Origin of the sequence: Natronorubrum thiooxidans, from assembly GCF_900156475.1 — an archaeon.
Classification (GTDB): Archaea; Halobacteriota; Halobacteria; order Halobacteriales; family Natrialbaceae; genus Natronorubrum; species Natronorubrum thiooxidans.
Genome location: NZ_FTNR01000007.1, coordinates 57672 through 172230, shown reverse-complemented (window position 1 = coordinate 172230; position 114559 = coordinate 57672). Strand labels below are relative to the sequence as shown.

At 60.2% G+C, this 114559-nt stretch carries 105 protein-coding genes and 2 pseudogenes (2 of these 107 only partly in view); 53 read left to right on the top strand and 54 right to left on the bottom strand.

Translation table 11 applies throughout. The features are described from left to right. From BW940_RS11465 to BW940_RS11450, 4 genes are all read left to right on the top strand, one after another. On the top strand, positions 1-348 hold the final stretch of the coding sequence (locus BW940_RS11465; RefSeq protein WP_076609341.1) for a ZIP family metal transporter. Its footprint begins 486 nt before the window's first position; 348 of the gene's 834 nt are visible here — the last part of the coding sequence; its start codon lies off the left edge, out of view; the stop codon is at positions 346-348. A 92-nt stretch (positions 349-440) separates the two neighbouring features. After that, entirely contained in the window at positions 441-995 is a 555-nt protein-coding gene (locus BW940_RS11460; protein ID WP_076609340.1) for a class I SAM-dependent methyltransferase, read from the top strand. Positions 996-1101: 106 nt separating this feature from the next. Continuing rightward, positions 1102-1764 carry a 2,5-diamino-6-(ribosylamino)-4(3H)-pyrimidinone 5'-phosphate reductase gene (locus BW940_RS11455; RefSeq protein ID WP_076609339.1) on the top strand — a complete coding sequence of 221 codons (663 nt, stop codon included), beginning with the start codon at positions 1102-1104 and terminating at the stop codon, positions 1762-1764. A gap of 510 nt (positions 1765-2274) precedes the next feature. Further along, entirely contained in the window at positions 2275-3477 is a 1203-nt protein-coding gene (locus BW940_RS11450) for a Cdc6/Cdc18 family protein (RefSeq protein ID WP_076609338.1), read from the top strand. A 222-nt stretch (positions 3478-3699) separates the two neighbouring features. Here BW940_RS11450 and BW940_RS11445 read toward each other — a convergent pair whose 3' ends face one another. Further along, positions 3700-4473: an enoyl-CoA hydratase/isomerase family protein gene (locus BW940_RS11445; RefSeq protein ID WP_076609403.1), complete on the bottom strand. Its 774-nt coding sequence runs from the start codon at positions 4471-4473 to the stop codon at positions 3700-3702. A 126-nt stretch (positions 4474-4599) separates the two neighbouring features. Between BW940_RS11445 and msrA the strand changes: the two genes are divergently transcribed. Both msrA and BW940_RS11435 read left to right on the top strand, forming a co-directional pair. Then, the gene (msrA, locus tag BW940_RS11440; RefSeq protein ID WP_076609337.1) at positions 4600-5118 is read left to right on the top strand and encodes a peptide-methionine (S)-S-oxide reductase MsrA; all 519 of its coding nucleotides are present in this window, start codon (positions 4600-4602) and stop codon (positions 5116-5118) included. Between the two features lie 513 nt (positions 5119-5631). Further along, the gene (locus BW940_RS11435) at positions 5632-6768 is read left to right on the top strand and encodes an SPFH domain-containing protein (protein WP_076609336.1); all 1137 of its coding nucleotides are present in this window, start codon (positions 5632-5634) and stop codon (positions 6766-6768) included. A gap of 18 nt (positions 6769-6786) precedes the next feature. On the opposite strand, the gene BW940_RS11430 is transcribed toward BW940_RS11435, so the two are convergent. Continuing rightward, entirely contained in the window at positions 6787-7152 is a 366-nt protein-coding gene (locus tag BW940_RS11430) for a winged helix-turn-helix domain-containing protein (protein ID WP_076609335.1), read from the bottom strand. Between the two features lie 128 nt (positions 7153-7280). Between BW940_RS11430 and BW940_RS11425 the strand changes: the two genes are divergently transcribed. The 4 genes from BW940_RS11425 to BW940_RS11410 all read left to right on the top strand — a co-directional run bounded on the left by BW940_RS11425 (position 7281) and on the right by BW940_RS11410 (position 11871). Further along, the gene (locus BW940_RS11425) at positions 7281-7970 is read left to right on the top strand and encodes a cob(I)yrinic acid a,c-diamide adenosyltransferase (RefSeq protein WP_076609402.1); all 690 of its coding nucleotides are present in this window, start codon (positions 7281-7283) and stop codon (positions 7968-7970) included. Between the two features lie 176 nt (positions 7971-8146). Beyond that, a complete protein-coding gene (locus tag BW940_RS11420) occupies positions 8147-8953 on the top strand; it encodes an ABC transporter ATP-binding protein (RefSeq protein ID WP_076609334.1) in 807 nt (268 codons plus the stop codon). Beyond that, a complete protein-coding gene (locus BW940_RS11415; RefSeq protein WP_076609333.1) occupies positions 8950-10410 on the top strand; it encodes a hypothetical protein in 1461 nt (486 codons plus the stop codon). The genes BW940_RS11420 and BW940_RS11415 overlap by 4 nt, the downstream gene beginning before the upstream one ends. Before the next feature lie 159 nt (positions 10411-10569). Next, complete coding sequence (locus BW940_RS11410; protein ID WP_076609332.1) at positions 10570-11871, top strand: dicarboxylate/amino acid:cation symporter; 1302 nt, start codon at positions 10570-10572, stop codon at positions 11869-11871. A gap of 189 nt (positions 11872-12060) precedes the next feature. Here BW940_RS11410 and BW940_RS11405 read toward each other — a convergent pair. From BW940_RS11405 to BW940_RS11375, 6 genes and pseudogenes are all read right to left on the bottom strand, one after another. Beyond that, positions 12061-13347: pseudogene (locus BW940_RS11405) on the bottom strand (RNA-guided endonuclease InsQ/TnpB family protein). A 342-nt stretch (positions 13348-13689) separates the two neighbouring features. Further along, positions 13690-14106, bottom strand: coding sequence for a PIN domain-containing protein (locus tag BW940_RS11395; protein WP_076609330.1), 417 nt, complete (start codon positions 14104-14106; stop codon positions 13690-13692). Between the two features lie 9 nt (positions 14107-14115). Then, positions 14116-14346 (bottom strand): hypothetical protein, encoded by a 231-nt coding sequence (locus BW940_RS11390; RefSeq protein WP_076609329.1) that lies wholly within the window; start codon positions 14344-14346, stop codon positions 14116-14118. Between the two features lie 787 nt (positions 14347-15133). Beyond that, on the bottom strand, positions 15134-15319 hold the full coding sequence (locus tag BW940_RS11385) for a hypothetical protein (RefSeq protein ID WP_076609328.1): 186 nt from the start codon (positions 15317-15319) through the stop codon (positions 15134-15136). Further along, the gene (locus BW940_RS11380) at positions 15316-15666 is read right to left on the bottom strand and encodes a HalOD1 output domain-containing protein (protein ID WP_076609327.1); all 351 of its coding nucleotides are present in this window, start codon (positions 15664-15666) and stop codon (positions 15316-15318) included. Before BW940_RS11380 ends, BW940_RS11385 begins: the two co-directional genes overlap by 4 nt. A gap of 84 nt (positions 15667-15750) precedes the next feature. Further along, on the bottom strand, positions 15751-16395 hold the full coding sequence (locus BW940_RS11375; protein ID WP_076609401.1) for a helix-turn-helix domain-containing protein: 645 nt from the start codon (positions 16393-16395) through the stop codon (positions 15751-15753). A gap of 190 nt (positions 16396-16585) precedes the next feature. Here BW940_RS11375 and BW940_RS11370 point away from each other — a divergent pair, with 190 nt between their 5' ends. Continuing rightward, positions 16586-17251, top strand: a complete 666-nt coding sequence (locus BW940_RS11370) for a helix-turn-helix domain-containing protein (RefSeq protein WP_076609326.1) — start codon at positions 16586-16588, stop codon at positions 17249-17251. A gap of 58 nt (positions 17252-17309) precedes the next feature. After that, positions 17310-17717 (top strand): DUF7344 domain-containing protein, encoded by a 408-nt coding sequence (locus BW940_RS22665; RefSeq protein WP_449406678.1) that lies wholly within the window; start codon positions 17310-17312, stop codon positions 17715-17717. A 122-nt stretch (positions 17718-17839) separates the two neighbouring features. Here the strand turns inward: BW940_RS22665 and BW940_RS22510 are convergent. Both BW940_RS22510 and BW940_RS11355 read right to left on the bottom strand, forming a co-directional pair. Then, a pseudogene (locus BW940_RS22510) lies at positions 17840-18121 on the bottom strand (type II toxin-antitoxin system RelE family toxin); the annotation flags it as partial. After that, positions 18114-18362, bottom strand: a complete 249-nt coding sequence (locus tag BW940_RS11355; RefSeq protein WP_076609399.1) for a ribbon-helix-helix domain-containing protein — start codon at positions 18360-18362, stop codon at positions 18114-18116. The pseudogene BW940_RS22510 and the gene BW940_RS11355, both read right to left, overlap by 8 nt. A gap of 126 nt (positions 18363-18488) precedes the next feature. Between BW940_RS11355 and BW940_RS11350 the strand changes: the two genes are divergently transcribed. From BW940_RS11350 to BW940_RS11315, 7 genes are all read left to right on the top strand, one after another. Beyond that, positions 18489-18728, top strand: a complete 240-nt coding sequence (locus tag BW940_RS11350) for a hypothetical protein (RefSeq protein WP_076609325.1) — start codon at positions 18489-18491, stop codon at positions 18726-18728. Further along, on the top strand, positions 18725-19078 hold the full coding sequence (locus BW940_RS11345; RefSeq protein WP_076609324.1) for a type II toxin-antitoxin system PemK/MazF family toxin: 354 nt from the start codon (positions 18725-18727) through the stop codon (positions 19076-19078). Before BW940_RS11350 ends, BW940_RS11345 begins: the two co-directional genes overlap by 4 nt. A gap of 726 nt (positions 19079-19804) precedes the next feature. Continuing rightward, on the top strand, positions 19805-20800 hold the full coding sequence (locus BW940_RS11335; protein WP_076609322.1) for a DUF7351 domain-containing protein: 996 nt from the start codon (positions 19805-19807) through the stop codon (positions 20798-20800). 230 nt (positions 20801-21030) lie between these two features. Beyond that, on the top strand, positions 21031-21573 hold the full coding sequence (locus BW940_RS11330; RefSeq protein ID WP_235847795.1) for a cupin domain-containing protein: 543 nt from the start codon (positions 21031-21033) through the stop codon (positions 21571-21573). A gap of 128 nt (positions 21574-21701) precedes the next feature. Continuing rightward, positions 21702-22079 (top strand): winged helix-turn-helix transcriptional regulator, encoded by a 378-nt coding sequence (locus BW940_RS11325; protein WP_076609321.1) that lies wholly within the window; start codon positions 21702-21704, stop codon positions 22077-22079. Between the two features lie 144 nt (positions 22080-22223). Next, complete coding sequence (locus tag BW940_RS11320) at positions 22224-23246, top strand: methyltransferase (protein ID WP_076609320.1); 1023 nt, start codon at positions 22224-22226, stop codon at positions 23244-23246. 19 nt (positions 23247-23265) lie between these two features. Beyond that, positions 23266-24066 carry a cupredoxin domain-containing protein gene (locus BW940_RS11315; protein ID WP_076609319.1) on the top strand — a complete coding sequence of 267 codons (801 nt, stop codon included), beginning with the start codon at positions 23266-23268 and terminating at the stop codon, positions 24064-24066. Positions 24067-24259: 193 nt separating this feature from the next. Here BW940_RS11315 and BW940_RS11310 read toward each other — a convergent pair whose 3' ends face one another. Together BW940_RS11310 and BW940_RS11305 are read right to left on the bottom strand one after the other, a co-directional pair. Beyond that, a complete protein-coding gene (locus tag BW940_RS11310; protein ID WP_076609318.1) occupies positions 24260-24580 on the bottom strand; it encodes a chorismate mutase in 321 nt (106 codons plus the stop codon). After that, positions 24577-25449: a shikimate kinase gene (locus tag BW940_RS11305; RefSeq protein ID WP_076609317.1), complete on the bottom strand. Its 873-nt coding sequence runs from the start codon at positions 25447-25449 to the stop codon at positions 24577-24579. The genes BW940_RS11310 and BW940_RS11305 overlap by 4 nt, the downstream gene beginning before the upstream one ends. Positions 25450-25563: 114 nt before the next feature. Between BW940_RS11305 and BW940_RS11300 the strand changes: the two genes are divergently transcribed. The 3 genes from BW940_RS11300 (at position 25564) to BW940_RS11290 (ending at position 28895) form a co-directional block, all read left to right on the top strand. Next, entirely contained in the window at positions 25564-26022 is a 459-nt protein-coding gene (locus BW940_RS11300) for a DUF5796 family protein (protein WP_076609316.1), read from the top strand. 5 nt (positions 26023-26027) lie between these two features. After that, positions 26028-26273, top strand: coding sequence for a DUF7508 domain-containing protein (locus BW940_RS11295; RefSeq protein ID WP_076609315.1), 246 nt, complete (start codon positions 26028-26030; stop codon positions 26271-26273). Positions 26274-26690: 417 nt separating this feature from the next. Beyond that, the gene (locus BW940_RS11290) at positions 26691-28895 is read left to right on the top strand and encodes an AAA family ATPase (protein ID WP_076609314.1); all 2205 of its coding nucleotides are present in this window, start codon (positions 26691-26693) and stop codon (positions 28893-28895) included. A 398-nt stretch (positions 28896-29293) separates the two neighbouring features. Here BW940_RS11290 and BW940_RS11285 read toward each other — a convergent pair whose 3' ends face one another. Beyond that, positions 29294-29758: a MaoC/PaaZ C-terminal domain-containing protein gene (locus tag BW940_RS11285; RefSeq protein WP_076609313.1), complete on the bottom strand. Its 465-nt coding sequence runs from the start codon at positions 29756-29758 to the stop codon at positions 29294-29296. Positions 29759-29888: 130 nt separating this feature from the next. Between BW940_RS11285 and BW940_RS11280 the strand changes: the two genes are divergently transcribed. Further along, a complete protein-coding gene (locus BW940_RS11280) occupies positions 29889-31031 on the top strand; it encodes an acyl-CoA dehydrogenase (protein ID WP_076609312.1) in 1143 nt (380 codons plus the stop codon). A gap of 118 nt (positions 31032-31149) precedes the next feature. Here the strand turns inward: BW940_RS11280 and BW940_RS11275 are convergent, their stop codons facing one another. Beyond that, the gene (locus BW940_RS11275; RefSeq protein ID WP_076609311.1) at positions 31150-31566 is read right to left on the bottom strand and encodes a cobalamin B12-binding domain-containing protein; all 417 of its coding nucleotides are present in this window, start codon (positions 31564-31566) and stop codon (positions 31150-31152) included. Positions 31567-31678: 112 nt separating this feature from the next. On the opposite strand from BW940_RS11275, the gene BW940_RS11270 reads away from it, so the two are divergent. Then, a complete protein-coding gene (locus tag BW940_RS11270; RefSeq protein ID WP_076609310.1) occupies positions 31679-32188 on the top strand; it encodes a GNAT family N-acetyltransferase in 510 nt (169 codons plus the stop codon). Between the two features lie 35 nt (positions 32189-32223). Here BW940_RS11270 and BW940_RS11265 read toward each other — a convergent pair whose 3' ends face one another. Beyond that, positions 32224-33924: an acyl-CoA mutase large subunit family protein gene (locus tag BW940_RS11265; RefSeq protein WP_076609309.1), complete on the bottom strand. Its 1701-nt coding sequence runs from the start codon at positions 33922-33924 to the stop codon at positions 32224-32226. A gap of 170 nt (positions 33925-34094) precedes the next feature. Here BW940_RS11265 and BW940_RS11260 point away from each other — a divergent pair, with 170 nt between their 5' ends. Continuing rightward, positions 34095-34529, top strand: coding sequence for a universal stress protein (locus BW940_RS11260; RefSeq protein WP_076609308.1), 435 nt, complete (start codon positions 34095-34097; stop codon positions 34527-34529). Between the two features lie 246 nt (positions 34530-34775). Here BW940_RS11260 and BW940_RS21810 read toward each other — a convergent pair whose 3' ends face one another. From BW940_RS21810 to BW940_RS11240, 5 genes are all read right to left on the bottom strand, one after another. Then, positions 34776-34940, bottom strand: a complete 165-nt coding sequence (locus tag BW940_RS21810; protein ID WP_173834881.1) for a hypothetical protein — start codon at positions 34938-34940, stop codon at positions 34776-34778. A 21-nt stretch (positions 34941-34961) separates the two neighbouring features. Further along, complete coding sequence (locus BW940_RS11255; RefSeq protein WP_076609307.1) at positions 34962-36632, bottom strand: sodium:solute symporter family protein; 1671 nt, start codon at positions 36630-36632, stop codon at positions 34962-34964. Beyond that, entirely contained in the window at positions 36619-36918 is a 300-nt protein-coding gene (locus tag BW940_RS11250) for a hypothetical protein (protein ID WP_076609306.1), read from the bottom strand. The genes BW940_RS11255 and BW940_RS11250 overlap by 14 nt, the downstream gene beginning before the upstream one ends. A gap of 224 nt (positions 36919-37142) precedes the next feature. Next, complete coding sequence (locus tag BW940_RS11245) at positions 37143-37832, bottom strand: haloacid dehalogenase type II (protein WP_076609305.1); 690 nt, start codon at positions 37830-37832, stop codon at positions 37143-37145. A gap of 82 nt (positions 37833-37914) precedes the next feature. Further along, a complete protein-coding gene (locus tag BW940_RS11240) occupies positions 37915-38799 on the bottom strand; it encodes a halocarboxylic acid dehydrogenase DehI family protein (RefSeq protein WP_076609304.1) in 885 nt (294 codons plus the stop codon). Positions 38800-38982: 183 nt separating this feature from the next. Here BW940_RS11240 and BW940_RS11235 point away from each other — a divergent pair, with 183 nt between their 5' ends. Continuing rightward, entirely contained in the window at positions 38983-40617 is a 1635-nt protein-coding gene (locus BW940_RS11235; protein WP_076609303.1) for an acyl-CoA synthetase, read from the top strand. 172 nt (positions 40618-40789) lie between these two features. On the opposite strand, the gene BW940_RS11230 is transcribed toward BW940_RS11235, so the two are convergent. Genes BW940_RS11230 through BW940_RS11220 form a run of 3 tightly spaced genes read right to left on the bottom strand, consistent with a single transcriptional unit; the run spans position 40790 to position 42792 of the window. Then, positions 40790-41236: an acyl-CoA thioesterase gene (locus BW940_RS11230; protein ID WP_076609302.1), complete on the bottom strand. Its 447-nt coding sequence runs from the start codon at positions 41234-41236 to the stop codon at positions 40790-40792. Positions 41237-41239: 3 nt separating this feature from the next. Next, positions 41240-41626, bottom strand: coding sequence for a Zn-ribbon domain-containing OB-fold protein (locus tag BW940_RS11225; RefSeq protein ID WP_076609301.1), 387 nt, complete (start codon positions 41624-41626; stop codon positions 41240-41242). After that, a complete protein-coding gene (locus BW940_RS11220) occupies positions 41623-42792 on the bottom strand; it encodes a thiolase C-terminal domain-containing protein (RefSeq protein WP_076609300.1) in 1170 nt (389 codons plus the stop codon). The genes BW940_RS11225 and BW940_RS11220 overlap by 4 nt, the downstream gene beginning before the upstream one ends. A 129-nt stretch (positions 42793-42921) precedes the next feature. Here BW940_RS11220 and BW940_RS11215 point away from each other — a divergent pair, with 129 nt between their 5' ends. Beyond that, positions 42922-43779 (top strand): 3-hydroxyacyl-CoA dehydrogenase family protein, encoded by an 858-nt coding sequence (locus BW940_RS11215; RefSeq protein WP_076609299.1) that lies wholly within the window; start codon positions 42922-42924, stop codon positions 43777-43779. A 50-nt stretch (positions 43780-43829) separates the two neighbouring features. Here the strand turns inward: BW940_RS11215 and BW940_RS11210 are convergent, their stop codons facing one another. After that, positions 43830-44954: an acyl-CoA dehydrogenase family protein gene (locus tag BW940_RS11210; protein WP_076609298.1), complete on the bottom strand. Its 1125-nt coding sequence runs from the start codon at positions 44952-44954 to the stop codon at positions 43830-43832. A gap of 90 nt (positions 44955-45044) precedes the next feature. On the opposite strand from BW940_RS11210, the gene BW940_RS11205 reads away from it, so the two are divergent. From BW940_RS11205 to BW940_RS11195, 3 genes are all read left to right on the top strand, one after another. Continuing rightward, on the top strand, positions 45045-46604 hold the full coding sequence (locus BW940_RS11205) for an acyl CoA:acetate/3-ketoacid CoA transferase (protein ID WP_076609297.1): 1560 nt from the start codon (positions 45045-45047) through the stop codon (positions 46602-46604). Between the two features lie 118 nt (positions 46605-46722). Then, on the top strand, positions 46723-47511 hold the full coding sequence (locus BW940_RS11200) for an enoyl-CoA hydratase/isomerase family protein (protein ID WP_076609296.1): 789 nt from the start codon (positions 46723-46725) through the stop codon (positions 47509-47511). Between the two features lie 80 nt (positions 47512-47591). After that, positions 47592-48575 carry an LLM class flavin-dependent oxidoreductase gene (locus tag BW940_RS11195; RefSeq protein ID WP_076609295.1) on the top strand — a complete coding sequence of 328 codons (984 nt, stop codon included), beginning with the start codon at positions 47592-47594 and terminating at the stop codon, positions 48573-48575. A gap of 40 nt (positions 48576-48615) precedes the next feature. On the opposite strand, the gene BW940_RS11190 is transcribed toward BW940_RS11195, so the two are convergent. From BW940_RS11190 to BW940_RS11165, 6 genes are all read right to left on the bottom strand, one after another. Then, on the bottom strand, positions 48616-49368 hold the full coding sequence (locus tag BW940_RS11190; RefSeq protein ID WP_076609294.1) for an IclR family transcriptional regulator: 753 nt from the start codon (positions 49366-49368) through the stop codon (positions 48616-48618). Positions 49369-49990: 622 nt separating this feature from the next. Further along, positions 49991-51949: an archaea-specific SMC-related protein gene (locus BW940_RS11185; protein WP_076609293.1), complete on the bottom strand. Its 1959-nt coding sequence runs from the start codon at positions 51947-51949 to the stop codon at positions 49991-49993. Positions 51950-52043: 94 nt separating this feature from the next. Next, positions 52044-52688, bottom strand: a complete 645-nt coding sequence (gene rdfA, locus BW940_RS11180; protein WP_076609292.1) for a rod-determining factor RdfA — start codon at positions 52686-52688, stop codon at positions 52044-52046. A gap of 519 nt (positions 52689-53207) precedes the next feature. Next, a complete protein-coding gene (locus BW940_RS11175; protein ID WP_235847794.1) occupies positions 53208-54413 on the bottom strand; it encodes a TrkA C-terminal domain-containing protein in 1206 nt (401 codons plus the stop codon). Next, positions 54414-55604, bottom strand: coding sequence for a hypothetical protein (locus BW940_RS11170; protein WP_076609291.1), 1191 nt, complete (start codon positions 55602-55604; stop codon positions 54414-54416). It lies immediately after the preceding gene. An 88-nt stretch (positions 55605-55692) separates the two neighbouring features. Then, positions 55693-56244, bottom strand: a complete 552-nt coding sequence (locus BW940_RS11165) for a DUF7382 domain-containing protein (RefSeq protein ID WP_076609290.1) — start codon at positions 56242-56244, stop codon at positions 55693-55695. A 75-nt stretch (positions 56245-56319) separates the two neighbouring features. Between BW940_RS11165 and BW940_RS11160 the strand changes: the two genes are divergently transcribed. The 7 genes from BW940_RS11160 (at position 56320) to BW940_RS11130 (ending at position 64717) form a co-directional block, all read left to right on the top strand. After that, complete coding sequence (locus BW940_RS11160) at positions 56320-57387, top strand: ATP-binding protein (RefSeq protein WP_076609397.1); 1068 nt, start codon at positions 56320-56322, stop codon at positions 57385-57387. Positions 57388-57418: 31 nt separating this feature from the next. Beyond that, the gene (locus BW940_RS11155; RefSeq protein ID WP_076609289.1) at positions 57419-58069 is read left to right on the top strand and encodes a DUF7310 family coiled-coil domain-containing protein; all 651 of its coding nucleotides are present in this window, start codon (positions 57419-57421) and stop codon (positions 58067-58069) included. Beyond that, complete coding sequence (locus tag BW940_RS11150) at positions 58066-58527, top strand: DUF7311 family protein (protein ID WP_076609288.1); 462 nt, start codon at positions 58066-58068, stop codon at positions 58525-58527. Before BW940_RS11155 ends, BW940_RS11150 begins: the two co-directional genes overlap by 4 nt. Positions 58528-58558: 31 nt before the next feature. Beyond that, a complete protein-coding gene (locus BW940_RS11145) occupies positions 58559-60514 on the top strand; it encodes a type II/IV secretion system ATPase subunit (protein WP_076609287.1) in 1956 nt (651 codons plus the stop codon). Between the two features lie 6 nt (positions 60515-60520). Continuing rightward, positions 60521-62245, top strand: coding sequence for a secretion system protein (locus tag BW940_RS11140; protein WP_173834880.1), 1725 nt, complete (start codon positions 60521-60523; stop codon positions 62243-62245). Positions 62246-62389: 144 nt separating this feature from the next. Continuing rightward, positions 62390-63310 carry a DUF7283 family protein gene (locus tag BW940_RS11135; protein ID WP_076609286.1) on the top strand — a complete coding sequence of 307 codons (921 nt, stop codon included), beginning with the start codon at positions 62390-62392 and terminating at the stop codon, positions 63308-63310. A 72-nt stretch (positions 63311-63382) separates the two neighbouring features. Next, positions 63383-64717, top strand: a complete 1335-nt coding sequence (locus BW940_RS11130; RefSeq protein WP_076609285.1) for a DUF7125 family protein — start codon at positions 63383-63385, stop codon at positions 64715-64717. Between the two features lie 2 nt (positions 64718-64719). Here BW940_RS11130 and BW940_RS11125 read toward each other — a convergent pair whose 3' ends face one another. Both BW940_RS11125 and BW940_RS11120 read right to left on the bottom strand, forming a co-directional pair. Then, a complete protein-coding gene (locus BW940_RS11125; protein ID WP_076609284.1) occupies positions 64720-65397 on the bottom strand; it encodes a MinD/ParA family ATP-binding protein in 678 nt (225 codons plus the stop codon). Further along, on the bottom strand, positions 65394-65759 hold the full coding sequence (locus BW940_RS11120) for a DUF7857 domain-containing protein (RefSeq protein ID WP_076609283.1): 366 nt from the start codon (positions 65757-65759) through the stop codon (positions 65394-65396). The genes BW940_RS11125 and BW940_RS11120 overlap by 4 nt, the downstream gene beginning before the upstream one ends. A 143-nt stretch (positions 65760-65902) precedes the next feature. On the opposite strand from BW940_RS11120, the gene BW940_RS11115 reads away from it, so the two are divergent. Next, entirely contained in the window at positions 65903-67834 is a 1932-nt protein-coding gene (locus tag BW940_RS11115; RefSeq protein WP_076609282.1) for a DEAD/DEAH box helicase, read from the top strand. 10 nt (positions 67835-67844) lie between these two features. On the opposite strand, the gene BW940_RS11110 is transcribed toward BW940_RS11115, so the two are convergent. Both BW940_RS11110 and BW940_RS11105 read right to left on the bottom strand, forming a co-directional pair. Next, complete coding sequence (locus BW940_RS11110) at positions 67845-68297, bottom strand: hypothetical protein (protein ID WP_076609281.1); 453 nt, start codon at positions 68295-68297, stop codon at positions 67845-67847. Beyond that, the gene (locus tag BW940_RS11105) at positions 68290-69123 is read right to left on the bottom strand and encodes a ParA family protein (protein ID WP_076609395.1); all 834 of its coding nucleotides are present in this window, start codon (positions 69121-69123) and stop codon (positions 68290-68292) included. Before BW940_RS11105 ends, BW940_RS11110 begins: the two co-directional genes overlap by 8 nt. Before the next feature lie 962 nt (positions 69124-70085). Here BW940_RS11105 and BW940_RS11100 point away from each other — a divergent pair. Next, positions 70086-71768, top strand: a complete 1683-nt coding sequence (locus BW940_RS11100; protein ID WP_173834879.1) for an ATP-binding protein — start codon at positions 70086-70088, stop codon at positions 71766-71768. Positions 71769-71772: 4 nt separating this feature from the next. On the opposite strand, the gene BW940_RS11095 is transcribed toward BW940_RS11100, so the two are convergent. After that, positions 71773-72891 (bottom strand): DegT/DnrJ/EryC1/StrS family aminotransferase, encoded by a 1119-nt coding sequence (locus tag BW940_RS11095; protein WP_076609280.1) that lies wholly within the window; start codon positions 72889-72891, stop codon positions 71773-71775. Between the two features lie 225 nt (positions 72892-73116). Between BW940_RS11095 and BW940_RS11090 the strand changes: the two genes are divergently transcribed. Both BW940_RS11090 and BW940_RS11085 read left to right on the top strand, forming a co-directional pair. Then, positions 73117-74742: an alkaline phosphatase family protein gene (locus BW940_RS11090; RefSeq protein WP_076609279.1), complete on the top strand. Its 1626-nt coding sequence runs from the start codon at positions 73117-73119 to the stop codon at positions 74740-74742. A 2-nt stretch (positions 74743-74744) separates the two neighbouring features. Continuing rightward, positions 74745-75755, top strand: a complete 1011-nt coding sequence (locus BW940_RS11085; RefSeq protein ID WP_076609278.1) for a lipid II:glycine glycyltransferase FemX — start codon at positions 74745-74747, stop codon at positions 75753-75755. 206 nt (positions 75756-75961) lie between these two features. Here BW940_RS11085 and BW940_RS11080 read toward each other — a convergent pair whose 3' ends face one another. The 4 genes from BW940_RS11080 to BW940_RS11065 form a co-directional block, all read right to left on the bottom strand. After that, positions 75962-76222, bottom strand: a complete 261-nt coding sequence (locus tag BW940_RS11080) for an ATP-binding protein (protein WP_076609277.1) — start codon at positions 76220-76222, stop codon at positions 75962-75964. Positions 76223-76465: 243 nt separating this feature from the next. Beyond that, on the bottom strand, positions 76466-76675 hold the full coding sequence (locus BW940_RS22095) for a DUF7563 family protein (protein ID WP_076609276.1): 210 nt from the start codon (positions 76673-76675) through the stop codon (positions 76466-76468). A gap of 534 nt (positions 76676-77209) precedes the next feature. Next, positions 77210-79024: a glutamine--fructose-6-phosphate transaminase (isomerizing) gene (gene glmS / locus BW940_RS11070; protein ID WP_076609275.1), complete on the bottom strand. Its 1815-nt coding sequence runs from the start codon at positions 79022-79024 to the stop codon at positions 77210-77212. A gap of 622 nt (positions 79025-79646) precedes the next feature. Next, on the bottom strand, positions 79647-79874 hold the full coding sequence (locus BW940_RS11065; RefSeq protein WP_076609274.1) for a DUF7860 family protein: 228 nt from the start codon (positions 79872-79874) through the stop codon (positions 79647-79649). Positions 79875-80157: 283 nt separating this feature from the next. Between BW940_RS11065 and BW940_RS11060 the strand changes: the two genes are divergently transcribed. After that, entirely contained in the window at positions 80158-80346 is a 189-nt protein-coding gene (locus BW940_RS11060; RefSeq protein WP_076609273.1) for a DUF5786 family protein, read from the top strand. 172 nt (positions 80347-80518) lie between these two features. Here the strand turns inward: BW940_RS11060 and BW940_RS11055 are convergent, their stop codons facing one another. The 4 genes from BW940_RS11055 to BW940_RS11040 form a co-directional block, all read right to left on the bottom strand. Further along, positions 80519-81229 carry a helix-turn-helix domain-containing protein gene (locus BW940_RS11055; RefSeq protein WP_076609272.1) on the bottom strand — a complete coding sequence of 237 codons (711 nt, stop codon included), beginning with the start codon at positions 81227-81229 and terminating at the stop codon, positions 80519-80521. A 315-nt stretch (positions 81230-81544) separates the two neighbouring features. After that, a complete protein-coding gene (locus BW940_RS11050) occupies positions 81545-84724 on the bottom strand; it encodes a bacterio-opsin activator domain-containing protein (RefSeq protein ID WP_076609393.1) in 3180 nt (1059 codons plus the stop codon). A 216-nt stretch (positions 84725-84940) separates the two neighbouring features. Beyond that, positions 84941-85363 (bottom strand): universal stress protein, encoded by a 423-nt coding sequence (locus BW940_RS11045; RefSeq protein ID WP_076609271.1) that lies wholly within the window; start codon positions 85361-85363, stop codon positions 84941-84943. A gap of 104 nt (positions 85364-85467) precedes the next feature. Next, a complete protein-coding gene (locus tag BW940_RS11040) occupies positions 85468-86574 on the bottom strand; it encodes a DUF354 domain-containing protein (RefSeq protein WP_076609270.1) in 1107 nt (368 codons plus the stop codon). Positions 86575-86802: 228 nt separating this feature from the next. Between BW940_RS11040 and BW940_RS11035 the strand changes: the two genes are divergently transcribed. Further along, positions 86803-87792: a glycosyltransferase gene (locus BW940_RS11035; RefSeq protein WP_076609269.1), complete on the top strand. Its 990-nt coding sequence runs from the start codon at positions 86803-86805 to the stop codon at positions 87790-87792. A gap of 137 nt (positions 87793-87929) precedes the next feature. On the opposite strand, the gene BW940_RS11030 is transcribed toward BW940_RS11035, so the two are convergent. The 4 genes from BW940_RS11030 to BW940_RS11015 all read right to left on the bottom strand — a co-directional run bounded on the left by BW940_RS11030 (position 87930) and on the right by BW940_RS11015 (position 91991). Then, the gene (locus tag BW940_RS11030; protein WP_076609268.1) at positions 87930-88898 is read right to left on the bottom strand and encodes an NAD-dependent epimerase/dehydratase family protein; all 969 of its coding nucleotides are present in this window, start codon (positions 88896-88898) and stop codon (positions 87930-87932) included. Beyond that, a complete protein-coding gene (locus BW940_RS11025; protein WP_076609267.1) occupies positions 88895-89830 on the bottom strand; it encodes a DUF362 domain-containing protein in 936 nt (311 codons plus the stop codon). Before BW940_RS11025 ends, BW940_RS11030 begins: the two co-directional genes overlap by 4 nt. Further along, positions 89827-90930, bottom strand: a complete 1104-nt coding sequence (locus BW940_RS11020) for a Gfo/Idh/MocA family protein (protein ID WP_076609266.1) — start codon at positions 90928-90930, stop codon at positions 89827-89829. The genes BW940_RS11025 and BW940_RS11020 overlap by 4 nt, the downstream gene beginning before the upstream one ends. A 107-nt stretch (positions 90931-91037) precedes the next feature. After that, complete coding sequence (locus BW940_RS11015; RefSeq protein ID WP_076609392.1) at positions 91038-91991, bottom strand: polysaccharide deacetylase family protein; 954 nt, start codon at positions 91989-91991, stop codon at positions 91038-91040. A 288-nt stretch (positions 91992-92279) separates the two neighbouring features. Here BW940_RS11015 and BW940_RS11010 point away from each other — a divergent pair, with 288 nt between their 5' ends. The 5 genes from BW940_RS11010 (at position 92280) to BW940_RS10985 (ending at position 99174) form a co-directional block, all read left to right on the top strand. Continuing rightward, complete coding sequence (locus BW940_RS11010; RefSeq protein WP_076609265.1) at positions 92280-93872, top strand: alkaline phosphatase family protein; 1593 nt, start codon at positions 92280-92282, stop codon at positions 93870-93872. A gap of 978 nt (positions 93873-94850) precedes the next feature. Then, the gene (gene wecB / locus BW940_RS11000; RefSeq protein WP_076609391.1) at positions 94851-95927 is read left to right on the top strand and encodes a non-hydrolyzing UDP-N-acetylglucosamine 2-epimerase; all 1077 of its coding nucleotides are present in this window, start codon (positions 94851-94853) and stop codon (positions 95925-95927) included. Positions 95928-96011: 84 nt separating this feature from the next. Beyond that, the gene (locus BW940_RS10995; RefSeq protein WP_076609263.1) at positions 96012-96629 is read left to right on the top strand and encodes a metal-dependent hydrolase; all 618 of its coding nucleotides are present in this window, start codon (positions 96012-96014) and stop codon (positions 96627-96629) included. A gap of 131 nt (positions 96630-96760) precedes the next feature. Continuing rightward, entirely contained in the window at positions 96761-97852 is a 1092-nt protein-coding gene (locus BW940_RS10990) for a polysaccharide deacetylase family protein (protein WP_076609262.1), read from the top strand. Beyond that, complete coding sequence (locus BW940_RS10985) at positions 97849-99174, top strand: PGF-pre-PGF domain-containing protein (protein ID WP_076609261.1); 1326 nt, start codon at positions 97849-97851, stop codon at positions 99172-99174. The genes BW940_RS10990 and BW940_RS10985 overlap by 4 nt, the downstream gene beginning before the upstream one ends. A gap of 17 nt (positions 99175-99191) precedes the next feature. On the opposite strand, the gene BW940_RS10980 is transcribed toward BW940_RS10985, so the two are convergent. From BW940_RS10980 to BW940_RS10970, 3 genes are all read right to left on the bottom strand, one after another. Then, positions 99192-99638, bottom strand: coding sequence for an arsenate-mycothiol transferase ArsC (locus BW940_RS10980; protein ID WP_076609260.1), 447 nt, complete (start codon positions 99636-99638; stop codon positions 99192-99194). After that, positions 99635-100081 carry an arsenate-mycothiol transferase ArsC gene (locus tag BW940_RS10975; protein ID WP_076609259.1) on the bottom strand — a complete coding sequence of 149 codons (447 nt, stop codon included), beginning with the start codon at positions 100079-100081 and terminating at the stop codon, positions 99635-99637. Before BW940_RS10975 ends, BW940_RS10980 begins: the two co-directional genes overlap by 4 nt. A 470-nt stretch (positions 100082-100551) precedes the next feature. Next, the gene (locus BW940_RS10970) at positions 100552-101670 is read right to left on the bottom strand and encodes a DUF354 domain-containing protein (RefSeq protein ID WP_076609258.1); all 1119 of its coding nucleotides are present in this window, start codon (positions 101668-101670) and stop codon (positions 100552-100554) included. Between the two features lie 168 nt (positions 101671-101838). Here BW940_RS10970 and BW940_RS10965 point away from each other — a divergent pair, with 168 nt between their 5' ends. The 3 genes from BW940_RS10965 (at position 101839) to BW940_RS10955 (ending at position 105480) form a co-directional block, all read left to right on the top strand. Then, positions 101839-103137, top strand: coding sequence for a prenyltransferase/squalene oxidase repeat-containing protein (locus tag BW940_RS10965; protein ID WP_076609257.1), 1299 nt, complete (start codon positions 101839-101841; stop codon positions 103135-103137). Further along, entirely contained in the window at positions 103134-104336 is a 1203-nt protein-coding gene (locus BW940_RS10960; protein WP_076609256.1) for a glycosyltransferase, read from the top strand. The genes BW940_RS10965 and BW940_RS10960 overlap by 4 nt, the downstream gene beginning before the upstream one ends. Before the next feature lie 124 nt (positions 104337-104460). Beyond that, positions 104461-105480, top strand: coding sequence for a GNAT family N-acetyltransferase (locus tag BW940_RS10955; RefSeq protein WP_076609255.1), 1020 nt, complete (start codon positions 104461-104463; stop codon positions 105478-105480). A 122-nt stretch (positions 105481-105602) separates the two neighbouring features. On the opposite strand, the gene BW940_RS10950 is transcribed toward BW940_RS10955, so the two are convergent. Continuing rightward, positions 105603-107246, bottom strand: coding sequence for a hypothetical protein (locus BW940_RS10950; protein ID WP_076609254.1), 1644 nt, complete (start codon positions 107244-107246; stop codon positions 105603-105605). 349 nt (positions 107247-107595) lie between these two features. Here BW940_RS10950 and BW940_RS10945 point away from each other — a divergent pair, with 349 nt between their 5' ends. After that, the gene (locus tag BW940_RS10945) at positions 107596-108768 is read left to right on the top strand and encodes a glycosyltransferase family 61 protein (RefSeq protein WP_076609253.1); all 1173 of its coding nucleotides are present in this window, start codon (positions 107596-107598) and stop codon (positions 108766-108768) included. A gap of 164 nt (positions 108769-108932) precedes the next feature. On the opposite strand, the gene BW940_RS10940 is transcribed toward BW940_RS10945, so the two are convergent. The 3 genes from BW940_RS10940 to BW940_RS10930 form a co-directional block, all read right to left on the bottom strand. Continuing rightward, positions 108933-110492 carry a flippase gene (locus BW940_RS10940; RefSeq protein ID WP_076609252.1) on the bottom strand — a complete coding sequence of 520 codons (1560 nt, stop codon included), beginning with the start codon at positions 110490-110492 and terminating at the stop codon, positions 108933-108935. A 339-nt stretch (positions 110493-110831) separates the two neighbouring features. Next, entirely contained in the window at positions 110832-112649 is a 1818-nt protein-coding gene (locus BW940_RS10935) for a hypothetical protein (RefSeq protein ID WP_076609251.1), read from the bottom strand. Positions 112650-112887: 238 nt separating this feature from the next. Next, positions 112888-113916, bottom strand: a complete 1029-nt coding sequence (locus BW940_RS10930; protein WP_076609250.1) for a DUF1616 domain-containing protein — start codon at positions 113914-113916, stop codon at positions 112888-112890. 250 nt (positions 113917-114166) lie between these two features. On the opposite strand from BW940_RS10930, the gene BW940_RS10925 reads away from it, so the two are divergent. Further along, positions 114167-114559, top strand: the beginning of a protein-coding gene (locus tag BW940_RS10925) for a lipid II:glycine glycyltransferase FemX (protein WP_076609390.1). The gene runs 618 nt beyond the window's last position; only the first 393 of its 1011 coding nucleotides appear in the window; its start codon is at positions 114167-114169; its stop codon lies beyond the right edge, outside the window.

Here is a 114559-nt window from a genome sequence, read left to right as displayed (position 1 = left end):
GGCATTGCACTCGCGATCGCGATCGCGGTCCAGAACGTCCCCGATGGGTTCGCCATGGCCGTTCCGGCAAGTCGAACGGGATTATCGAAACTGAAGACGATACTGTATACGACGCTTTCTGGTGCTGTTCCCGAACCGATCGCGGCCGCGTTCGGGTTCGCTCTCGTCGCCGTCGTCACCGGCCTTTTCCCTGTTGCTGCCGGATTCGCCGCCGGGACGATGATCGCCGTCGTCTTTCGGGAGATGATCCCCGCCAGTCACGGGCACGGCTACGCCGACATCGCGACGCTGACGTTCGTCGCTGGATTCGTCGTGATGGTGATCGTTGACGTCGGATTGGCCGTTTGAATGGGGATGTCGAACCTATTCAATAACATGAATGACACCAGCTGTGACCGCTGAATACACAGATATTTCACGCTGTTGTCCCAACCGCACACATGGGATTTCATACGTTCCCAGTCGATCGGGCCGACGCTCTCGAGGACCCGTCTCGGTATCGATTCTGTTCGCGTGAGGAACTGCTCGAGATGCTCGATCTCGACTCGGATGCCGTCGTCGCCGATCTGGGCTCCGGAACCGGATTCTACACGACCGATATCGCTCCGTTCGCTGGGACGGTGCACGCCGTCGATGTCCAGTCGGAGATGCACGATATCCACCGTGAGGGTGGCATGGAACCGAACGTCGAACCCGTGACGGCCAACGTCTCGTCGCTGCCGTTCGATGACGGCCAGCTCGATGCCGCGTTCTCCGTGATGACCCACCACGAGTATGCCACCGAGGAGACGATGGCGGAACTTGCCCGTGTTATTCGCTCGGGTGGGCGACTGGTGACGGTCGACTGGTCTGCCGACGGAACCGGCGAGGATGGCCCGTCGATGGACGAACGCTTCGGCTGTGACGACGTGACGGCCCACCTCGAGGACGCTGGATTCACCGTCGAGTCCGTTCGAGATCGCCCCGAGACGCTCGCCATCGTCGCGCATCGGTAACAACACGGCTGGTCAGCGGCCGGGCCAAACGGCACGGACGCCTTCGCGAGGAGCGAGTCGGCCAGTACGCGGTGTCTTCTTTAGGGTCCACCACGCAGCCACGTGTATGCACGTCGTCGTCAATGCTGCCATGAGTGCAGACGGCAAACTCTCCTCGCGCCAGCGCGATCAGATCGCGATCAGCGGCGGGGCGGATTTCGCTCGCGTCGATCGACTCCGCTCCGACAGCGACGCCGTCGTCGTCGGCGTCGGCACCGTTCTCGCGGACGATCCACAGCTGACTGTCAAAGACGAGCAGCTATGTGATCGACGGCTCGAGCGTGGCGAGCCCGAACAGCCGGCTCGAGTCGTCGTCGACTCGAAGGGACGGACACCGGACGATGCTGCGATTCTCGACGACACGGCGACGACGTACGTCTGTCTGAGCGAGGCGGCATCGATCGATCGGCGCATGGACCTCGCCAACCACGCGGAACTCGTGACTGCGGGCGACGACCGGGTTGATCTCCTGCGGGCGTTCGCGACACTACAGGAACAGGGCCTCGAGCAGGTCATGGTCGAAGGCGGCGGCGAACTCATCTTCTCGCTGTTCGAGGTCGGACTGGTCGACGAACTTCGCGTCTTCGTCGGGCCGAAACTGATCGGCGGCCGCGACGCGCCCACGTTGGCCGATGGCGACGGGTTCATCGACGAGTTCCCGCTGTTGCGCCTCGAGCGCCTCGAGCGACTCGACGACGGCGCGTTGTTGTGCTGGACGGTCGATAGCTAGTCAAATTCTTGGATTTGACGCCGAATCTCCTGTTGTATAACGTAACTGGAATGTGTTCACTTGTCGTTGCAGCACAACTGGATGTGTATGGTCGGGGGGACCCGGGGTCGTCCAGAAAAGCTGAGAGAATATACACTTCCCCTGGTATTTTGGTTGGTGTTTTACTTCAAAGTTCAATACATCAAAATTTACTACAGATCGAAAGATATAAATAGATCTCTACGGTAGAAAACCGTAGTACGGACAAAAGAAAGCAAGGGAGGATGAATATCCGACCGCTTCCCGTTGCTGTTCTCTAATTTCCCCGTGTTCTGAGTTACCGGGAAAGTCGATATTTATCTCTGTTCTTCGATAGCTGGCTTACTTGTTTCTGTGGCGGTCTCTTCTTCCCGCTAATTCCGGACACCCCCGGGGGTGGGGGCCGGTTTGGACTCCTTCTCGTATTTCCGGACATTCCCGGGTATTCTAGACACTATAGTTATTTATACAATGAGTGTCTTGTCTCCTATCATGACCGAATACTTTCAGGACAGATCAGCAATCTTCGAGAGTGAGCGCATCCTGAAAGAAAGCTACACGCCGAACGACCTTCCGGAACGGGAAACACAACTCAAACGACTAGGATTAGAGGTGCTTTCTCCTGTTCTGAACGATGCGCCACCGCATAACGCGTTTCTGTATGGGAAGCCTGGACAAGGGAAGACGGCGGCCGCACGATTTCTCCTCGAGAAACTGCAGGACGAAGTCGAAGACCGGGGCGAAATTAGCCTGACCACGATCTTTCAGACATGTAAAGGCCATCACTCCTCGTATCAGGTTGCGTGTGATCTTGTCGAGCAGTTAACCGGTGAGAACCCAAACGGTCATCCAAAGCGGACGGTGTTTACGCGGCTGTATGATGCGTTTCAAGAGATCGGTGGAATCGTCGTTATCGTCCTCGATGAAGTCGACAATATCGGCAACAAGGATATGATTCTATATGAACTGCCACGGGCACGTGACAATGGTCATATAGAGGATATGGATGTCTCCGTAATCGGAATCAGCAACGACATGACGTTCTACGACGAACTCGACCCCCGCGCCAAGGATTCGCTCTGTGAAGTTGAAATTCACTTTCCACCGTACGATGCAAGTCAGTTACGGAGCATTCTCAACCGCCGATCGGAAAAAGCATTTGTTGATGGTGCCGTTACGCAGGAGGCGATTGCACTAGCGGCGGCGCTCGCTGCTCAAGACTTGGGTTCAGCGCGGCAGGCGATCCGGTATCTGTACAAAGCCGGCGAGTTTGCCGCACTAAACGATGAATCAAGCGTATCCGAGGCACACGTCCGCGAAGCTGAGGACCACGTTGAGCAGATGAACATCGCACAGAGTATTCGCGACCTGACGATACAGGATCAGTTGGCGTTACTGGCACTCACCTCCTTAACGGCTGAGGACGAAACCCCTTCTCCGACACCGGAGGTGTACTCGCGGTACACGGATATCACGTCGCACGTGGATACGAATTCGATTGCGATGCGAAGAGTACGGAGCCATCTTCACGATTTGGATATGATCGGTGTCGTTTCGGGCGCAAAGCGCAGTGGCGGGTCACGTGGCGGCCCAAAATACTACTGGGAATTAAATACAGATCTGGATACTACAGTCACCGTTTTGGGAGAGGACAATCGATTCGACGACGTTCTTAATCTAATAAACGATACGTAACAGCCTTTCCGGACATTCAGGGGTCAACTGGACATAACTGTTCCATCGGTTCGGATTTCGACCACCTGTTCAAGTGATTCAACTGTAGCCACTCTTTTATATACGTCCGCCATGCTCCGTGCCCCCATCGTTCGAATGAATTCGTTTCGATCCATGGGGTCGGATACGGTGGAGTTTATAATATAGTACTAACTGAAACGCTTGTTTAGCGACTTGTCGTCGTTACTCGAACTCCGGATCCCGGTTCTCGACGAACGCCGTCATCCCCTCGCGCTGGTCCGGCGTGCCGAACAGACTGGCGAAGGCGCGCTGTTCGTACGTGAGTCCGGCCGCCTGTGGGCCCTCGTGGCGCTGGTTGATCGCCTGTTTAGCCGCACGCATCGCGACGGCTGGCTTCGCGGCGATCTGTTCGGCGAGTTCGGTGACGGTGTCCTCGAGGTCTTCATCAGCGACGACTTCACCGAACAAGCCGGCTTCGGCGGCCGACTCGGCGTCGAGTCGCTCGCCGAGGAAGATCATCCGCCGTGCGGTCTCGTCGCCGACGAGTTCCGGTAGGCGCTGGGTGCCGCCCCAGCCGGGGATGATGCCGAGATCGATCTCCGTGTTGCCGATCAGGGCCGACTCGCTCGCCACACGCAGATCACAGGCCATGGCCATCTCACAGCCGCCACCGAAGGCGTAGCCGTTGACGGCGGCGATCGTCGGCGCAGGGAACGCCTCGAGTGCGTCCGCGACGTCGTGGCCGAGTTCGCCCCACTCCTGGGCTGTCGGCGTCTCGAGGTCCTGCATATACGCGATGTCCGCCCCGGCGATGAACGCGTCATCGCCAGCGCCGGTCAGGACGAGCGCGCGGGCTCCTTCGTCGGCGGCTTCGGTGAGTGCTTCGCCCATCGCCTCGAGCGTCTGGACGTTCAACGCGTTAAGCGCGTCCGGTCGATCGACAGTCAGTGTTGCAACGGCTCCATCCCAGTCGAGTTGTACGGTTTCCCATGACATACAGCCGGGTTTCTCGGCCACCGTAAAATTCCTTGTCACCGAGGCAGAAACGGGTGTGCACGTGGCCGTCACATCGGGCCTGTAGACAGCCGTCACATCTTTCCTCGAGCGCCACCGAACGTCGGTATGGAACGTGCAACACTTGGTGGCGGCTGTTTCTGGTGTGTCGAAGCGGCGTTCGAGGAACTCGACGGTGTCGAATCCGCCACGTCGGGCTACGCGGGTGGGCATACCGACGATCCGAGCTACAAGGCAGTCTGTTCGGGTCGGACCGGCCACGCCGAGGTCGTCCAACTCGAGTACGATCCCGAGACGGTCACCTACGAGGAGTTGCTCGAGGTCTTCTTTACGATCCACGACCCGACCACGAAAGACCGCGAGGGGCCCGATATCGGCTCCCAGTACCGGTCGGCGATCTACGCTCACAGCGACGACCAACTCGAGTCCGCCGAGTCGTTCGTCGAGGACCTCGAGGCGGAGGGACTGTACGAGGGGATCGTCACCGAAATCGAACCGCTCGAGACGTTCTACGAGGCGGAAGAACACCATCAGAACTACTTCGAAAAGAACCCGAACGACGCCTACTGCTCGATGCACGCAGCGCCGAAAGTCGAGAAAGTTCGTGAGATGAGGTCGAAGCGATGATCCGCTTGTCGATGGACCAAGAGATTTGACAGCCGATTTCGCTTAGGATAACAACCGAGTACAAATCAGCTACGGACTCGCTTCGAACTGTATTATCTACTCATTCTCGGCAAATATAATCACAAAAAGCCATCTATAGCTTGAATAGATAGATACTGCCTAATCAACAAAGTTTATTATTGGACGTCTGCTAACTGTGAGTGAGGTGGTGCTGATAACGAACACCAACACAACAACCCCATCCGGAAGATAATCACTTCAGCCTGTGAGATCGTCCCTCTGTGGATCCCGCCAACGGCAACACGATAGGGACGTCAGTCCCAGCTCATCATGCGATTCTTAGCTTTTGTCCTGATACGTGCTCTCGATACCTCGAGTCAGCACGAAACCGATATAATCGCCGAGCGACGGTCACCTCGCTTATAACGACGACACGATTGTTCTCCGACCGGTAGGTATGAAAATTGCTCACTGATGCCAAGCGTTATCCCGTCGGCGTCCTTACATTCTCTGATGGACATACTGGCACTCGAACCCTTGCAGGTCGGTGACCCACTGCTGACCGTCGGCGCGGTCGTCCTCGTGGTCGTCGCGATCACTGTCTGGCAGTTAGTCGAGATCGTCGACGCTTACAACAAGGGCGCACTGACCGTCTTCGGTGAGTATCGCAAACTGCTTGAACCGGGACTAAACATCGTTCCCCCGTTCGTCTCACGGGTTTACACGTTCGATATGCGGACCCAGACGATCGACGTCCCGAGCCAAGAGGCGATCACGCGGGACAACTCGCCAGTGACGGCCGACGCTGTCGTCTATATCAGGGTTATGGACGCCAAACGGGCGTTCCTCGAGGTCGAGGATTACGAACTCGCGGTCTCGAATCTCGCTCAGACGACCCTGCGTGCCGTCATCGGAGACATGGAACTCGACGATACGCTCAGCAGACGCGAGATGATCAACGAGCGCATTCGAACCGAACTCGACGAACCCACAGACGAATGGGGCATTCGCGTCGAGAGCGTCGAGGTTCGTGAGGTGACGCCGTCCCAGGGCGTCAAGGGGGCGATGGAGCAACAGACCTCCGCCGAACGGCGACGTCGGGCGATGATTCTCGAGGCACAGGGGGAACGCCGTAGCGCCATCGAGAAAGCGGAGGGGGACAAGCAGTCGAACATCATCCGCGCACAGGGTGAGAAACAAAGCGAGATCCTCGAGGCACAAGGTGATGCGATTTCGACGGTTCTGCGCGCCCGCTCGGCCGAATCGATGGGTGAGCGAGCGGTTATCGACAAGGGAATGGAGACACTTGCCGAGATCGGCCAGAGTGAGTCCACGACGTTCGTCCTGCCACAGGAGCTGTCCTCGATGGTCGGCCGGTACGGCAAACACCTCTCCGGAAGCGACGTCAAAGTAGACGGCCAGCAACTCGAGAGCCTCGAGTTCGATGCGGAGACGCGTGAACTGATCGGGCTGGATGATATCGCAGAGATCATCGGCGAGATCGAGAGTACCGAGATGGATATCGAGGCAATGGAACAGGAAGCCCAGGCGATCAAGGAAGGCCAGGATATCGGCATGGGATCGGCCTCGTCAACAACGGATCTCGACTCTGGGGCCGAGCCCGGGACCGAATCCGAGTCGGACACGTAGTGACCAACTGACTGGCTTTCAAAACTTTTGTGTGGCGTTCGACCAGATCCCAAGTGACTTGTCGTTCGAACAGTCGATACTGATCCCCAATTGACAGTCGTCGTCGAAGCTGATCGCGATCCGATCGAAGGTCGCAACGTACCGGGATTTGTGATGGCGACCCTGTCGAACGCCGATCGTTTCGTCGACCAGTTCGGCCTCGGTCAGCAGGCCGAGTTTTCGATAGGTCGTCGAGAGCGGAAGGTCGGTCTCGTCTGCGATATCAGAGACCGTCTTTGGCTCTTCGAGCACCGAGATAATCTCCCGGCAGTCGGCATCGTCCAGCGCGCCAATGACGCGCTCGAGGTCGGGCGTATCGCCGGACGATGAGAACTCGAGTGGCATCGGGTGCAGACATGTTAGGAGCGGAGCCTAAAGACGTATTTGGTCCTCCCAGTCCAGTCGGCCGCGGAGCTGACGATTCCTCAACTGATGGAGCTACTTACATGTACGGTCGGGCCGACAGCCTGCGTATGAGCGACGATCAACTATCCGAATCGGGGATCGAAAACACACCGGGACAGGGGCGAACGCCGGAGGCCGAGCGGATCGAGCCGTCCGCGCCCGAGGAGTTCGGGCTCGTTCAGGTCTGGTGGGGCGACGGGAAAGGGAAGACGACGGCCACACTCGGGATGGGACTGCGCGCTGCTGGCCATGGCTACCGCGTTCACATGCTCCAGTTCATGAAAGGCGGTGCCTCGAGCGTCGAGGCGGTCCGTGGCGAGTACAATGCAATCGCGGCCCTCCCGGGACTCAGCTACGAGAACCTCGGCCACTACGGCTGGCACGGCATGGCAGACGGCAGTGACGAGGCCGATCATGAAGTGGAAGCACAGGCGGGTCTCGAGCGCGCCCACGAATTGCTCGAGTCGGCTACAGAAGCCGATCTCGATGCCCCCATCGACCTCGGTGCGCCGCCGGAAGACGGGATGCACATGCTCATTCTCGACGAGGTGCTCTACGCTGTGGATCGTGGGCTACTCAGCGAGGACGATGTCCACGAACTGATCGACGCAAAGCCGGATGAACTCGAACTCGTCCTCTCGGGCAGCCACGTCGAGCCGACCTATCTCGAGGAGCGAGCTGATTTGATCACGAACGTCCGAAAGGTGAAACATCCGATCGACGACGGCCAGCGGGCACGACGCGGGACGGAGTTCTGAGACGGACTGCTGTCATACTGTCGGACAGTAGCCAGTATCAGTGCACCCGCGACCCGCCCTTCGAGTGCACCGGGACATCGGGATAGCAGACCGTACGAACCAGTCGGCTACCGCTCCCAGTGTCCTATTCCAGCCGACAGTATAATCATCAGCTGTTACGAACGATCGGACAGCCAATGGGTGTAATTCAGGTCGATGGACTGGCAAAGTCCTACGGTGACGTTCGGGCAGTCGATGGATTGAGTTTCGGCGTCGAACGGGGCGAGGTGTACGGCTTTCTCGGCCCGAACGGGGCGGGCAAAACGACGACGATTCGTGTCCTGACGGGACAGATTCGGCCGGATTCGGGAACGGTGCGCGTGCTCGGGACCGATCCCATCGCCGACCCACTCGAGACGCGACGTCGCGTCGGTATCCTGCCCGAGCAGGGATCGCCACCGAGCTTTCTGACGCCACGGGAGTACCTCGAGTTCGTTGGCAGCGTTCGCAACCTCGAGCCCGACACCGTCGCCGAGCGAACGGATCGCTGGGCGACCCGACTCGGGTTCGAGCGCAAACTCGATACGCTCCACACTGATCTCTCACGGGGGCAACAACAGAAGGTGATGCTCACCCAGGCGTTCCTGCACGAACCCGACGTCGTCGTGATCGACGAGCCGCTGGCGAACCTCGACCCGCTCGTCCAGGAGCAAGTCAAGCAGTTCCTCGTCTCCTATGCGGCCGGCGACAACGCCGTGTTCGTCTCGACGCACAATATCGACGTCGCCGAAGAGATCTGTACGCGCGTCGGCATCGTCGCCAACGGCGACCTCGTGACCGAGCGGTCACTCGAGAGTCAAACGGTGCCACGTTCGGCAAACAGTCAAGCGTCGGCTACGGGAGCCGACGACGACGAACCGTTGCTCGAGGTCTTCCTCGAGCACGTCAACGAGACGGACGTTCGCGATGCGCCGTCGCTCGAGCAGCTTGGGTCGGAACAATGAACGGACCGTCCACACGGCAGGGAGCGACGACGTGGCGACTGTTCGCCGTGCTCTTTCGTGAGGAGTGGCGGCTCCACACACGTCTGTTCGGAGGGTGGCGATTCGCGCTCTTTCCGGTCGTGATCGCAACCCTCGCCGTCGGTGCGACGGTCGCGCTCCGCGAGACTGGCACCGCCGAGGGGACGATCGTCACCGGCTTACACGTTCTCGCACTCGGCTTTGGTCTCTACAGCGGGACTGCCGGTTTCGCTGGCTCTGATATGCTCGAGAACGTGTTCGGTCGACTCTCGCTCGTCCTCTCGACGCCGACGACGCTGCCGCTGTCTCGGCGACGGCTGCTGGGACTGTTCTTGCTGAAAGATGCCCTGTTCTATACAGTCGCGTTCGTGTTGCCGATGGCGGCCAGTAATGCGGTTCTGGTCGGGCTTTCGGCGACGACGCCGATTGCCGTGGGCGCGCTTTGGCTCTCGCTGTCGCTTTCGTTCGTCGCCGGAATGGCCCTGACCGTCGCACTGATTGCGTCGCGGACTCGCGGGGTGCCAGCATGGGCGCTCGTTGGTGCGGTCGTTCTCGGTGCTGGTGGCCTGTGGGCGATGGACGCTACTCGAGCGATCCGGTTCCTGTTCGTGCCGATCGACGGCTCGATGGTCAGTGCAGGTGGACTGGCTGTTGGAAGCATCCTCGTCGGCACAACGTCGCTTGCAGTGTACGATCCCACGTATGGACGGCCCTCGCGAACGACCGGCGACCGATTCGCCCAGCTTAGCGATGTGGTGCCACTCGAGACATCGACAAGTGCGCTCGTCTCGAAGACACTGCTCGATCTGGCGCGCTCGTCCGGCGGCATCTGGAAGCCGTTCGTCTCGGCTGCCATCTTGCTTGCACTCGTGGCCGCACTCGTCGACCTGGTCGAGACGATCACCGGTATCGCACCCGCGCCCGGGATCTTCTTCGGCGGCGTCCTCGGCTTGACCGCCTTCACCACGTACAACTGGCTGACCCAGTTCGACTCGCTCGAGGCCTATCTCGTCTACCCGGTCTCGGTTGCGGACGTCTTCCGGGCGAAACGGATCGCGTTCGTCCTCGTCGGTGCACCCACCGTTGCTGTGCCGTATCTGGGGGCAATTTGCTGGTTCGAGGCGACGGCTGTCGACACTGTTGTCGGTGCGTTCTTGCTGGCAGGCTATGCACTCTATTACTACGGCCTGACCGTCTATATAGCCGGCTTCGATCCCAACGAGTTCCTCTTCGACGCCGTCCGCTTTACGCTCTTTACCGTCGGCGTCGCCGTCGCGCTCGTGCCGACGCTGGTCGCCGGCTTCGTCGTCGTGCCGCCGTCGACGACGGTTGCGCTCGTTCTTGCTCTTTCCGGGCTCGGGTTCGGTGGGGTTGGGTACGTGCTCTCGAGTCGGGCCGGACCGCGGTGGAACGAGCGCTCTCGAGTGGAGATTGACTGAACGCTATAGTAGCCACAGAAAATCAGTGCACACCTGATCGCGCGACGGCTGTGCGATCGGTGCGGAACCCGTTTCAGTTGTTACTATGCTCACTGGTGTATACGGCTGGATTGTGCGTGGTGAACTGTTTCACACGCTGGGATGAAAAGTTAATGTGGAATGGTAACAACACCCATACAAAACGGCTGGAGTCGATACCGATCGGTTCCCATCGTCTATCGGATCGGTGTGGCCTTCGTCCTCGGGTCGATAGTCGGCCTCACCGTCGGCGAACCCGTGACCGTGCTCGAACCGCTTGGCGATCTGTTCGTTCGATTGCTGAGCATGATCGTTGTTCCGATCATCATCTTCACGCTGTTGATGGGAATCAGGCAACTCTCACCCACGTCACTCGGTAAGATTGGCGGTCAGGTCGTGGCGCTCTATGCGATCACCTCCGTGATCGCGGTTACGATCGGCCTGACTGTTGCAAATATCCTCGAGCCGGGAACGGGGATGACGCTAACGGATGCAGAGTTCGATGCTGAGGATGCCCCGAGATTCATGGAGGTATTGCTCGGAATCGTTCCGGAAAACCCCGTCGACGCGATGGCATCCGGCGACATTTTGGCGATGATTTTCTTCGTGATCGTCTTTGGCCTCGCACTCGTCGTCCTTCGCGAACGCACCGACGACAGGGATGTTCAGGACGGTGTCGAGACGTTCTTCAAGTTGGCTGATGCCGGCTCTGAGGCACTGTTCAAGGTCGTGTGGGGTATTATGGAGTACGGCGTGATCGGTATCTTCGCGCTCATGGCCGTTGCGTTCGCCGAAGCCGGCGTCGACGTGTTCGGCACCTTCGCGATGCTGGCACTGACGCTAGTACTCGGCGTCACGATTCACGTCACCGTTGTCTATCTCGGTGTGATGATTCTCATCTTGACCCAGCAGTCGCCCATCGCATTCCTCGTCGGAATCAAGGATGCGCTGGTAACAGCACTGGGGATCAGCTCATCAAGTGCGACGTTACCGGTTTCGATGTCGAATGCTGACGAGAACCTCCACGTCAACGAAGCCATCTACAGTTTCTCACTCCCGCTCGGCGCGACGATCAATATGGATGGAACGGGCATGTACCTCGGAATCGTCGCCATCTTCGCTGCGAATATTGTTGATGTTTCTCTGACACTTACCGAGCAGATTTCCATCGTCGCAATCGCCGTCCTTGCAGGGATCGGGACCGCGGGCGTTCCGAGTGCGGGACTGGTTTTGATGACCCTCGTTCTCACACAGGTTGGCCTCCCGGTCGCGGTCGTCGGCTTTATCGCAGGAATTGATCCGCTCCTTGATCGGTTGCGAACGATGACGAACGTCGCCGGTGATCTGGCTGTCGCAACGCTCGTCGGCCACTGGAACGGCGGCGTTGATTTCTCGAGCGGATCGTGGAGCGACGAGCCACAAGTGGCCCTGAGCGACGACTAACGGCAGATCGTTTTCGGTAGATCCCGTTTCACGACGGTTTGTCGTGGCATCTTGATCCCCTCTCGAGTGTGTACGAACGGACCCTCGCCGCGATTTCTACACGTGCATACTGTGCTATGTCTCTCGATGGCGATGAAACCGATCGTGCGTTAGACTACGGAACGACCCGTCTGTGACTTCCTCTCCACCCTACTCGCTCACGGCTTGCGCCGCTCGCTCCTTGAGGGTGGGGCTTCCTGTTTCCACGACGCGCTTTGCAGGAACCGAATCGGTTCCCGTAGGGAGCGCAGTCTCCGCAGGCGTTCGAAAATCGTCTGCCGATTTTCGCAGCCCATCAGAATCTTTCGATTCTGGGAACGTTGATTCGGGACTGCCCGTCTCTACTTGCTTTAGTCCACGCACCAAGATGTTGTAGGCCGCGTTCCAGTCCCTGTCGGCGGTGAAACCACAGGAAGGACAAGAATGTTCGCGGACCCTCAATGGCTTGTCTGACTCGGTACCGCAGGCCGCGCACTCTTTGGTCGTCCCGGCCGGATCGACGGCCACGAAGTGCGTGCCTTCGCGTTCGCACTTGTACTCGAGCATTCGGAGGAACGTTCCCCACGCTGCTCCGGCACGGTTGCGGCTGTTCGACGGGAGTTCCATCAGCCCCTTCGCGTCGAGGTCTTCGACTGCAACGAGGTCGTACTCTCGAGCGTAGTGGTTCGAGAGTTTGTGAAGGAAGTCTTGGCGCTTCCGTTGCAGGTCGGCGTGACGTTTGGCGACGACTCGCTGTTGCTTGCGGTAGTTCGCCGATCCGTGTTCTTTCCGCGAGAGTTTGCGTTGCTCGCGTTCCAACCGTTTGCGTTCGTCGGACAAGTCGGGACGTTCGACAGCGGTGCCGTCGGTGTCGTGAGCGTACTTCAGAATGCCCACGTCGATCCCGACACAATCCTCGAGTGTCTTGGATTTCTCTGGTGCTTCGTCCTCGGTTTCGATTCCAAGGACGGCAAACCACTCGCCGGTCGGTTCTTACTTGACGACGACCTCTTTGATCGTAGCGTCATCGGGAACGTCGCGGTGGTAGACCAGCGGAATATCACCGATTTTGGAAAGAGAAAGCACAGTACGGCCACTCGTGTTTTTGAGTTCGAAGCCGGTTTGACTGTACTTGATCGAGCGGTATTCTTGCGGGCCTTTCCACTTGAGTTCGCCGACGCAGTAGCCATTGTCCTTCCGGCCTTTCAGTGTTGAGAGGTTGTCATATAGTCGCTGTACGACCTTCTGCAATACCTTCGAATGGACTTGCTTCAACTCGGTCCACTCGCGTTTGAGGTCGGGAAGGACCGACTGCTCGGAGTAGGCGGTTGTGCCGTCCTCTCGGTTGAGTCGGTGCAGGAAGTGGTTGTAGACCTGTCGGCAGGTGTCGACGGTCCACGCTAACCGTTCGTGGAGTTCGTCGGTTGGATTGAGCCGATACCTGTAGTTGTAGCGCATGGTCTACTCGTCTTCGTCGGTTGGATCGGTGGTCCACTGCTCGAACTCCCGTTGTTGAGCGTCGTTTCGCAACTCCTGTTGCAACTTCAAGAGCGAGATCTCTGGGAGCCAGCACCACCATCGGTGAGTAGTGAGTGAGTGCAATCGAAGCAATCGTACGTCGTGCTATCTATTGCTCCGTTGCTCCACCTCGTTCAGGTAGCTGAAATCCATGATGGAATCTCGTGAAAATTGTCTTTCGGTTCACTCTCAGGACATCGAATACGGGCGTAACAGAATTCCTATTGCTGCCATATATAAAAGAAGAGACTTCCTCATTCTACAGGCCACTGTTTGGATCGGCTAGAGCGTGTCGAACGAGTCGATCACGTTGCTCGTCGAGTGGGCCTCGACGACATCCTGTTGCTCGAAGTCGGAGTCGTCGCTCCAAATGTCGGCATCGGTAGCGAGGGCACACGCCACGTACAACACGTCGTCGGGATCAGTGTCGCCGATTGCCGCGTCGGCCTCCTCTATATACGGATAGAACTCGCTGGCGGGAACGATTTTGATATACTGGAAGAGGAGGTCGATAAACTGTGCGACTCGATCTGGAGCCATACCTGATTTCTCGACAATCAACTCCGTGTAGTTCTCGAGCTCGTCGTGGACAAACTCGGGTGTCACGAGATCCGGTTCGAGCGTGACGATGAGTTCGCGGGTTTTCGAGTCGGCGATGAGCGCGGAGATGACGACATTGGCGCCGATAACCAGCCTCATTCGTTGGGACTACTCCGACTCTTCTTCGACGCGGTCGCGTGCGCTCTCGTTGACCTTGTTGGCTATTTCCGCGACGTCGCTCTCTGTGAGTTGGCTTCCGGACGTGAGTTCGGCCATCACGTCGAGCGTCTTGATCTTCTCTTGGATAGCCTGGCGGGTGACCTCACTCCAGTTGATTTCCGGATGTTGCTCCATTCGGTCTTTGAGGTCGTCATCGACATTAACGGTGATACTGGGCATACAGAATACTATGTACACACAGAATCTTGTGTTTTTGGGTGGAAACACAGTAGCAGAACTGACCGCTCGCTTCGCGGTGTTCCTCTCATCGAGACTGAGCGGGGTACTCGGCGGTGTTGTTGGAACGTATTCGTCGCGGACGAATCCGGTCTTCCGGTTGCTCATCGACTCCGACTGAACGCGAAAAATCCCTCAGAAACGTATTCTAAATCCCTAATTGGGTGCTAGAGTGTCTGATACGTGTTTTTGACCCTTATTGACTCTCCCGCTGCTCTACTTTGTTCAGTTCAATAACTCACGTAACACGCTTTCGTGTACTTTTCCGGTATCTCAATCTCCCTCTCACATCTTCGATTACGGAGGAGGTGGAAGCAGGCTTACTGCCCACGTGTCGATAACAGTAGATAAGGGTAGGATTTTTGTTCAGAGTTATCCGCGATAGTCGTGGTGTGTACACGTGCGTACTGATCGCTGGGATTTCTACCAGCTATGGATGATGTTCGTAGCGTCATGCAAGCCCCAGGGCGCATATTCAGCAGCGAAGCGATTATCGTCCCAGGTTATTTGTCATGAACGTCAGCGATCTGTTCGAGAAATCGACGCATCTCGTCGGATTTCAGTCCTCGTCGTCCTTCGTCTTCGAACCTGTCGAACTCGACGAGTCTCATGTCCACTAGTTTGGGGAGTAGAACGTGATGAAGTTCGTAACAGATCGTGAGGTACTTCCCGGAATCAAGAGTCTCTCACGAACCTGTTATCTGCGACGACCGGTAGCCCTCGTCGTCGGTCACTCCGAATGCTCGTTCTTTTCGACTTCTGTGACGATCACGTCCCAGTCAGGATGTTCGACCCCATTCCGACATTCAAATCCGCCTTCCACATCGATTCCACTCTCGTAGGCCCTGCGAAGGAGGGCTTTCAGCTCCGCATTCAATTCCTCTTTCGACGTAAGCGAGGTCTCCTCAGTCGTCATCTTCCCGCGCCCCTATCGTGTTTCTCCGCTGTAAGTTCGTGTTCTGGTGTGATGGAGATTACACCGTAGCTGTGTACGGTTATCGCGTGCCCCTCGTGCGTGAAGGTAACGTGGGTATCTCCATTCGTCCCGTTTCGAACGTGGACAAACGCATCTAATTCGTCGGAGTCAATAGTGGAATAGAGCGGGTCGAGTTCAACCGGATCAGTCCCTATTAGATCCGCCAGTGTTGCGATAACAGCCATGCTCGCGGGTGTCTTCTCCTGATCGAACTGGGTACGAACAGCCCCAGGTTCCTGAGAGTACTCGACGGCTTCGACCCTAATCCCAGATACCGTTGCGTCCATCTTGCCCGATTCTAGCCGTCTGAGTCGGTTTAATAGGCACACTGATTGTACAGAGGGTTTAAATCGAGGAGCGTGCCCGGACGATCACACCGAACTACTGAGTGTCGCTCCAATGAGGCGTCGATGACCGCGTCGAAGACGTGACGATAGTGACTGCTGGGTGATGCCGAGTTCGTCAGCGACCTCTTCGAGCGACACCTCGCGTGGGGTGTTGAAATATCCTCGCTCGTAGGCCAATATTAGCGCCTCGCGTTGGGTCTCGGTCAATTCGTAGCCCTCTCCCTGGATCGGAAGCATTGCGTGGACGGCGGTGATCGCTATCGGAATATCGTTTTCCTGGCAGTCCTCTCGAAACTCGGCGATTGTCTCCTGACTCTCTCCGCGCACCTCGAATCGCCACTCGTCTTTCGTACCGACCCCGGAGAGCACGACGACGTTGGCTTTGGCCAAGGCACTCAGGATGCCGAAGTACTCTTGTTCCCACTCGGCACGCATGAGATACTCGTCTTCGACGCTATCGACCACTCGGATGTTTCTCACGCCGGCGTGTTGTTCGAACGCAGCTTCGATGTCCCCCGTTTCTGCACCACGCACCCAAAAGTACGGGATAATTAGCGTCTCGTGTGGGATCAGTCGCTCCAGTTCGACCGTTACTCCCGGCAAGTTCTCGAACACACTTCCCAGTGGAAACTCCGCTACCGGACTCGTAAACTCCATCACAGTCGCCATGCGGAACCCTTCGTCTAGCAGGCCGATAACCGGCATGGGTGGTGTATCATGGCTTCGAGACGAGTCAACGCACCGTTGCTGGCCGAGATGGTGTGCGCTGCGAGCGGGGAGTCCGTTTGATACCCGGAATCCATGGTACACCATGTCGTCTCCTTTTGTACGACCGGGCAATCTAGTCGCACAAGCGAGCATGAGTGTGATAACGGAGATTCGTATCCCATCCGATGCTTTTGAACTCGGGCAAATCCTCAATCTAGAGAATGCGTCGGCAATCGAACTCGAAACGCTCGTCCCAAGTGGGGACGTCACCGTGCCGCTCTTCTGGGTCTACGATCCGGTCGAAACCGGCTTTCTCGATACCGTTGAGCGTTATCCAACGGTCAATAGCGTCACGGAGGTGGACGTGTTTGACGACCGGACGCTGTTCAGGCTCGACTGGGATGCGAGCCAGGATCACCTTTTTCAGTGCATTTTGGAACACGAAGGGCAGATACTGAGTGCTACTGGATCACCTGAAAGATGGAATTTCGAGCTCCGATTCTCAGACCGCGAGGCGTTTAGTCAGTGCCAAACCTGTTGTGAGGATGCGCAAATCTCCCTGGAATTAACCCGTATATACAATCCGGCGAACCCCGATGCTGGCTCGTGGTACGGTTTGAGTGAGCCCCAACGAGAAGCGCTTACGCTTGCCATTCGAATGGGATACTACGATATTCCACGCGGCTGTACGACCGCGGAGTTAGCTGACGACCTCGGAATTTCCGATCAGGCAGTGACAGAGCGACTGCGTCGGGCCATCGGTGCATTCGGAAGACACGCGCTTCTCACGCCCGAGTCAGCGGCGCACATGGACTGACTGTTTCCATTATACACCATGGGGCAGAGCCAGGCAGTTGGGCCTCCGTTATGAGAGTATGGATGAGAGTCGAAAGCCGGGGACACATGATATCCAGTCAATTGATTCGGTTTCCGGTTCTTCGGGGCGTGAGAGAGCGATTTCCCCCAATACGGTTCTGTCAGCAGTAGCGAACGAACATCGACGCGCCATCCTTGACGCGTTAGACAACGCTTCTGAGAAGACACTGGAATACGATGTGCTCGTGGATCGCGTTGCAGACAGGGTTCGGGACGAAGACGCGAAACGAGAGTCAGCCGAACACCGACAACGCGTCCGGATCGCACTTCGCCATACCCACCTTCCAAAACTGGACGAGGCTCGGATAATCGACTATGAGACTGAAACGGGACACGTCCAGTTTATTGGCGGCGAACTGGAACGAGACCTCCTGACGCTGATCGAGCCGTACGACGTCCACGAGTGAGGGATGGGTGGGAATTTGGGGTCGTGTTTCCTGACTTTGCAACAACGTGTGGATTTTTCGAAGGTCTCCCGAACCAGGCTATCGGTCTTAATAATTTTTGATGGTAATTGATTAAAATTCGTGTCGTCGTCAGCTGTATACGCGCCTCCACGACGCTTGATTCGAGCAACGACCATTCGGTGCGCGTCCGGGTGGAAAGTGACCGCAAGACGGAACTCGCCGATACGTACCTTACGACGTGAGCTATTCTGGAGCTGTTCACCATAGTCTGGTGGGTCACGCCACGGAGAATCAATAATTTCGTCGAGTTTATGAATGATGCGCTGCTGTTCGTTCGAATTGAGGGCAGTGAGATCGTCCTGCGCTTTCGATGCGAGTTCCCACGTCCATTCGTCGTCACTCATTCGTCCCATCAGTGCCGAATCGCTCGCGTGCTTCTTCGGCACTCATCGTCCGTTCTTCACGGACATCTTCTTCGGCCTGGAGGAGTGCAACGAGTTCATCGCGGTCAAACGTGGGGTGTTCAACGGCATCGCGTAAGGTATACCGAATAAATTCGCTACGGCTGTTGAATCCTCGTCCTTGCCACGTATCTTCGATTTCGTCGAGAAACGACCGTTTGACTTCACGCGAATTGTATGCTATTCGCTATCGGCTCTCACGCTGCTCTACTTTGTTCAGGTAGATAAAATCTATGGTATGGTCCATCGAAAATACCGCAGTGGGTAATAGTGGGTAATGCTTATTGGGTAGTAGAATCTAGTCGAGAGCATGACGAAAGTGGATGCGCGAGACCTCCAAACCAACGAGACTGACGACCGAGGCCGAATTTATCTCGGGACGGAGTACGCGAACAAGCGCGTAACTGTCGCCGTCGTTGAAGTAGAATCCGACCAGCCAGACGAAAATGAACTGGCTGCCGCGTATCGCGAGGCTTCTGAGAGTGCGGAAGAACTTGTGGACGAGTGGGACGAAGCGTCGGATGAAGCGTGGGGCGGGCTGAATAAATGAGCGAAGGCACGGAGATTCGTCGCGGCGATGTCGTTATTGTTCGGCTCGATCCTGCGGAAGGACACGAGATGAAGAAAACTCGCCCCGCAGTAGTCGTCCAGAATGACGTCGGGAACGAAAACGCCAGTACAACTATTGTCGCACCTGCGACGGGAACGTATCGAGGCTATCCGTTCGAGGTTCTTGTCGAAGCAGCGGAGTCGCCGTTCGAGAAAGATTCCTCGATCCGCCTCGACCAGATTCGTGTCGTCTCTATCGAAAAACGGATTCACTCGGTGCTTGGAAGCCTCGACGGGGAGACGATGGAGGCGGCGGACGGGGCGTTGAAACTGAGTCTCGGACTGGACTGACGTATCTGCCGTGATCAGTATAGAGCGTGCGTGTACTGGTTGGCACTCCTTGGTTTACAGAATAATTATAATTCAGTCTACCTAATCAAACAGTATGTCCGCGCTTCGGTCCGCCCTTTTTGATTGGAACCTGAATCGAGTGGCAAGAGTTGCTGTGAGCGGTATTGCAGTTTTCCTCGCAATTCGACTCACGGATGGGTTACTGGTTGGACTCGGAGTAGCAGTCGCACTGGCTATGGTACTTGATGTTCCGTGGTGGCTGTACGACCGATACGCTCAGTCAGACAAGTGATGTATTTGCACGTGTAGTGTCCGCTGGTTCTGGTGATCGGTCTACTGCTCAAACCATTCAACACGAACCAACTGAACAGCAACCGGAAGATTTCCAATCGCTTATTGGGCGTTACACGCGCTTAGAAACCCACTTAGTGCTATCTACTATCCCTTTGCTCGACCTTGTTCAGGTAGCTAAAATACATTATACTATCTAGTACAATAAAGTAATTCTGGAATATTCAAGGCATCGAAAACAGGCGATACAGATGCTTACAGGAGCCCACATATAATTGAATACGCGCCGCTATCAATGAGGTCTGTCGAGATCTTCTAATCGGGGAGACACTGCTGCGGTAGTGGTAAATCCATGGCGCGTATCTTACAATTTTCTCAGTCTCCCGCGGACTGTCTGGAGGTGCGTTTTATGGTTTTGGAATGTGTATAGGTAACATGGAACAGACCCGATTCACTCCTGATCTCGACCTGGACGGGCTTTCCTCGGACGAGGCTTTCGGCATTCTGGGGAACGAAATACGGCTGGACATCATTCGCGTACTCTGGCGGGCAGGTGCCGCCTACGAATACGACGACGGCTCTGACGCCGTCGAGACGGTGTCATATTCTGAGTTACAATCCGAGATTGATATCGATGATAACGGGAAGTTCAACTACCATCTCTCGAAACTCGCTCCCCATTTCGTCCGACGAACTGACGACGGATACCGGCTGAGCAGTGCGGGTAAGCAGATCGCCAGAACGGTGATAGCCGTTTCCGGAGCGGAGAGCCTCGACTTCTCTCGAGAACTCGATGAGAGTTGCCCGCTATGCGGAGCAGCCGTTGCGGTCACCTACGAGGATCAATGGCTTCGAGTCAGATGTACCGAATGCTACGGATTGTTCGGCGATCAGGCACCAGTCGGAACGCTCTTCCTCACGAATTACCCGGCAGCAGGACTAACGACTCGCGACTCTGAACAAGCACTCGCAGCCGGTCTCTATCGGTGTGCGCTGGACATCACTTATCTGATGTATGGTATCTGCTGTGAGTGTGCGGGACAGATCTCGTCGTCGGTGACGGCCTGTGACGTGCACGAAGTGGAGAATGGTCTGCCCTGCGATTCCTGTGGAACGCCGTTCCCAGTCTGGGCAGACATGAAGTGTGATACCTGTGGGTTCGCCAAGCGGTTGCCGGTCGAGATGTTCGCGACTGGTCTCGTCTTGGCGACTGAACTGACCGGCAATCCCGAGTTGGACATCGACTCACCCGCGCTCGACGAGGCCATCGAATTGCTTCAGAACAGCGTCGAGACATCGGTCTCTACGAAGCCCCTCCGCGTATCGCTTGCTATCGAGGTCGAGACGACAGAGTTCACTCTCACGCTGGACGACGAGATGAACATCGTCGAGTTCGATCGGGAGCCACGGACAGACACCGTTGTTTCGTAATCCGGATACGTCTGGCTCTATTAGAGAAATGTTCTTCTCCTAATATATAAGTCGGTCTCGGTGCTAGCACTAGCTGCTCGTAACAGAGCACAATCCGGCACCGTGGCGTCCGTTACGTGGAAGTGTCTCAAGCCGACACAAGCACCGGAACGGACGGCACAGGAGGTAACGAATGTCCATGACAAGCAAATCGATGCCGAACAGCGAGGGTGTACCATGAGGGTAACTCCATGACGGCAGTAGATCGCGGCAAGCAGGATCGCGTCCTCGATTGGGGTGGTTTCCCTGGCCGCTGGGAGATCACGCGTTCGACAGCGGACACGGACGGCGAGCTGTTGGAAATGCGGTTTGAGATCGAAACCGTTCCCGAGGAAGGCCCGTTCGTCCACACCCATCCACACGCCGAGGAGCGCTACGAGGTGGTTTCAGGTGTGCTGGAAGTGTACGTAGACGGGGAATGGATGGAGGTAACGGCTGGTGAGGAACACACCGTCCCTCCGGGCACGGCCCATACGTTCAGGAATACGACCCCGGTCGAAATTGTAAACGTCCACGAGCCCGCGCTACAGCACGAGGCGTTCTTCCGGCGGTTCCATCAGCTCGTCACGGAGCGAGGAGTGTCACTACCTCCGGAGGGATTCAACGACATCCTGCTGTTAGCGATGCTGACGACGGAACACGAGGAGGACATCTACGCGGTGAGCCCACCGCATTGGGCCTTCAAGGCCCTGTCTGTCCTCGGACGTGTGTTGGGATACCGCCTGCCTGACTAACCGGTTTCTTCGATTAGGAGTGACTTCAGGGAATACGATTTGAGATCGAACCCCGGTAGCTGCAACATCGGCTAGATCGGGCGTGAGGTGGGTTTTTGATGTGTGAAAGTGTAACATGGGATGGGACAATGAATTGTAACGACACGCTCCCCCCGAAACCCGGTCGTGATAACGACGTGTTCGAGATATGTCCGGTCGCACGGGCGTTCGAGATCGCCGGGTCAAAATGGCGCCTCACCGTCTTACGGTGCCTTCATCTCTGGGGAGAACAGCGGTTCTCCGAACTCCAAGAAACGTCGACCGCTGATTCGGCTACCCTCTCGCGAGTACTCGGAGAACTGGAAGAGCGGAATCTCGTTAGTCGACGATTGGAGGACAGGCCGATCGCCACCTACTACAGCCTGACCGAACGGGGCGAAGCACTTGCCGGCGTGTTCGACGCGTTCGAAGAGTGGGCTCTCGAGTGGACAGTTGCAGATCTCCCCGAAGGGCAGAGCCCGAAATAACCACAGTCAACTGGAGCGAACGCGGTTACATTTTGTTACCCAGCAATAGGTCTCCTATCGACTCATACAAATGTAACATTAATTATATGTTTGCCCGGGGCGACGACTTCGATGTGGTCATCCCGATCACGGAGGCTAACACGCATGCCAGCAGAAGACCCCAGACCGAACCAGATCATGGAGATCGGGTTGGGTTTCCAAGCATCGAAGACGCTATTGACCGCAACCAAACTCGGCGTATTCGAGGCGCTGTCTGCCGAATCGAAGACGCGGGCCACGCTCGAGGACGAACTAGGGCTTCACCCACGAAGTTCAGCTGATTTCCTCGATGCCCTCGTCGCGCTGGATTTCCTCGAGCGTGAGGACGGTGAGTACCGCAATACCCCTGAGGCTGACGTCTTCCTCGTTCCAGGAGGCCCCTCTTACCTCGGTGGGTTTCTTGAGATGGCCAACGATCGTCTCTACCACTTCTGGGGAGACCTCGAAGAGGGGCTGCGGACCGGTAGCTCCCAGAACGAACTCGAAGATCATGATACCCATCCCTTCGAAGGCGTCATCTACCAGAACGATGCGATCCTCGAACAGTTCGTCGGGGCGATGACCGGACTGAGTCTGGGCGTCGCGAACGCACTCGCCGAGGAATTCCCATGGGCGAGATTCGAAACGGTAGTTGATCTCGGAACCAGTGAAGGGATCGTCCCCAAGCGCATCGCCGAGGAGAACGACCACATCCACGCGATCGGTGCTGACCTCCCCCGTGTCGAACCCTACTTCCAGGACTTCGCAAGCCAGAGTCCCGCCGCCGACCGGATTGAATTTCGTCATGCCGATTTCTTCGCCGACGAACCGTTACCGGCTGCCGACGTCTACATTCTCGGTCATATCCTTCACGATTGGGGCCTCGACGACAAGCGAGAAATTCTCGCGAAGGTGTCTGAGGCCGTCAACCCCGGCGGGACTGTCATCGTCTACGGGACGATGATCGACGAGCAACGCCGTGACGCCGAACTGCCGTTGCTGATGAGCTTGAACATGCTGCTGGAGACGCCGGAGGGCTTCGATTACACCGCTGGAGAGTGCATCGAGTGGCTTCACGACGCCGGCTTCGAGGGTGGTGAATCCAGACCACTTCCCGGCCCGGAAACGATGGTACAGGCACGGAAGTAATGCACACCGAACATCACCAATGGCACGTACACCAGACCGAACAGCGGAGAAACCCGAAGAACCGCATAGTCAACCGATCTGCCGACGCAGAACCGTCCTCAGAGCTACCGGACTCGGCGCGGCGCTCCCGATATTCGGAGGGACTGCAAAGGCGCGAGAGAGTGCCTTTGCACCGTCAGACGAGCACGATGAGACCGATAATGCCAGCCGCCCGATTATCCATTCCCACTTCGGCTATTCAGGGACGAGCGAGGACGAGATTCCGAGCCGGTTGGGGCCGGACGAGACCGTCGAGCTCCACGCCGACGAGGACAAAATCGACGATGCGAATCTCCCGGCCCAAACGGTCGAGTTCGGTGCGTTCCACTTCGCCCCCGTGGGACTCCACGTGGAGCCGGGGGCGATCGTCGAATTCGATTTCCACACGCCGGAACACACGGCGACGGCGTACCACCCTGGTCAAGAGCGCCAGCAACGCGTCCCCGACGGCGTTCCTGCGTTTTCATCGACGGTCAACGAGCACCACGGGTTCTGGCTCTATTGCTTCGAGGACGAAGGTGTGTATGACCTGTTCTGTGCCCCGCATGAATGGGGTGGGATGGGCATGCGAATCGTCGTCGGGGACGATCCCGGCAATATCGTGCGGGCTCCTGGCCGTCCACCGCTTCCGATGACCGCCGCACTCCTCGGGACAGGACTAGACGGGGATATCGGCCATCCAGACATGGAACCGCAGAAAATCATCGACAACGGGCCAATCTCCGGGCACGACTTGGGTATCGATCTCGAGGTGACGATAACGGGGCCAAGTCCAACCTGATATCTCGCCTAGTTTGACTTCTGCTTTCTGTGAACGAGTAGAACTGAGTGAAGGAGACAGTCTCTGTATGCTGTACGCGACGCCTGTCTACTGAAAGATTCCTGTGTTATCGATCGACGAACGAAAGAGCAACTACCGGAAGAAGATTTTGCAATCCGGACAGCAGTAGATGCCCTGAAACGCCCGAATACGGCTACCTGCTCTCGCGCTGTTCGACCTTGTTCAGTTCGATTAATAGCCGAAAGATTGCTTTTACCAGGTTGGCATCGACGTCGAACTGCTCTGCGTTGTCGCCTGCTCGGTCCATGACCTGCTGTTCCTGTGTTTCGTCGGTCGTCGGCAGCCCTTGTTCGTCTTTGACCTGGGCAATCGTGTCCGCAACGTAGGTTCGCTGTGCGATCAGTTCAACGATCTCCCGATCGATCGTCTGGATCTCCTCGCGCAGTTCGTCGAGGCTCATCTCGTCTGGCGTTCGATTCGCTTCGTCTCCGTTCATCGTTGTGTCTCGAGTCATTGGATCTGTGTCCCATCGGTTCGCGTCTGCAGTAATCGTGTCGTTCCGTCGCGCTCGGCCCATCGATCCTGCACCGTCTCGAGCGTCTCGCGCTCGCCAACGGCGACGTAGCTCGGCCCGGTGCCGGACAGCGAGACGCCGGCGACATCGGGCAAGGCGTCGATCATGGGGCCCGTCGAAAAGTCGAGGGCGCCACAGAACGCGAAGCCGTTGACGGTCATGGCCTCGCCGTAGCGGCCATCAAGAGCGAGTTCCGCGACGAGGTCGGCCATCGGGGCGATTCGCTCGCAGGCGGAGACGTCGGCGTCGGCGCTAAACGACTGTTCGGGTGGCGTGTAGACCAGTGCATGCCAGTCGACTTCCTCGCGGGCGAGCAGTTCGTCGGCCGTGTTGTCGGTGACTGTGACGCCGCCGAGCATGCTCGCGCTGGCGTCGTCGAACGCACCGGTGACGGTGACGCCGGCATCGCGGGCCGCTCGGACGCCGAGTCGGCAGGCGTCGATCCGATCGACCGCATCACTGACCTCGAGCGCGTCGAGCGTCGCCATCACGGTTGCGTTCGCCGCAGCGCTCGAACTCTTCAATCCCGAGGCCATCGGGACGTCGCTGTTCGTCTCTACGTGCGCGCCCACAGTTGAGTCATCGAGTCCTGCAGCGTCGGCGTGTTCGGCGATCGTGAACTCGGCACAGCGCTCGACGAGTGTCGTATCGGCGTCGGGCTGGCCGGCGATCTCGGCAGTGACCTCGCCATCGTCGGTGAGTTCGACCGTAGCTGTCGTCTCGAGATCGATCGCAAACGCCGAGCCGGTTCCGGTTGCAAGCGCGTTGAGAACCGTCCCAGCTGCCGGGGCAACGGCGCGGCCGTTCATATCGAAATCGTCTCAGAGCGTGTATTTACGGCTGACGGTCTCGATGCAGCGAGTCGACACGGCGATGGAACCGGAACCGGTCGCTTTTCCCCGTTGCCGTCGAATCGGAGGCTAATGAGCGCGCGAAGCAACGTCGCACCCAGCACCATCGGTGTCGACTTTGTCGAGGGTGGCGTCGTCGTCGAGTACCTCGATGGTCGGGAGGTTTTCTATCATGGTCCGCCCAAACCCGTCGACGGTGCGATAACGACTCCACCAGGCAAGGAAGTCCACGTTCTCGTCACTGATCCCGATGGTATCAACGGTGTCATGACCTACGTCAACGACCGTAACACCCACGACGAGATCCTCGAGTCGACCGGTGTTGGTCGCGTGATGCTCGAGGGGGACGACGAGGAGGAACTGTTCCCGGGCGTGACCGTCGCGACGGAGGCGTACTCGATCCGCGTCGAAGCCGACCTCTCGCTGGTCGATGGCCGGGTGTTCGTCTTCGCTGAAGACGAGATGAGCGAACACGCCTACGAACTCGTCGCGAGCGAGGACAGTTCCGACGACGCCGACCAGCACGACTGAATATCATGCCGCTTCAGAAACCATGGCATGACCTCGATCGAAGCGCCGTTGCTAGCGCCCCCGATCGGCCGGGCGTCTACGAACTCGGCGACGGATCGGGAACGGTGCTCGCAGTCGACCACGGGGTGCTCCGCGACGAACTCAAAACGGCGCTCGCCTACGGCGACGGCGACCGCGTCCGCTGGACTGAGACCCACACACTCGAGCAGGCTCGCGACCTCGCTGCCGAGCATCGCGCCCGACTCGAGTGATGGCTTTTTTCCAGACGGCACTCGCGATCAGCCCCATTGTTCGGATAGCTGTGTGACTCGGTTACAATCGCTGAAACGCGTTTTGACGCCGCTGTACAGCATTTCTCGAGTGACGGGTGAGATAGGAGTGCGTAGCGAACCCTGCTATCGCAAAACAACCAGACGGAACGGTGTTACGGCAGATCGAAAGATGCTGTAACACTCGTCAATCAGAGAGACGATGGCGTATATCCTGTAGAACCGCTACAGAACGGCCAGAGTGTTGATTTTCGGCTTCTGTTACGGCAAAAACCAAGTGAGTATGACCGGGGGGTAGCCATTGGAACTGTTGTTGATACAGCGCACACTGGGAACGGCCGATTTCGACGCCCGTTGATGGGACAATTCTCAAGATGACCCGCCCGAAAGGAACAGTGTATGAGCCAGTCGGATTCGGATGGCGTGTCGCTGACGGTTCGCGCCGCCGAAAAACGGGACGCTGGACGGGGTGTCGCACGAATCCCGGAACTGGCACGCCGACAACTCGGCGTGTTGAGCGGCGACACTGTCGTGATCGAGGGAGAACAGGCGACGGTCGCGAAGATGTGGCCGGCAGATCCGTCGGTGCCGGAGAACGTCATCCAGATCGACGGCGATACACGCGCAAACGCCGAGGCACACGTCGGTGATACGGTTACTGTCCGAACGAAAGACACGTCGACGATCGCCGAAGCGGAGCAGGTGACACTCGTTCCGCCGGCGTCGTTTACCGACAGCCAGCAGGGCGTTGCCGAACGCACGGCGGCCAAGACGCTCCGAAATCGTCCAGTGCGGGCCGGTGAACAGATCCGGATCGAAGGGCTTGACCAGAACCCGTTCAAAGTCACCGATACCGACCCCGATGGGGACGTTCGGATTACGAGTACAACCACGGTTCGAATCGTCGGAACTGGCACGGAGTCCGAACGGGGGGGTTCCTCGAGTGCTAGCCGGGACAGGGGTCGGACCAAGGGCGATAAACCCAGTTCGGGAGATTCGTCGTCCGACGACGCCGAAACGACGCTCTCCCCTGGTGTCACGTATGAGGATATCGGCGGGTTAGACGAGGAACTCGAGCTCGTCCGCGAGATGATCGAGCTCCCGCTGTCGGAGCCGGAGCTGTTCCAGCGACTCGGCGTCGAGCCACCCTCGGGCGTTTTGCTCTACGGACCGCCGGGCACGGGCAAAACGCTCATTGCCCGCGCCGTCGCCAACGAGGTCGACGCCCACTTCGAGACGATTTCCGGCCCGGAGATCATGTCGAAGTACAAAGGCGAGTCAGAAGAGCGACTCCGTGACGTGTTCGAGACGGCCCAAAAAAACGCGCCGACGATCATCTTCTTCGATGAAATCGACTCGATTGCCGGCACCCGCGACGACGAGGGGGATGCCGAAAACCGGATCGTCGGGCAGTTGTTGACCCTGATGGACGGCCTCGACGCCCGTGGCGAGGTGATCGTTATTGGGGCGACCAACCGCGTCGATACGATCGATCCCGCCCTCCGCCGTGGTGGGCGATTCGACCGCGAGATCCAGATCGGTGTCCCAGATGTTGCGGGCCGCAAAGAGATCCTCGAGGTCCACACGCGCGGGATGCCACTCGCAGACGACGTCAGTATTGACGCGATCGCCCGCCGAACGCACGGCTTTGTCGGCGCGGATCTCGATGCAGTCGCAAGCGAGGCAGCAATGGCTGCGATCCGGGATCGGCCGACTGACGCCGACGATCGGACGGCGTGGAATCGTGACCCTGCCGTCACCAAAGCCCACTTCGATGCCGCGCTCGCGGCCGTCGAACCCTCCGCGATGCGCGAGTACGTCGCCGAATCGCCGACGACGGACTTTTCGGACGTTGGTGGCCTCGAGGAAGCAAAACAGGTCCTCCAGGAGTCGGTCGAGTGGCCGCTGACCTACGAGCGACTCTTCGAGGAGACCAACACCAACCCACCCTCTGGGGTCTTGCTCTATGGGCCGCCGGGAACCGGAAAAACGTTGCTCGCACGAGCACTGGCGGGTGAAACCGACGTTAACTTCGTTCGCGTCGACGGACCAGAGATCGTCGACCGCTACGTCGGCGAGAGCGAGAAGGCGATCCGCGAAGTGTTCGAGCGTGCCCGCCAGTCCGCGCCATCGATCGTCTTTTTCGACGAGATCGACGCGATCACTGCCGCTCGCGGCGAAGGTGGCCACGAGGTCACCGAACGCGTCGTCTCACAGCTCCTGACGGAACTCGACGGGATGCGCGAGAACCCGAACCTCGTCGTACTGGCTGCGACCAACCGCAAGGATCATATTGACCCCGCCCTCCTTCGACCCGGTCGGCTCGATACGCACGTGCTCGTCCCCGAGCCGGACCACGACGCTCGCGAGCAAATCCTCGAGGTCCACACGCGCGGGAAGCCACTCAACGACGATATCGATATCTCGGCGCTGGCGGCGGAGCTCGAGGGATACACCGGTGCAGACCTCGAGGCGCTGGTTCGAACTGCCTCGATGAAAGCCATCCGAGAGGTCGCCGACGCGTACGATCCCGAGGAGGCAAACGCCAGGGCTGCGGAGGTCGTCATCGAACGTCGCCACCTCGAGGCGGCGCGCCAGAAATAATAGTAAATGGATAGTTCTACGGTTATATAAAATTCTATATATGATCTCCCGGGATCGAGTTCCGTCGCTCCAGTTGACTCCTCGAGTAAACGAGTTTCGATGGTTTTGGGGTTGCTGAGTGCCGTATTCAACGGATAGCGTCCCTCGAGCGTGAGAAACGATGCTGTAATGGACTCGACCGAATTTCGCGTGTTTGACGCTCGAAACAGTATGTCAGTCCGTTTCTCGCCCGGTTTAGAGCTGTTTTTCGTGGCTCGATACTCGAGCGGGTCCGTTCCGGAGCGACCCCAATTTCGATTCGGCCGGTCTCTCAATTCGTCTTTTGATATCTAAACTACCATCTTTGAATACTACTCGATAACTCGAAACTCCTGTCGACAGCTGTTACGAGCGCTGGGCTATTCCGCGGCCGTGAGCACGAAGAACTTCAGGTCACCCTGAAAGACGATGGTCTCGTCTTGTGTTGTCATCTCCGTTTCGAAGACGACCAGGCCGACGTCGTCACGGCTCTCCAGCGACTTCGTCTCGGCGACTTCGATCTCGAGCGAGACGGTTTCGCCGATGTGGACCGGGTTGGGCAGATCCATATAGTTCATGCCCAGAAACGCGTAGGCGGTTCGCTCGAGAATGCCGATCCGCATGACCATGCCGATCGCCTGGACGAACGTCATCGGGCCGTGGACGATTCGCTCGCCGAAATCCCGCTCTTTGGCGTGCTCGGCGTTCGTGTGCAACTCGTTCCAGTCGCTGGTCATCGCGGAGTGCATAACGACGTCCGTTTCAGTGATCGTTCGACCGGGGCTCTGAAACGTCTGACCCTCCTCGAACTCCTCGAAGTGGTGTGGCTCGTAACTGTATGCCATACTGCACCTATTCTAGCCCATCGCACATATTCTTTCGCGGCTGGACTCGTCGTGGAGACTGTTGGTCGAGCACTACGAGGTGGCTTCCTAAAGAGGAAAATCTATACGAAAGACGTGTGAAGTATGAGATATGGACTTCAGTCTCACGGCCGAACAGCGCCAGATTACCGAGATGGTTTCGGAGTTCGTCGATGAAGAGATCATACCGGTCGCCGACGAGATCGACAAAAAAGACGAGTTCCCGCAGGATATCGTCGATGAACTCGCCGAACTCGGATTGATGGGGATGCCGTTCCCCGAGGAGTACGGCGGTGCTGGACTCGATTACCACACCTATCCGGCGGCCCTCGAGGAAATCTCGCGTGGCTCCGGCGGGCTTGGAACGATCGTCGCCGCCCACATCTCGCTTGCGGGGAACATGCTGTATGAGTTCGGTAACCACGAACAGAAAAAAGAATATCTCACGCCTGTCGCAGAAGGCACCGACATCGGTGCGTTCGCTCTCTCGGAGGCCGGTGCGGGCAGCGACGTGCCGGCGATGGAGACGACGGCGGAAAAAGACGGCGACGGCTACCTGATCAACGGCGGCAAGCTCTGGATCTCGAACGGCTCGGTCGCCGATACAGTGACCCTGTTCGCCAAAACGGACCCCGACGCGGGCAACAAGGGAATCTCCTCGTTCATCGTCCGTCCCGAGGAAGACGACGGATTCATTGTCGAAGGCACGGAGGACAAACTCGGCGACAAGGGCTGTCCGACGGCCGAACTTCGATTTGACGATCTCTGGATTCCAGAAGACCGTCTGCTCGGCGACGAGGGAGACGGCTTCGTGCAGGCACTGAAGACGCTCAACGGCGGCCGTATCACGATCGCGGCCCGGTCGATCGGGATCGCACAGGCGGCCCTCGACGAGGCTGCCAAATACAGCCAGGACCGCGAACAGTTCGATCAGCCGATCAGCGAGTTCCAGGCGATCCAGCACAAACTCGCCGACATGGACACGAAAACGCGCGCTGCCCGCCTGCTCATGCACGACGCCGCCGACAAGAAGATTCGCGGCGAGAACTTCATCAAAGAGGCCGCACAGGCGAAACTCTACGCCTCCGAGGTCTCGCGTGAAGTCGCAAACGAAGGCATCCAGATCCACGGTGGCTACGGCTACACCAAGGACTTCCCCGCCGAGCGATTCTACCGCGACGCCAAACTCAACGAGATCTACGAGGGCACCAGCGAAGTGTTGCGGAACACGATCGCCCAACACCTGCTGAACTGAGACTAGTCGGGCCAGTCGAACATTTTTTGAACCGGCATGATTCGAACCGCCTCGAGAGTCGATGACTGCTCACGAAGGCACGCCTCGAGTGGCTCGAGTAGTCGGTCGTGTTCGTCGGTTATCGCTCGGGTGCGTTCTCGCGGACGAACTCGATCGTCTCCTCGATCGACGTCCCGGGGCCGAAGATCGCTGCGACGCCCTCGTCTTTGAGCGCCGTCCGATCTTCGTCCGGAATCACACCGCCGGCGAGGACGAGCGTGTCGTCTTTCGCGCCGTACTCCTCGAGGCCGTCCATGATCTTCGGGACGAGCGTGTCGTGAGCGCCCGAGAGAATCGAGATCCCGAGGACGTCGACGTCCTCCTGGACCGCCGCCTGAACGACGTCGTCGGGCGCTTTGTGCAGTCCGGAGTAGATGACCTCGAAGCCGGCGTCACGGAACGCTCGAGCGATCACGTGTGCGCCACGGTCGTGTCCGTCGAGCCCGACTTTTGCGACCATACACCGAATACTCTGCTGTTCGCTGTCAGTACTCATACCGCTCCGTTTTATTGGAGGGAGTATGATTCTATCGAAATTCGAGGTGTATCGTCCCGAATCGTACCACGCTGGGGAAAAACGTTAATTTGACATAGGTCTTTGTCAACATATGACAATACGTGAAGCGACCACCGACGATGTCGACGCAATCCAGGATGTCGCCCACGCCTCGTGGACCGAAGACTACCCAGATATCCTGAGTCGGGAGTCTATTCAGGAAGGGTTCGACGAGTGGTACTCCGACGACCTCGTTCGAGACTCGATTATCTGGTCGCGCGCACTCATGCTGGTCGCCGAGCGTGACGACGAGGTTGTCGGCTTCGCCCACGCCGTCTGGAATCTCGACGACAAAGAAGGAAACATCCTTCGGGTCTATGTCGTGCCGGAGCACCGCAACGCTGGACTCGGGCAGCAACTACTCGAGGAGACACGCGATCGGCTTGTCGACCAGGGTGTCGAGCGGATCAACGCGATGGTGCTCGAAGCCAACGAACCCGGCAATGCGTTCTACCGCGGGTTCGGCTTCGAGCAGGTCGCGACGGAACCGATCACCATCGGTGGGGACACGTATACGGAGTGTACGTACGTCCTCGAGCCAACAGAAGCGGCCAACGAGTAGCTCGCTGACGGTCCGTAGCGGCCAGAACGGCCGGATCAGACGGGGCTGAGCTCTTCCTGGTAGGCGCCGTGGTGGTCCTCGAAGACCTGCATGATCTCGCCCATCGTCACGTAGGCTTTGACGGCGTCGATGATGTACGGCATGACGTTCTCCTCGGAATCGATCGCATCCGACAGCGCCTCGAGGGTGGCCTCGACCTCGTCGTCGTCGCGCTCGTCTTTGACGCGCTCGAGTCGCTCGAGTTGGCGGTCGCGCGTCGTCTCGTCGATCTGGAGGATCTCCGGGGAGGTGTCCTCTTCGATGGTGTACTTGTTGACGCCGACGACGACTTCCTCGCCGCGTTCGACGCGCTGTTGGTACTCGTAGCTCGACTCCTGGATTTCACGCTGGAAGTAGCCCTGATCGATGCCATCGAGGACGCCGTCGCGGACCGAGCCGTCGCCGATCTCTTTGATCTCCTCGATGTAGCCCATGATCTCGGCTTCCATCTCGTTGGTGAGTTTCTCGATGGCGTAGCTGCCACCCATCGGGTCGACAATGTCGGCCGCGCCGGACTCGTCGGCGATGATCTGCTGGGTTCGCAGCGCGACGCGGACGGCCTTCTCGCTCGGGAGCGCGAGCGCCTCGTCGAAGCTGTTCGTGTGCAGCGACTGCGTGCCGCCGAGGACGCCCGCGAGCGCCTGAATCGTGACGCGAGCGATGTTGTTCAGCGGCTGCTGGGCGGTCAGGGACTGGCCTGCGGTCTGGGTGTGGAACTTCAGCCGTTTCGATTCGGGCTGGTCTGCGTCGTACCACTCCTCCATCACGCGGGCGTACACGCGACGGGAGGCGCGGAACTTGGCGATCTCTTCGAAGATGGAGTTGTGGGAGTTGAAGAAAAACGAGAGAAGGGGGGCAAAGTCGTCGACGTCGAGGCCGCGCTCGAGCGTGTCCTCGACGTAGGCGAATCCGTCGGCGAGGGTGAACGCGGCCTCCTGGGCTGCCGTTGAGCCGGCTTCACGGATGTGATAGCCCGAGATGGAGACCGGATGAAAATTCGGTGTCTCATCGACGGCGAATTCGATGGTGTCGGTGACGATCTTCAGCGACGGATCCGGGGGAATCACCCACTCTTTCTGAGCGATGAACTCTTTGAGCATGTCGTTCTGGAGGGTTCCGCGCACCTTGTCGCGTGGAACACCTTGCTGGTCGGCCAGCGCGATGTACATCGCGTAGATGACGGCCGCGGAGGGATTGATCGTAAACGATGTGGAGACTTCGTCGATGTCGATGCCGTCGAAGAGGATCTCCATATCGGCGAGGGTGTCGACGGCGACGCCCTCTTTGCCGACCTCGCCCTCGCTCATCGGATGATCCGAGTCGATTCCCATCAGCGACGGCATGTCGAACGCCGTCGAGAGGCCGGTCTGGCCCTCGTCGATCAGGTAATGAAATCGTTCGTTGGTCTCCTCAGCGGTCCCGAAGCCGGCGAACTGGCGCATCGTCCACGTCCGTCCGCGGTACATCGTTGGGTACGGACCACGCGTGTACGGCGGCTCCCCAGGAAACCCGAGATCGTCTTCGAAATCGAGGTCGGCGATGTCTTCGGGCGTGTAGAGTCGATCGACCTCGTGGTTCGAGATCGTTGCGAACCGGTCCTTTCGCTCGCCGTGGCGCTCGAGCACGGGATCGCGCGTCTCTTCTTCCCACTGGTCCCGTCGCTCACGAATCCCCTCGAGCTCGTTTTCATCGAACATTGGTATGACCATGAGTGCCAAGATTCTAAAGTCTTGTTATCGGTCTGCTGGAGAGTCTGTCACATACACCGACGTATCCAGCCTATGGGCCGCAGTGGATGCGTTCTGTCTCGATTCCTCGCACCCCTTTTATCCCAAATGATTAAGTAATGCAGACTCGAGTGTCACTTATGCACACGATTTTGCTCCCGGTCGATGAGAGCGAGTCACGGGCAACACGAGCGGCTGAAACCGTTATCGACCTTCCCGGTGGCCCGGAAGAGAAAGCAGTCGTTCTGGTCAACGTCTCCGAGTCGACCAAACAGCCCTGGTTACGGGAGTTCGAAACACAACGCGCCGAAGGGAAGGCGGACCCTGAGCTGCCAGACAGCACGAACGCAGCGTATGAACTGCTCATGGAGCACGGAATCGACGTCGAAACGCGATTTGAGCGAGGCGACGTTACCGACCAGATTCTCGCCGTCGCCGACGAGATCGATGCCGACAACATCATTATGAGCGGCCGAAAGAAGAGTGCGGCCGGAAAAATGCTGTTCGGGAGTGTCACCCAGTCGGTGTTGCTCGAGTCGACACGGCCGGTGACCGTGTTACTCGACGAGTCGTAATTGCTCGAGACTGCTTTTGTCGACGATAGTCGGTCGATACCGGGATAGCGGGAGTGACAGTTTCGACCGACGGAAGGCACACGCCCTGCGATGGGTGTGTTCGTTGGTTCCGTCGTTCGATACGAGCCGCGAACGACGCCGCCTTCCCGACTAGCCAGTGTTCGAACACGTGCTACTCGAGGCACAGCGTCCGATCCTGTTGATCAGGGACGCCTGATCTGGCAGCAGCGAAAACAGATGGAGTCGTTAGTCTTCTTTTCGATACTCGACCCAGCTGAACACGGCGAGGATGATCCATCCGACGGCGATGAGTCCCGTGAGCTGGTTGTCGTTGTGGACGGCGATCGCTGCGGTTCCGATACCGATGAGCAACCACACCACCGTTCCGATTTTGGAGCCAAAGAGCTGCATACTGTGAGAGTAGAGAGTAGGTTACCAGGGTTGGATGCCCCACCAGAGGATCGGGAGCATCAACACGGCGAGGATAATGAGCGGTACGGCACTGGTAAACCGCTCGACATCGTCGTCCGGGTAGCCGTGCATCTCGTTGATCAGGTTGCGGTTCGATTCCGGATCGACGTTCAACGAGCCGACTCGTTCCGCGATCAACGAGACGACGACGAACGTGAGAATCGACAGTGGGAACGCGATCATGATCGCGTCGATACCGAGTGCTGCCGTTAGTCCCTCCCCACCGGCTCCGATACTGCCGAACGCGTGCGGTGAGAGCACGAGGACGGTAAGGAAGCCGACGGCACTCGAGGCGAGTGCGCCGTAGCGGTTCACGCGGGCGGACCAGACGCCGAGGACGATCACGGGTGTGATCGCGGCGGCACTGATCGCGAACGCCCAGAGGATACTGACGACGAGGAACGCCGGCGGGTTGAGCGCGATCAGTGCGACGATCAGCCCGGAGGCGATAATGGCGGCGTAGCCGAACTGCGTCTTGCGGTCTTCGGTGACGTCGAGTTCGAAGGCTTCGATGACGTCGTTTGCGACGGCAGCACTGATCGCGAGCATGTGACCGCTCACGGTCGAGAGTCCACCGGCGATCGCACCGGCGACGACGTACCCGGTGATCGAGTTCCCGCTGAACGCGAAGTTCAGGTAGAAGATCATCTTGTCGAAGTCGGCTTCGGCGATTTCGAACCCTTCCTGACCGAGCCAGTAGACGCCGGCGAACGCGACGGAATAGATCGTCGCGAACATCAGGCCCGTCACGAGGACGAACCAGAACACGGTCTTTCGACCGGACTCAACGCTTCGACTGGTAAAGATCCGCTGGGCGAGGTGGGGCATCCCGATTGGTCCCAGCGCCATCGCCAGGAACATCGCGAAGTACCACCTCGTATCGAAGGTCATGTCGAAAAAGCCTGGGTTGGTCTGTTGCATCTCCGGCACGAGGTCACCGTAGCCAAGTGGCGGGAAGAACCAGCCCGAGGAGCCGAGCTGGTTCAGGACGAACATCATCGGAATAAAGGCCGCGGTGAGCATGATCCAGAACTGGAGGGCGGAGTTGTACGACACACCCCACATCCCGGCGATCACGACGTATCCGGTGACCAACACGGCGATGACAAACAGTGAGAGCGTGTAGTCCCACCCGAACAGAATCTCGGCGATTTGGGCCAGACCGATGAACTGCCCGAGGGCGTACATTAGCATGACGAACACGATGAGCAGCGCCATCACGACCGACATCGTGTTGCCGTAGCGATCCTTGCAGAACGTCGCGGGCGTGTACGAGCCGAGTCGGCGCAGCGTCTGTCCGTACAGGATGACGATCAGCGGGATCGACAGCAGGAAATTGGTCCACACTGCCAGGAACGGCATCTGAACCTGGACCATCAGCGCGACGACACCCATGAACGTCGCCAGACTCTCCCACGTCGCGGAGATGGCGGAGCCATTGACGAACGACCCGATCGTTCGTCCAGCAACCATGTAGTCGTCGCTGCCCTGGATGTTGCTTTTCATGTAGTAGCTGATCCCGTAGAACACGAGGAACATCACGACGATGATCCCGATCGGGATCACGAGATCGGTGAACGTCTCCTGGAACGGGTACTCCCCGGCCTGTTGTAATGGTTTAATCATCATCATCACCCGCTACACCGATATCGTCAGCTGCTCCAACGCTCCCTGTAGACGCTTTCAGCTGTTCTTTCTCTTCCATAATTGACGACGTAATGTACTGGTAGTAAATCCAGTACAGGACGAACATTGCTACCGGCCCACCAGCCACTAACCAAAAGTAGTGGAACGGGAACCCCAACACCATGAGATCGGGGGTCCCGAACATCGTGAACCAGATCCCCGAGTGGATGACACCAATGAGTGCTAACGCTGCAGTCAATGATGCCAGTGCTTCCTTGGTATGTGTCTGCATACACTACTCCCCGTCATATTCCAAGTATTAAATTGTTATGTATGTGGTGTGCCTATTATTCGGCCACGAATCGAGTACGGGTACAACTCAAATAAAATTCATCTACTAAATACTAATTTGAAAACATTTATAAGGGTATTATACGCCTCCGCGGTGATCGACATCGCCGCCGAGTCGGGGATTCGAACGGCGTACCCGACAGTTTTCAGAACTGTTTAGACACTCTATACGCCGAGTTCGGTCGCGAACTCGTCGAACGTCTCGACTGTTAGATCCGGTTCATCCGCGAACGGATCCCAGATGCCGTTCGTTCGGTCGATCCAGACCCCCTGCATGCCCGCGTGCATCGCGCCCTGGACGTCGAACGTCGGCCCAGCGGCGTGAGCGATCGACTCGAGTGGTGTCCCCGTCTGTTCCGCCGCGTACTGATAAATCTCGCTGTCGGGTTTGAACGTCTGAATCTCGTCTGCACTGATCGTCCCCGCGAGTATCGACTCGAGAGCAGCCGTCTCGACCATCGACTCGAGCATTTCGGGGTTACCGTTCGACACCACGAAAACGTCGTATCCGGCCTCGGTAATCGCCTCGAGTCCACTTCGGACGTCCTCGAACGGATCGAGATCGTGATACGTCGCAAGGATTTCCTCGATCGTCTCCGATGGCAGGTCGACATCGTGTCTCGCAAGGGCAAAACGCAGTGCATCCCGGTTCATGTCGTAGAACGGCTGATAACTGTCGGTGAAGTTGCTCACCATCGTATACATGAGCGACCGGCTGCGCCACTGATCGGAGATTGACTGGATCTGCTCGGTGTCAACGTACGCCTCGAGTGCTGTTTTGACGGCAGCCGGGTCGACGAGGGTTCCATACGAGTCCACGGTGATCGTTTCGACGGCGGTCGGATCGAATGACATACTGTACCGATTCGCCCGCCCTGACAATATACTATGGGTAGATTTCACACGTTTGCCGTCGAAATCTGGAATCGGGAGTCGCTTACTCGAGCGAGCGGCTGCCAACAGCGCCGACCGTTGTCGCGTACACCGGCAGCGCCGGCACGACGGTCTCGATCGCACCCTGATTGAACTCCCGGAACAGGCCCTGGAGTTCGTCAATCGCCGCTCTCTCTATCCCCTGCCGCTCGAGCGAGTCGGGACCGAGTTGCGGTGTGTAGGGCAGCGAGTCGACGTACTCGTTTACCGCCGTCCGAGCATCGTCGACTGCCGTCGAAAACCCATCGCTCTGGAGCACTGGCTCGATATCGTTCCACATCGGGCCGACAAACCCAGGCCACTGGGCGAGCGTCCGATAAATACTCGGCAGGCCGTCCTCGAGTCCGTGGAACGACTGGATGGCGGAGACTGTCTCGGACAATTCGGCCGGTGTCTCGTCGACTGCGACCATCGTCGGCGGCCGTCCGCGGTCGGTATCGAGCCAGGCTGGCAGCGGTGCAGTTGCGTGACGAGTACGGTCAGGATCGGTTCCGATCGGCTCCTCGGAAAGCGCTCGATCCACGAGTTCGAAGAGGACGGCAAGGCGCGGGGCGACGATATCGTAGGTCGCGAGTTGCCCGCGAAGTTCGCCGTATTCGGCCGGGGTGATCTCGAGTTCGCCACAGCGGTAGGTCGGCACTGATGTCTCTTTTTCGACCGCCGAGAGGACGGTGTCGCGATACGCGACCGAAAGCTGGCCGAAGCGGGCCGTCTGGAACGCCGGTTTCACTTGTCCCCAGGCATAGCGAACGAACTCGGGATAGTTCGCGATCGTCGTCCGGAAGATCCAGTTGACGATCGGTGCTCTAAACGTTCGTTTGACGTCGTCGTACAGTCCCCGCTGCCATCCCGTTGCGTCGAGTTCGTACAGTTGCTTGCTCGTGTCCATACGCGAGTAGTGGCGTGTTCTCTGTTAAATGTTCCCACAACACGTTCGGTTCCGAGCGAAATCGACACTCGCTATCGGGGGTGGAGCGGCAAACTATGATTTCCAGAGCCTATAGCCGTTGATATCGGTAAGAATGATGGAATCAGCAAAACATTAAAGCAGGCATGCTATGATTGGTCGAGTATGGGTGTGGATTACGATACCATAGTTGAGGAGTTCGAATGGGACATTCCGGAATCATACACGGTCACGTCGACTGTCGTCGACCACGCAGCGTCGTTCGGCGACCGGGTTGCGATCCACTTTCTGGACGAGGACGGCCACCGCGAGGAGCGGACCTACGCCGATCTTCGCGACGAAATGAACCGCTTTGCGAACGGCCTCGAACAACTGGGCGTCGAACAGGGCGATCGGATCATGCACCTGCTTCCGCGCCATCCAGATACGTTTGCCATTCAGCTTGGCGCACTCGAGACGGGATCGCTGCTCGTCCCCTGTTCGTCGATGCTGCGGACAAAAGACATCGAGTTCCGTGCAAACGACTGTAACGCGACGTCCATCGTCGTCCACGAGTCGCTCACCGACATGGTCGAGCCCATTCTCGAGGACACGCCACTCGAGCGCGTGATCGTTCTCGATGGCGACGAATCCAACCTCGACGACGACCGCTGGACGACGTTCCAGTCGGTGATCGACGGGCAGTCGACCGACTACGATGGCCCCGACCTCTCGGCTGAGGATCCGATGTCGATCAACTACACCAGCGGGACGACCGGCCAGCCGAAACCGGTCCTGCACAAACACCGCTGGCAGTACTGCTTCAATCAGATCAACGCCCCATACTGGTGGGGCGTCGACGAGGACACCGACCTCGAGGAGGAACTGCTCTGGGCGACGACCGGAACCGGCTGGGCCAAGTGGTTCTGGAGCCCGGTCGGCGTCGGACTGACCACTGGGGCGACCCAGCTCATCTACGACGGCGATTTCGAGCCCGAGACGTTCCTCGAGATCCTCGAGGACGAAGGTGTCACGAAACTCTGTGCGGTCCCGACCCAGTACCGGATGTTCGCGAACGCCGACCTCGATTCCTACGACGTCCAGTTGAACGACACGCTGTCGGCGGGCGAACCCCTCAATCGCGAGCCGATCGAGCGCATTCAGGATGCCTGGGGCGTCACGCCACGCGACGGCTACGGCCAGACTGAGACGGTCGCACTCGTGACGAACTACCCGGGAATCGACGTTAAGATCGGGAGCATGGGGAAACCAACCCCCGGTTCCGGTGCGACGATCATCGAAGTCGACGAGGAAATAGAGGCCGAACCCGGCGAGATCGGCGAGATCGCGGTACCAGTCGACTCCCCAGCGATCTTCGACGGCTACTACGAGAAGCCGGACCTCGACGAACAGAAACTCTCGAGCGAGTACTACCGAACCGGAGATCTGGCCTCCCGAGACGAAGACGGCTACTTCTTCTTCGAAGGCCGCGCCGACGACATCATCATCTCCTCGGGCTACCGTATCGGTCCCTTTGAGGTCGAAGACGCACTCGTCAGCCACGACGCCGTCGCCGAAGCTGCCGCCGTCGACAGCCCACACGAGGAACGTGGGAGCGTCGTCAAGACCTACGTGATCCTTGCCGAGGGCTACGAGGGAAGCGACGACCTCAAGACCGAACTCCAGGAGTTCATGAAAGAGGAGACGGCACCCTACAAGTACCCGCGCCGGATCGAGTTCGCCGACGAACTCCCCAAGACCTCGAGTGGGAAGATCCGCCGCGTCGAACTGCGAGAACAGGAACAGCAAAAACACAGCTAATCCGCTCGGACGACTGATTATCGACGTCAGTCCCGTCTGATCGGTTCTCCCATTGCCATGCGACCCTCACCGCGACTGAGTGTCACTTCACAGCGACACAGCGGTGTCGCCATTCGCGACACCAGTCGCTTTCCGAACCAGTGAGTCTCGAGGCGTGGAAACGTGCACGTGCCTACGGGGGCGGAGACGCGGACTCTTCGTTCGCCGTGTCTCCGCGTTCGCGAATACACTCGCGCATAGCGTCGGGTAGCGGCGTCGCCTCGAACGTCTCGTCGACGAAGACGAACGATACCTCGCCGTCGGCGACGCGGTCGTCGATCGATGATCGAACGATCGTAAACGCCACCGTCAGCGACGACGTGCCGCTGTCGACGACGGTCGTCTCGAGGAGTGCGGTGTCGCCGGCCCGAAGCGGCGAGTGAAACGACGCCGACGCCTCGACTGCGGGCAGCAGATAGCCCCGTTTCCGGTAGGCTTCCATCGGATGCTCGCCGTCAGTGGCCAGACTGAAGTAATCGTTCAGCCCCACGATCACGAAGTGGAAAAATCGCGGATAGTAGATGAGCCCGCCGGCGTCGGTGTCCCCCCAGTCGACGGTGATCGGCGTCGTGTGTGACATCGATTAGCTGTGTGCGTAGAACGCGATCGTTCGTTCGTCGGTCGTCTCGGACGGCTCCACGGTGACGGTGACTTCCTGCCCGATTTCGACGTCGACCGGATCGATGTCCCGAACGATACCGGTCAGTTTGACTTGTCCGAACGTCGCGATGGCCGTGACGTACGGCGCGTCGTCTTCGAACTGCGGCGTCGGAACGGTGACAGTCGTGTGCGTACGGATCTCGCCCGTTTCGGGCAACTCCGTCTGCTCTAAGTCTCGGTCGCCACAGTGTGGACAGACACGCCGCGGTGGGACCAGCGCGTGGCCGTTCGAACACGCGTAATAGTAGCCCTCACCGGCCTCGAGTGCGTCGAGGAACTCGTCGTAGCCACCGTTCTGTGCGTCAGTCATTCTTCCACCTCCAGCACGTGAACCGCTGCACTGGCAACCGTCCCACCCGCGTTGTGTGCGACGCCGACGGTGACGTCGTCGTCGACGGCATCGGCGCGTGCGTGGGTGCCGTTGAGGAGGTTTCGAACAGCGGCGACCTGCGCCGCGCCGGTTGCACCGACGGGATGGCCTTTCGCCTTCAGGCCACCCGAGAGGTTCACTGGCAGCGCGCCGTCACGGCACGTCTCACCGCGTCGGGCCGCGCCGATGGCTTCGCCGTAGCTGTAGAGGCCCAGCCCCTCGAGGGCGAGCACCTCCGCGATCGTAAAGCAGTCGTGAACTTCGACGAGGCCGACGTCGTTGGGACCGATCCCGGCGTCGTCGTAGGCCGCTTCGGCGGCGTCGCGCGTAGCGGGGGCCGTCGCAAGTGACTGGCGATCTTGCAGGGCCATCGTATCGCCACCGTGTCCCGATCCCGTGATGGCAACGCCGGCGTCGAGTCCGTGTTCCTTGGCGTAGGACGGCGACAGCAAGACGAGTGCGGCTGCGCCATCACTGATCGGACAGGCGTCGTACAGTCCGAGTGGGGCCGCAATCTCCGGTGACTCGAGGACATCGTCGACCGTGATCTCCTCCTGGAGGTGTGCGTGATCGTTGACGAGTGCGTTGTCGTGGTTCTTGACAGCGATATGGGCGAGGTCCTCACGATCGCCGCCAAACTCGTCGAAGTACGCCCGTGTCATCAACGCGTACGCTGCGGGGAAGGTGACACCTGATCGGATCTCGAAGAGGTCGTCGGCCGCTCGAGCGAGGCCGTCGGTTGCCCCCGCCGTGCCCATATTGCTCATTCGTTCCATCCCGCCGGCGACGACGACGTCGGACTCACCGGATCTGACCGCCCGAACTGCATCCCGGACTGCGAGCCCACTCGAGGCACACGCACTTTCGACCCGTCTGGATGGGGCGGTCGTGCCCAGCGCCTCGGACGCGAGTGGTCCCTGATGACCCTGGTTTTCCGCGAGCGTGCCGACAAAGTTGCCATAAAACACCTCGTCGATGTCCTCTGGCTCAAGCCCGGCGTCGTCGAGCGCAGCGAGCCCGGCTTCCGCAAACATATCTCTCCCTCTCCGATCGGGGAACGTTCCGAACGCAGTCATCCCTGTTCCGGCGACGAATGCCTTCGACATTATCTACCACGCTACAGTTGGGCAGACAAGACTATATGTGTGTCGAACGGCTTCCGGCAGCCAGCGGGTCCAACAGCGAGATCTGTCGAGTCGGCACACTTATTGGTGTGCTCGGAACAGACACTGGTGATGGACATCGAGACGATCGACCGCGTCGGCGTTATCGGCGCGGGGACGATGGGCAGTGGTATCGCACAGGTCGCCGCCACACACGGCTATGACGTCGTAATGCGGGACATCGAACAGGAGTTCGTCGAGAACGGGTTCGAAACGATCGATGACAGTCTCGGCCGACTCGTCTCGAACGAGACGCTGTCGGAAGACGAGGCCGCAGCCGTTCGTGACCGGATCACCGGCACAACGGACCTCGAGGATCTCGCAGACTGTGATCTCATCGTCGAAGCAGCACTCGAGGATCTCGACATCAAACGCGACATCTTCGGTGACTTAGACGACATCGCGGCCGATGACGCCGTGCTGGCGACGAACACGAGTACGCTGTCGATCACGTCGATTGCCAGCGCGACCGACCGACCGGAGTCGATCGTCGGACTTCACTTCATGAACCCCGTTCCCGTGATGAAAGGTGTTGAGGTCGTCGTCGGCGAAAACACGGACCCCGACGTCGTGGAACTGGCCCACGAGTTCGCCGAATACGTCGGCAAGACGACCTGGGAATCGGACGACAAGCCCGGCTTCGTCACGAACCGGATCCTCATGCCCTGGATCAACGAAGGCATTCGCGCGTTCGACGAAGGCGTTGCGACGAAAGCAGACATCGACGCGGGGATGGAACTCGGGACGAACGTGCCGATGGGGCCGCTGACGCTCGCTGATCACATCGGCCTCGATATCTGTCTGCACGCCACCGAAACGCTTCACGAGGAACTCGGCGATCGGTACAAACCGGCCTACCTCCTCAAGCGGAAGGTCGAAGCGGGCGAACTCGGCAAAAAGACGGGTTCGGGATTCTACGAGTACGACTGAACTGGGTTTAATCGACCCAACGACGACCCCAGTGGGCACCCCGCCCGCCCCTACTGTTTGAGGTGGCGGGCGATAATCTTTTTCTGGATTTCGGAGGTCCCTTCGTAGATCGTCGTGATCTTGGCGTCGCGGTAGTATCGTTCGACGTCGAAGTCTTTCGTGTAGCCGTAGCCGCCGTGGATCTGGACGGCCTCGTTCGCGACGTCGACAGCCGCCTCGCTGGCGAAGTATTTGGCCATCGCCGCGGCCTTCGCCGCGACGCCATCCTCGTTCTTCCGCGCGGCATCACGGGTCAGCAGACGGGCCGCCTGGACGTCGGTCTGCATGTCGGCGAGTTTTTGGCTGATCGCCTGGTGTTCGATAATCGGCTCGCCGAACTGCTCGCGTTCGTTCGCGTACTGGACCGAATCGTCGAGGGCGGCCTGTGCGACGCCGACTGCCTGACTCGCGATTGCCACACGGCCGCCAGTCAGGATTGAGAACGCGGCTTTGAGCCCGCGCCCGACCTCAGTCAGGCGGTTTTCGGCCGGAATACGAACGTCGTCGAAGATGAGCGTCGTCGTGTCGCTCGCGCGGAGACCGAGTTTATCCTCTTTCTTGCCGACCTCGAGTCCCTCGACGTCTTTCGGAACGAGGAACTGCGTAACGGTGTCGGGGTCGTCACGATCGGTTTTGGCAAAGAGGATGACGACGCCTGCCCGCTCGCCGTTCGTGATCCACTGTTTCTTGCCGTTGATGACGTACTCGTCTCCGTCGAGTCTGGCTTCGGTCGACATCTCGGCGGGGTTCGAGCCGGCGTCGGGTTCCGAGAGCGCGAACGCGCCGACGGGTCGGCCACGGGCCATCTCCGGCAGCCACTCCTCTTTGTGGGCCTCGGTACCGAACTGGCGGATACACGACGTCGCGAGACAGTGGACCGACAGCGCCGTCGCGACGGCGAGGTGGCCGTAGGCGAGTTCCTCGTTGATGATGCTGTAGGTGAGCTCGTCGACGTCGAGGCCGCCGTACTCCTCAGGCACCGTCATGCCGGTAAAGTCCAGTTCCGCGAGTCCATCCCAGACGTCCTCCGGGAATTTTTGGTTCTCGTCGGCATCGTGAACGTCGGCTCCGACCTCGTTTTCGACGAAATCCTGTACCGTATCCTGGATGAGCTGCTGTTCGTGTGTAAGCTCCATACCACGATATTCGAGAGTGGCCTACTAAAGGGTGCGATCCGTCGGCAAATAGATACATAGAAATGGGCGCTCGCCCGGAGAGTAGTACGTATGACAGTCATCCAGTCACGGGAGGCGGCGGTCGATCTCATCGATGACGGCGACACCGTCGGCATCGGCGGCTTCGTGGCCGTCGGCATTCCCGAATATCTCCTCGAGGCACTCGGCGAGCGCTACGCCGAGACCGGAACGCCAGGCGATCTCACGCTGTATCACCCAGCTGCGGAGGGCGACCGACAAGGGAACGGCATCTCTCATCTCGTCCAAGACGGCATGATCAAGCGAACGATCGCGAGCCACTGGGGCTTCACGCCCGATCTGATGGAGCGGATCGTCGACGAAGAGGTCGAGGCGTACAACCTACCGTTTGGCGCGATGGATCACCTGCTCCGAGACACTGCCGCGGGCAAGCCGGGTACGATCACGAACGTCGGCCTGGGGACCTTCGTCGACCCGCGCCAGGATGGGGCAAAGGCCAACGATAGCACAACCGAAGATCTCGTTGATCTCGTGACCCTCGACGGCGAGGAGTACCTCTTCTACCGATCGGTCCCCATCGACGTCGCGATCATCCGCGGCACGACCGCCGACGAGAACGGCAACATCACGATGGAACGGGAGGCTCTCGAGTCGAACGTGCTGGCGATGGCACAGGCGGCCCACAACTCCGGTGGCACAGTGATCGCCCAGGTCGAGCGCGTCACCGAGACGGGGACACTCGATCCGCGGTCGGTTGCCGTCCCGGGCGTCCTCGTCGACTCGATCGTCGAAGCACCGGCCTCACACCACCCACAGACCTACGCCGAGCCGTACAACCCCGCCTACAGCGGCGAGATCAACCCGCCCGCAAGCGACTCGCCGGACGACGCGCCGCTGTCGGCGAAGAAGATCATCGCCCGACGGGCCGCGATGGAGCTCTCGAGTGATGCGGTCATCAACCTCGGCGTCGGCGTTCCGGAACTCATCCCCGCCGTGGCAGCCGAAGGCGGAATCGACGACGAGATCACACAGACTGTCGAGTCCGGCCCCGTCGGCGGCTCCGCCTCGGGCGGGATCAGCTTCGGGACCGCGACGGGCCACGAGGCGCTCGTCGCCTCCACCCAGCAGTTCGACTTCTACGACGGCGGCGGCCTCGACTTCGGCTTCCTGGGGATGGCCCAGATCGACCCGGCGGGCAACATCAACGTCAGCCGATTCGGCTCGCAACTGCCCGGCTGTGGCGGCTTCATCAACATCACCCAGAACGCCGAGACGGTCGTCTTCTGCGGGACACTGACGACCAACGGCCTCGAACTCGACGTCGGCGACGGCGAACTCGCGATCGAACGCGAGGGCGACCAGCCGAAGTTCCTCGAGTCCGTCGAGCAGATCACCTTCAGCGGTGAGTACGCCCGCGAGATCGACCAGCCAGTTCGGTACGTCACCGAACGAGCCGTCTTCGACCTTCGTGAAGGCGGACTCACACTCGTCGAAGTCGCACCCGGTATCGACCTCGAGGCGGACGTCCTCGACCAACTCGAGTGTACGCCCGCAGTCGCAGACGATGTAGCCGAAATGAATCCGGATCTCTTCCGGGCGGAGCCGCTCGATCTGACCGAGTACGTCAACTGATCGCGGCCCGCGGCATCGTCATTTCGTGGCGAGAGTACACACTCGTTCGCTGTGGCCGCTGCAAGCGGCGTCAGGGATCAGTATCGTTAACATCTCGCGGGAGAAATCAACGACCGATATGGCTACGTACGAAAACCTCTCTGTCGACCACGGCGACGGCGTGGCGACGGTCACACTCGAGAGCACGGCCGGCCGGAACGCACTCACACTCGAGATGGCGAACGAACTGGTTTCGGTTGCCACGACACTCGGCGACGATCCAGACACCCGGTGTATCGTGTTGACCCACGAGGGGACCTTCTTCGGCTCCGGTGCTGACCTCTCGCAACTCGCTGGCGATGGCTCCGACGCACCCCACCTTCGAGAACTGGCCGGCCGCGCCCACGAGGCGATCATCCAGTTCCACCGCGCGAAGACACCCGTCATCGGGGGGATCAACGGTATCGCTGCTGGGATTGGTTTTAGTCTCGCGCTGATGCCGGACCTGGTTGTGCTTGGCGAGGATGCAACGCTGAAGTTTGCCTATCCCGGAATTGGGCTAACAGGCGATGGCGGTGCAACCTTCTTTCTGCCGCGACTCGTGGGGCTCCGTACGGCCAAAGAGATCGTCCTCCGTGACGAGGCGATTGCCCCCGACGAGGCCGTCGAGATGGGACTCGCAACCGAAGTCGCACCCGCCGGCGAGTTCGACGAGCGACTCAAGGCCGTCGCCTCGGAGCTCGCGGCTGGACCGACACACGCACTCGGGACAGCGACCCAACTGCTGACCGACAGCTACGAGCGCGGTCTCGAGGGGCAGTTGGCCGTGGAAGCCGACGCGATCGCCGGCGCGTCCAAGACGGACGACTACGAAATCGGGCTCGAGGCCTTTTTCGGCGACGGCGACCCCGAGTTCGTCGGTCGGTAGCGAACAACCGAGCGAGCGGCCGTTTTCCGCTGGTCACATTCGCAGAATGATTTATCAGGATAAACCCCAAACGTGGAGATATGCATCTCGGCCTGGTAATCCCACGAACCGGCGCACACGACCCGACCGATCTCGCGATCGACGCGGAACAACAGGGGTATGACTCCGTCTGGATGGGGGAGCTCTGGGGAACGAGCTCCGTCGTCAAACTCGCCGAAATCGCCGCGATGACTGACGACGTCGAGATCGGAACGGCCATCGTGAACGTCTTTTCGCGGACGCCGGCCGTCCTCGCGATGACTGCAGCGACGCTCGATCAGGTCTCGGACGGGCGTGCGTCGTTTGGTGTCGGGACGAGTACGCCGACGGCCGTCGAAAACGTCCACGGCATGGCGTTCGAACGGCCCGTTCGTCGCTCCCACGAGACGATCGAGATCATCACAAAAATCCTGCGGGACGACGAGCCAGTCGACTACGACGGGGAACTGCTCAGCGTCAACGGCGTTCCGCCAGTCAACGCGGACGTCCCAGTGTATCACGCGGCGCTCGGCCCGGCCAACCGACGCGTCGTCGGACGACTCTGTGACGGGTGGATGCCACACAATATCCCGTTTTCCGAACTCGAGAACGCCTTCGAAGTCGTCGAACGCACGGCTCGTGAGGCCGATCGTGATCCGGACGAGATTACGATCGCCCCATACGTTCCGGCGGCGGTCAGCGACGACGCCGACGAAGCCTACGACGCCGTTCGTGGCCACATCGCCTACTACGCAGGCAGCGCCGACGGCTATCAAAAGGCGGTCGCAACCCAGTTCCCCGACCGTGCCGAACGCGTCGCCGAGGCGTGGCAGGCGGGTGACCGCGGGGAGGCTACCAGCCTCGTGACGGACGAAATGGTCCACGATCTCGGTGTCGCCGGCACGCCGGACGACGCACGCGAACAGCTTCGGGACCTCGTCGCCGAGACCGCGATCGATCGGCCACTGGTGACGATTCCGGAACAAGCTGCCGACGAACTGGCCGAAGGAACGATCGAAGCGCTTGCCCCAGTGTCGAAGTCGTAATCACTCGTTACGAGCCTCAAACCAAACCGAGTCGAGTATCCTACACGTAGTCCAGGTTCACCTGCGTAACGTTTGCGGCCCGCTTGACGACGTCTGCGATCTCGTCGCGACGTGTCTCGTCGATCCGACTCTGTGGCCCACAGACACAGATCGACCCGCGAATCTGATCGCTCTTATCGAGGATCGGCGCTGCGATACAAACCATGCCCGCGATGCGTTCTCCCTCGTCGATCGCATACCCCTGTTGGCGAACGGACTCGAGTTGCTCGAACAGGACGTCGGCATCGGTGATCGTTCGAGACGTCACTGCAACGAGACCGTGTCGGTCGATGATCGCATCGACTCGCTCGTTGGGCATGTATGCGAGCATCGCCTTTCCTGGCGCGGTCGCGTGCAGTGGCATCCGAGCACCAGGATACGCAAAAAGATTGACGGCGTCCGGCCCTTCCTGAACCGCAAGGATCACCGCCTGATCGGCTTCTTCGATAAGCAGGGTTGCGTGTTCACCGGTCTCCACAGCGACGTCCTCGAGTTCGTCACGAACGGCTTTGAACACCTCTAACCGATGTCGCTGCCGGTGGCCGACCTCGAGAAACCGTGTCGTCGTCTGGTATTCCTTGTCATCTTTCGTCACGTATCCCGTTGTGATGAGTGCCTGCAAGTAGTCGTGAACGGTACTGACGGGCATATCGAGCCGTTCGGCGAGTTCTGAAACGCCCCCACCACCGTTTTCTGCGAGTTCGTCGACGAGCGTGAAGGCCCGTTCGACCGACCTGTTGGATTTCCCTCCCATGATTGGACCCACAACCGCAAGCTACAGAAAGGTTTCGACTCCGCCGGATACATTTTCGAATTTGGGTGAAATCCGAGATACATATTCAGTACAGTTTTCCGGTTATCCATCACTCGAAACGTGGATAAGATACCGAAGAAGTCCAGAAGGCAGATATTCACACTTACTTGTGGACTGTTAACATACCTCTACTAAATGAATTCAGTTCCGGCAGAGTCGAATCACCTTCAAGTGATTATATTATAGTAATATCCTCTTATTCAGTGTAGTCAATGATGAAAGAGAAACCACGATCCAGGACCGGCACGGGATTATTTATTAGATATCCTCGATAACTGTGTCTCGTTCTCGCTCGTTTCGAGACGAAACTCGCATCATTCCTCACAGAATTTTTCCGGGAAAGTCGGAATATCTTTCATCAAAACTGAGCACCGACGTTCGTCACTGCTGACAGCCGAGAGACTACTGATCGCACGACAGCTGTACGATTGATGTGAGATTTACGCCAGTTGGCACAAGAGGGCTGCCAGCCGGACTCGACGATAGCCGACACGCTATTACAAGCATACCCCTGTAATCCATCGCTCAGAACGGAATGTCCGCATCACACTCGTGACGGTGGTTAGATATCCGTGATTACACCGTGGCCTCCTTCGACTGCCTGTGCGTCCTCTTCTAACAACGCCACGACGAGATACGGAACATACGACTCGAAGTACTCGACAAGCGTTGCGATCCGTTCAGCATCGATCGCCTCGAGCGAGTCAAGGAGCATAACCGGAACCGTCTCGTAGACGTCGTGAACGAGGTATCCGGCCAGTGCGAATACGAGCCCAGTCACTTCCCGTTCGCTCTCACTCAGGTGGTCGATCGTGTCCTCGTAGGCCGCACCGTCGTCGGTGCTTCGCACGATTTTGAGATCGAACGACGATTTCGAGACTTTCCGGCGACCCTCACGAACCTCACGGGTAGTCCGATCGATCCAGATCCGATCGAGATTCTCGTACTGGAGTGTCTCGAGGAGGTTTTCCATGTGCTCGTTGAACGCCTCGACCGCGTTGGCCTCGATCTGGTCGATTCGAGTGCGAAGCGCCGTCAGTTCGTCAGTGACGTCCTCCCGGCGGGCCTCAAGTCCCTCGCGACCGTCGAGACGATCTTCGGTCTCGGCGATCTCGTCTTCAATCTCGTCACGCTCGCGCTCTTTGCGCTCGAGTTCGAACTCGAGTTGGTTGACCTCCTTGTGCTGGTCGAGCACGCCGCTGTACTCTTCGGTTTCGAGAGCTTCGATCTCGGCTTCGAGTTCGTCGATTTCGTCGGCGAGTGCCTCACGCTCCTCGGTCAACTCTTCGATTCGATCGCTTCGACGGTCGATCTCGTCGGCGATCGACTCGAGACGCCGCTGTGTCTGTTGGTACTCGGTGCGGTTTTCGTTGATGTTCGACAGCGTCTCCCGCCGATCGTTAAGGTCGGCACTGATCTCGGAGCGCTCCTCGAGTCGCTCCTGTCGTGCGGTTCGGAGCTGTTCGATCGTCGTTTCGATCTGGTCTCGAGCAACTGACGATCCACAGGTCCAGCACGTGACCGTCTCCGAATCGCCGAGCAACTGGTCCGTCAGGGGGCCGTCATCGGTCTCGTTCGTCTCTGCGAGGAACGAATCCGGCTCCTCGAGGAGCTGTTCGTTGAACTGGATGGTGCTCTGTAACTGGGAGATCTCTTCGGAGAGGTCAGCCTTTTCGGCCTGAAGGGTCTCAATCTCCGCCTCAAGACGTCCGATCTCCGTCTCATCACCCGTCGAGAGCGACTCGAGTGTGTCCTGAACTTCGTCTTGCTCTTCCTCGAGAGCCTCGATGCTCGCGCGTTCGGTCTCGATTCGGTTTCGGGTGTGTTCGATCTCGGATCGCGTCTCACGGACGTCGTCGAGCTTTGCCTCGAGTTCGGACTGTTCCTCTCGGCGCTCTTCGACGTCAACGTTCGTCTCTTCGAGTTTGTTTTGGGCCGTCTCGAGTTCTGCTTGTAGCGTCTCGATTTCGTCAGTGACGCGTGTCCGCTTTGCCTCGAGGTCGGGGAGACGCCCTTCGAGGTCGTCGAGTTCTGCAAGCTGGTCGTCGAGGTTGCGCTTTCGCTGTTCGTATTGTTCGATCTCCGATTTGATTGCGGCGGTATCGACCGGGCGCATGATCAGTTCGCGGAGGTCGTCGCCGCGAGCGACGGCCTGTCGTGCCTCGTTCGACTCGAGGAGGAAGGCAAACAGATCGGCAAGTTCCGGGTCCTCGAGGTACGGCTCTCCGTCCGTGGCAATCGTGCCGCTTCGACGTGTGAGCGTCCGTCGATAGGTTTCATCGCCGAACTCGAGGACGGCACTGCCTTCCGTCGCGTCGGCTTTGAGACTCACCTGATTGCTGCCGAGTGCAGCCATGATTGCTTGTAACAGTGAGGTCCGGTTCGTCGCATTTCGACCGGAGAGCACTGTCACCCCCTGTCGGAACGACACCGTGGTCTCATCGATCCCACCGATATTATTCACTTCAAGCGTTGCTTCGTCTGGGACGTCTCGGTTCTTTGTGTCTAAACGATGTTCCATATACCGCTGTTTTGGCTCCCAACAGATAGGTATTACCACTCCAGTTCCAAATGCAGAACGACGGCGAAACTATCAGGACGTCCACAACTCAGGATTACTGTTCAGCTGTGCTCGAGTTGTAACAGTCACAGGCCTGCTCTTCGAGGAGGTCACGGATAGTGTACTCCTGAAAACACTCCTGACACGTCACTGTAATCGAGACGGTCACGCTGTGTTCACCGATTTCGAGAATCCCGTTCCGTTCGAGTTGGGCAACGGTATCTTCCGTCACCGCAGCAGTTCGGTTCTGGAGCGCACCGAGTTTCTCAGCGCTTCGCTCCAGTCGTTCCTCGTCGCTTGGCGTCGCAAGTGAGGTCTCGAGGCAGTCAGTCAGGTGGTTGTAGACCGTTTGGTGGGAAACGAAATCCGATTCGACCTGTTCGATCGGGACGCCATCGCGTTCGAGTTCGGTCCGAGTCTGAACCCGTGTCCCGCTGCTGACGTCGTCGTCGGTGAGCAAGCGATACGTGTTTTCGATCTCACCTTCCTTGACGGAGACACCTGCCGTCTCGAGTGCGGACTCGAGGACGCGCTGGTTTACGTACGTTGCGAGTTCACGAGTACTGTACTGTTCAGTAGTGTCTCCAGTCCAGTACGCGATGAGATCGTCATTGAGGGTCGAAAGATTGTATTTATCTGCGATCCGTCCAGTTTTACAACACGGCTTCTCCGACTCCGAGGCGCGGTTGTGAGTAGTCATAGTTTTGTGTACTGTTCCATACATAAAAAGCACTTCGAAGCGAACACCTGTTACCTGACGAGGACAACGCCGATCGTAACTGAAACGATGTCCATGCTGGTTTACAGTGATACCCACGTAAATCATTGCTGAGTAGCTCAGTAGTAGTTCGGTTACCACACATTTTGTAAAATTTTCATAAGCCAAAATGTAGTATTTGTAATACGATAAATAAGCTGGTGATTAATTATAGAGACGAAGACAGTACACCGACATTCCACATCAAATATTTCTATTAGACAGTGTATAGTAGTAATAGCAGCTCTATAGCGATGCTCATCGACGCCAAGAAAAATTCAGTGTACAGTTTATTATACTGGTAGTTTAGTATAACTATATTTTATCCAATACTATCTGCTGATCACGTAATCTGGCGGTTTCGACAAGCCTCACGATCCATTCTCACGGTCCATTTTCGAACGGCGAGGGATTCGTATCGGTCACGTCAAAGATAGTGTTCTTTTACCAACACAGGTATTATTATATATCGGACACCGTCGGGTCGGTGTGCATCCGGTGGCGCAGTCGACAGAGTATTTCCGGAGTACCGAAGACGTACAGTGTATCGCCTGCCTGCAACGGTTCTCCGTCTTCTGGACGCGTAATCACGCACTCGCCACGTTCGATGGCGAGAACAGTACCCGGGACCCACCCGACGAATTCGCTTTCGAGTGGTCCGTTCGACACAACCGTCGCCAGTGTAATCGTTTCGTCTGCGGCCCGAATTGCTGCTGCGAGTTCGCTGCCGTCAGATGGCAACTCCTGGTGAACCGTCAGCCGGTACCGTGTCTCGAGGGTGAACACAGCGGCGTCGTCTTCGTCGACGATGAGCGTCGCGACTGAACCCGAACTGGAACGGAACGTCCCCGTCGCCACGAGTCGACTCGAGTCGGAATCGGTCGTCCAGACTTCGACTGGATCACCGGTGCTTACACGCGGAGGGAACGCGGCCCGAACTGCGACGGCAACACGGTCCGGTGGCAGCCTCGCACTGAGACCGGTTGGCTGCGCACCGACTGTAAGCGACGTGATGGTGCCGTCGGCAGCGAACTCGGTAGCAACGTAGCCGATACCGAAATCGTCCTCCAGTCGCCGTCGAAGCCGCGATCGGCGTTCGGCTGGCGAGAGTTCCTGTGGGAGCAGTACTGTCCGTCCCTCGAGCCTTCGTTTGCTGTCGTCATCGATCGGTGGATACCCATCTGCATCGTCGATCGTCTCCGGAAGCGTTAGAACGACTGCGATCCCGGCCAAGCGAATACGGTCTGCGATCGGTCCGGATGCATCGAGTCCAGAAACTCCGAAGACGCCGCATGCGAGGTGATCACCGAGTCGGTGACCACCTGTCGAAAGGATAGCGCCGGTAGCTACCACACCGAGCAAATAGATGCCAGTTGTGTAGTGGGCAAGCGGCGAGTCGGCGACGATTACCCCGTCTTGCCACAGCTCGATGCAAAGCCAGACGAGCGGAACCGCAAGTCCAGCAATGATCGCCGGACCACGGGCCAGATTTTGGGCTGTTCTGGCGCGATAGCCAAACGCGAGTACCGTAGTAACGAGACCCGCAAGCAGCCCGTATCCGGGAATTCCGAGGGTGGCCACTCGAGTCCATTCGAGTGTTAGATCCAGCGTAGCGAGCGTGGCCATCTGTTGCACCTCGACGGCCAGCGTCGGTATGGCGTCTCCCATTCAGTAGCTCACCTCAGGAGCCGACTGCTTGCGATCAATCGAGTCCACGGCTGTGCGGTCGGTACCGACGAGAAACGCATCGTCACCGATCTCGAGTATGTCGGTAGACGGTTCGAACGTCCATGTCTGCCGAGCAGTACGGGCGTCATCGTCCACCGGTCGAACTGCGATCGCGTCGACATCGACAGCATCGTCGACAATGACATCCCGAACGGATGCTGTGATTGTCGTCCGTCGAATCGTCGCGCCGCCTCGTTCGAGCAGCGAAATCGCGTCGAACTCGTGACGCATCTGTGTCGGGGTGACGACGAGCCGAACTGCATCTGCCTCGAGAAGAACAGACGTTTCCGGCGTCGGAACCGCAATGAGAACCGTTTCTTCAATATCGGGTGCCGTTGCCGGCCGATCCTCGTGCGGCACAGCCTCGTCGACAGCCACCCGAAGAACCCTTCCACGAATCGTCGTCGTGGCTGTCGAAACGAGAACCTCATCACCAGAATCGATCCCTGCCGGAACGAGCGTCTGGACCGAGACGGCCCGCCATCCCGAAGGAACATCCGCTGCGAGATCGTTTATCGGCGGGGCCGCAGTGATCGTTGCTCGGCCGCGACCGTCGATAGCGACGTCGATGGCCGCAAGGTCATGGGTCGTTCGAAGCCGATCCTCGAGTCGCGTCTCGAGTTCCGAACGCGACAGGTCAGCCGGCAGTCGCCACCGTCCGTCCTCGAGCGTCGTTCGAAGCGACGGACCGAGCGGTGGATATCCCTCATGGTCACGAACACTGCCTACGGAGCGGATCGTTACCTGGCCAGCGGCGTCGACAGCATCGATCGCATCGGCAGCGAGGGGTTGCGTTCGGACAGTCGGCTGTGCGGTCGCCCGCGGCAACTCGTCGGCCAGCCGAGCGCCGTAGCTATCGGCGTACAACGCGAGGGCGAAGACGACGCCGGAGCCGATCGATAGCCGTGGAAGCTGTGCCGTCGTCAGCTGGATCAGCTCCATCGAAGCTGCGGTGATTCCGGCGACGCCGACTGCGCTCACGCTGACGACCGCACCGAGAACGGTGTCGGTCGTCGTCTGTCCGACGACGACGCGGCCACAGCCGACGAGCCCAGCGAGCGGGAGTCCGAGCAGCAACCCAACCGATAGTCCCAGAACGATCTCGTCAGGAGTGATGAACAAGAAACTCATAACTGAGCTCTCAGTCGGGATCGAGTCCCCACATTGCACTCCCAGGGCGCTCGAGTCAGCCACCTGTGTTCAGGATCGGAATCGATCATCAGAAATCCGATGCGACCCGGATTTCGGGATTGGGCTGCTCGTCGATGTAGTTGCTGTCCGACGGCGGGATAACCTCGACTTCGATCGTGCCGATGTCCTGATCGGCACGGAGACTCTGATCGCCGTCGAAATTGAGGACTGCCTGGTTGTCCTTAAGCTTGTAGCTCTTCGAGAGCGAACCCGGTGATTGACCCGTTTTCGCCTGAACAACGCCGTCTAACTGAGCGGAGCCCGCCGTTGCAATGATGGTCGCGTCTTCGACGTTATTCCCGTTCTCGTCGATGACGGAAACCACGACTTCACCGTCCACGCCGCCCTGGTCCGCCTCGATGAGTTCGCCGTCATCGATCCGGACGGTGACCTCCGTATCACCGACGTCACCGATGCCGCCGAGCATATTCAACATCAATGCCAGCGCCGCGACGCCAACGACAAGCGCAATCACCAACCGGATCGGTAATCCCTCGATCGCACGGTCGTCCCGAATAAAGGAGACCCGTGAACGCGCTTCCGTACTGGAATCGGCTGCTATCGTTCGTTTCGAAGCCATGCCCCGCTTGGGCTCGCCTTCTCTCTTAAACCCTGGAACGAACGTTCAAGTAGCAAGCCGAAACGAGTGGCGACCGTGAGTTTCGTACTCGGCCGCGACGGCGACAGAGACCGTGGACCTGTCGGCCATCTTGGAAGCTACCGTGCGCTGGATGGCACCAGCGGCGCAGTTCTCTATTGTGACCTCGATGGCCCACACGCGGTGACGATCGTCGGAAAACGCGGCTACGGAAAGTCCTATACGATGGGTGTCTTCGCGGAAGAACTCGCCAAAACGAATGGCCTCGCACCGGTCATCGTCGATCCAATGGGGGCCTTCGAAACTCTCGCGGAGACGAACACCGACACGGAACGTGATAATAAAATTCCAGCGACAGTGATCGACGATCCGGCCGTCAAGCCAACTGCGCTCGACCCACAGTCGTGGTGTGGACTACTCGGACTCTCACCCGAACGCGGTGCTGGAGGACTGGTTTGGCAGGCCGCACAGAAGACGTCGACTATAGCCGAAATGCGTGCCCATATCGATGGCACTGACGCCCCACAGATCGACAAACGTGCTGCACGTAACCATCTTCATCTCGCGGAGTCGTGGGACGTCTTCGACGCGACAGGTCTCGAGGCAACAGACCTCGCCGGTCCGGAGGTCACGATCATCGACGTCTCCGGACTCGAGAGCGCGCCGATGAACGCGGTCTGTCGTGGGGTGGCCGAAGCGCTGTATCGAGCACGCGTCACCGAGACGATCGAGCGCCTGCCGTGGCTGTTGCTCGACGAGGCCCATACCTTCTTTTCGGGAGTCGCCGAACCCGCACTCGAGCGCATTCTGACGCGTGGCCGTGCACCCGGTGTGAGTCTCGTCGCTGCGACACAGCGACCGAGTGCCGTCCCCGCACTCTGTCTCTCCCAGTCGGATCTCTTGCTCGCTCATCGGCTAACCGCCCAGACGGACCTCGAGGCGCTTGTAGCGGCTCAGCCGACGTACATGAACGGCTCGCTTGCCGATACCGATCGGTTGCCAGAGACACCGGGGGAGGTCGTCGTGATCGACGACGCGACGGAGACAGTCCACGCGGTACAGATCCGCACACGTGAAACACCACACGGTGGCAACAGTCCGCGAGCGAGCAATGTCGAAATATAGGTTTAAATACGAAGCCGCGACCAGACGGCCCATGCCCAGCAGGGACCGGTTCGAACAGCGACTCACCGCCGTCGAGCGCGTCGTCGTCGACGGCGACACTGCGATCGACGAGCTCGACGAGGTGGCCACGCTCGCCGACGACATCGACCGACTCGAGTCACGCATCGATGCTCACGATCGTCGAATCGCTGCCCTCGAGGCAAAACTCGATGCCCTCAATGGTTTCGCCGGCAACGTCGCATCGGTCAACGACGCCGTTGAACGACAGGCCAACGCGGCCGTGGCCACCGTCGACCGACTCGAGTATCGACTCGCCGAACTCGAGCGATGTCTCACCGATGCACATCCCAAGAACTCTACGTCCGGGGTCGAGGCCGAAGCCGAATTCGCGTGGTCTGAATCGACCCAAGAAGACGGGGACGAATTGATCCAGGGAGACGGGAACGAATCGATCCAGCCGGTCACCGATCAGATCGACCACGATGGGACGACAGCACTCGAAGCAGACAACGGATCAGCCGAGGCGAACAACTCGGCGACCGTAGAACAGACGGCCACGAATATTCTCTCGGAGGCAGACGAGCCGAACAGCAACAGGAAAACACCCGAATCGCCGACAGCCGATAAATCAGCCGACTCGAGAACGGGGCTGCTGGCCTCGCTTCGATCCAAACTCCCGTGATTCGATACGTGCTTGCGGTTATGCTGGCGATTGCGATGCTGGCAGTCGCCATGCCCGCACTCGATCGGGGCGCGACGATGAACACCGAACGGACGGTCGACTCGAGTATTGCAGCCGTCGACGACGCAGCAACGGCCGTGGCAACTGAAGAGCGCTCGCCAGCGGGTCATCCCGATCCACAGCGGGTCGTCGAGGTAACGTTACCAGCCCAGTCGTTGACGACCACCGCTGTCGACCAGTTCGAGATTGTACCCCACGAAAACGGCAGTTTCAGCCATGCACGATACGTCCTCGAGGACGGGACGACACGAGAGGCAGTTATTGACGAACGGATCGTCTGGCTCGATCCAGCGAAAACCGAGCCGATCGAGTTTGATGGACCCGGTGAGCTCCAGCTCGTGCTCACGTTACACTCAGATATGGACGGCGAACCCGTTGTCGTCGCGAGGCACCCGTGAGTTTATATCGGAATACGCGACCAGTGTCGCCATGACGCAGGACGGGACGCCAAGCGGGCTTCGATCGGTCTTCGAGCGGACCGGCGTGGGTGGGTTGCTCGCCAGCAGTATTGATCGGTTCGGCCGTAAGGACGAATCGTCAGGCGCGTGTTCGTGCCACGTTTCGTTCGACGAGGAAACGCTCGTCCTCGATGCGAGCGATTGCGACGGCCAGTTGGCGACGTCGACTGCGTGTCGTCGAACCGTCGTCGACGCGTTGGCGGACCGTGATGCGAGTCGGATCGTCGTTCGAAACACCGGTCTCGAACAGCAGTACCGCGGTTCTGGCGTTGAGCTTCTCGGTTCGGCCGGCCGGTTCGTCGAACGGCTCGGCGATCGAAACGACCGGCTGGCGACGGCAGCGCTGGGTGATCCACTCGGGGTCGCCGACGAGGTGGACACGCGAGTCGGTCCAGTGGCTGATATTGGTATCGACGCTGGGCTTACACGTGTTGCGAGGACGATCGATAGCTACGAAGACGCGTTTTCGCCGACCGTTGGGCTCACGATCGGCCACTACCGTCTCGAGCCGTCGATCGACGACGGTGCTCGGCTCAGGGACGTTCGATCACTCGAGACGGGAAGCGACGCCCGCATATACACGAGACACGGTGGTGTGCCACGCTATATGCTCGACGTCATCGATCTCTCGCTGACGAGCGCAGAACGGACACACCTCGTCGATGGCTACGAGGCAATCGCCGAAGGAACTGTCGAGGGCGACCGTGTCGCATCGCGAGCACTCGAGCAGGTGACCGACGAACCGGCCGACCCACTGCTCACCGACGTTCTCAGCAAGCATACGGCGGGCTATGGAATTCTCGAGGATTTGTTCGCAGATCCACGGCTGACTGACGTCTACGTCACGTCGCCGGTTGCACGGAATCCGGTTCGTGTCGTCGTCGACGGCGAATCGATGGCGACGAACGTCTTTCTGACCCAGGACGGTGCACAGGCACTCGCCTCCCGCGTCCGCCGGACCAGCGGGCGCGCGTTCTCGCGAGCGAATCCGACGGTCGATGCCACGGCAGTCCTCGAGAACGGTGTCGGAATCCGAGTCGCCGGCGTCACTGATCCAGTCGCCGACGGCGTCGCCTTCGCTTTTCGTGAGCGAGCGGACGATCGGTTCACGCTGCCTGGACTCGTCGCGAACGGAACCATGCCGGCAGATGTGGCGGCGTTTCTCTCTGTTGCCGTCGAGCGAAACGCCGCTGCACTGATCGCCGGAACCCGCGGCTCGGGAAAAACAACGCTGCTCGGAACACTGCTGTACGAACTCACGCCGGATACCAGAACCGTACTGATCGAGGACACCCCCGAACTCCCGGTCGAGGCGCTCCAATCAGTCGGCCGGGACGTACAGGCCCTCCGAACCGGGAGTGGGGAGGGACCCGAGATCACGCCCAACGAAGCGCTCAAGACGGCGCTTCGACTGGGCGATGGCGCACTCGTCGTTGGCGAGATTAGAGGCGAGGAAGCACAGGTGCTGTACGAAGCGATGCGAGTCGGTGCCAACGCGAACGCGGTACTCGGGACGATCCACGGTGATGGGGCCGACGAGGTCTACGAACGCGTCGTCTCCGACCTCGGAGTCGATCCCTCCTCGTTCGGGACGACGGACCTGGTCGTCACGGTACAGGCACATCGAACGGCGAACGGTCGAAGCCGACGGCTTGCCAGGATCGAAGAGGTCATCACCGATGGCGACGGGATCTGGTTCGAATCGCTGTACGAACTCAAGGGAACGCGAGCCGTTTCAACCGGCCGAATCGACCGCGGAGAGAGCCGGGTCGTAAATCAGCTCGCTGGACCGACCGAGACGTACGCCGACGTTCGGAGGGCGATCGGCGAGCGGACGGCACAGATCGAAACGCTTGCTGACGACGGCCGGACGAGTCCTCGAGAAGTGGCCACAGCCGGTGTCGAGTGCCGACTCGAGGATGGGTAATCGTCGATGATGGGGCTGTCACTCTCCGCTGTCGTACGGGGCCTCGCCGCGCTCTATCCGTACGCCGTCGACGTCGATAACGACGAGCTGGTGGACGCGCTCTCGTTCGTCGACTCGCCACACGACGCCGAGACGATCGTTCGGGCGGGGTACGGTTCCGGAATCGTCGCCGCGTTCGTCCCAGTCCTATTAGTGCAAACTGCAGCACCGCTCCCGTTCGTGTTGTTTTTTGTGCTCGTCACACCCCTGACAGCGATCCACACCGTGCACTCGTTGCCACACGTCCAGGCGGCGTTTCGCCGAACCGAAGCGCTCGGCGCGACGCCGAATCTCATCGGTCGAGCGGTCCTTCGCATGCAGGTCCAGCCGGCACTCGAGAGCGCCGTCCGATTTGCGGCCGACACCGGAACTGGCCCGCTAGCGGACAGCCTCGCTGCGCATACCGACCGGGCGATGGGAACGCCGGAGACGGGACTGCTTTCGTTTGCAGCGGAGTGGGCCGAGTGGTTTCCAGCGCTTCGGCGGTCGTCACACCTGCTCGCAACGGCACAGGAAGCTCCCGAGGCGGAACGGGCGCGGACGCTCGACCGGGCGCTCGCAGCCGTCCTCAACGGCACGCGGAGTCAGATGGCAGCATTTAGGTCGTCGATCCAGGCACCCACGAACGGCCTCTTCGCGTTCGGGATCATGATACCGCTCGCGCTTATTGCGCTCGTGCCAACCGTCCCAATGGTCGGATTCTCGGTCAACATCTGGATCATCGTCCTGCTGTACAACGTCGTTTTACCGGGCTGTCTTGTCGTCGCGAGCGGCTGGTTGCTCGTTCGCCGTCCGGTCGCGTTTCCACCGCCGAAGATCGGTCACGATCACCCCGATGTTCCCGATCGACTCTGGACCCGTGCACTGTGGGGCTTGCTCGCCGGCGGTGGGAGCTACACTGCGACAGTCGCGTTCGGCCCTCCCCATCTCGCAGCAGTCGTCACCGTCGGATTCGGGATCGGCGTTGCGCTACTCGCCGTCTACAGCCCGATCCTTTCCGTACGACACCACGTCCGTGACGTCGAAGCACACCTTACTGACGCGTTGTATATTGTCGGCCGGCAGGTCGCCGAGGGCGAATCCGTCGAATCGGCGGTCGAACTCGCGGCAGAACGCGTTCCCGGCGAAACGGGTGCCGTCTTCGAACACGCTGCTGGCGTCCAACAGCGGCTTCACGTCGGCGTCGAGGAAGCCTTTCTCGGCCGGTACGGCGCGCTACGAGACATTCCCAGCCCTCGCACTCGAGGGACGGCTGCACTGCTTGCGATCGCAGCGGACGAAGGGAAACCTGCCGGCCGCGCGATCGTGTCGATGGCCGACCACTTAGAGGAGTTGGCCGACGTTGAAGCTGAAACCAGACGAAGTCTGGCAAACGTCACGGGGACACTCGACAACACGGCTGCGTACTTTGCGCCGCTGGTCGCCGGAGCGACCGTGGGAATGGCTGCGATGATGTCAAATGAGGCGCTGTTTACCTCGAGTGCAGTCGATGCAGCAGTCTTCCCTACCGAATCGCTCGCGATCGTGGTCGGCGTCTACCTCGTCATGCTGTGTTTCATTTTGCTGCCGCTTTCGATCGCACTCCGACACGGCGTGGATCGGGCGCTCATCGGCTATCACGTCGGCCGAGCGCTCGTCTCCGCGATGGTGTTGTACGTCGTAACTGTTGGTGGGATCGGCGTGCTTCTCTGATACGGACTGCTGTAGTCAGTTACCACCGATCACCGATTCCGATGCTGGTGATCGGTGGTAAATCGGTACAGCAGACCGTATGAATCGCGGCCGAGAACCAGTCTCACCACGGGGTTTACATACGAAAGCGCGACCACTGGACCCATGGATTGGGAGGCTCCCGTCGATGCGTGGTCCGTCTGGTTGGCTGTCGCTCTCGTCAGTATTGCCGTCGCTGGGGTAGTACTCAGTTTTCCCACGGGGCCGCCACCGGACGCAAACCAGGCTGCGAACGCGATCGAACGGACGACAGGAAGTGTACACGACGCCAGTGCGTCGTACGACCACGACGCCGACGAAGTCAAACTCGAGCGAACCACCATCTCGTTGCGAAACGAACACGGGACGACACACTCGAGTCTCGCCTATGGAACGTTCGTCCCCGTGCTGGGAGACGACCGCCTCGAGAGGATCGCTCACGGCGCGTCACTCGAGGCAGAGTATGGCTACGCCCGCCAGAGCGACCGGCGAGACGTCGGCGGGGAGTTTCTCGACGATGTCATTGGCGCCGCCGAGAACCGCGGCGAGTGGCAACCGGCGAACGGCGAGCTGGCCGTCAGATCGGTGCGCGTCGAGACGGGATCAGTGCTTGCGGTGTCAGCGCGCGGCGCTGCCCCTGCAGACGGCAGTTCCAGAGATTCGTACGCGACGGACGTCTCGATCACACACACCGCGGATCCAGGGAGTGAACTGCGATTCGTGTTCTCAGGAACGCGCCACGCAAACCACGGCACAGATCCGCAAATCCGAGAGACGACGGCAACGGTGATGGCAGACGATTCGCAGTCGGTCGACATCGAACTCTTTCCGGACGACGAATCGGATACGAGCGCACTGCGCTATCCGATTACTATCGAAGTGGCCGTCGATGGCTCACGGGCGTGTAGCGGTTCCCTCGATCGCGGTGGTCGGACTCGAGAGCTCTGTTCGCCCGGCCCCACGGCCGACGACGTTGCAAGCGACGTCGACTGGCTCACCCGCCATCCCGAAACCGGGGCGTACCACGTGACGATCGTGAGCGTATAGAGTAAATTCGTACAGTTGCCGCGGACGCCCGCTGATACCGAGGTTCAAAAAGGAAGGCGAACCAGTATCGATATGATCGCTATCGCCGGATCGAAAGGTGGCTGTGGCAAGACGGTAACGACGATCGGTCTCACCGAGGCGTTCGCCCGGACGGGGATGGCGTCGGTCGCCATCGACGCCGATCGACAACTCCCAAATCTCCACGTCACAGCGGGAGTCGACCGCGAACCGACGCTTGCGGCACTCGAGTCGGCCGATCGACCGACTGCAAGCGAAGCGTCGACCACGGAAAGAACAACCGAACTCCAGTCGATCGCCCACCAGAGCCCTCGCGCCTCGAACGCTGGGATCGTACCGGCACCGATGCCGTCGGAGCGAGGCGCGATCGAGTCGGTCCTCGAGACGCTCGATACCGAGACGGTCCAGCCGTTCGTCGACTGTCCGTCGGGTGCAGGCCCGGACGTCGTCGAGCCGCTGTCGGCAGCAGACGGCGTGATCGTCGTGACGACCGCCACCGAACGCAGCATCAGTGCCGCAGAGACGACGATCGAGATGGCTCGCCGACTCGAGGCACCGATACTCGGAGCCGTACTGAACCGGTGTGAGACGGTTCCAGAAGCGGTCGACTCGTGGATCGACGTCCCGGTACTGGGGCTGGTTCCCGAGACGGAGACGCCGTTGACCGACGAGTCCACACAGCAAGCGTATGGAGATATTATCGAGACGCTACAGACACGAAACGCGACAAATCGAACGCCACCGGAGTACGACGACGCGTTATGTCAGACAGGAATCTCGACGCTCGATCACAACCTCGGTGGTGGGCTGGCACCGGGGACAGTGGTCGCGCTTTCGGCCCCACCGGCGAGCCAATCGGAGCAGTTGCTGTATCAGATGACCGCTCCCCGGGGGACGCTGTATCTCTCGACCGAGCGATCGGTGGCGAACGTCCGGCGAGCGATTGCATCGACAACGGTAGAGACCGGTACTCCGACGATTCGGTCTGTCGAAGGGAAAGACACACTCAAGAACGCGACGGAACTGCTCGAGAAACTGCCAGACGGTGCGACCCTGATCGTCGATCCGATCGCCGAACTCGAGCGACACGATCGGTCGACGTACGTCTCGTTTTTGAACAGTCTCAAAGAACGAATGGTCGAGAACGAGAGTATCGCCGTGTTACACTGTTTGACAGCGCCGGAGCCACCGAATAATCGGACAGCGACGATCCATGCCGTCGATGCCGTCTTCGATCTCCAACCGGCCACGGCGGACTCTGGAACGGCCATTGAATACGAACTGTCCATACGGAAGTTTCGGGCCGATAGCGCGGGGACGAAGACAGTCGAACTCGCGTTCGGTGACTCGAGGCCGATGGCGATTGAACCGAACCCGGAGACAACGTGAGACTAGCGTCGTTGCTCACAGCGGTCGACCGCCTGCGCGACCGTTTCGAAGGCATCGACGGCCGGACACGCCGGGTCGATCTCTCGAACAGGACGCCACTGTCTTTGTGCCTCGGTAACGACCGACAGTTCCTCGATCGAGATCGTCGGCGCGGTGAGATGGCGCTCGAGTCGATCGGTAAGTCCCTCGCTGTCGGCGGTCGTGGTTCTGTTGAGGACGACCGCTGCGATAGGTGTCTCGAGGTCGAGTGCGACCTGACGCGTCCGAAGTGCATCGACCACCGCCGACTCGGTCGGCGTGGTGACGAGCACCGCAACGTGTGCGCTGTCGAGTGCAGTGCCGACATCGCGAGCCAGCCCTGCGGGACAGTCGACAACGACGTGTCCACACTGGCGTTCGATCCGGTCGACGGTTCTGGAAAACGCCGTCAGCTTGGCCGCGCGTGCGCCGGCGAGCGTTCGACCTGCAGGGAGGACGCGCACGGAACCGATTCGCACGAGTCCGTCCAGTGGCTCCGCACGCCCGGCCAGAATATCGTGCAGATTCGGTCCGCCACTGCGAGGGACGTCAGGAGTCGTAAGGTCGGCGTCGACGACGACTGCATCGAGTTCTCGAGCGAGGTTCAGCGACACCATCGACTTGCCGACACCACCTTTGCCACCGGTGACGGCGACGATCATGGCATCCGTGGCAGGACGTCTCTGGTCGGTTGCCACGCCTCGAGGGACCGAAGCACGCTCGCTGATTGGGACCCGGTGGCATCCGATGCCCGACAGGCGTCGACGAGTTCGACTGGCGGCTCCACCGGCGCTGCCGGCGTCGCAAAGCCCACGCCGCGACAGCGTCCCGGGTCGACGACCCCCGTCCAGACGTCGCCGTTCCACTCGCGAACCGTGTCACCGCCGCGTCGGGGAGCCCACGTTTCCCCATCGAGTCGACTCTCGAGACGGACGGTCTGTGGTGTCGTGTGCGTGTTGCGTACGGTCGCCGAAATGAACGTGACGCCCTCCCGTCGATCGATCTCCCACTCGAGGTGAACCATGCCCGGCTTGGGCGCGTGCTATCGTATAAATTATCGCATCAGCTCTATGTTCTCGTTCCCAAACACGGCGGTTGCGACCGCAATCCGATTGCCGGCTCCCGATGAACGAAATCGGTTTACCCCCACCGCCGTTAGGTCGGCCAGTGACCGACGAACGTTCCCCGGACGTGACTGATAACGACCAGCAGGAGACCAGTGTGGCAGTCGAGGGTGAGACAACAGCGGACAGGACAGAGAGTGAGCAGCAACCGGACCACCTGACGCTCGCGACGTTCCACGACGCGTGCCAACAGGCTGGACGGCCCGTGCTCACCGCTGCATCCGTTGCACACTCCCTCGAGATCCCCCACGAAACGGCCAGCGACGCACTCGAGGAACTCGCAAATCACGGCGAGGTCGAGCGACTGTCCGTCGAGACGGACCCTGTCGTCTGGTATCCGAGCGAACTCGAGGACCTGACCGACCGGGAGCGCGTGGTCGTCTTTCCGAAACGGCGCGAGATCATCGTCGACCGACCGGAGCAGTTCACACGGGCACAACTCTCACAGTTCGCCCACCTCGCAGACGGAAACGGAGAGGATGGCTATCGGTACGTCGTCCGCCCGGAGGACATCTGGCAGGCCCCTCACGACAGCTTCGCGGAACTCGCCCGAACGATGCGCCAAGCGCTTGGCCAGCGATCCGATGCGCTCGAGGAGTGGGTCGAGAGCCAGTGGGATCGCGCCCACCAGTTCCGGCTGGTGACCCACGAGGACGGTTACACGATCCTCGAGGCCGAAACGCCGGAGGTCATGGGGAACGTTGCCCGGCAGAAACTCGACGAGGAACACGTTCACGCGCCGATCTCCGAAACCGAAGACTGGGTACAGGAGGGTTCGGAAGCGGCGATCAAGCGCATCCTCTACGAGGCGGGCTATCCGGTCCAAGATCAGCGAGCGCTCGAGACCGGCGAGGAGCTGCCGATCGAGCTCGCGGTGCAACTGCGTGAGTACCAGCAGACGTGGGTCGATCGCTTCGCTGATGCGGGAGAGGGCGTGTTTGTCGGCCCACCGGGCAGCGGCAAAACGATCGCGGCGATGGGGGCAATGGCCCACGTTGGCGGCGAAACGCTCGTGCTCGTCCCGAGCCGGGATCTCGCCCGCCAGTGGGCCGAGTCGATCGCGGAGTATACCTCCCTCGAGCCCGCCCAGATCGGGCAGTACCACGGGGGCCGAAAAGAGGTCCGCCCGGTCACGATCGCGACCTACCAGATCGCGGGCATGGACAGACACCGATCGCTGTTCGACGACCGCGAGTGGGGGCTCGTCGTCTTCGACGAGTGCCAGCACGTCCCCTCGGACGTCTACCGTCGGAGCACGCACCTGCAGTCCCGCCATCGACTCGGGCTCTCGGCCAGTCCGATCCGAGAGGACGACCGCCAGACCGAGATTTTCACGCTCGTCGGCCCGCCGATCGGCACCGACTGGGAGGCGCTGTTCGAGGCCGGCTTCGTCGCCGAACCGGAACTCGAGATCCGCTACGTGCCGTGGGGTGACGATGAACAGCAAAACGCCTACGTCTCCGCCGACGGCCGCGAGAAGTACCGAATCGCAGCCAAAAACAGAGAGAAGATCGACGACGTCCGGTATCTGCTCTCGGCTCACCCAGACTCGAAAGCGATCGTCTTCGTTGACTATCTCGAGCAGGGCCGCGACATCGCGGCCGCACTCGACGTGCCCTTCCTCAGCGGCGAGACGCCACACCACGAGCGACGGCGGCTCCTCGAGGAGTTTCGACGAAACGAACGCGACCTGCTGGTCATCTCCCGCGTCGGCGACGAGGGGATCGACTTGCCGACGGCCGACCTCGCGATCATCGCCTCCGGCCTCGGCGGCTCGCGACGGCAGGGAACCCAGCGAGCCGGTCGAACGATGCGGCCTGCCGGCGGCGCGCTGGTGTACGTGCTCGCGACCTACGGCACGCGTGAGGAGGATTTCGCCCGGAAACAGCTCCAGCATCTCGGTCGCAAAGGGATGACGATCCGCGAGCAGACGGTCGAGACGACCGACGGAACCGACAGCAGCGACGACGAGTGACGCGAGGGTGCTACTCCTCGCGGGCCTCGAGCAGTTCCTCAATCAGCCCGTCCGTATCCGACGCCGCGAGCTGGAAGACCGCGTCGTAGAACTCCCGCCCAGTTAGATCCCGAACGTCGTGGTCGGTTCGCAACTGTGCGTCGACCAGCGCCCGCACGTCTTCTACCTCCGCGACCGTCTCGGGGCGGACGTACACCGTCTTCTTTTCGGTCGCGTCGAACGGAAACGCGGTCGGATCGTCGGATTCGGCCGGTTCGGTGTCGGTGCTGTCGGGCGACGGCTCGGACTCGGTCACCGTCTCGTCCCTATCCGAATCGTAGTCGACCTCCGTCGAACCCGACTGGTCGCTCGAGTCGACAGCAGTGTCCACGTCGTCGGTTGCCGACTCGCCACCGGTGCTGTCATCGGAGTCGTCCTCGTCGACAGCCTCACTGAGTCCGGCAAACCGGTTGTCCTCAGGCATCGTCGACACCTCCGCGTTCGACGATCGCCGCCAGTTCGTCCAGGCGCTCGAGCATGTCGTTGTCCGGATCGTACTCGGCGAGCGGGACGCCCTCGCGCCACGCCCGTTTGAACGCGATTCGCTCGCGGAGGCCAGGGCCGGGCGAATCAGGATCATCGAAGTGGTCCGACTGCGCAAACGACGGGAGCAGTTCACCGAACTGAGACTCCTCGAGATCGCCGATGATCCGCTTTTCCTCGTTGTCGCCGGCGAGCGAGTTCGGCACGATCGCGAGGATATCGAGGTCGATCTCATTGCGGATCGGGCCGATCTGCTGGGTATACATGCGTTCGAACCCGCTCACGCTGGGCTCGCTCATCCGCAACGGGACGATGACGTTCTGGGTCGAGATCAGCGAGGCGTCGGCGAGCGGGCCGAGATTCGGCGGCGAGTCGACGACGACGTAGTCGTACTCGTCACCCAGCACTGGGTCGACGATCTCGTTTCTGATCCACAACTCGCCGAAGGTCGCGCTTCGAATGCTGTTCTCGACGCTATCCAGATCTTCGTGGGCCGGCAACACGTCGAAGGAATCGGTCGAACGGATCACGTCCTTGAGGGTCGTCTCCGAGCCGTCTTCCAAGACGTCGCCGAGGTGGACGTCGCTCGTGTAGGCCGCGCTCAGTCCGACGCCTTCGGTGGCGTTGCCCTGCTGATCTAAGTCGACGAGCAAGACGTCGTTGTCTCGGTTGGCGAGTCGTTCAGCGAGATTGATCGCGATCGTCGTTTTGCCGACGCCGCCTTTCTGCAGGGCGACGCTGACGGCGCGTGGAGTCTGTGTTGTCATTTGTAAGAACACCGCAGTCGCCACAGCAACCGCGTAGCCGGAGAGGAGTGGTCGGACACCGAACACCGTTCTCGAGGTCGAGACGGTCGACACAGTGTAGACTGTGTACACCGTTCAAGTGAATACCGCCGAGGCGAGTATGGACCAAGCGGTGTCGAACGGAAGAGCCGTCGACACAGTGTACACCGTGTGGAATGTGTGGACAGTCTAGAGAGTGTAAACCGTTTGGACAGCACCAAACTCGAGCGACTACCCGACTGATCAGACCGGTTCCGATGCGCAAGCGGCGAACAGCGTGTATACGGTGGAAACATTGTACGATGTCCGGTTGAGAGCGGTTCAGTCTACCGTGGCGGGTAACACGCCTATCATTCAAGTAATCGGACTTAACAGTAGCGGAAGACTGTCTACACATTCTACACAGTCTGCACTGTGTGCCTATTGGGTTGATCTACACCGTGTAAACTTTGTTTTGGGAATAGTGTCTGAACCGCCTCTGGGCGCATACAACGCAGTTCTGTGTTGAACAGTTCAGTCGAGGAAGTATAAAAAGTTCACACGGTGTACAAATTATAGACTGTTTACAAAGTGTGCACTGTGTGAGCTGTAGAGAGCGTTCGGGCAGTTCGTGGTCCGGAATTCAGTCACGATTGATCCACACTCGAGCCTTAGGTGTCGTCGCAACTGACTGTGAGTGTTCGTGGAACAGTGTGCACGGTCTAAAATGTGTACACAGTGTCGAGTAGCAGTCGGATGGGATGACGACGAATAGTTGGTGATGTTCAGACAGTATCAACATCCTACACCGTGTACAAAGTGTAAACTGTTTGGCGAGGAACAGCCAAGCGAACATCCCGCACAGATTACACGCATGGAACAGCCATGCGAGGCCAATATTCAAGGGAGAGTGTTCGGAGTATAAGATATATGAACGCGTCGCAGGCGTCGGCGGTGATGGGGCGGTGAGCGACCAACGTGAGATTCTCGTCGGCGAGACGGCCGATAGACAGAACTTGCATCTTCCCGTCGTCGAACTGCTGACTGGCCGCGGGTTCGTCACCGGCAAGTCGGGTTCTGGAAAGTCGAACACGGCGTCGGTCATCGCCGAGGAGTTACTCGAGGCCGGCTTCCCGCTGTTGATTGTCGACACCGACGGCGAGTACTACGGGCTCAAAGAGGAGTACGAGATGCTCCACGCCGGAGCCGACGAGGAGTGTGATATCCAGATCGGGCCGGAACACGCCGAACAGATGGCCTCGCTGGCACTCGAGGAGAACGTCCCGGTGATCCTCGACGTCTCGGGGTATCTCGACGAGGACGTGGCGGATGAACTCCTCCGGAAGATCGCCCGCCAGCTGTTCGTCAAAGAGAAGAAGCTGAAAAAGCCCTTCCTGCTGGTCGTCGAGGAGGTCCACGAGTACATTCCGGAAGGCGGTGGCGTCGGCGAGACGGGGAACCTGCTGATCAAGATCAGCAAGCGCGGGCGCAAGCACGGCCTCGGTATCCTCGGCATCAGCCAGCGCCCGGCCGACGTCAAGAAGGATTTCATCACGCAGGCGAACTGGCTCGTCTGGCATCGGCTAACCTGGGACAACGACACCAAAGTCGTCGGGCGAATCATCGACACCGAGTACTCGGAACTCGTCTCAGAACTCAACGACGGACAGGCGTTCGTCCAGACCGACTGGACCGAAGTCGACGTACGGAAGGTCCAGTTCCGCCGCAAGCGGACCTTCGACGCCGGCGCAACGCCTGGACTCGACGACTTCGAGCGCCCCGAACTGAAGTCCGTCTCCGATGCCCTCGTCGGCGACCTGCAGGATATCTCGGAGCGAAAGCAACGCGAAGAGGATCGAATCCTCGAACTCGAGAACGAACTCGAGAAAAAGGACAAACGCATCGAGACACTCGAGACCGAACTCGAGTCGGCACGGGACGTCTCGAGTGCGGCCAAACAGATGGCGGATGCGCTAACGCGACCGGAGACTGTCCAGACACAGCTCCCGGAAGACGAGGACGAGCGACGGCGGCTTCACGACGAAATCCACGCCCTCGAGACCGAGCGAGACGAACTCGAGTCCGAACTCGTCGACAGAGACGAGCAAATCGAGACGCTCGAGACAAAACTCGCGTCGCGAACGGACGCGATGGAACGGCTGCGCGAGGAAAACGAGCGGTTGCGTGATCGAGTCGGCGAACTCGAGACGACGCAGGAGTCAGGGACACCATCGACGTCAGAGTCGACGATCATTCAGGCCGGCGGCGATGATATCGAGTTCGGCTACACGCCGGTCGAGGAGACGGCAAGCACGGACACTGACGACGGGGTGTCAAGCGCCACGACGGAGTCGACAACTCACGAGGAGTGGTTCGATGGTGAGTGGATCGACGACCGACTCGTGCGCGCAACAGAACAATCACAGTGTACCGTGGCGACGGCACGGAACGCACTCGCCGTGCTGGCTCGAGACGGGGCCCTCGAGTCTGCAGCCGTCGCCGACGAAGTCAACCGGTCGACGGTTGCAGTCCAGGGACTCCTGTCAGAGTTACGGACCGAAGGCGTCCTCGCTCGACCAACTGAGCGAACGTACACGCTCGATGAGGACGTCCGGTCGAAGCTGGAGACACTGGTACGCACCGAGTAAGACGTTACCAGGGCAAGCGATCGCCGACGTCCTCGATCGCCGACGGGTCGATATGCTGGTGGACGGGCAACACGAGGATTTCTCGAGACAACGTCGTCGCACGGTCGTACTCCGGGTTCTCGAAGACAGTACTCGAGAGTCGCGGCCAGGTGTGAGCACCGTCGACGCCACAGCGTTCGAGGTCCTCGAGTACCCGTTGTGGGATACTGGTTCGAAGCGGGAAGACCTGTGGACAGATCCCCTCGGGAAGCGATTCGTAGAGGACTTCGACGTCGGAACGAGGCTCGACGATACGTTGCCACGCGAAGTAGTTTTCGCGACGGGCGTCTCGAATCATCTGTGGGTCAGTATGTTCGACGACGTATGCCGAGAGCTTCGACATCGGCGTTTTGCCAGCCTCGTATCGGGCACTGGGACTTGGAACCGAGATCGATGGACCTCGACTGGCAACGAAGTCGTCGACCGATCGCCTGATCGTCTCGTTGGTCTCGAGCAGGCTCGCGATGATCGATTTGAGAACGAACAGACAGTCGTCGGTCCCGAACTGCTCACGAACACCGGCGAACGACGACGGATCGAGCCGCTCGGCGACAGCGTCATCGTTACAGTAGAGAATCGCACCGTCGGGAATCGGTAGCAGTTTCCAGAGACTCGTCACGCCGAGATCGCCACGGGTCCCGAGTAACGTTCCGTTGTCGACACTGAGCGGAGAGTGAGCGTTGTCGGCGATGTGATAGCACTCGTACTCGTCGACGAGCGACATGAACTCCGCCAGACCTGGTTGTGGAAACCCAAAGTAGTTGACCGACATGACCGCGACCGTCTCGTCATCGAGTCGGCGTTCGACATCGGCGAGATCCGGTGCGAGGTTTTCCTGAATCCGATAATATCGGGCTTCGAGGCCGAGATCGAACAGGGGCTCGACGACCGCATCGGGAAGGTACGCGGGAACGAGAACGTTCTCGCCGGGGTCGACGAGCCCGGCAAGGCCATCGGACAGAGCAGCCTTCCCGGACCCATAAAAGGAGAAATCGGCCGAAAAGCGCTCGAGGAACGAGGTGATGTGTAACGGCTGTGACTCGGACAGGAACCGAGCAGAGAACGATGGATGTTCACTGATCATCTGCGTCCACCTCTATATAATTGCTGACAATTAACACAGGTTCCGTCGGTGGGTAGACGAACAGCGAGTATAGTGATTGGGAAGATACTGCTGGGACGGTCACAGACAGGGGTTGCTTACACACCAGATCCGGTTACTCACACGATCCGGTGTCATGAACGCAGTCCGAGCCTACAGGAGAAAACAGTCGAATAACAAAATCGGGGTAGGCTGTGGTAGGCGACTATGAGAGATTCGACTGACGAAACCGACCTTCGCCTCCTCGTTGTTGGGCTCGACGCGGGCTGCCGTTCGATTCTCGAGCCACTGTTCGAGGCGGACGAAATACCGACCCTACGGCGGCTGTTCGAGACCGGAACCAGCGGCGATCTCGAGTCACAGATCCCCCCATGGACGGGAAGCGCGTGGCCGTCGCTGTACACGGGCAAGAACCCGGGCAAACACGGCGTCTTCGATTTCCTCTCGTTCGACGGCTACGACTGGGACGTCGTCAACTCGACACACGTTCGGGAACGCCCAGTCTGGGAGTTCCTGAGCGAACATGGGATCTCGAGTGTCGTCGTCAACGTTCCTGTCACCCATCCACCACGGGAGTTCGACGGGGCCCTGATTCCCGGTATGACCGCGCCGGAAGACCCGACCTGTCACCCCGACGGGATCCTCGAGGACGTCAAACTGGCCTGTGGCGACTATCACGTCTACCCGCAGAGCACCGACGCACCCGACCGATCGATCGAGGGCTACGAGCAGACGATCGATCGCCGCGGGACGGCGTTTCGCTACCTCTGTCGGCGAGTCGATCCCGGCTTTGGCTTCCTCCAGTTCCAGCAGACCGATACCGTGTTCCACGAACGGCCGGGCGACAAGGAGGCGATCGAAGCCGTCTACCGCGCTGTCGACCGACAACTCGCGGAAACGATCGAGGCGACCGATCCGGACAACATCTTGGTCGTCAGCGACCACGGAATGGGGAAAGTGACCGGCACGGAGTTTCGGGTCAACGAGTTCTTTCGGGAGCAGGGCCTGCTCGAGGCCAAAAGCGGTGGCGAGGGAATGCCGACCTGGTCGAAAGCGTGGGAAAACGACCTCCTCGAGGGCGAAGACGCCGGCAAACACGACGAAAGTGCCCTCGAGCGGGTGATGAGCGTGGCCGCGAAAGTCGGACTCACAACCCAACGAGTTGCAAGCGCTCTCGAGACGGTGGGTCTGAAAGAGCCGATCGGCAAGCGCGTGCCAAACGACATGATTCGAGCCGCAAGCGAACAGGTCGACTTCCCGGAATCGAAGGCGTACATCCGATCGAAAAGCGAACTGGGCGTCCGGATCAACCTCGAGGGCCGGGAGCCGAACGGACAGGTTCCCGAATCCGAGTACGAGGACGTCCGTGCGGAGCTGATCGACCAGCTCTCGGCGGTTCGGACTCCCGACGGCGAACCCGTGTTCGAAGCAGTCGAACCGCGGGAGACGTACTTCGATGGCCCACACATCGACAACGGGCCCGATATTCTGACGGTCCCTGCTGAGTTCAATAACGCAATCGTCGCCGACGTCGGGGTTGAGCAGTTCGGCGAACCGATGGAGTCGTGGAATCACAAGCGAACCGGCATCGTCGCGGCCACAGGCAGCGAATTCAACGAATCAGCCACACTCGAGGGCGCGACGCTCTTCGACGTCGCTCCGACGATCTGTACGCTGTTTGACGTGCCGGTCGATACCGAGATGGACGGGACGACCCTGCCGGTTATCGACGGCGGGACGGAAGCGGCGTACCCCGCCTACGAGCCCGATCAGATCCGTGCGACCGACGACACGGCTGTGGAAGATCGACTCTCGGATCTGGGGTATCTCTAACGATGGGTGTCGAGGTAACCGCACTCGATCCGTGGACCGACGCCGACGAGTGGAACCGCTACGTCGAGCGATCGGACGGCACCAATCCGTTCTACCGTGCCGAAGCGCTGCGACTGCAGGCCGACGACACCGACTCGACGCTGCACCTGCTTACCGGGTTCAAAGGACAGGAAGCCGTCGGCCTCTTCCCCGTCTTCGAGTATAATAAAGGCCCCATCACGGGTGCGTTCTCGCCAGCCCCGTTCTCGTGGTCGTGTTACCTCGGCCCGTCACTGTTGAACGTCGCCAAACTCAAACAGCGAAAAGCCGACCGGCGAACAAAACGATTTGTCGAGGGAAGCCTCGAGTGGATCGAAGAAGCGATTTCGCCAGTGTACTCGAAGTTCGTCGCCGCCGAGTTCGACGACGTGCGACCGTTCACCTGGGCAGGATACAACGTCGAACCCGGCTACACCTACGTCGTCGAACTCGAGGACGACGAAGAGACGCTGTTGAAACGGTTCAGCAGCGACGCCCGAAACAACGTCCGGAACGCGGATGCAGACGCCTACGTCATCGAGGAAGGCGACAACGACGACGTCGAGCGCATCGTCGATCAGGTCGCGAACCGCTACGAAAATCAAGGACGGGCGTTCCACCTGAATCCAGCGTTCGCACGATCGATTCACACCGTGTTACCCGACGGCTCGATTCGGCCCTACGTCTGTCGCGTCGACGGCGAGTTCGTCGGCGGTATTTTGGTCGTCGAATCCGAGACAACCCGCTATCGGTGGCAGGGTGGCGTCAAGCCAGATACCGAGATCGATCTGCCGATCAACGATCTCCTCGACTGGCACGTCATGCGCGATGGCCTCCGAGATGGCCTCGATCGGTACGACCTCGTCGGTGCCGGTGTGCCAAGCATCAACCGGTACAAAGCGAAATTCAATCCGCGCCTCGAACTCCACTACGAAATTACGTCGGGTGCGTTCGGCCTCGATTTGCTGATCGATCAGTACCAGAAACACCGATAGTCGAAACCGCAAACACGAGTTCAGAGGGATTCTCGTAGCCGTTCAGCGGGTTACGGCACGGAAACCGAGCCACGGAACCTGCACAGCTCTGGGCAGCGATACCCGGCTGGCGACGAGACCCCCTCTCATACGGATTGCTGTAACTATTTGCCGCCGATCGCCGACCCGTTCTGGCGATCGGCGGTAATTGACTACAGTAAACCGTATCAGTCGACGATTCGGTACTTCGACTGCCGGGCATCCTCGAGGTAGACACGACTGGAGACCAGTCCCTCGTTCTCGAGTTTCCCGAGCCCGTATCTGACTGTCCGCGAACAGAGCCGCGACTCCGCGGCGATCTCCTCTTGGGTCATCGATCCCTCGTACTCGAGGACCTTGTAGACGAGTTTCGAGCTCGGCGGCAGGTCGGTCAGTGACGCCTGTGACGCCGGATCGTCGGCTTCGGTATCGGATTCGGTTGCACTCATACTGTGACCTGTCGACCAGCGATTTTGGTTCGTCCGACACGATGAGACGAGACTGAATCCATCATCAGGCGAGTCCAACGCGAGTGCTGCGTATATACGATACAGACAGTTCAGAAATATAGGGTGCCGCTAACGTCGCCGCAGGCGGGATTCGACCGACATCAAGGCCACGAACGTCAAAACGTGACACACGACCACAGCGGTGAGGACAGTGTCGGCAACGGAACACGAACTCGAGAACTGCTACCGGCGTTCTTTCGGGATGAAATCGGACGTTTTCATCTCTCGGTACGTGGCACAGTCAGGACAGGCGTGGACGACGTCACGATTGTCTCCGAAGACACGAGCGAACTGCCGAGTGACCTGGTTCCCACAGTTGACACAGCGGGGAGCAGTCGTTTGCTGGCCGGACGTCATCGGTGTCCACTTCGTATCGGTTGGTTCCGTCGACATCAACAGTCTGTAGCCATAGAACGGTATTTACTATAGACAGCATAATCAAGATAAATGAGAACCCATTCGGTTGTTTATCGTGAAAATCAGGTATTACAGAAAGTTCGGAAAACGGCAGTGTCATGGCTTTACACGGCAGTAATACAGTATTTACCTCTGATAATAACTCATTTTACGGGGTGTATGACCCACTCGGTCGATCGGGAAGCGATATGCGATCAGTGACCGCCGAGATCATCATCACGTAGCCGTCATTATCACGTGTGGTATTTATATTCCGATGCGGTGGCCAGCTAGGTGGAGAGAATAGTTCGACAAACAGCGTGACCGTTCTCTCCAGGGCGATGCCGATTCGTTCGAGTACGGGTCGCGGGTCGGCACCTAACGACACCGTCTGGACCCGAGTCTACGGGGGTGGTCCGGGTCCGTCGGTACCAATGACTCGTACTCGAGTCCATCGGCAGCCGAGCCCGGGCATAGACGCGCACAAACGCGGTCGAAAACTAACAGCGGGTCCAAACGGCGAGACGGCAGCTACTCGACGGTGACGCTTTTGGCAAGATTGCGCGGTTTGTCGATCGGGCGACCGAGGAGTTCAGCAGCGTAGTACGAGACCAACTGGAGCTGGACGTTCGCGAGGAGCCCAGCGAGGTCGGCTTCCATCTCGGGGATCTCGAGGTGATCGTCCGCAACGTCGACCGCTCGGTGTCCGGCTGGACAGACTGCGATGACGGGTGCCCCACGGGTCTGTGCCTCCTCGGCGTTTTTGAGGGTTTTCTCGTCTTCCTCACCGGTAAACACCGCAAAGACCGGCGTCTCAGGCGTCACAAGTGCTAATGGGCCGTGTTTGAGTTCGCCCGAGGCGAAGCCTTCGGCGTGTTCGTAGGTGATCTCTTTGAACTTCAGGGCACCCTCGAGTGCCACCGAGAACCCGAGGCCGCGGCCAATGAAGAAATACGACTGGCTGTTTGCGTACCGGTCGGCGATTGCGTCGGCATCGGAATCTTCGAGTAGCCCCGCGATCGCGTCGGGCATCGCAGCGAGCTCCGCCAGGAGCGTCTCGAGATCGGCCGGCGGCTCACCACGCAGATCGGCGGCGATCCGTTGGCCGAGCAGCGTGAGCATGACGGCCTGCGAGGAGAACGTCTTGGTCGCCGCGACGCCGATCTCGGGCCCAGCCCGGATGAACAACGCCTCGTCGGCCTCCCGGGCGGCAGTCGAGCCGACCACGTTCGTAACCGTGACTGTCGTTGCACCTTCGGCATTGGCCTGTCGAAGGGCGTTCAGCGTGTCCGCCGTCTCGCCGCTCTGGGTGACCGCGATCACCAGCGTGTCGTCGTCGATCGGCGGGGACGAGACGCTGTACTCGTTTGCAAGCAGCGCTGTCGCGTGAACGCCGGCCTGATTCAACACGAGCGAGCCGTACAGCGCAGCGTGATAGGACGTCCCACAGGCAATCAGCTGGACGCTTTCGATGTCGGTGAACGTCCCCGGTTCGAAATCCGCGAGCGCGATCCGTCCGTGTTCGGGATCGATTCGGCCCTCGAGTGCCTGTGTCAGCGCCGTTGGCTGCTCGTGGATCTCCTTCAGCATGAAGTGGTCGAACTCACCCTTGCCGGCCTGCTCGGGATCCCACTCGATTGTTTCGGGCTCGCGGACGACGGGGTTGCCCGCGAGATCGGTGAACTCGACGCCGTCGGCATCGACGATGACGACGTCTCCGTCCTCGAGATAGACCACACTGTCTGTGTACTCGAGGAACGCCGGCACGTCGCTTGCGAGGAAGTACTCGCCGTCTTCCATGCCGACGACGAGGGGTGATCCCTGTCGAGCAGCGTAGAGGACGTGTTCGCCCGAGAGCATCGCCGTGACGGCGTAGCTTCCCTCGAGGTCGGCGATCGCACGTCGGAACGCCGCCTCGTTTTCCATGCCCTTGTCGAGATAGGACTGGATGAGATGGGGAATGACCTCGGTGTCGGTGTCACTGGTAAACTCGTGGCCGCGGTCGGCGAGCCGAGATTTGAGTTCGACGTAGTTCTCGATGATCCCGTTGTGGACGACGGCGACGTCTTTCGTGCCGTCCGTATGCGGGTGAGCGTTCGCGTCGGTCGGCGGGCCGTGTGTGCTCCAGCGCGTATGGCCAATGCCGACCTCCCCTTCGAGCGGTGTGTCCCCGATGGATGCTTTCAGTTCGTCGACCTTTCCCGACCGTTTCTGGATATCGATGCCAGAGCCGTTCTGAACGGCGATACCAGCCGAATCGTAGCCTCGATATTCGAGGTTCTCGAGGCCAGTCAACAGCGGCTCGAGGGCGTTTCCATCGCCGACCCGACCGATAATTCCACACATCGGTCACTCACTCACCGTGAGCGCGTTCGGGGACGCGGTCCCGGAACGACGTGGTGGCGGTTTCGAAACTCGAGCTCGGCCTCCACTGGACGCGGCGAGGACGGCGAACGGTCACTCGTAGCGGTCGTGATCGTGTCATAGATAGTTGGTCGCCCGTGGTAACTGTTCGAGATGGCAAACGGTGCACGGACATGATACAGACCTACCCATCTGCATCCATTACTATAGACGAACTACTAGAGACGGTAGTTGGCAGGTAACAGACTTGCTCGATCGGGGATCAGGGGAATGTCAGTACTGGGGACACTAACACGTTCATATCAAATTTTACAATTTTTGTTCGATTTGTGCCGGACGATCCACAAAAGAACGGTCGAAACACAGTTTAGACCGAAGTATGTCAACCGAACAGTCAAACGGAGACCGAGTATGGCTGTACAAACGAATATATTGTCGGCCATACTGAATCCCGTCGTTTCGATCGATCGAGTGGAGTCAAGCGATATCGCTGACGGGTAGCTGACAGCGCTGTATCGACGGCCAAACGTCGTCCGAACTCGAGAGACCCCCCGCTTCGGTCGCGAACGCGAAGCGGTCAGACCGGAAACAGGCCGTCCGGCTGTTACTCGGTGAGGGGCAGGAAAATCCCGAAGATCCAGGGCGAGAAAAAGCCGATAACGAGACCGATTCCCTCGGAGTAAGTAAACAGTGTGTTCTGCCAGGCAGGCAGGTCCCCGTAGACGGCGTGGCCAAGGATCTCGCCACCCGCACCGAAAAGCAGTAATCCGAGGCCGAACAGGAACCCGGCTTTGGTCAGGAAACCATAGTTGAGGTCGCCGTATCGTCCCATAATCCGACGTACAGCCACCGGCGTAATAATTTTGTTCATCGTCGCCGGAGCGTGCAGAACCGACTCGGATCGGCGTACTTGCTCCGGCCACGAGGACACCGTGAGCCCGATCGAACGCGTCGATCAAAGCGGCTGGGTAGATGCGAAATTGACTCAAGAGCGGATCTACGACCGCGACATTTCGGCCGGTTGATGACGCTGGAGTGGCAATTAGGTCCTGGCTCCAGTTCACAGAGAGGGAACGAACCGGCACACCTTTAGCACTCACTAATGAGGTTATCATATGGGTTTTGGTAGCTACGACGAATCCGAACAACAGCAACAGACGGCCGACGATGACGACGACGTAGAGGCCGTCAACGTCCACGAAAACGACCACGACGGACAGCTGTCCTTCGAGTCCGACGCCTCGACCGACGAGCTCGTGTCCCAACTCGGCTCGATGAAAGACGACGACGAAGACGACGCGTAAGCGATCGGAGACAAGTCACGACAGTCGTCATCCACTGCGTTGCCGGGTCAACTCAGTGGAACGGAGTAATTCTGCCTTTTCGCACACTGGCCGATCAACGGACCGCAACGGAGTGACTCTCACAATTTCTCGACAGCGAGTTGCTCGTTCGAGAGAGAAGCTGGGACGACGATCAGCACAGCTTCGACGCACAGAGTTCGCCGATTGCGCGTCGAAGCCGCTGTGAAACGGCCGATTTCGAGACGCCAAGTCTGTCGGCCAGTTCGTCCTGTGAGATTCCCCGCGGCACGTCGAAATAGCCTTCCTCGTGCGCGACGGCGAGCAGTTCCTGTTGTTTTTCCGTCAGGGCAACGACGCCGTCGTCGTCGTCGTCCGACAGCCGCAGATGGTCAACTGCCACCGAAATATCTCGCTCGCGACAGTAGTCGTTAAATGAGACGAGGTCGTCCCGGGTCGGGAACTGAAGTTGGACGAGCCAGCCGTCGCGTGAACTCGAGAGATCGAGCAGGCGGCCGCCGGCTGTTGCCGTCTCCGCGATGAACGACACCGCCCGGTCGGTCAGCGCGACCCGATAGACGCGCCGGTCGGGATAGCGGTCGACAAGGATCGGGTCGTCGATCGTCGGATCCGTCTCGAGTGCCGTCTCGAAGCTGTCGAACGAGCTTCCATAGACACTACAGAAGACAAGCGTTCGGCCCGTCTCGAGTGTCGTCCAGTATTCGGGTTCGACAGTGACGTCGGGGGCGCGACGCAGCGTCGGTCGCAAGAACAGCGACGAGTGGTCGAGACGGAGCTGGGTGATAACGCCACCATCCGCCTGGGACCGGATCCCCGGCTTCCGCCTGGACTCAGTCGTCTCGATACTCACAGATCGATCCGCCATCCGGATGGATGACCCCTGTAATATTCGATTACCGTGAACTCGCTCATTGAACGTCTGATTCGACCGTGGCCATATGGTCGTAGACGCTATACAGGAAACGGGATCAAAACTGGACCGCTATACCTATTCAGGCGTCGTTTGTGCTGACTATTTTTTATAGAAAGAAATACTATGTTACCCGGCTATTTCGGAACGAGCAGCGGCGGTAAGATATGACTACGTTCCGTGAGCGCCTCAGACGGATCGTTGTAGCCGTTTCTCGGTGATCGCCGCCCCAGTCGGGCGACCACCGGGAACGAATCACAACAGACTGTATCAGTCAGTGCCACCGGTTGCACGATCGTCGAACAACAGTTCGAACAGTTTCTGCTGGGCAAGGCGAAGATGGCGGCTGAACGTCGGCTGTGAGACACCGAGTGAGTCAGCGACTTCCTCACCGGTGCTTTCGCGAGGCCACCCGAAAAAGCCATCATAGTACGCCGTCTCGAGGGTCCGAAACTGTCGCTCCGAGAGCCGACTGCGAAGTTCGGCATCGAACGCGCGGACGGGCCGATCGGACCGGTCTCGCTCGCGACGGGCGAGCAACTCCGTGCCCGGATACGTTCGCTCGAGCATCCGGACGAACGACCGGACGTCGACGGTACTCGAGAGGGCAATAACAAATCGGGTTCGGTCGTCGATTGGCGTCACCGATTCCAAGATCCCACCGTGGCTCGCAAGCGTCTCCGCGACGGAGGACTCGGTGAGGACGAGTTCGATCACCGAGGCGTCCGCGCGATCACCGATGAATCGGCCCGATTCGACCCCAGACGCCGACTCGATGGCAGCGTGGATCGTCGCCTCGTCGACGTCTGTGACCATACAGAACACCGTCGAACCACCAGAAGAGCGGGGGACGACCGCCTGCACGTCGAGCCGCCGCTGCAGTCGATGTGCAATCGCCGACAGCGCCGCCGTGTCGTCCCGGAGGACAACCTCGAGTTCGGTGATGCGATCGGTCAACAACGCGCGTTTCCGTTCGATCGACGCGATCGCAGCGCTGGCGACCGTCGCAAGATGGGTACACAGCTGTTCGATCGCGTCGTCGAACAGCGACGGCTGATCGGCGTACACGGTGAGCGTTCCATAACAGAATCCCTCGGAGACGAGGGGCACGCTCAGGACGGATCGAACCCCGTTCTCGAGGGCGCGTCGTCGCCACGCCTGATCGACTCCACCGGCCTCGAGATCGTCGATAACCGCCGGTTCGAGCGTCTCGGCTGCCCTCGCCGCTGGATGGGGTGGCTCATCATCGCCGTGTATCGGAATCGAAACCGACTCGAGGAACTCGCCGTTCCGGCCGGCCCATGCACTCGGCGTGATCCGTTCGGAGCCGGTGGCGACATCGCCGACCCAGGCCAGATCGATCGTCCCGAGCGTGTCGTCGAACTCGAAAGAGACGAGCGCCTCACAGAGATCCTGTTCGAGTTCCGCTCGGGAATCACTGGCGAGCAGCGTTCGTTCGAACGTCTGCAGTTGCTGACAGCGGGCAACGGCGGACTCGAGTCGCTCGAGGTCGCCGCGGTGGCGCTGGATCGTCGTCTCGCGTTCGAGCGCATCGAGCGCAGTCGCAGCCGCCCGGCCGGCGATTTCGACCGGCGTCTGCTCGTGTGCCTCGAAAGCCATCGGATCGGTACTCGTCGCAAGGAGGAGCCCGTGATCGGCGATCGAAACGGCAAGCACCCGTTCGGCACGGATTCCGGCCCGGGAAAGGGCAGGCTCGATGTCCGGGCGATCGAAGACGACACCCTCACCATCGGCGTCCGCTTCGGTCTCGAGGCGCTCGAGCAGGTCGATCTCGGCGCGTTCGATCGGCGGCGGCTCGGCGTGATCGGTCGTGGCTCGAGTGGCGACTGCTGCCGGTCTGAGGACGTCCGCCTCGATGAGATACCAGCCGGCGAGGTCAGCGTCCGAACTGGCAACTGTTGCATCGACGGCCGACTGGAACACGCCGAAACGGCTCTCGGCATCACGCATCGCCGTGATCATCCGATGGATCGTCGACAGGGTTGCAGCCGGCGATCGACGGCGATCGCGGACGACACAAAGTGTTCGTTCGTCGCCGGACAGCGGTGCGACGAACACGTCGACCGGCCGACGGGCAGCGCCGGCGATGAGCGATCCCGACAGCGGATCCATCCACCTGACGACCGGTGACTGTGCGCGCTCGCGAACCGCCGCCGTGAGGTCGTCGTCGAAAACGGTATCGATCCCGCGGCCGACGAGCGTCTCTCCGCCGGCCAACTCGAGCAGTGCCGCGTTGGCAAACCGAATCGTCGATCCCTCGAGAACGACGAGTCCGTCCTCGAGCGCGTCGACAACCGACTCGAGGAGGTCGAACCGCTCCCGGTCGACGGCGGAGTCGGCATCCGAAGGTTCGCGTGCAGTCACGGTAACACCGTCCTCGCCGGGGTGGACGGCAACCGCGAGTCGAGTCTCGCTCCCGGGGGAGACAGTCTCGAACTCGACGACGGTGTCAGTCGTCGTCGCCTCGAGGACCCGTTCGTAGAACTGGCTTCGAACGGCCGGATCGAGGAGGTCCCAGACGACAGTTCCAGGCTCAGCAGTCGCGTCTGAGGCGAACAGTCGGCTCGCAGCCTCGTTGGCATAGCGCAGTTCCCACTGTGGCCCGAGCGTAAAAAACGGGTCCTCGAAACGATCGATCGCCGTTCGAACGCCGTCGGCCGACTCGGCCACCGGTGTTGCCGAAAGCGTAAGCACAAGTCCTTCGACGAGTGGGTCCGCAACCCGGTTGGCCGCGGTCAGTTCGTACGCATGCCACGTGCCATCGGCGTGGCCGATCCGTACCGAAACGCGCTCGGTCGCTCCGAACGCAGCCGCCGAAACGCGCTCGAGGCGCTCGTCAACCAGTTTACGATCGTCCGGATGGACGAGCTGTGAAAGAGACGTCCGCTCGAGTTCGTCAGGCGTGTATCCCAGCCGCGGCTCGACGGCTGCGCTCGCGTATTCGATGGCACCCGTCTCGTCGACCACCCAGACGAGCGCGTCGGATCGCTCGAGGATCGACCGGCCGCGCCGGTCTGCGCCACCTTCCAGACGGAACCGCTCGGCCGCGTTTCTGATCCGAGTCGCGATGAGCGACCGAGGGGCATCGGATTCGATGATGTCACTCGCCCCGGCCTCGAGTGCCAACTCGAGTGTTTCTTCGTCGGCCGTTTCGCTGTCCACGGCGGCGACGATCGGCAACTCCTCGGCCCGCTCCCGAAGCGCCTCGAGTGTCGATCGATCCCGGTCGGTCGGCCCGAACGGACAGACGACACAGTGAATCTCGAGTTGATCGAGTCGATCGACTGCGTTCGAGAGCGTTCGTTCTCTGATGAGCGAGATCGAGACGAATTGTGAGGAGAGCGCATCCATCGCCGCGTCGATCGGTCGCGAGTCACCGACGACGAGCACGCGAAGGACGTCGCCGACGACGGTCGTGCCGTCGCTCACCGAGCGGCCACCTCCGTGTGCGACGGTCGATCGCTTGGCTGCTCGAGCGAGCGTGGCGACTGGACCGCCCACTCAGTCACCGACCGACTGCAGGACATCAAACGACGAACAGCCACGATACCACGTCGTTCAAGCGCAGATTGGTTAATTATCGAGGCCGTATCTTTGGGTAGTGCGTGATTACGACGGTTTGAGACACTCGAGCCGGACGACGCGTTAGCTCCGTTCTCGAACGGTCACAACCGGAACTGGCGCGTTGCGAACGACCTCCTCGGCGACGCTCCCGACGATCAGGTGATCGAGGCCGGTACGACCGTGGGTTCCCATCACGATCAGATCGATCGCCTCCGCCTCGGCGACGTCGACGATCTCCTCCTGAGCGACACCGTGGCGAACGGTCGTCGTCGTCTCGAGTCCCGCGTCGGCACTCGCCCGTTCGGCTTCCTCGAGTGCCTGGGTGGCCTCGTCTTCCGGATCGGTGCGCAGCTGATCCTGTTTCTCCGAACTGTGTGGGCCGTCCTCGGACACCGAGACGATATGCAGCGTTGCGTCGAGTTGGGAAGCGAGTTCGATCGCGTGCGTTGTCGCCTGGCGAGCGCCCTCACTTCCGTCGGTCGCGAGTAACAGGTCCTGGTACATCTGTGGCTAGCTACTCGACGGAACGGCGGATACATCCCAGACTTGCCGTTTCCGGGAGTCATCGATAGATCCGTCACCGTCGACAGGACAACAGCAGCCAGCGGCTACGGCTTCGGTGTCTCTCGTCCGCGCTGTAACGCCTGTCGCGTCGACGGACTGAGCCGATCGATCGCACCGCGGGATTCGGCGACTGCGACCAGTACCTCGGTCAGGTTCACCAGCCCCGCGACGTACGCCTGCCGTCGTCGCTGCCAGCGAGCCGGTGCATCGTCGTCGGCAAGGATCTCGAGGGAGCGATCCCGAACCGCGGCGTACTCGTCGAACTGCTCGGCGAGGCCGGCACGCTCGAGTTCCTGGAACTCGCCGTACTCGTGGTCGTCAGTGCCACGATATCGGAACGCAGGCGTCCCCAGCAGTGCTGCCTCGGTGGCCATCGTTCCCGTGTCCGCGACCAGCAGCGACGCGTCGGCCATCGCGTCGTGGATCAACGCTGGATGGAGATCGTACGGCCGGGCGGGCAGGTCGTGGAGGTCCATCTCGCCACCTTCATCGGAGACGAAGACGGTCGCGTGCTCGCTCAGCCGTTCGATCAGATCACGACGCTGGGGAGGACTGAAGCCTTCCAGGTCGGTATCGTGGAGCGCATCGAGAGCGTTGAACCGAGCGATAACGTAGGGTTCGTCCGGGTCGACACCGAGGAACTCGCGGACGTTTTCGTCGCGGGAGAAGACGTCGGGATGGAGATACGCACACTCTTTGAACCCCTCGAAGGTGTAGTGGTCGTCGCCGAGATCGCGGCGGGTGACCGCCGGCGAGAGGATCGTCTCCGCGAACGGACGGGAGACGGTGTGGTTGAAATCACCCGGCTCGTCGTCAAGGACGAGGACGACCGGCGCTCGAGCGAGCGTTCCCGCGTAGGCGGCGTAGGGTCCCCGACCGAAGATGACATCCGGATCGAATCGGACTGCTTCGCGGGCGATTGTCACGAACTGCCCGCCGAGTTCACGGGCGAATCGGAGTTTGGAGTAGCTGTCAGTGCCGTGGGTGCCATACACCCGATACGGCATGCCGAAGAACTCGAGTAAGTCCGTCGTACAGGTGTACTCTCGAGTCAGGACGAGCACGTCGTGGCCCGCGGCCGCAAGCCGATCGACGGTGTGTCGATACAGATGGACGTGTGCAGGTGTGTTCGCAAAGACGAGGATCCGCATCGACCCAGCATAGCCGCCGTCGATGCTTTGTAATCGTATTGCTACGGCCTCCATCGGCCGAAAACAGCAGTTTCGAGAAATCCACATGTGCGTGTACGAGAAGAAAACCAACAACGGATCGACGGCCAGCAGACTGTTGCAGCGGGTATTCCGGAATTGACTGCGGTGCCAGCAGTGCTGCAACACGGATAACAAAACGGGTCGAGCCCCTCTCTCCGGCAGTTCGAGATGCACGTCCTCACACTCACGACACACGCCGACGCTCCCTTTATGACCCAGCAGATGGCCGCCCTCGAGGAACGCGGCGTCTCGTTTTCGACACTGTCGGTCGCCGGTGAGGTCAGCGCCGACACCGCACGGGGGCCGACTGACTACCTCCGTACCGTCCCGAGAGTCATCCGCGAGGCGGGCAACGGATACGACCTGGTCCACGCCCACTACGGACTGATAGCTCCAATGGCGCTGGCCCAGCGGCAAGCGCCGGTCGTGTTGTCGCTGTGGGGATCGGACGTCCACGGCCCCGTCAAGCCGATCAGCGTCGCGGCTGCGCCGCTGTGTGACGAGGTAATCGTCATGTCCGAAGGGATGCGGACGGAGGTAGGTCAGGACTGCCGGGTGATCCCCGACGGCGTCGACCTCGAGCGATTCCAGCCGAAACCACAGACTCGAGCTCGCGAGGCCGTCGGCTGGGACGGCGTCGGCGACGCCTTCCAGGTGCTCTTTCCGTACCCACCCGAACGCGAGGTCAAGAACTACTCGCGAGCCGAACGGATCGTCTCGGTGGTCGACAATCTGCTCGAGCGACCAGTCGAGCTCCGCGTTGTCTACGGCGTCGACCACGACGCAGTCGCCGACTACATGAACGCCGCGGACGCACTTCTGTTGACTTCTGACAGCGAGGGCTCGCCGAATTCGGTGAAAGAGGCGCTGGCCTGCAACCTGCCCGTGGTCGCACTCGACGTCGGCGACGTCCGCGAACGGCTAGCTGGCGTCTCCCCTTCTCACGTCGCGACGACCGACGAGGAACTGGTCGACGGGCTAATCGACGTCCTGCAACGCGAGGAGCGATCGAACGGCCGCGAGGCCGCCCGCGAGGTCAGTATCGACCGGACCACGGATCAGTTGCTCGAGGTCTATGAACGGGTCGCAGGAACGGAGAAACGAACTCGGCCACGGGTAACGGCCGCCGTCGACGCGGTCGCGCGGCGACACCGCTGATTGGTCATCGGAGTAGAATGTTCACGGTTTTCGAGTGACACCCCTCGTTTGAACGGTTTCGAGAGTCCTCACAGGACGGTTTGTTCGGAACCCGTCTCGCTAGAGCGCCGTCGCCACCGGTGAAAACGGACCGATAGTTAGCACTCGGACCGATACCAGTCCATCGTCTCCGGCAGATGATCCTCGAGCGGCCGATAGTCGTAGCCCAGTTCCGCACTGGCTTTCCTCGAGGAGTAAAACAGCCGCTTGGTCGCGAGTTGGGCCATCTGCCGGTCGAAGGGAAACATTCGAACACCGGCGACGGAACTCGCGGCTTCGGCGACCGGGCCGGCGGCGTGGATTGCCGTCGCTGGGACGCGAATCCGGGCCGGCGAGCCGTCGACGGCGTTAGCGATCCGTGAGACAGCTTGGTTGTAGGTAAGGTTCTCGCCGCCAAGAATGTAGTGCTCGCCGTTCAGGCCGCGTTCGGCGGCCGCGAGCAGGCCATCGACGACGTCCGAGACGCCGACGATACTCAACCCGCCGGGGAGATAGGCGGGCATCGTCGGCTCGAGCCCCATCGACAGCAACTGGGTGGTAAACGCCTCGTCACCGGGGCCGAAGATCGACGTCGGGTGGACGGTGACGGCGTCGCCGTCGGTTTCGGCGTACTGATCGATCAGTTGCTCTGCCTGTGCCTTCGAGGACTGGTAGGCCCCGACAGGAGTGGCGACATCGGTTTCGTCCGCAACCATGGCATCGTCAGGTGGACGGCGCGTTCCGGCCGTGCTCGTAAAGACAAGTCGCCCGGTTTCGCTATCTCGACAGGCCTCGAGGAGGTTCGCGGTCCCGTCGACGTTGACCCGGTAGACCTGTTCCGGCGTCGCGTTCCAGAGGCTGACGCCAGCGAGATGGAAGACGACATCGACCCCATCCACCAGCGATCGCAGCGTCTCGTCGTCGAACAGATCGCCGACGTGCCAGTCGACGCCCTCGAGGTCGCCCCGATCCGACATCGGCCGACTCAGGCCGCGGACGTCCCAGCCGTCCTCGAGCAAGCGCGCACAGAGCCGCGAGCCGAGAAAGCCCGTCGCGCCGGTGACGGCTGCGGTTTTCGGCCCCATCATCGGCGCTGCTCCAGTTGTGGCGGAACGGCATCGCCGGCCACCGCCGCGTAGAGTCGGTAGGCAGTCGAGACGGCCGGGTGAGTATCGTCGGGCGGCGGCAACTCGCCATCGGGAATCCGACGTCGTAGCGCCGTGAGGTCGACGTCGTCGCCCGCAGCGCTTTCGACGGTGATCGCCGACTCGTCAGCACCGAGCGTATGTCTGAGCACCGGATCGTCCTCGAGCGAGCGGCCGAGCAACGACGCACCGATCGCGTCGACCTGCGGTATCGGCCCCACGACTAGCGTGTCGGCCGCGATCGGATCACCGCCGTAGGCGGCCGTCGCATCCAGCACGGAGAACGCGGGCTCGATAGCCCGCGTCGCGCCGATGGCAGTCAGGTCGGCGTCGGCGACGGTTGCGGCGAGTCGCCCGAGCGTGCGCATCCCCCCGGCGACGGGCCCGTCTCGAGTTGGACGCAGTGACGGAACAACGACGACGGCGCTCTCGAGGAGTCGCTCCGGGACGGATACCGAAAGCTGCTGGTCTGCGACCGACACGACGCGATCCCGTCGGGACTCGTCGGCGAGATCGACCAGCTCGGTGTCAAAGCGCTCGAGAACGGACGGATAGCCCAGATAGCCGGCGGCGCGATCGAACGCGATACGGTCGTCGGTCATCCCGGCGACGGCGACGTCAGCCTCGGTCCGTGCCCGGAGCACGGCAGCGGTCGAGCCGACGACGGCAGGGTCGGTAACCATCCCCGTCGACGGGTGGAACGGGTAGTGGGCGTCGGGAACGAGCGTGATCCGATCGGTGTTCGACAACGACTCGAGATGGGGCTCGAGGACGGAACGAACCGGCGACTCGAGGATCGCCAGCCGCCGGTCGGTATTGGTCGTCCAGCCACCCCGTCGCTCGGGGGCGTCGACGGCGGCGACGTGAACACTCACGACATCACCTCCGGGATCTCGAGTGGCTCGCTATCGGCCGTCTCGGCGAGTTCGTAGGCGGTCTCGGCGAGTTCGAGTGTCCGTCGACCGTCGGCACCGTCGACCGGTGGCGTTGCACCCTCTCGGATGGCGTCACAGAAGTCTTCCAGCGCGTCGTAGTGGGCCTGCAGGTAGAACGTCGGGCCGAAGACATCGGGCTCGCTGTTCGTGAATCGGCTCGCGACGTTCGAGAGCGCAGCCGTCGCCGCACTCGCATAGAAGTTCTCGGGCAGGTGGTCCTGGTTGCTGATCGTGCCTGTGATCCCCTCGAGTCGCAAGCGCGTATTGACCTCCGGGAGCTGTTCCCACTGGTAGGTCCCACAGTGGAGCGTGATCGTCGTTCCCGTCTCCGGAGCCTGGAGCAACACCGTCGCGGCGTCTTCGGCGGGAATGTCGAGGCTCTGGCCCATCGTCGCATCCCGAACCTCGAGGTCGCCAAAGAGCCACTCGAGGACGTCGAAACAGTGAACGCCGAGTTCGATCAATGAGCCACCGCCGGCGGCGTCGGGGTCGAGTGGCCATTCCGGCGGTGCATCGTCGGCGGGTGGGCGACCGAGGGGGTGGTCGTTGAGTCGCGTGATCGAGGCGTAGGGAACGTGGCCGACAGTACCGTCGTCGTAGTCGGCCTTGACACCGGCCATATCGGGCTGGTAGCGAAGCGTGTGGTCGACGCCGACAGCGATATCCGCCTCGCGAGCCGCCTCGAGCAACTCGTCGGCTTCGTCGGTCGAACGGGCGAGCGGCTTCTCGACGAAGACGTCGACGCCGACCTCGGCGGCACGCTCGACGGCGTCAGCATGGAGAAACGGTGGCAACGCGACGACCGCCACGTCGAGATCCTCGGCGTCGAGCAGCGTCGTGTAATCGTCGTACGTTCGGGCCACGCCAGCTCGTTCGGCCCGAGCGCGATTGTCCGGGACCGTATCGGCAGCCGCAACGACGTCGACGGCAGGCATCGCAAGTGCCGATTTCAGGTGTACCATGCCGATATTACCGACACCGAGTACGCCGAGTGAGAGCGCACTCGAGTCGGTCCACCGGCCGAAAAGTGTTGATGGCATCTGCCCCAGACCGGGGTGGGAGCGGGCTTTGTTATCGATTTCATATTCACCGATGTAGTACGCCCCTTCGCGTTCCGCTCGTGTATGCTGTCCATACGAGGGGGCGATCAGTTCCAGCTCGCTTTCGCCTGCGCATCGATGCGAGTTGGCTCTCCATCGACCCCGCGTGAACAGCGGATCCGACGGGCCACGTCGGCCATCGTTTCGACGACGAGATCAGAGTCTGACCGACGGCGATCGAGGTATGAAAGGATCGCGCGCATACGCCGGTCGTCCCGTTCGGTCGTCAGGTTGTTCGGGTGCAGCCACATATGAAACGTTCCGTCACTGGTCGTCGCCTCGTCGATACCACAGCGAGCCAGCGCGACCATCGGATCCTCCCAGATCGACTCTGCAACACTCCGGGCGGGACCTTCAAAGCCAAAGAGAAATAGTGACGCCGGAACGTTCACTAGCCCGTATTCGTCAACAAAGGGTTCGACGAGCAACGATCGGTCGCGAACCATCGAGTCGAATACGGCACGCACTCCCTCTCGATTGGGCGTCCAGCCCCGATACGCAGACACACCATGCTCCGCGAGGACGTCTCGATGGCCGACGTCGTTTCGGGGGTAAATGAACGACTCGAACGAACAGCCCCACTCCTCGGCGATCGCTGCGCTCCGCTCGAGTTCCGCGACAGCCAGCTCCCGGTCCGTCTCGGGCCGACCGAAGAGGACGTGGGAAAACGTGTGGCTCGCAAACTCGTGGTCGACATCCGACTCGAGAAGGTCCCTGACGAGTCCCCGTCCGAACCGCAGATCCTCCCGATCCTGCCACTCGCCGCGTTCACGGTCGAACCAGCCATCCGGGGCCGGATGGTCGGCGTGGACGCCGTCGCAGGACTCGAGCATGAGATGGCCGACGACGGCCCACGTCGCCGGGATGTCGAACTCCTCGAGCAACTCGAGCATCGCCGTCCAGCCGCGTCGACCTGATTCGACGCGGTCGGTCGGCGGCTCCGGAAGGTCGTGAAACCCCCAGCCGAGTTCGGCATCGAGTGAAAGAACAACACTACCCACGGCAGCCACCACCTGCAGACAGCCATTGCCTGTGGCTCATAGCTCGATGCTGTCCAAGAGACGGTTTTGTTATGGGTTACCTTTCGGTACTGATAGCTTCTGCAACGGGTTGTGTAGCACCACAGTACGACCGACGAAACCGATCGTACACTATATTGTGAATTTCGGCAGTAGATCGACTAAATCGGCCACTCATCGGCTCGAAGGGCTGTGAAATCTCCCCATAACAAAACGGTAATCCCGTCACCTGGAGGACAGTAGACGTCTTCGACGTCTCAGTATACAATCATGAGCAGGTCCTCTCCGACAGCCGAGCGAGCATTCGTGCTTGGATTCGACGGCGTACCGTGGAAACTCATCGAACAATGGAGCGATGCGGGCGAGCTCCCAAACTTCGCTCGAATGCGCGAGGAAGGCGCATCCGGGACCCTCGAGAGCACCCAGCCCGCGACGACACCACTGGCGTGGCCGTCGATCGCGACGGGCGTCTGGCCGGACAAACACGGGATCTATGGCTTTCAGAACCTCTCGTCGGGGTATTCCCACGAGATGTATACGAGCCACGACCTCCGACAGCCGACGCTCTGGGAACAGGTCTCACCCGCCCACGTCGGCAACGTCCCGATGACCTATCCCGCCCAGGAGATCGATGGAACGATGGTAACGGGGATGATGACTCCCTCGACGGACAAAGCGTACACCCAGCCACCCGAACTCGAATCAAAGATCGAGTCACGGATTCCCGACTATGAGATCAGCCTCGATTATCCCGACTACGCCAACCGTCTCGACGAGTTCGAAGTAGCTGTCAACGACATGCTGGCGAATCGTCACGAACTCATGCAGTTGCAGATGGACGAGGCCGGTGACGACTGGCGGCTGTTCTTCTTCGTCTACACCGCCCCCGACCGCTTCCAGCACCTCGTCTGGGATATGGATCGGCTGCTCGAACACTACAAGCAACTCGACGAGATCCTCGGCGAGGTGATGGCATACACGGACCGCTACGACGCCGATCTCTATGTCGTCTCCGACCACGGCTTCGGCCCGATCGAGGAACTGGTCTACGTCAACCACTTCCTCGAGCGGGAGGAGTATCTGTTCAGAGCGGAAGACGACGGGACGCGCGGGGCACTCGCGAGTCTCGGCATCTCGCGTGATCGCATCACGGGCGCACTCGAGCGACTCGGTATCTCCGAGGAGATGATCGTCTCGACGCTCCCGCGGGCGCTCGTCGATTCAGTCGCCGAACAGATTCCTGGCGATCACGCGCTGTACGACGTCGATTACGATCGGACGATCGCGTTCGTTCACGGTGCTGGAAACTGTTATATAAACGACGCCGAACGCTTCGAAGACGGCGTTGTCGATCCGAGTCAGATCCCGGCGATCAAAGACGAACTGACCGACCTGTTCGAGTCAGTCACCGACGACGACGGGAAACGGATGCTCGACGTGTTCGACGGCGACGAACTGTTCCCAACCGACGACGGCTCGCCGGATCTCATCGTCAACGGGCGTGGGGTCTACGAGGCACGCAACGCACTCACCGGCGAGCCAACTGGTGACACCGGAACGTACGCCGCGAGTCATCGGAAAGAGGGGATTGTTCTCTGCCGTGGACCGTCGGTCGACGCCGGCGCAACGCTTCGCGGTGCACGCGTCGTCGACATTGCCCCGACGCTGCTCCACGGCATCGGCGAACCCGTCCCGAAAAACGCCGACGGACGGGTGTTGTTCGATGCGTTCGAGGCGGAGAGTACGCCTGCAAAGACCAAAGTCCAGCGAACCGGCGTCTCACAGACGGACCGCGGCGAGGACGTCGACGACGACTTCACCGACGTTGAGGACCGCCTGAAGGGACTCGGCTACATGGAGTGACGTACTGACGGTCAGTGACCAGTATCGTTTAAGCCGAACGAACGGTTCGCCGCAGTAGACCGCTGCTAACAGCAGTACGCGTTTGCTATGCACCGGTAGGCCATCGCCTCCAAATATAACTGTACGTATAATTAAGGAAACGAATGAGGTGTGGTCGTCGTACGGATGCTGAGACGCACACATCGATCAGAGACACCGAACGAAAACCGACTCCCGACGACACGCTCACGCAGCCGATACACCGGGACGACATCATGAACCAAGAGACACTTCTGGTCAGTATCGCAAGCACAGCGATCGGTATCGTCGCGCTTCTCGGTTCTAGCCTGTTGTCTGCGACCGCTCGCCAGCGATCCGATCGAGCCGAGTCACCAACTGCCATGTCGATCAGTCGTCGCGACGAGACGGCTACCGCTCGAGGACGTCTTCGACAGATACGGAGTCGACTCGCGCTATCGCCGAAACAGTCCCTCAACCAGATATTCCGGACACCGTGACGTGCCTCGGGGTCACGCCTCGAGAACCCTCTTTCTACGGGATGGATTGCAGCGTCCTCTTCCCACAGAATGGGTTGCAGATTCCACCGACCCCGGCGCATTCGCCTCGGCTGTCGGTACAGAATCGACGACGTTTCGTTCTCGAGATCGTCGAGCAGCGTCGCCGACAGTATCGCCCATCACGATCGTGGTTGCAGAGCGCGAGTCGCTGCCACTCGAGGCCGAAACCCAGTCACAGGTACGGTATCGATTCGCTACTCGATGGCGAGAAAGAGAGTATCTGTTATACGATTATTTACTAATAGCGTGTCTGTCGCGTGATTGAGACGGTCAAACAGTGTATGAATAGCGGACACATCAGGCGGAAGCCGGACTGTACCGACACCGAGATCGTGCCCATAGATGATTGCCCTCGAGCGGGGCCGTCGTCGAACAGTCGCCGACCGAGACGGAACCACCGATCGAACGGGGTGGCCGGCTGATGAACGTCCTGTCGGTCGTGGGTGCCAGACCGCAGTTCGTCAAAGCAGCCGCCGTCTCACAGCAGTTACAGGACGACCACGAGGAAGTGATGGTCCATACCGGACAGCACTACGATCCCGAACTCTCCGCAGTGTTTTTCGACGAACTCGCCCTTCCGGAGCCCGATTTCCAGCTCGGCATCGGCTCCGCATCCCACGCTCGCCAGACCGCCGAGATGATGATCGAGCTAGAGCGAATCGTCGACGACGAATCACCCGACGTCGTCCTTGTTTACGGCGACACCAACTCGACGGTCGCGGGCGCGCTCGTGGCGGCAAAATCGTCACCAGCACTCGCCCACGTCGAAGCCGGGTTACGGTCACACGACTGGTCGATGCCCGAAGAGGTCAATCGACGGATTACCGACCACTGCTCGGATCTGCTGTTCACTCCGGGTGACCACGCGAAAGATACCCTCGAGCAGGAAGGGATTACCGAGGGCGTGTTCGTCTCGGGCGACGTCATGTACGATACGCTCCTCCAGATTCGCGATCAGCTCCGTGCAACCGAGTTCGACGGGCCCGCCGTTCCCGACGAGTACGTCCTCGCGACGGTTCATCGTGCCAAGAACACGGACACCCGGGATCGACTCGAGGCGATCCTCGACGCGTTTGCACAGCTCAGTGTGCCGGTCGTCTTCCCCGCCCACCCACGGACGGTCGCCGCATTAGACGAGTACGGACTCCGAGAGCGAGCGATGGCCGCCACCCGGCTCATCGATCCCGTCAACTACGGTCGGTTCATCACACTCGTCGAGGGAGCGACCTGCGTCGCGACGGACTCCGGCGGTGTGCAAAAGGAGGCGTTCTACCTGGACACGCCCTGTGTGACCCTCCGGGAGACGACGGAGTGGGTCGAGACAGTCGATGCTGGATGGAACACCCTCGTCGGCGCGGAAACGGAACAGATCGTCGACGCGATTCGCGCTGCCGCTGATCCGCCGGCAAAACCCGACCTCTACGGGAGCGGCAACGCGGCGGTTCGAATCGTGCGTCACCTCGAGCAACAGGTTGGCGACAGTGGCTCGCAGAACTGACTCGCAAGCAGACTCGGTTCGGTGGGCTGCAAGGGGCGCGTATCGCACCCATAACTAACCCACCAAAGCGGCTGCCTTCCCCTGATGTGGCCATGGGAGCATGCGATCGTCGGCTATCTCGCCTACTCGTTGTTCAGTCGGCTCTACTACCGGGAGTCACCGACCGGCCTCGCAGCGTTTGCGGCCGTGTTCGCCTCGGTCCTGCCGGATCTCATCGATAAGCCGCTCGCCTGGGAGTTCGGCGTGTTTCAGACGGGGTATGCGCTGGGGCATTCGATCTTCTTTGCGATACCACTCGCCGTCGTCGTTGGGGTTGGCGCTCGCTCGATCGGGCGGACGCCGGCCGGGATCGCGTTCGGCCTCGGCTATCTGCTTCACCCGCTGTCCGACGTGCTCGATGGCTACCTCCGGGGCGGGCACGCATACCCCGAACTGATGCTCTGGCCCGTCGAAACGGTCGGCACGAACGACCACAGTCAGGGCTTTCTGGAGGAGTTTTCGCGGCTGTTCGGCCAGTACCAGCAGGACCTCGTGGCGGGTGAGCTGTCGACATACATGTGGCTCCAACTCGGACTTGTGATGGTCGCAGCGCTCGTCTGGCTCGCAGACGGAGCCCCCGTCCTCCGGGAATGTCTGCTCGGTGGCAAACGGCTCGTCACGGGTATGCTTCCACGGAGCGATCGCTCGAAGGATCGAAAGTAGGCGCGACAGCCGCGTCTCGAAGGCACTGTTGCCGTCTGTAGAACAGTCGATCGGCTCCCGTTATGGACATCCAATGATTCCGTAATGTCGTCGTTTACTATCCTGTTGGTTCCGGTGATAGTGAAGCAGTAATGAGCGAAACGAGTCGGAGCGATCGTCTCTCGAGAGTGCGCCACGCCTCGAGTTCAGTCGTCGACGGGCGCGACCGAACCGTACTGGTGCCGTCAGACGACGAAACCGGTGGCCAGCAGTTCTCACGTGTGAAGACACTGCCTGATGACGCCGAGTTCGGGCTCTGTCTGACCCATGACGTCGATCGTCCGTACAAGGGGTTCCGATCGCTGTACTACGCGACTCAGGAGCGGCCCCGATACCACCTCCGAACGGCGCTCTCGTCGTCGAACCCGTACTGGCAGTTCGGGGAACTCATGGCCCTCGAGGACGAGTTGGGTGTCCGATCCGCGTTTTATTTCCTGAACGAACAACACCTCCTCGCTGATCGGCCGGTCAGCGAGTGGGTCTCGCCGTCGAACTGGGTCCAACACCTCGGGCGATACGACATCACCAGCGACGAGATCAGCGCCGTTATCCGGGCGCTCGACGCCGGCGGCTGGGAGGTCGGCCTCCACGGCTCCTATCACTCGCCAACCGATCGGGACCGGTTGCGCGAAGAAAAGCACGCCCTTGAGGAGATTCTTGAGGGTTCCGTTACCGGCGGCCGCCAGCACCACCTCCGGCTGAGCGTGCCAGACACGTGGCACCACCACCGGGAGATCGGTCTCGACTACGACACGAGTCTCGGCTCGAGTACGGAGTGTGGCTTCCACGGTGGCTACCGGCCGCTCAGACCGTTCGACGACGAGTTCATCGTCTTCCCGCTGACGATCATGGATCAGGCGCTGCCGGATCCCGGAAGCAGCTTCGAGGCTGCCCGCCGGATCTGCGAGCGGCTACTGACGGAAGCCGCAGAAAACGACGCCATCATGACGGTGCTCTGGCATCCACGCTACTTTAACGAACAAGAGTTTCCCGGCCACCGAACGCTCTATCGCTGGCTGGTCGAACGAGCACAGGAACTCGGTGCCTGGGTCGGCTCACCCGGCGCGTTTTGTGAGACACTCGAGGACAACGGTAACCAAACACCGGAGAGTCGGAGAGCCGACGGAACGGTCGACGGAACACCGTCGGCTGCCAGTTCGGCGATCGTGGGGGACAACTCATGAGGGCGAACGCACTGGCTGCCGTCGCCGTCGCCGCGCTGCTGATGGTCGGTGGCGTCGGTGGGATCGTACAGCCCTCTGCCGCAAATACGGGGCTGAGTGCCGCACAGGCGAGTCTGCCACCGACCGACAGCTACGTCATCGAACAGGGTGAGTCCTGCCACCCGATCGAGCCGCTATCGACCGACGGGACGGTCGAGTCGTTCTACGACTACCGCAACCACGAAACACATCCCGAGGATGTAGAACGAATGTACAGTTCGTACGGCACCGAACACCTCCAGGAAGACGACACGAGTCTGCTCTTCTTGCACGAGGGAACTGATGGAATGAGTCTCGTCATGGTCCACGACCGGCTCGACGGCGATACCGAGGGTGGGGCCGCCACGTTCGATATCGTTGGCCTGCCAACCGAGGCCGAGTGGGTCGTCCAGGACGATCTCTATGACGGTGAAACGAACATGGCAACGTGGGATAGCGGTGACGGCTGGGCCTCCGCATCCTGGATCTGGAGCGACGCCAGAACTGACGGTGGGGCGATTCAGGGCGGCCTCAATGACCAGTTCGCCGTGACGATTCAGCCGGCGTTCAACGAGGATGCAGACCACTACGACAACGAGGACCTGTACGATCCCGAGTTCCACGGCGACGGGGAAATCGAAGACTGGGAAGTCCTCTCCGGCGATGTCGACGCTCCCGACCGCACAGCGCTGTCGCTCGAGGAGCCAGTCACGATCCGAACCGGAACGTGTGACGGTCCATCAGTCACGTATGACCGAACTGATGACAGCACGACCGCCAGCATCGAGGGCGCGTCGACGGACGACCGAGTCACCCTGCAGCCGACGGCTGGCACGGCTGACGGTGTCACGTTCGAGACGGTCGAACTGACCGGGATCGAAGACAGCGGGTCGGTCACGTTCGAAGACCGACAACCAGACGACCTGCCAGCCGCCCCCCCTGAGGTCGACTCGCTATCGTCCCTGACGATCACCGGCGACTCCATACAGGACGCCCCGGCGACAGTCACGTTCAGCGTCGAGGCAGCACTCCTTGAGGAGCACGGTCTCGAGTCCGAGGATCTCGCGCTCTACGCGGCTGAGGACGGCGAGTGGGTCGAAGCCGAGACAACAGTGAGCGACGAATCCGGCACAACGTACCAGTTCACAGCCGAAGTCGACTCGCTCGCGTCCGTGACCGTGGCCGAACAACAGCCGTCGGAGTCCGAGTCGGCGATTCCTGGCTTCGAGATCGGCATAGCTGTCGCGGCGATCGCGTTGCTCACCGCGCTGTGGGCGGTGCGCAGTCGCAATCAGCAACAGTAGTTGGAAGGACGGTTTCTTTATTTGTCGGGCTGTAGTTCGTCGAACAGTTTCTCTACGCATCGTTCGATCTCATCACGAATCTCTGTGACCTTGTCTACCGACTTGCCATCCGGGTCGGGTAAGTCCCAGTCGCTATTCTCACCGGCCCACCCTGCAGGACACACGTCTTCTGCAGCACAGCCCATCGTAATCACGTAGTCACTTCCCTGAATCTCCTCGAACGTTACTTCACGAGGTGTGCGGTCGCTGATACCAATTCCGGCCTCAGCCATCGTCTTGACGACCATCTCGTGGACATGATCCGCTGGCTGTGTCCCTCCAGTGATAAGTTCGAACTCGTCTTCGAGTCCACGCTTTTCCAATGCTTGCTGAGCGAAGGCGTATGCCATCTGAGAGCGACCTGCATTTTGGACACACACAAAAGCCACCCGAACAGACTCGCCGTTGGCAGTAGTATTTGTCATCGGTTCAGGGTCGCCTGTCGTTGTTCTGTCGTCGGCAGGTCATCGAGTAATTCGATGACTCGCTGTTCGATTTCTGTGCTAATTGCCCGCACTTCCTCGTGGGTCCCTCGGGCAGGGTTAATAAATCCCCAATCTCGGACGACGACTCCTGTGGGTAAATCCTCCACAGAGAGCGCACACCCCATGAGGGCAACAATGTCGAACCGTGCCAGTTCGTCTCGAGTGATTTTCTGCGGCGACTGATCTGAGAGGTCGTATCCCTTCTCAGTCATCACGTCAACAACGACCGGGTGGAGTTTGTCAGCGGGGTCAGTTCCGCCACTGTGAATCTCTATGTCGTCACGCTCTCGAATCTGAAGTTGTGTTTCGGCCACTGCTTCGGCGATCTGGCTCCGACCAGCATTCTCTACGCAGACGAACCCAACTCTCACACGATCGGCCATACATAGGTGGTGGTTTGAGGATGGATAGAACTTCCTAGGTGCTCTATTTAGAGATCTATAGGTCAGGGGACGAAAATAGTTGCCGAAACCCCTGATTCAGTTTCAGGAGTGTTCTGAATAACGAAATCGTGCTACGATCTACTGGTACCGATAGTGCAGTCGCGATCGTTCGGAGCGCCTGTCCTCATTGACGTGCAGTACTGTGTTTTGGCCGCTTCCTTCGGAGGGGGACCTCGGTGCTCACTAGATGTCTGCAGTGGCCACAATGTGTAGCCGTAGCCCACATCGCCGCCGGTGAATCCACCGTCGATCCGCTCGCTGGAGTCGAGTTACCCGGCCTCTGGAGCAGTTCCAGGCCCCGTCGAGCCAGTCACGTCTCATCGGAGAGAGTCGAGTCCCGTCAGGCCAATCGGCCAGCGTCAGAAAAACTCAGGAGCGGAACAGCCGCAGTCGATCAGTTCACGGCCCGTTCAGTCGCCACCGACACCGACGGACGTCGCCGGTTCGGGCTCTGGCAGCTGCCCGAACTGCTCGAGTGCTTCGAGGTCGTCGACGGCACCCAGATTGAGCGCCACGTCGACAATAACGTCGGTGAGGTTGACCTTGTCCGCAAGCAGTGCGTTGCGTCGCCGCCGCCATTTCTGGGCGGTATCGTCAGCCTCGAGCAGCGGCACCGCCCGGTCGATGATTTCGTCGGCCGACGCGACGTTGTGGATCAGCCCCCGGTTCTCGAGTTCGACGAAGTTGCCCATGTCGTCGTCCCCGACGAACGAGTTCGACCGGATTGCCGGCGTGCCAAGCAGTGCCGCTTCGGTGACCATCGTCTGCGTGTCGGCGACGAGCAGGTCGGCCTCAGCGAGGGCGTCGTGCATCAATGCGGGGTGGAGGTCGAAGGAGCGAGCCGAAAGCCCCTCGAGGGCAGCGTCGCCGCCCTCATCGGAGACGAGCACCGTCACATCGTCGCCGATGCGGTCGACGAGCCGGCGACAGTCGTCGTCCGTAAGTCCCTGTTTCCCGACGTCGTGTTGTGAGCCGAAGGCGTTGAGTCGGAGGATCGCGTAGGATTCGTCGGCCTCGAGGTCGAGTTGCTCCCGGACCGACGGGTCAGGCTCGTAGGTTTCGGGATGGAGATACGCACACTCCTTGAATCCGAGAAAGACGTAGTGGTTCTCGCCCAGGTCCTTCCGGAACGTATTCGGCGTGAGGATCGAGCGAGCAAACGGCGTCGAGATCGTGTGATCGAACGATGCCGGCTCGGAATCGATCAGCAACACCGTCGGCGTTCGCGTTACCGCGCCGGTGTGTGCCGCGTAGCCGCCCATGCCAAAGATGAGATCCGGGTCGAACCGTCGAGCGTGCGTGATCGCCCGGGCGTAGTGGGCCGGCAGCCGGCTCAGCAGCGAGCCTTTCGACGTCTCACAGGCACCGTAAACCACGTACGGGAGTTCGTACCACTCGAGCAAATCGACCGTACAGGTGTACTCTCGAGCGAGGACGAGGACCTCGTGACCACGGTCACGCAGCCGCTGGACAGCGTGTTTGTACAGGTGGACGTGTGCCGGCGTGTTGGTGAAAAACAGGTAGTTCATGCTGAATAGCACCCTCGCATGAGAGACAGATTTCCTAGCAGGTGGGTTTGTTATCTAGCTCGTACGGAATGTAACGGATACCGAGACCGGGAGCAGTCGATCCCTGTCTCGAGGGTGACGGCGGTAGCGAGCGTATAATAATGTGAATATCATCCGAGAATGCCAGTAATGCAGTCACAAAAATCTCCCGCGTCGGACGGATACCCCGAGACGATCCGGCGTCCTCGAGACGTCGATACCTACGTCTCGGTGCTCGATTCGACCCTCGCGTACGCCCGTCGGCGGGACTACATCGGCCCGGATTACGGAGACGGGATGAGCAGCCAACTCTTGCAGGCGTTGCCGTTCGAAAATCGCGTGCTCAATCTGGTCGTCCAGGAGGTCGTCAAACGCACGCCGGTCGACATCAGACCGCTGTTGCGCGTCGAACACCGGCGAAACTACAAGGGGGCGGCGCTGTTCGCGATGGCTAATCTCAACTACCACGAGTTCGCGAGTCGCCGCGGCGAGGTGGACGACCTCGCGTTCGATCCGGTCGCCGAAGCCGACCGACTCGCCGAGTGGCTCCTCGAGGAACAGATAACGGGGTACAGCGGCTTCTGTGGCGGTCACCGACACGAAATCCAACACTTCCACACGAAAGGTGTGCCGAGCGATCCGGATATCGTCTCGACGGCGTACGCGGTCAAAGCGCTCCTGCGGGCCACGGAACACGGTCTCGGTGACGAGTACGCCGATATCGCCCGAACAGCGACGGCGTTTCTGGTCGAGGACCTGAACTACCGGGAGGTCGAGGAGGGCGCGAAGATCGACTACCACATGAACCATCCCGAGGACTCCTACACGGTCAACGCGGCCGCGCTGGGAGCCGGGATGCTCGTCGACCTCTACGAGCACTTCGGCGACGAAGACCTCCGCGAGCGAGCGACGAAGATCCTCGATCACATCGCGGCCAACCAGACCGACGTGGGCGGCTGGCCGTACCGGCTGCCCGCATCGGCGTCACACCTCTCGATGGACAACCACCACAACGGGTTCGTCATCGAGGCGTTCCAGCGCTACCGCGACGTCATCGATGCGGACCGCTACGCCGAGACGCTCGCGGATGCGCTCGAGTTCTACCGAACCGAGCTGTTCGAGCTCGACGGCGCGCCGAACTTTGACGAATCGAACGCCTATCCGCGCGATATCCACGCTAGCACGCAAGGAATATTGGTTTTCGCGCGCGAGGGTGACCTCGAGTTTGCCGAGCGAATCCTCCGGTGGGTGCTCGCGAACCTCCAGGTCGAGGAGGGGCAGTTTTATTACCGAAAGTATCGCCACCACACGAAGCGAGTGACGCTGATGCGGTGGTGTCAGGGGTGGATGTCGTACGCGCTGTCGGAATTCCTGCTGGCGACCCACAATCGAGCAGACGAACAGTCGAGCGTGGAGACTGAACGCGAACGGGTGTCGCTTCACTCATGAGCCAGCCCGCGCCCGGATCGACGGGAACGAACGACGCGACCACTCTCGAGCCAGCATCGACTGGCGACGGTAAGGGTCCGCACACTCGAGCGACTGCCGCTCGAGACCAACACCAGGGGACACACACCGCGACCGGCTCCAGTCCCGAGGAACTTCGCGTCCTCGTCGTCACGGGGCTGGCACACAAAAACGAGCGTCACTACGGCCCGCTCGCGGACGTCGCCAGCGAAACGACACTCGTGTGTCTCGATCCGGACACCGACATCGACGGCGCGACCGCCGTGCCGGTGCCGGACATCGGTCCGCGGATCGTTCGGATCGTCTTCCTGTTTTTCCTCGCCCTTTACGAGGGCTATCGCAACGAGTACGACGCGGTCGCGTCGATCTCGCTCGTTCCCTACGGGATCTACGCGCTGGTCCTGAAATCGCTCTACGGCTATCCGGCCCATCTCGGCATCATCGGCATCGACCTCGATCATCACGCACGGCAGTGGTACGGCGCTGGCCCTCGATGGGCGTTCAGACGGTTCAATGTGGTCTCCGTTCCCGGCTCCGACCACGCCGAACGACTCGTCCGGTGTGGCGTCGCACCCACCCGAATCGAGATCCTGACCAACGCGATCGACGTGGAGACCTACCGACCGCCCGACGACGACGCCGAAACCGACTACGAGTTCGTCTGGGTCGGCCGGTTCAGCGAGGAGAAAGACCCGGTTCGATTCGTTCGCGTGGTTGCCGAACTCGATGCAACCGGCCGAGAGTTCCGGGCAGCGATGGTCGGCGACGGCGCGCTTCGAGACGATGTCGTCGCAGAGATTGATCGGCTGGGGGTTGGCGATCGGATCGACCTCGTCGGCTGGGCCGACGACCCCGTCTCCTACTACCAACGATCGAAGGTGTTCGTGCTCACCTCGAGTCGCGACGCGTTGCCGCTGGTGATGCTCGAGGCGATGGCGACCGGGCTTGCACCCGTGGTTCCAGCGGTCGGTTCGATTCCGGACGTCGTCGGCGACGGCCACAACGGCCTCGTCGTCGCCGACCGAGAGCCAGCGACGTTCGCAGCCGCGATGGCTCGGTGTCTGGACGACCCTGACGAGCGCGACGCGCTCGCAGCGAACGCGACCGACGTTCGGTCCTCGTTCTCGCTGACTCAAGCAGGCGAAGATTGGCGGCGCATTCTGGCGACGCTCGAGGCATGACCAGCCCCAGCAGGTCCGGCAACCGGTTTGTGTGTCTCGGTCGCCATCGAAACGCGGTTACAGCCGCCGTTACGCGCGGTAACAACGCGATAACAAAACGAATAGTCACCACATCAAGAACCACATGGAGACTGAACGACTGACGCTCGAGGAGTGGGGCGAGGCGTTGCCGCGGTCGGGATACGAGGTGTTTCACGATCCGGACGCACTCGCCGTCCTCGACAATCACGTCGACGCCGAGTTACAACTCTACGGGACGTACAAAGGCCAACAGGCCGTCGGACTGCTGCCGGTGTTCGTCGATGAAAAATCGGTCGGCCGAACAGTGTTTTCGCCGCCCCTCTCGTTTGGCGTCCCTCGACTGGGTCCGATCATCAACCCCAACAGCCCGAAACGCCGCAAGTGGGAGCGGATCAACAGTGAGTTAGCCGACGCGGTCGCCGACGACCTCGAGGTCGACAAACGGTCGACACTCTTTCGGATGACCTGTCCGCTCGAGTATCCCGATCCCCGGCCATACGGCTGGAACGGGTTTTCGATAGAACCGGAGTTCACGTACGTGGTCGATCTTGAGAGCTGTGACGATCTCGAGGATGCGATGAGCGGGTTCAGCAAGAGCCTCCGAAACGAGATGCGACGCTACGACGAGCTTGATCTGACGATCGATACCGAAGGCATCGACACCGCCCTCCGGATCTACGACGACGTCGTCGACCAGTACGAGGAATACGACGATACTGCACCGATGTCTCGGCTGTTCCTTCGTGACCTGCTCTCGAGTCTGGACGACGATCGGTGGCGCGTGTATGCGGCCCGAACCCCCGATGGGACGTATAAGAGTGGTATTATTACGCTCTTTTCGCCCGATCTCGCCTCCTACTGGCAAGGCGGCGTCACCGCCTCCTACGAGCACGTCAGCGTCAACAACCTCCTCCATCGCGCCATTCTCGAGGACATCGTCACCGACCCCGCCCTCGAGTCGGTGACGGGCTACGATCTCGTCGGGGCCAACACCGAACGGCTCTGTGAGTATAAAGGGAAATTCAACGGCGAGTTGCGGCCGTATTATATTGTCGAGTCGGCGGGGCTCGAGATGACGCTCGCGAAGTCGGTCTACAGTACAGTGAGTGGCTCGCTAAAGTGACGCAGTCGTCGGTTTGATCGCGTGTTTGCAGTAGTCAAGCGGCTACATCGTCGATACTTCGATAACCAAATTCGTCGAAGTCGTCGAGGCCGACCGAAATCAGATTTTCCGATCCGAAGCGGTTATTCAGCCCCATACTCGACGTCGACGAACGCGTTTCCGTTCAGCCAGAAGTCCGTAATATCGCCGCTGAACCAGTAGGCGTCCTTCGAGTCGTCGACGGCACCTTTGACGGCGGTCCCCTCGACGCTGTCGCCGTCGTCGATCGTGGCGGCATGGTGAGTTGCCTTCTCGACCGAACCGGACACCTCGAACGAGTAGTCGGCGGTGTCACGGGTCTCGGTCGCGTCGATGACGATCGCGTTTGGGGGGTGGTCGGATTCGTCGTCGTTCTCGTCCTCGCTCCCGCTGTCGTCCTCGGCGTCGCCAGCTGTTTCCGTGACGATTTCCTCGGGCGTCATCTGCTCGCCGTTGAGTTCGGCCCACATCACGTCGGGTTGTTTGATATTGATCTCCGTGATCGGTCCCTCAACGGTGAACGCGTCGCCGAAGCCACCGCCGGTAAGGCCGTTGACGTGGACCGCTCCGTTTGCTTCATCGATAGAGTCGTTCCCAGGTCCACCTTCAATGTTACCGCCGGAGGGACTGTCGTACGGGGCCGACGCGAAGTCGACCGGCCCCTCGGCCGTGAACTCGTATCTCGCGTTGCGCGCGTTCGTGTCCGTAACGAACGCGAGTAGGTGGCGATCATCCGCGCCGATCTCGTCTTCGTCGCTGTCGTCGTCCTCGTCCCTGGTTCCGTCGTCACCGTTTGACGGCAGTGACGGCTCCGCACTCGAGGAGCCCAATGCCGCTTCCTCAGGCGTCAACGGTACGCCTTCGACCTGGTCAGGACGGGTTCGCGGCGTCCTGTCAGCCGAACTACCGACGACACGACCCTTGGAGCCATGTTTTCCGGTCCGCTCGAAGTACGTATTCTCGACAGTGACCGTCGCGTTGTCGTCCCAGTGGCTATCACTGACGACGATGTCGCCGTGCTGGCTCGTGTCACTCAGGTCGCAGTCGACGATCTCCGTGTCGCGGTAGAATCCCCAGTAGTTCCGGGTGCAGTTCGTCACAACACAGTTCTCGAGGCGAGAACCGTCAGAGCCGAGTCGGAAGCCGGCCGGCGCGCAGTTGGCTGCATAGGAGTTGCGGATGATAACCTGGCCGTTGCCGCCGCCGCCGCTGGGGTGCGAGGGGAGGTCGCCAGGCGAGGAGCCGTAGACCCCGTTGTCGGAGAAGCCCTGAAGGTTGAGGTTCTCCATGACCAGCGTGCCTGAGTGGGCGTTAGCAATGTAACAGCCGGTCGCCGCGCCGCCGTACGTGCGCTGCTTATCAAACGGCGCCGTGCCGTCAGCCCAGTAGAAGTTCTCGACGTGACCGGTACCGCCGGAGGAGACGTTGACAATAAACGGCTCCTCTTTCGTGTCGTCGTCCCACGTTCCCTTGATACCGATGTTCCGAACAGTCCAGTCGCGACCGTTCGCGCGAATGTAGAACTTCGCGTGCGGAGCGGAGATGTCGATCAGCAGATTCTCGAGTGTCTCACCGCTGCCGACAGTGTAGGTGACGGAGTCGTACGCATCGACGACGACCTCTTCGTAGTCGCCATCGCTGGCAGACACACCCATGCTCGCAGCGATCGTCGCACCCACACCCGCGACCCCCTTCAGGTACATTCGTCGATTGACGATCTGGTCAGGTTCGCTATCTCGGTTACGCATACACTCCTGTTTTCCGAACTTACTGCCGAGTAGTATTGTATTAACCAGTGTGCACTTTATGGTTGGAGAAATATGACGGTATGTCACTCCTGAATGTCGTAACTATCTGTAATAGGTGTTGAGAGTTTGATGGTTTTTGTCACAGCAAAAAATATAGTCGGTCCCGACAGGCTCGAGTCAACAGTAATATAACAGGGGAGACGATCGCGTTCGACGGCCAAGTCGTGTTCCGGGGTGCGCAGTCGGTCACCGACACAGTAGCAACCGTTGCCGCCGATAACGACGAAACGCCCCCGGATTCACGTAAACGCGACCATAGTAAAGGCTGGAGTTGCAGTTACTGGAGCTAATGAGCGTGAAATCACTCGGTCGGCGGCTCGGTGAACGCGGATTTCCGTACGCGACCAGCATTGCCGGATCGACTTACAACCGTATCACGCGCGAGGAGTTATATGATCGTGTCAAGCGAAACGGCTCAGTGATCGACTATGGCGAGTTCGGATCGGTGACCGTCTCGAGGCCTGACGCCTACGCCGGCGAACTGCTGGAGATGAACCGGTGGATTGGAACGCACTCGATCTCGAAACCGTTCGTCGGGACGGTCCCGGACACCCGGCTCGTGGGCTCGCCGCCGCTCGCGTTTGCCGGCACCAAGTACATCAGCGACGCATCCGTGAGCCGTAACGTCCAGACGCTCAACATCATCGACTCGATCCGGGAGACGCCACGGCGGCTCCTCTCCGGAAACGGCCGCGGTGACAGCCTCGAGGAGGCGGTCCTCCTTCATCACAGCTGGGTCGACGGCTACTTCCACTGGGTGGCAGAATCGCTAACGCGACTTGAGGGCGTCGAGCAATATCGGGCCGAGACCGGACGGAAGCCGAAACTGATCGTCGGTCCAGACCTAACGTCCTTCCAGCGAGAATCGCTCGAGTTGCTCGGCTACAACGAGGACGACCTCGTCAACTGGCGTTCGGCGCACTGTACGGTCGATCGGCTCGTTGTACCGTCGATGCGCCGAGAGATCGATCCGCCGAACCCGTCTCCGTTCTCCCACGAGTGGCTTCGCGGCCAGCTGCGTGAAGACGCCCTCGAGGCCGTCGACACGTCGCGCTTCTCAGAGCGGGTCTACATCAGCCGGACCGACGCGGCGACCCGGCGCGTCATCAACGACGAGGCCGTCGGCAACGTCCTCGAAGACTACGGCTTCGAGTCGTACCGGCTCACCGAGATGAGCGTCCAAGAGACGGTCGCGCTGTTTGCCCAGGCCGACTGCGTCGTCGCGCCCCACGGCGCCGGACTGACGGACCTGATCCATACCGACGACGCCGCTGTCGTCGAGTTCATGCCGCGCGATCGGGTCAACGGAATCTTCTTCATGCTCGCAAAGCAGGTCGGCGGCTGGTACGGCTACCTCGACTGCGAACGACCGAACAACGACATGTACGTCGACACCGCCGATCTCGAGGCGATACTCGAGGCCGCACTGGCTCGCGAGCAGCCGGGACAGCTCTCCGACTGAGGCCGACGGACTCGATTCAATTTCTTCGCGCGGACACGTACTTAGATCGGCGTTCTCGGTAATGATCTGATCCAGCACCGCTCATACGGTCTGTTGTACCGAGTTACCGCCGATCACCAGAGACGGGGTCGGTGATCGGCGGTAATTGACTACAACAGTCCGTATCAGTCCGCCAAGAAGGGATCGGCCTGCTCGCCGCTCGCCTCGTCGTCAGGCATCCAGCGGCGGACGTACGGAATCGTGACGCCGGTGTTGTCCTCGAGCAGGTCGATCACGACGACGTCGTCCGGTTCGAGGCCACCGATGAGGCCGATCACGACGAGCGACGTGAGGCCGACGACGATTAGGGCGGGCAGCAGTGTCAGGAGCGATATTGTGACCCACGAGGAGAGGACCGCCGCGAGCGGCAGCAAGATCAGGGGAAGAGCAACGTAGCTCCGGAGTGCCTCCGGGGAGAACGGCGTGATATCGTACTTCATCGCGAGGATACCACAGATGACGGCGTGGACGGTGACCAGCGAGGTGACAGAGGCGATTCCGGCGCCCATGAAGCCGTACCTCGGGATGAGCGCGAGGTTGATTCCGACGTTCACGACGAGGCCGACAACGTTCCCGGCGGCGATCCAGGTGGTTGCGCCGACCGCAGAGAGGGTCTCCCGGTCCCGGCCGGCGGCGACGCTCAGGAAGAAGCCCGCCGCGAGGATCGGCAATACCGGCGCCGCGTCGGTGTAAGACGCGCCGAAGAACAGCGAGATCATGTCCCGCGGGAAGACAACCAACAGGAGAAAGAGCGGAAACGTGATAACGTACACCCACTTCGTCGACGTCGCGTAGATGTCGTTGATCGCGTCGTGCTCGCCGTCCGCATCGAGGCGCGAGGCGATCGGCAGGTAGAGAAAGCCAAAGGCCGATAGCGCGACAGTCAGTCCAGTCGCGAGCGGGTACGCCGCGTTGTACAGCCCGACCTCGAGGGAACTGCGGAAATAACCGAGCATCAGCGTGTCCGTCTGGATGAGCAAAACGCCGATCACGCTCGAGACGACCAGCGGGAGCGAGAAGGTAAACAGCTCCCGGACGTGGGTGTGGTACTGGCCGCGAAGGGGAATGAGCCGGTGCAGAAGGGCTAGCGAGACGACGAGCGTCAGTGCGGCCGCGAGGAGATAGGCGGCACCGGCCGCGACGATTCCCATTCCGGCGACGATCAGGAGGGCGATTAGCGCGATACGAACGAAGGGGTCAAGGAAGTTCTGGATAACCGTTCGGTAGATCGTGTTTTCGTACCCCCGAATCGCGGCGACGGCGATCCGGAAGCCAGCGGTGAACGGGATCGCGAGCGCTAGCAGTCGGATGAACGACACCGCCTCGTCGGTCTCGAACAACTGTTCGGCGATGGCATCGGCGAAAACAAACATCCCGCCGCCGAACACGGCCGAGAGGCTGGCCGCGATCAATAGGCCGCTGATCCAGACCCCGCGCCGGTCCGCGGTCGTCTCATACCGGGGAATATACCGTGAGACGCCCTGTGGACAGCCGGCCAGTGCAACCGTCAGCGTGAACATCAACAACGCGAGGCCGACACTGACCTCCCCGTAGGCGTCCGGCGAGAGGAGTCGCCCGATGACGATCCGCTCGCCGAGATTGGCAGCCGTACTCACGATTCCACCGAGCATGACCAGCGCCGCACTCGAAAGCAGCGCCGAGAGTTCGTGCTCTCGGTCTACCATATCGGCTCGCTCACCTCCGGAGCAGCGACATGGTTAGTCCCGCTCGATTGGCCATCAAGAGCGCAACTCGAGCGGTGTGATGACCGAAGAAACGAAGACGAGCCGGTCGAGGGGGAGACGGCTGTCGCTGACTCATTATGTTGGGAAACCCGGATAAGGGACTTTGTTATCAAGCAGCTTCCAGGCGGGTAACGATCCCGTTCCGCGATTTCGGGGCGGAAGTCTCCGCGGCCGATCGCCCCTCGCAAAGTTACTCTCGAGTACCGACCGCTGTGAATTAATGACGGTCGAAAATCGAAGTGTCGCGATCGGTTCGTCGGTGTACCGACAGCGCGTCAGTTATGCCGCCGTCTCGGCGTGAACGTAGTACATGTCGAACTCGCCGTTCGACTGGATGTGATCGATGTCAGGGTGGTCCGACAGCGAGTCGAGGTCGGCTTCGCTGTAGCGGAGTTCGTTGTAGGCGATCACCTCGCGGTCGTAATCGGATTGGGTCAACACGAGGTAGCGATCGTCGTCCAACTGTCCGGGCAGTCCCTCATTGACCGCGTCGTCCGAGACATCGGTGTGGAACCGCATTCGTTCCTCGTTGCCGTTGACCGCGTCGTCGTACCGGTTCGGCCCGTTGCGGAGGCCAACGAAGTCCACGTCGTCGTCGCTGGAATCGAACGCCGTCGCATAGCCATTTAGTGTCGACTCGCTAACGTGGCTTGAGGCATTGTACGTGTACGGCGAGGGGAAGACAGCCGCGAGCGAGAGGACCAGCAGCACCGCGAAGCCGACGGCGAGTAGCGGTTGCCTTGAGCCGGCAAACCAGGAACGTGACTCTGTGCTGTCAGCTGCCGTGAGGTGGTGAATGCCGATTGCGCCAATAATCGTCGCGAACAACATCATCAGTCCGAGCACACGAAAGTGCATCATCGAGCCCGAAGTGACGAAGTAGACGCCGAAGAGGACGGTGAGCCCGACGAGGCCGACAGTGAAGTACAACGTCTCGGCACGGACGTCGTCGAAGCGATTCCAGCGGACGAGCGCCCCGAGCACGACCACGGCGGTGATGAGCGTAAACAACAAGTGCGGGAAAAAGAGCTTGAAAAAAATCTCGAGCAGACTGCCGCCGGCTCCCTGGATCGACGCGCCCTGGGTCGCGATGGAGTCGCCGGCACCGCCGACACCGGTCAAAAGAAACTCGACTGCGGAGCCGACGAAGTGGAGGGCAATATCAGAGAAAAAACCGTCGGTCGCCGTCCACAGCACGAACAGGACGATCAGGAACCCGGTCTGTCCGTACACGGTCGTCTGGCTTGCAATCCGGCTTCCGGTCGACACGCGACGGGCGAGAAATTGAATCGCCGAAATCCCCAACAAGACGACGATGAGGTGGGCGACGAGTTGTGGATGGTAGATCACCAGCGCCATCGAGACTAGGAGGAGGGCGACGCCAACCGCCGTGTACGAGCCGCCGCGATCGGTGCGGAGATACTTCGTGAACAGATACAGGAATACAGCCGACAGCAGGACGGCCTGAGTCATTGCGTGCGCCTCAAGGTACATCGAGATCGTCGTGATTGGCAACAGGAGGAACCCGGCGAACGCGCCGATCACGACCGCACGACGCTCGGGCACGATTGTACCGACACATAGCGGCACGAACACCAAGAAGACGATCACCGGGAGAAGCACGGCGAAGAGCATCGAACGGGTGAGCGGAATGCCCAGTGCCGAGTGGATCATTACCCCGACGGTGTGAATGCCCGGATAGTAGAGGTCAAACGGCGTGATCGTCCCCTCGGAGAGCGCTCGCGCCCACCCAAGGTGGGTCAGGGCATCGTGGTGACCGACATACTTGTACCCCCTAATGATCGGGAGGCCAGCGAAGACGGCCATCACGAGACCGCCGAGCACAAGCGCGAGTGACTGATGTCCTCGAACATGAGCTGCGTTCGAGGACGGCACAAACGCAACGGTAAGCGCAACGGACAGTGCGATCACCAGTCCCGCCCAGACGAGCGGGGATGTCATCGCGTAAATCGATAGCTCGTACCCGGTTGCTGGGCTGGCACGTGCAACGAGTGCACTGCCTGCGACCGCGAGGAATCCGACCACGAGCGCCACCTTCCGAAACAGGTCGTCATCGACGGCTGACTGAGGAGACATTCGAACTGCTGCGACGTTGGCCGATAACGGACCTTGTTATTCACTGGTTTCTGTATGTGAGTCGAACAATACCGTCATCGAAGAAAACGGACCGTAAGCGGAGAACAAACGGAGTCCGTGTTCAGCGAGAGTAGTCACTCAACGACAGTGTACGCCCGATCGCACGACAGCTGTGTGATTGGTGTGTAACCCGTTTCAGTTGTTACGATATCGGCAGCGATGTGAATCGCCAGCGGATTTACACATCCTCGAGGTCCTCGCCGATCTCGATCCAGAAGTAGCCATCGCGGTAGGCGTTGTCAGTGGTCGGTGTCTCGGGGACTGCATCGTCGTACAGCAACACCGCAATCCGAACGGTGCCGCTTTCGGCGGTCGGCGTCACATCCCGGTCGACGGTGAGCGTCTCGCCGGCACTGACACTGTGCTCGGTTCGCTGTAACTCCGTGCGCTCGAAGACGTCACCGTCCTCGAGCCACTGTTCCTGAACGACGACGGTGTACTCCTGCTCGTGGCCTTCCTGATTCTCGATCCCGGTGGTAAACGCGATTGAGTCGCCGGGTTCGACAGTCGACGGGGTGCCGGCGACGAGGTCACCCGACTCGTCTTCGGTGAGTAACTGCAGCGACGTATACTGTTCGCCCTGCTGTGGGGAGACAAGCGCGTAGCCGACGCTCGTCAGTGCGAGCAACAGACTGACGACGAGAACGACATTGACGGCAGTGTGGGCAGCCGACCCCGACCCGAAGATGGCCGCGCGAACGGCACCGAGTAGACGACCGAGCTGGAACCGATATCGATCCTGAAGGGGGATCCGGGCCCGTCTAACTGCGGCAATGGCGACACCGACCAAGACAAAGCCGCCCACGGTAGCGACCACGGTCGACGTCGTAAAGCCCCACGAGAGGGCGGCGATCACGAGTCCGAGAAGTGGCAAGAGCGCAACGCTCAGGCCGAACGCGAGTGCCGCGCGTTCGACGTCGGTCACGTCCCGTGTCTGTCCGATCAGCGGCGTCGAATCCGTCGCTTCGATCGGCGATTCGCGCGGAAACAGGACCGAGACCATCGCATACCCGGGTGCGAGGAACAACAACGGGAACCCGACGATGGCTCGAACGACCGGTGACGCGACGTCCACAACTGCAAGCAGGAGGGTCGCAACCGCGACGAATCCGGCGACACCGACCAGGTCGGTTGGTATCCGGGCGAGCGTGGGCCCGAGGCCAACGGTTGCAAACGGCCGAAACGTTCGGAGCAGGAGGTCTTTCATTTATTCGGTAGGTATCCGAATTACGATCAATCGGATCATTGTTACTAGTCCCATACCCGACTCTTCAACAGCGATAGCTGTCCCGTCATCAACGGTCGATCGAACCGGTCACTGAACAGCAGCCGTGCTCGAGGGTCTAGAACGACGGAAACAGGGTGCTTACAAAGTGGCCGGAAGGCGACCGATCCCGTATGAGACACCGAGAAACCGACGACAACACTCGAGTATCCGTCTCCGGGTGGTCGAACAGATGAGCATCGAGGTTCGTATCGCGACCGACGACGACTTAGAGCGATGGAACGGCTACGTCGCGCAGTCGCCACAGGGGACGCTGTGTCACGAACTCGAGGCATTGCGAGTCCAGGCAGAACACGCCGATGCGAAGGTCCACCCGTTGATCGGGTTCAAAGGGCAGGAGCCGGTCGGGCTGTTTCCCGTCTTCGAGATCAGAAAGCAGTTCGTCACGACGGTGTTTTCTCCGCCCCCACACCTCCGAGTGCCGTATCTCGGGCCGGCGTTTTTGAACATGGGGAAGCTGAAACAGCGAAAGCGCGAGCGTCGCCGCCAGCGTTTTATGGACGGCTGTTTCGAGTGGATCGAGTCGGAACTGAATCCGAAATACGGCCACATCCGGACGGCGACG

What these genes read in the sequence shown, in the direction of transcription:
- BW940_RS11455 (WP_076609339.1), top strand. Translation starts at nt 1,102, where the DNA reads ATGCACGTCGTCGTCAATGCTGCCATGAGTGCAGACGGCAAACTCTCC.
- BW940_RS11030 (WP_076609268.1), bottom strand. Translation starts at nt 88,898, where the DNA reads ATGATGGGGCCGAAAACCGCAGCCGTCACCGGCGCGACGGGCTTTCTC.
- BW940_RS10960 (WP_076609256.1), top strand. Translation starts at nt 103,134, where the DNA reads ATGAGCCAGCCCGCGCCCGGATCGACGGGAACGAACGACGCGACCACT.
- rdfA (WP_076609292.1), bottom strand. Translation starts at nt 52,688, where the DNA reads ATGACTACTCACAACCGCGCCTCGGAGTCGGAGAAGCCGTGTTGTAAA.
- BW940_RS11130 (WP_076609285.1), top strand. Translation starts at nt 63,383, where the DNA reads ATGATCGCTATCGCCGGATCGAAAGGTGGCTGTGGCAAGACGGTAACG.
- BW940_RS11085 (WP_076609278.1), top strand. Translation starts at nt 74,745, where the DNA reads ATGGGTGTCGAGGTAACCGCACTCGATCCGTGGACCGACGCCGACGAG.
- BW940_RS10945 (WP_076609253.1), top strand. Translation starts at nt 107,596, where the DNA reads ATGAGCGTGAAATCACTCGGTCGGCGGCTCGGTGAACGCGGATTTCCG.
- BW940_RS11270 (WP_076609310.1), top strand. Translation starts at nt 31,679, where the DNA reads ATGACAATACGTGAAGCGACCACCGACGATGTCGACGCAATCCAGGAT.
- BW940_RS10975 (WP_076609259.1), bottom strand. Translation starts at nt 100,081, where the DNA reads ATGGCCGATCGTGTGAGAGTTGGGTTCGTCTGCGTAGAGAATGCTGGT.
- BW940_RS11450 (WP_076609338.1), top strand. Translation starts at nt 2,275, where the DNA reads ATGACCGAATACTTTCAGGACAGATCAGCAATCTTCGAGAGTGAGCGC.
- BW940_RS10980 (WP_076609260.1), bottom strand. Translation starts at nt 99,638, where the DNA reads ATGACAAATACTACTGCCAACGGCGAGTCTGTTCGGGTGGCTTTTGTG.
- BW940_RS11205 (WP_076609297.1), top strand. Translation starts at nt 45,045, where the DNA reads ATGACAGTCATCCAGTCACGGGAGGCGGCGGTCGATCTCATCGATGAC.
- BW940_RS11240 (WP_076609304.1), bottom strand. Translation starts at nt 38,799, where the DNA reads ATGGACACGAGCAAGCAACTGTACGAACTCGACGCAACGGGATGGCAG.
- BW940_RS11140 (WP_173834880.1), top strand. Translation starts at nt 60,521, where the DNA reads ATGATGGGGCTGTCACTCTCCGCTGTCGTACGGGGCCTCGCCGCGCTC.
- BW940_RS11210 (WP_076609298.1), bottom strand. Translation starts at nt 44,954, where the DNA reads ATGGAGCTTACACACGAACAGCAGCTCATCCAGGATACGGTACAGGAT.
- BW940_RS11220 (WP_076609300.1), bottom strand. Translation starts at nt 42,792, where the DNA reads ATGTCGAAGGCATTCGTCGCCGGAACAGGGATGACTGCGTTCGGAACG.
- BW940_RS11375 (WP_076609401.1), bottom strand. Translation starts at nt 16,395, where the DNA reads ATGGCGACTGTGATGGAGTTTACGAGTCCGGTAGCGGAGTTTCCACTG.
- BW940_RS11175 (WP_235847794.1), bottom strand. Translation starts at nt 54,413, where the DNA reads ATGGGAGACGCCATACCGACGCTGGCCGTCGAGGTGCAACAGATGGCC.
- BW940_RS11235 (WP_076609303.1), top strand. Translation starts at nt 38,983, where the DNA reads ATGGGTGTGGATTACGATACCATAGTTGAGGAGTTCGAATGGGACATT.
- BW940_RS11385 (WP_076609328.1), bottom strand. Translation starts at nt 15,319, where the DNA reads ATGACGACTGAGGAGACCTCGCTTACGTCGAAAGAGGAATTGAATGCG.
- BW940_RS11040 (WP_076609270.1), bottom strand. Translation starts at nt 86,574, where the DNA reads ATGCGGATCCTCGTCTTTGCGAACACACCTGCACACGTCCATCTGTAT.
- BW940_RS11145 (WP_076609287.1), top strand. Translation starts at nt 58,559, where the DNA reads ATGACGCAGGACGGGACGCCAAGCGGGCTTCGATCGGTCTTCGAGCGG.
- BW940_RS11260 (WP_076609308.1), top strand. Translation starts at nt 34,095, where the DNA reads ATGCACACGATTTTGCTCCCGGTCGATGAGAGCGAGTCACGGGCAACA.
- BW940_RS11230 (WP_076609302.1), bottom strand. Translation starts at nt 41,236, where the DNA reads ATGTCACACACGACGCCGATCACCGTCGACTGGGGGGACACCGACGCC.
- BW940_RS11035 (WP_076609269.1), top strand. Translation starts at nt 86,803, where the DNA reads ATGCACGTCCTCACACTCACGACACACGCCGACGCTCCCTTTATGACC.
- BW940_RS11395 (WP_076609330.1), bottom strand. Translation starts at nt 14,106, where the DNA reads ATGAGGCTGGTTATCGGCGCCAATGTCGTCATCTCCGCGCTCATCGCC.
- BW940_RS11110 (WP_076609281.1), bottom strand. Translation starts at nt 68,297, where the DNA reads ATGCCTGAGGACAACCGGTTTGCCGGACTCAGTGAGGCTGTCGACGAG.
- BW940_RS11165 (WP_076609290.1), bottom strand. Translation starts at nt 56,244, where the DNA reads ATGGCTTCGAAACGAACGATAGCAGCCGATTCCAGTACGGAAGCGCGT.
- BW940_RS22665 (WP_449406678.1), top strand. Translation starts at nt 17,310, where the DNA reads ATGGATGAGAGTCGAAAGCCGGGGACACATGATATCCAGTCAATTGAT.
- BW940_RS11300 (WP_076609316.1), top strand. Translation starts at nt 25,564, where the DNA reads ATGAGCGCGCGAAGCAACGTCGCACCCAGCACCATCGGTGTCGACTTT.
- BW940_RS11080 (WP_076609277.1), bottom strand. Translation starts at nt 76,222, where the DNA reads ATGAGTGCAACCGAATCCGATACCGAAGCCGACGATCCGGCGTCACAG.
- BW940_RS10930 (WP_076609250.1), bottom strand. Translation starts at nt 113,916, where the DNA reads ATGAAAGACCTCCTGCTCCGAACGTTTCGGCCGTTTGCAACCGTTGGC.
- BW940_RS11320 (WP_076609320.1), top strand. Translation starts at nt 22,224, where the DNA reads ATGCCAGCAGAAGACCCCAGACCGAACCAGATCATGGAGATCGGGTTG.
- BW940_RS11460 (WP_076609340.1), top strand. Translation starts at nt 441, where the DNA reads ATGGGATTTCATACGTTCCCAGTCGATCGGGCCGACGCTCTCGAGGAC.
- BW940_RS11345 (WP_076609324.1), top strand. Translation starts at nt 18,725, where the DNA reads ATGAGCGAAGGCACGGAGATTCGTCGCGGCGATGTCGTTATTGTTCGG.
- BW940_RS11200 (WP_076609296.1), top strand. Translation starts at nt 46,723, where the DNA reads ATGGCTACGTACGAAAACCTCTCTGTCGACCACGGCGACGGCGTGGCG.
- BW940_RS11305 (WP_076609317.1), bottom strand. Translation starts at nt 25,449, where the DNA reads ATGAACGGCCGCGCCGTTGCCCCGGCAGCTGGGACGGTTCTCAACGCG.
- BW940_RS22095 (WP_076609276.1), bottom strand. Translation starts at nt 76,675, where the DNA reads ATGTCGACGGAACCAACCGATACGAAGTGGACACCGATGACGTCCGGC.
- BW940_RS11095 (WP_076609280.1), bottom strand. Translation starts at nt 72,891, where the DNA reads ATGATCAGTGAACATCCATCGTTCTCTGCTCGGTTCCTGTCCGAGTCA.
- msrA (WP_076609337.1), top strand. Translation starts at nt 4,600, where the DNA reads ATGGAACGTGCAACACTTGGTGGCGGCTGTTTCTGGTGTGTCGAAGCG.
- BW940_RS11245 (WP_076609305.1), bottom strand. Translation starts at nt 37,832, where the DNA reads ATGTCATTCGATCCGACCGCCGTCGAAACGATCACCGTGGACTCGTAT.
- BW940_RS11010 (WP_076609265.1), top strand. Translation starts at nt 92,280, where the DNA reads ATGAGCAGGTCCTCTCCGACAGCCGAGCGAGCATTCGTGCTTGGATTC.
- BW940_RS11195 (WP_076609295.1), top strand. Translation starts at nt 47,592, where the DNA reads ATGCATCTCGGCCTGGTAATCCCACGAACCGGCGCACACGACCCGACC.
- BW940_RS10940 (WP_076609252.1), bottom strand. Translation starts at nt 110,492, where the DNA reads ATGGTAGACCGAGAGCACGAACTCTCGGCGCTGCTTTCGAGTGCGGCG.
- BW940_RS11370 (WP_076609326.1), top strand. Translation starts at nt 16,586, where the DNA reads ATGAGTGTGATAACGGAGATTCGTATCCCATCCGATGCTTTTGAACTC.
- BW940_RS11020 (WP_076609266.1), bottom strand. Translation starts at nt 90,930, where the DNA reads ATGCCATCAACACTTTTCGGCCGGTGGACCGACTCGAGTGCGCTCTCA.
- BW940_RS11215 (WP_076609299.1), top strand. Translation starts at nt 42,922, where the DNA reads ATGGACATCGAGACGATCGACCGCGTCGGCGTTATCGGCGCGGGGACG.
- BW940_RS11425 (WP_076609402.1), top strand. Translation starts at nt 7,281, where the DNA reads ATGAGCGACGATCAACTATCCGAATCGGGGATCGAAAACACACCGGGA.
- BW940_RS11105 (WP_076609395.1), bottom strand. Translation starts at nt 69,123, where the DNA reads ATGACAACACAGACTCCACGCGCCGTCAGCGTCGCCCTGCAGAAAGGC.
- BW940_RS11285 (WP_076609313.1), bottom strand. Translation starts at nt 29,758, where the DNA reads ATGGCATACAGTTACGAGCCACACCACTTCGAGGAGTTCGAGGAGGGT.
- BW940_RS11125 (WP_076609284.1), bottom strand. Translation starts at nt 65,397, where the DNA reads ATGATCGTCGCCGTCACCGGTGGCAAAGGTGGTGTCGGCAAGTCGATG.
- BW940_RS10985 (WP_076609261.1), top strand. Translation starts at nt 97,849, where the DNA reads ATGAGGGCGAACGCACTGGCTGCCGTCGCCGTCGCCGCGCTGCTGATG.
- BW940_RS11190 (WP_076609294.1), bottom strand. Translation starts at nt 49,368, where the DNA reads ATGGGAGGGAAATCCAACAGGTCGGTCGAACGGGCCTTCACGCTCGTC.
- BW940_RS11420 (WP_076609334.1), top strand. Translation starts at nt 8,147, where the DNA reads ATGGGTGTAATTCAGGTCGATGGACTGGCAAAGTCCTACGGTGACGTT.
- BW940_RS11445 (WP_076609403.1), bottom strand. Translation starts at nt 4,473, where the DNA reads ATGTCATGGGAAACCGTACAACTCGACTGGGATGGAGCCGTTGCAACA.
- BW940_RS11330 (WP_235847795.1), top strand. Translation starts at nt 21,031, where the DNA reads ATGACGGCAGTAGATCGCGGCAAGCAGGATCGCGTCCTCGATTGGGGT.
- BW940_RS11390 (WP_076609329.1), bottom strand. Translation starts at nt 14,346, where the DNA reads ATGCCCAGTATCACCGTTAATGTCGATGACGACCTCAAAGACCGAATG.
- BW940_RS10965 (WP_076609257.1), top strand. Translation starts at nt 101,839, where the DNA reads ATGCAGTCACAAAAATCTCCCGCGTCGGACGGATACCCCGAGACGATC.
- wecB (WP_076609391.1), top strand. Translation starts at nt 94,851, where the DNA reads ATGAACGTCCTGTCGGTCGTGGGTGCCAGACCGCAGTTCGTCAAAGCA.
- BW940_RS11280 (WP_076609312.1), top strand. Translation starts at nt 29,889, where the DNA reads ATGGACTTCAGTCTCACGGCCGAACAGCGCCAGATTACCGAGATGGTT.
- BW940_RS11380 (WP_076609327.1), bottom strand. Translation starts at nt 15,666, where the DNA reads ATGGACGCAACGGTATCTGGGATTAGGGTCGAAGCCGTCGAGTACTCT.
- BW940_RS10995 (WP_076609263.1), top strand. Translation starts at nt 96,012, where the DNA reads ATGTGGCCATGGGAGCATGCGATCGTCGGCTATCTCGCCTACTCGTTG.
- BW940_RS11415 (WP_076609333.1), top strand. Translation starts at nt 8,950, where the DNA reads ATGAACGGACCGTCCACACGGCAGGGAGCGACGACGTGGCGACTGTTC.
- BW940_RS11325 (WP_076609321.1), top strand. Translation starts at nt 21,702, where the DNA reads ATGAATTGTAACGACACGCTCCCCCCGAAACCCGGTCGTGATAACGAC.
- BW940_RS11430 (WP_076609335.1), bottom strand. Translation starts at nt 7,152, where the DNA reads ATGCCACTCGAGTTCTCATCGTCCGGCGATACGCCCGACCTCGAGCGC.
- BW940_RS11310 (WP_076609318.1), bottom strand. Translation starts at nt 24,580, where the DNA reads ATGACTCGAGACACAACGATGAACGGAGACGAAGCGAATCGAACGCCA.
- BW940_RS11185 (WP_076609293.1), bottom strand. Translation starts at nt 51,949, where the DNA reads ATGGAACATCGTTTAGACACAAAGAACCGAGACGTCCCAGACGAAGCA.
- BW940_RS11275 (WP_076609311.1), bottom strand. Translation starts at nt 31,566, where the DNA reads ATGAGTACTGACAGCGAACAGCAGAGTATTCGGTGTATGGTCGCAAAA.
- BW940_RS10990 (WP_076609262.1), top strand. Translation starts at nt 96,761, where the DNA reads ATGAGCGAAACGAGTCGGAGCGATCGTCTCTCGAGAGTGCGCCACGCC.
- BW940_RS11265 (WP_076609309.1), bottom strand. Translation starts at nt 33,924, where the DNA reads ATGTTCGATGAAAACGAGCTCGAGGGGATTCGTGAGCGACGGGACCAG.
- BW940_RS11255 (WP_076609307.1), bottom strand. Translation starts at nt 36,632, where the DNA reads ATGATGATGATTAAACCATTACAACAGGCCGGGGAGTACCCGTTCCAG.
- BW940_RS10970 (WP_076609258.1), bottom strand. Translation starts at nt 101,670, where the DNA reads ATGAACTACCTGTTTTTCACCAACACGCCGGCACACGTCCACCTGTAC.
- BW940_RS11250 (WP_076609306.1), bottom strand. Translation starts at nt 36,918, where the DNA reads ATGCAGACACATACCAAGGAAGCACTGGCATCATTGACTGCAGCGTTA.
- BW940_RS11315 (WP_076609319.1), top strand. Translation starts at nt 23,266, where the DNA reads ATGGCACGTACACCAGACCGAACAGCGGAGAAACCCGAAGAACCGCAT.
- BW940_RS11170 (WP_076609291.1), bottom strand. Translation starts at nt 55,604, where the DNA reads ATGAGTTTCTTGTTCATCACTCCTGACGAGATCGTTCTGGGACTATCG.
- BW940_RS11090 (WP_076609279.1), top strand. Translation starts at nt 73,117, where the DNA reads ATGAGAGATTCGACTGACGAAACCGACCTTCGCCTCCTCGTTGTTGGG.
- glmS (WP_076609275.1), bottom strand. Translation starts at nt 79,024, where the DNA reads ATGTGTGGAATTATCGGTCGGGTCGGCGATGGAAACGCCCTCGAGCCG.
- BW940_RS10950 (WP_076609254.1), bottom strand. Translation starts at nt 107,246, where the DNA reads ATGCGTAACCGAGATAGCGAACCTGACCAGATCGTCAATCGACGAATG.
- BW940_RS11225 (WP_076609301.1), bottom strand. Translation starts at nt 41,626, where the DNA reads ATGACTGACGCACAGAACGGTGGCTACGACGAGTTCCTCGACGCACTC.
- BW940_RS11295 (WP_076609315.1), top strand. Translation starts at nt 26,028, where the DNA reads ATGCCGCTTCAGAAACCATGGCATGACCTCGATCGAAGCGCCGTTGCT.
- BW940_RS11335 (WP_076609322.1), top strand. Translation starts at nt 19,805, where the DNA reads ATGGAACAGACCCGATTCACTCCTGATCTCGACCTGGACGGGCTTTCC.
- BW940_RS11055 (WP_076609272.1), bottom strand. Translation starts at nt 81,229, where the DNA reads ATGGCGGATCGATCTGTGAGTATCGAGACGACTGAGTCCAGGCGGAAG.
- BW940_RS11045 (WP_076609271.1), bottom strand. Translation starts at nt 85,363, where the DNA reads ATGTACCAGGACCTGTTACTCGCGACCGACGGAAGTGAGGGCGCTCGC.
- BW940_RS11410 (WP_076609332.1), top strand. Translation starts at nt 10,570, where the DNA reads ATGGTAACAACACCCATACAAAACGGCTGGAGTCGATACCGATCGGTT.
- BW940_RS11290 (WP_076609314.1), top strand. Translation starts at nt 26,691, where the DNA reads ATGAGCCAGTCGGATTCGGATGGCGTGTCGCTGACGGTTCGCGCCGCC.
- BW940_RS11065 (WP_076609274.1), bottom strand. Translation starts at nt 79,874, where the DNA reads ATGGGACGATACGGCGACCTCAACTATGGTTTCCTGACCAAAGCCGGG.
- BW940_RS11120 (WP_076609283.1), bottom strand. Translation starts at nt 65,759, where the DNA reads ATGGTTCACCTCGAGTGGGAGATCGATCGACGGGAGGGCGTCACGTTC.
- BW940_RS11060 (WP_076609273.1), top strand. Translation starts at nt 80,158, where the DNA reads ATGGGTTTTGGTAGCTACGACGAATCCGAACAACAGCAACAGACGGCC.
- BW940_RS21810 (WP_173834881.1), bottom strand. Translation starts at nt 34,940, where the DNA reads ATGCAGCTCTTTGGCTCCAAAATCGGAACGGTGGTGTGGTTGCTCATC.
- BW940_RS11135 (WP_076609286.1), top strand. Translation starts at nt 62,390, where the DNA reads ATGGATTGGGAGGCTCCCGTCGATGCGTGGTCCGTCTGGTTGGCTGTC.
- BW940_RS11350 (WP_076609325.1), top strand. Translation starts at nt 18,489, where the DNA reads ATGACGAAAGTGGATGCGCGAGACCTCCAAACCAACGAGACTGACGAC.
- BW940_RS10935 (WP_076609251.1), bottom strand. Translation starts at nt 112,649, where the DNA reads ATGTCTCCTCAGTCAGCCGTCGATGACGACCTGTTTCGGAAGGTGGCG.
- BW940_RS11155 (WP_076609289.1), top strand. Translation starts at nt 57,419, where the DNA reads ATGCCCAGCAGGGACCGGTTCGAACAGCGACTCACCGCCGTCGAGCGC.
- BW940_RS11435 (WP_076609336.1), top strand. Translation starts at nt 5,632, where the DNA reads ATGGACATACTGGCACTCGAACCCTTGCAGGTCGGTGACCCACTGCTG.
- BW940_RS10955 (WP_076609255.1), top strand. Translation starts at nt 104,461, where the DNA reads ATGGAGACTGAACGACTGACGCTCGAGGAGTGGGGCGAGGCGTTGCCG.